Here is an 87,973-nt window from a genome sequence, read left to right on the forward strand (position 1 = left end):
TTGCACTAAACTCTAAATCACGGGTGAATGACGGTGTAGACGTAGGATGTTCTTCAAGATACTGGCCACTTCCTGGTGGAAGGGTTCCGCCGAGGGCAAGAAGTTTTGCGAGTAATTCTCGTAGTGTGGCACGGAGCGTTGCTATATCCGGAAGGGTTGTGGTAGATGTTTCGGAAGGTGACGATGTTTGTGCTCGAGAACGAGCGGCACTTCTTCCTCCGTCGTCGTCGGCAATGTCCACAGTAACAGAGGCGATAGTACTGTCGTTATAGCCCACATCAGAAGAGACCACTGCGTGTGTGATGGAAGCAATGCGACCTCCTTCGTGCTCCGTGTTGTCAGTAGGAGTTACTGTGACCGTCTGTGGTGTTGCGTAGTTTGCAGAAGTGAAGGTGAGTGTTGTAGGAGAGACAGTGAATGACCCACCAGACACTGGTGGCACAACCGTTGGTGTGACGACGACGTTTGATTCTGGTTCTGCGGTGAGGACGAGAGTATACGTGTCATCCGCACCCTCGGTGATACTCAGCGCGCTCTCTGAAACGGTGGTAGAAACCGTGAGAGGTGCGAGGATTTGGATACGTTTCTGTGCAAGGTTGTTGACGTAGATGTTTCCTGTAGTATCAACGGCAAGTGCGCCCATACCTGATGACTCACTACTCCCATTTCCTTCCTGTGTATTTCCTTTTGTAAGATATGTTCCCGTTGAAGAATACTTTTTGACAGTACGGTTGGTGTTATCAACAATAAATACATTGTCATCTGTATCAATAACAACGGCATTCGGTGGGCTCGAGAAGGACCACTTGGTGAGATAGTTTCCGTCAGTGTCATATTTGGTGAGACGATTTAAAGTGCTGTCGATGATGTAGACGTTGTTTTCTGAATCTGTTGCAAGATCTATTGGAAAGTTGAATTGGGTATTTCCACTACCAACCGTTCCCCATTTTGTAACGAAGACACCACCACTATCAAATTTTTGAACACGTGAGTTGTTAGAATCTGCAACATAGACATTGTTTGATGCGTCTATTGCTATACCGTATGGAGAGTTAAATTGTCCGTCACCAGAACCAAGCGAGCCCCACTTCGCAATGAAGACACCATCACTATCAAATTTTTGAACACGTCTATTACTTGTATCAATCACATATATATTTCCTGAGGAATCTTTTGCTATTCCACCAGAAGATGCCCCAAATTGTCCATCACCTGAACCCAACGAACCCCATTTCAAAAGAAACTCTCCAGAGCTATCAAATTTTTGAACACGTCTGTTTGATGCATCCAGAGTATATGCGCTTCCATTTGAATCAATCACGATTCCTGAGGCACCGTTAGCTCCGAAAATACCATCTGCGGTTGATTTTCTTGCAAATTTTGAAACAAACGCTCCTGCAGACGTAAACTTTTGTATGTCTATGTTGGAAGCATCACTAACATAAATATTGTCTGATCCATCAATGCCCATATATCCGGGCGTGTCAAACTCTCCGTTAGCAGTACCGTATGTGCCCCACTGGGCAACAAAGGCTGTCGTTGAAGCAAATTTTTCTACACGGGAGATGTTCCCATCTGTGCCATACACATTTCCTTCTGAATCAACAGTAACACCATACACTGTGTTAAACTGTCCATCACCCGAACCAGCTGATCCAAACACTGCAAGAAACGCTCCATCACTATCAAATTTTTGGATGCGACTATTGCCTGAATCAGCAACATAAACATTATCGTTTTCATCTAAAGCAATATCATATGCGGAACTAAATTGTCCATCTCCCGAACCACTACTTCCCCACTTTGTGAGAAAGTTGCCGTCACTGTCGAATTTTTGAATACGACTATTGTCTGCATCAACGACGTACACATTGTCTAGAGAATCTACTACAATTCCCCGCGCACTACTGAACTGTCCATCACCTGCTCCCGACGTGCCCCATTTCAAGAGGAATGTTCCATTGCTATCGAATTTCTGGATGCGATTGTTATTAGTGTCGACAGCATACACATTATTTGATGAATCTACTACAATACCGGTCACCGATGTACTGAATTGTCCATTACCAGTACCAGAAGAACTTTCCCACCGAGTAGTATATATACCGCTTGAATCAAGTTTATATACACCACGTTTGCTGTACGCAGTGTAGGTAAAATACATGTTACCAACAGAGTCAAACGCAATATCATTGATTAACTCAACGGAAATATATTGTGGTGTTGTTAGTGCAGGAATTTGTGAGGAATACGTGTATGCAACAGCCCCCCAAACAACCGTTGGAAATGCAATGACGAGTGTAAGAAGCCCAACAACAACACTTCGAAAAAAATAATTCATATAAATAGAGGTACATGGCGAGATTTAACCTCGTCTATGATTAGTGTGTATGAGAATAGAGTACCATTTTACCCCCCCCACGCATATTTTTTGTGTATAACCTCCAAAACCTCTTTCGAAGGTCTAACTTTCGGAAGATTATATCCTCTACATCCCCGCCAGTTGCTCAAGAAGGATGAGGAGAAGCTGGCGCATGAGAGGAAGAAGTTGTGCTTGGAGGTCGGTAATAAGCTTTGTTTGTTCATCAAAGGTAAGTGGTTGTGGTGTTGGAGAAATAGGTGGTGTTGCTGGTGGTGTCGATGGCGTACTGATGCGTGTTCCTTTTCCACTACCCGTGTTGGATGCACTGTCGTTGGCTGTGAGGGTACAGGTGTAGGTTTCGCCAAGTACTGTGGTGAGTGTACCGTCTTCTGCACAGTTTCCTCCCCAGGTGATATCATAGGTGGTATCTGCAGGAGTACTGTGGGTGAGTGTATGTGCCCCTGCCGTGGTTGTTGTTGCCATGCCACTCGTGATGGTAAGGCCGTCGAGATTGAGTGGAAAATCACCGATACCTGCTGAGCCTTGACCGTCATTGGTGACTGTGGTGGTGACGGTGAGGGTGGGTGGCGCAATGTCGTCGTTCTCGATGGTACACTCTGCAGTGTCGCCGAAGGAGAGCGTGATAGTACCGTCAGCGGCACAGTCACCACCGATGGTGGCTGCATACGTAGCATCTTCGGTTTCAGAGACAGTGTATGAGCCTGCGACAAGTGTCGTGGTAGCAACACCACTCGTGATGGACACACCGTCCACGAACAGTGGAAAGTCCTCGACAGCGAGGGTGCCACCGTTATCGTTGGTGACCGTGGTGGTGACGGTGAGAGTTGGAATGCGGTCGACAATAAAGACATCCGATTTTATATTGGTATCACCTGTGACGAAGTTGGTGGCGGTTGAAGAAAAAGAAACATATCTCCCGTCGGCAGAAATAGAGGGGTGGTCCGATGTGTTATTTCCCTGCACCCCCGCATCACTCAAATTAACTCGTTTAACAGTGTTAAGAGTACGGTCGTAGACGAAGATATCTCGTTTTGAGTTCGTATCTCCTGAAACAAGGGTGGAGGCATTTGAACTGTACACAACATAGCGCCCATCAGAAGAAATGAAAGGATTTAATGACGTGTTGCTTACTTGTTCGCCAGCATCCGTGACACTCACGCGCTCGATAGTATCGAGTGTGCGGTCGTAGACGAATACATCAATTTGACCATTTGTATCTCCCACAACAAGATTGGTGGCGCTTGAATAAAAAGCAACATACTGACCGTCTGAAGAAATAGAGGGAGCACCTAGATTACTCTGTGAAATAGCATTCCCTTGCACACCCGCATCAGTGACACTCATGCGTTCGATGGTATTGAGTGTGCGGTCGTAGACAAAGATGTCGCGAAACCCACCCGTGTCCCCTGCGACGAGGTTGGTAGCATCCGAAGCAAAGGCAACATAGCGTCCGTCTGGAGAAATACCAGGGTAGTACGAGGCAGAATTTCCCTCAACTCCAGCATCAGTGACACTCACGCGTTCGATGGTATTTAAATCACGATCATAGACAAAAATATCGGTATTTACATTCGTGTCTCCCGCAACAAGATTGGTGGCATCCGAGTCAAAAGCAACGTAGCGCCCATCAGAAGAAATGGTTGGGGACTCTGCCGAATAGGAGTTTCCTTGTACACCTGCATCTGTGACACTCACGCGTTCGATGGTATCGAGAGTACGGTCGTAGACAAAGATGTCGCTTACGGCGTTTGTGTCCACTGCGACGAGGTTGGTAGCATCCGAAGCAAAGGCAACATAGCGTCCGTCGTCAGAGATTGACGGACCATAGGAAGTTGCGTTTCCCTCAACACCCGCATCAGTGACACTCATGCGTTCGATGGTATTGAGTGTGCGGTCGTAGACAAAGACGTCGCTTACGGCGTTTGTGTCCCCTGCGACGAGGTTGGTAGCAATTGAACTAAAGGCAACATAGCGTCCGTCTGAAGATGTAGTGTGAGCAGAGAGAGTGAGATCGGATGTATTATTTCCCTCAACGCCGGCATCAGAAATACTCACCCGTTCAATGGTACCTGCAAAGACGAATAGGGGTGTAATAAAAAGCACGACTGCAAATAAAAGTTTTTTCATAAAATATACTGTGTAGCGAGGTTAAACCTCGCTCAGGGTTAGAGAGTATGAGGTTAGAGTACCATTTTACCCCCCCCCATGCATGTTTCTTTTGTGTATAACTTTTAAGAAGCCTGGCTTCTTTGTATTTTCCCACCTACCCTACATACCAACTACTAGCTACCACTTTCTATCGTGCTTTCGGCCAGCGCTTAGCAACATCGGGATACAGTTTTGAAATAGGATGTTGTGTGCAATCGTGTACTCTCGCAGGACAAATTTGACGCCCGTATTCAATGAGACGATACGTGAGTACAAACCAATCCTTCTTTGGAAAAAGTATCATTAAATCCTGCTCAATTTTTTTTGGGTCAGCGTGTGACGTAAGAGCAAATTTTTGTGCAAAACGCTTTACGTGGGTGTCTACAGCAATTCCTTCAACAATTCCGTATGCATTTCCTAACACAACATTCGCCGTTTTTCGTGCAACTCCAGGGATGGTAAGAATTTCTTGCATTGTTTTTGGAATTTCTCCATCAAAATCATTCAAAATCTTTTTTGCAGCGCCAAGAATGTTTTTTGTCTTCGCATTGAAAAAACCAGTTGAGTGAATATCAAGGGCGAATTCTTTTGGGTCGGCATTTACGTAGTCATCTATTGTTTTGTATTTTTTGAATAATTCTCTTGTGACCTCATTGACCTTTTTGTCGGTGCATTGTGCGGACAAAATCACAGCAACTAAAAGCTCCCAGTTATTGCCATAACGTAATGCCATTGATGCATTGGGAAATAATTTTTTGAGCCGAGCATTGATGGTACGTGCTCGTTTCATTTTTTCTTGAAACATCATATTTGATACATGCTACATGTTACGTGATACGCGTTCTACTTTTTTGTAAGTGTGGGTGTTTCAGTATAAAAAACAGGAATAGTGACCAAAAATAGTTCACTCGCGCCATCTTCTGACAACACAAAAACTTCAACAGTCCCATTTCCTCCAGATACGGACGTGTAGGTTAGATTGCCCTGAAAAGCATTCGTTGCTTGAGACGCTGTGTGTTCAGTGGTTACATACCCAGATGACAACACATCACCTGATTCATTTTTTAGTCGATAATATAAAGCTGTTTGTGGTAGTGTCATTTCTCCACTAATAGACACCGGTGATCCTACGCGTTCATTAAAGCGTGGTGTGAATACACTGATAGATTGTGCTTTTTCGTCACGCACCTTAGAAACCTCCTCAGTTTTTTGAGATAACATTGTTCCATCAAGATTATACTGCTTAGCATCTGGGGTTCTTAATAAAAAATAGAAAACACCGATACTAATGAGGATAAAAGCGCAGGCAAGGCTGCCTACGAGTACAAACGTGTTGCGTTGTGATGACATGATGTGGTTATTTTACACGCGGCGCATAGACAGCACAAAGGTCCAGCAGAAGTTTTGGTGAACATCCTCTAGTCAGAATATATGAACGAACTAATTCAAGTGTACGTAGAAAAGATATTTTTATGTCGCTGTCTTTTTGGGCAACTGTGTATTCTTCAAGTGCATTTACAAAACGGACCATCTGTTCTTTATTTTTTTCTTCAATCAAGGGTTCAAGCATTTTAAATCGTTCGCTGTACGGAGATGCTATAAATGAAATAACATCAACAGAACTTTTTTCCGTGTGCGCTCCATGTGGTATGTGCTCTGTTCTAGAACGAAGTGTTGGTAACAATGCGTGCTCTGATGGTGTTACAAAAAAAAGAATGGTGTTGTCTCCCGGCTCCTCACACACTTTCAAAAGCGCATTCTGTGCTTCTTCAGTACCGAGTGAGAAGCTGATACACACAATTCGTTTTTCGTCCAAACGTACCCGTGTACGTAGTTGTTCTTGGAGTGCTCGAACTGCATCAATAGTTAGTGTATCGGCAGACTCTTCAAGGTACGTTACCTCTACTTTTTCTTGGTCGAGAGCCTCTTGCACAAGCTTGTGAACATGCAAACGAATGGCAGTAGGATCACCATGTATGCGATATGCGTGATGGTCAAATAAGTTCATATACAATAGCAAATTTCAAATAGCAAATTACAAAAGGTATTCAGGGTTTTAGTATTTTTTGAAATTTGATATTTGTCATTATCTAGCGTTTAGCTATAATTGATTTCTTGTATGTATCAAGATGCTCAAGTGCTATACCCGTTCCTTTAGCAACACACAATAAAGCGTCATCTGCCACGACGGCGCGGACACCCGTCGTTCGGTAGATAAGCTCAGGAAAATTCCGCAGCTGAGACGTTCCTCCCGTCATAACAATCCCCTTTTCAATAATATCTGCAGAGAGCTCGGGTGGGGTTTCTTGGAACACGTCTTTTATTGCACGCACCATTTCTCGTAATTCTCGACGGGTTGCCTTCACAATTTCATTTGTACGAATTTCCATTTCTCTCGGCAATCCTGTAACCACATCGCGCCCACGTATGCGCAATGATAATTCTTCTTCAACCGAAACAGCTGAACCAATTTTAATTTTGATATGCTCGGCAGTTTTGTCACCAATAGAAAGGTTATAGTTCTTTTTTATGTAATCAACAATTGCCTGATCAAGTTTATTACCAGCCACTTTTACTGATGTGGACGTCACAATGCCTCCAAGAGAAATAACCGCAACGTCAGTTGTTCCTCCGCCAATATCAACAACCATACGTCCTTCTGGGTCTTGAATAGGAATCTTAGCCCCAATGGCAGCCAAAATAGGTTCCTTGATGACATATGCCTGTCGTGCGCCAGCGCGTATTGCTGCCTCTACAACAGCACGACGCTCGGTTGACGTAACACCTGCGGGAACAGAAACAAGAACATCAGGTTTCCAGAAATTCCATTTACCAAGAGCTTTGTTGATAAAGTAACGCAACATTGCTTCAGTAACACGATAATCGGCAATCACACCGTCTTTCATTGGACGGTACGCAATAATATTGTCAGGCGTCTTACCAATCATTTCTTTTGCATCAATACCGATTGCAAGAATTCTGTTGTCATCTTGCGAAACCACAACAACAGATGGTTCGTTGAGTACAATTCCTTTTCCAGGAACAAACACAAGCACATTTGTTGTGCCGAGGTCGATTCCAATTTTTTTTGAGAAAAAGGATGACATGCTATTTTATGGAGTTGTTCGTTCAATTGATACACCTATTTCACGAAGCTTTTGTTCACACTGTTCATACCCACGGTCAATAAAGTGCACATTATGAACACGTGATGTGTCCTTTGCAACACACGCGGCAATAACGTATGCCAAACCAGCACGTAAATCTGGTGTGTATAACTCCCGACCACTCAATTTATTCGGGCCTCTGACGACTGCACGGTGTGGATGAGCAATATCAATAGAAGCACCCATGTAGACGAGGTCTTTGGTGTATCCCAAACGCCCTTCAAAAACCATCTCCTCAACAACACTTTCGCCCGTCGTTTGTGTAAAAAAGACGGTACATGGCGCCTGTAGGTCAGTTGGAAATCCTGGATATTCATGAGTACGTATTGAACCACACGTAAATTCTTTGTTTTCTTTTGTATTATTCACAATGCGAATAGTTGAATCGGTGGTCTCAATAGGCACGCCACAACCTTGTAGGATACGGATGGGTAGTTCGAGGTGAGCTGGATTGCAATTAGTAATTTCAAGGTTTTCTGCACATAATGCTCCAAGCACCATATAACTTCCCGCTTCAATTCTGTCAGGAATAACCTGATATGGTGTTTCAGCAGTATACGAGAGTAGTTTTCCTTCAGTTCCTTTGATGGTCAAGGTCATGGTTCCAATTCCCTCTATCTGTGCTCCACATGATTTCAAAAAGTATGCGAGTTCTGTTACTTCGGGTTCCAATGCGACATTTTTTAGAACGGTTGTTCCGCGTGCAAGTACTGCTGCCATAAGAAGCGTTTCTGTAACAGTGACACTCTGCAGTCGAAAAAATATCTCACACCCCACAAGACCGTTTTTTGTAGTGATGACAAATGATTCTCCGTTGTGTTCTTCAATATGTGCGCCCATCTGTGTGTACCCATCAAGAAAAAGATCAATGGGTCGCTTGCCGATGATGCATCCCCCTGGTGTAGGAAATGAAACGGTTCCGAGTCGCGACAAAATTGGTCCTGTAAGAATTATAGATGCACGCAACTTGTGAGCCAGATCTGTATCAAAAACCCCGTTTGAAATATGTGCCGGATGTACTTCAATAGTGTGGTTGCCACGAACCACACGAGCACCAGCATGTGTGAGAAGTGCCGACATGTCATCAATGTCGGTTATGTTTGGAACGTTAGAAAATGTCACTGGGGTTTCAAAAAGTACCGTACTTGCCAAGAGTGGAAGAATGTGGTTTTTTGCTCCCGAAACAGCTATACGGCCTGAGAAAGTCTTCTTTCCGTTAAGTCCTGTAATATTAAAAACTTCTTGTGTGTTGCTCATGAGAATGGTAGTACCCCCACAGAGGAGTTACCAGTGGTATCATAGCATGTACAGTATGTTCATCATCTCCGTTGTCCCATTCACACCAAAACCAGTCCTTGCGCCCCTTTCGTATTATTTTCACAAGGAGCTTTCAAGTGGTACCTTGGTAACTATTCCATTTGGCACACAAAAAATACTAGGACTCGTTATTGAATCAAAGTCGGCCCATGGAGAGAAAGCATCCATTCGTCGTGCGGGCTTTTCAATGAAAAAAATTTGTAGCGTTGAATCAGAAACCGCTTTCTCTAAAGCATATATTGAAACGTGTAATGACATAGCAGTACATCACGCAACATCGCGTGGTATTGTATTTTCGGCACTTGTCTCTACATCACTTGTTCGCGCACTTCGAGAAACACAGAGAACTGACACCGCCCTCACAACCCATGCCGAAATACCTGAGGTAAAAATATTAGAAGATGGAGACGAAGCTCGTATTAGTAGATATAAAGCATTAACTCGAGAATCGTTTGCGCACGCATTGTCTGTGTGTATTGTGTGTCCGACCATCGCAGAAGCACAGCGTCTAGGACAGCATCTCATAAAAGGAATTGAGGGGAGATGTTTTGTGCTCACTGGTCGTCTTACTCCAAAAAAAACATACGAAACGCTCAAAAGTATTTTAGAGGCACAGCATTCGGTACTCGTCATTACAACACCTGCATTGGCCTTTTTTCCACGACACGACATGGGGCTCTATGTCGTAGAGCACGAATCGTCACTTAATTACAAACAACGCGAACGACCATTTCTTGATTATAGATTTTGTATTGAATCTTTTGCAAAACATCAGAAGTGTGACGCAATACTTGGCGATTCGTTTTTGCGTATTGAAACATTGTATCGATACTACCAACATACAGTATCCGAAGTTGCCCGCCCATCTCTTCGACAAGAAGGCTCTAATGTCATACAAATTATTGATATGCGCACAGAGCCATCTGCCGAAAACGCTCCCCCACTTCCACTTTTTTCAAAAGAATCTCGTCTTGCAATTGCTGAGGCATTACAAGAAAAGCATCGTCTATTTATTTTCTGTGTTCGAAAAGGATTTGCTCCATTTACCGTCTGTAGAGACTGTGGACACATACTGTCGTGTGACTCCTGTGATGCGCCCATGGTGTTGTACGGTTTAAAAGATGTTCTGGAATCTCGCTCATTCAAATGTAACCGCTGTGGAAAATCAAAAAATGCACAGACGGTGTGTCCTGTATGTTCAAGTTGGCGATTAGAGACGTACGGTGTTGGTATAGAAAGAATTGCTCACTTTTTAAACACTGAACACCCCACTGCGCTCACATTTATTGTAAGTCGCGACGCCACGACTACTCCACAAAGTGCACAAAAAATAGTAGATGCATGGGAAAAAACATCGTCGGGCATTTTACTAGGAACAGAGATGGCACTTCCCCACATACGTCCGAAATCTGCACATGTCGCTATTGTTGCATCTCTTGATACGCTCACCTTTTTACCTGATTTTCATATGGGAGAACGTGTGTTTCATCTCGTAACAACACTTGCCTCTCTTGTCTCACAACGACTTTTTATTCAAACGCGCACCCCCGACTACGCATCTCTTGTATATGCAAAAGCGGGAGATGGAATGGGAATGTATCGCTATGAAGAGGCGTCTAGAAAAAAGTTTGGCTACCCACCATTTACTCTGTTTATTAAAATTTCAAGACACGGACAAAAGGAAACAGTTCTTCAAGAATTAAATGCTCTTAAAGAACAATTCAGTGAATACTCACCTGTTGTGTATCCTGCATTTATATCCAAAATTAGAAATTCTTTTTTTGCACACCTTTTACTCACACTTCCTCGCCATGCATGGCCTGACATAAAACTCGTGCACATTCTCCGCGCTCTTCCGCCTCAGTACACGGTGAATGTTGACCCAGATTCGCTTCTCTAGTGTGCTGGGAGCGTGGTACAATACGACCACATGACAGAAAAAAGTAAAAAAGTTTCCACAGAGCCATACAAGGGCGTTCGGGATTTCTACCCTAAAGATATGGCCGTACAGAACTATATTTTTGATGTATGGCGAAAAGTGTTAGAACGGTATGGGTATGAGGAATACAATGCCTCCATTCTTGAGCCCGCAGAGCTGTATCGTTCCAAAACAAGCGAGGAAATTGTGAACGAACAGACGTATACGTTTACTGACCGCGGCGGCCGAGAAGTAACGCTTCGTCCAGAAATGACTCCAACAGTTGCGCGCATGGTGGCTGGTTGTCGTCGCGAACTCCCCACCCCTCTTCGTTGGTTTTCTATTCCAAACTGTTTTCGGTATGAGCGTCCTCAACGTGGTCGCACTCGTGAGTTTTGGCAATTAAATGCAGATATCTTTGGTGTCTCTGGAATTGAAGCTGATACTGAGATAATTTCTCTCGCTCATGACATCATGACCGCATTTGGTGCAAAAGATTCTGATTTTCAAATACAGGTAAATAATAGAAAACTACTTGACACTCTACCTTCCAGTGCCATACCTCTTCTTGATAAAAAAGGAAAGATGTCGGCCGAGGAATTTGCAACTGAGTGGAAAAAGATTTCAGATACACCATTTGCCCTAGAGGCCGATACAGAGACAATCGCGGTTATTGAAACTCTTAAAAAAAGAGCTATTTCAAACGTTATTTTCAATCCTTCAGTTGTCCGTGGATTTGCGTACTACTCAGGAATTGTTTTTGAAATTTTTGATACGCACGCCGACAATAATCGATCTATTTTTGGTGGTGGTCGCTACGATAACCTTCTTGAAATGTTTGGGGATGAAAAAGTTCCTGCAGTCGGATTCGGTATGGGAGACGTTATTATGCGAGATTTTCTTGATACACACGGGCTTCTTCCCAAGATTGCTCCGTCAGCTACAGTTATGCTCTGCCCTATTTCCAGTGAATACGCAGACACCACTGAATTACTTGCAAAAGAACTCCGAAATAACGGCATAAACGTTGCGATGTACTATGGCGACAAGAAAATTGGTGACCAGATAAAAGTTGCGGATAAAAAACACATTCCCTATATTGTTTGTATTGGCGAAGAGGAACAAAAAACCTCCCGCTACACACTCAAAGAACTTGTACGTGGAGAAGAAACGACGGGGACTGTTGCCGAGCTTTCTAAAAAACTCTCCGCATAAAATACGATGTTATGCATAAAGTTGTTTTTGACATAGAAACACGAAATATTTTTGATGATGTCGGTAAAAACGACCCAGTACTTTTAGATATATCCATTGTTGGTGTCTATGATTATGAAACCGATGTGTATACCTCATATGCACAAGAAGAATTTTCCGCTTTGTGGTCCGTGTTGGAACGTGCCGATGTTCTTATTGGTTTTAATTCAGACCATTTTGATACCCCGCTTCTCAATAAGTATTTTCCGGGTGATCTCACTAAAATAAAAAGTATTGATATCATGACCGATATTAAAAGTGCACTCGGAAGGCGTCTCTCTCTCAATAATGTGGCTGGCGCAACACTTGGACTTAAGAAGAGTGCTGATGGACTTCAGGCATACCAGTGGTGGAAAGAAGGTAAGGTAGATGAGATTAGAAAATACTGCCTCCAAGACGTTAAGGTGACAAAAGACCTCTACGAGTACATCCTTGTAAATAAGAAAATAAAATACCGTGATGGTCAAGATATCAAAGAGCTTACTATTGACACGTCACAGTGGGAAAAAGGGGGTGACCACGCCCTCACCTATTCCCTTGGCTTCTAACTTTTTGTGCTATACTTCCACACATTACATACATAGTAATTAAGTAACATATACATATATATGCAAGAAAACAAATTTCTTATTCCACTAGCCGTCCTTGTTGCTGGCGCACTCGTGGCAGGAGCAGTCATATTTCGCGACAAAACACCAAACACAGGAATAACTCCCGATGGAGAGGTGAAAGAGATTATCATTGAACCTCTTTCTGCCAGCGACCACATTTTTGGAAATCCAAACGCACCAATTGTTATGATTGAATTTTCTGATATTGATTGTCCATTCTGTCAGTCCTTTGATGTCACCATGCGTCGCATTATGGATACTTACGGAAAAGATGGAAAAATCGCTTGGGTATACCGACAGTTTCCCCTCGATTCACTGCATCCAAACGCTCGGGTAAAAGCAGAAAGTACTGAATGTGTTGCTTCACTTTCAAACAACGAAACATTCTGGAAGTACCTCGGAACACTTTTTGAAAGAACGGATGAGACACCTGCAGATCTTTCAACTATTGCAGCCGGACTTGGTGTTGATAAGGCAGCATTTGAAAAATGTGTTGCCGACGGCACTTTCAAGCAAAAAGTTGAGGATAATGTGCAAGCAGCAATGGCAGCTGGTGGACGCGGAACACCATACACGGTTATATTGACACCGGACGGACAGAAAACTCCTTTAGGTGGGGCACTTCCTTACGAACAACTTGAACAGGTGGTGAAAACACTTCTTCTTGACCAGAAATAAAAAAACTCTATAAAAACACCCCGCCGTGGCGGGGTGTTTTTGGTTGTGCTACTTATTTTTATCAACAAGTCCCCAACGATAAATTTCAAGTGAGTTTTTACCTTCAAACATATCAGACGGATTCGGTAAAAATACTTTGCGCGTACGGATATCCTTAGTTGCGTCAGCAAGTAGACGATGGAAGAGTGCGAATTCCTCCTCGTGTTCACGAAAACCAATGACGTGCCGTCGCATCTGTGATTTTCCGTTTTTGTTCTTCCTTTTTCTGCACTCGTAGACAATAAATCGCTTGACGGGTCTTTTAAACTCGGACAACACGGTGTAGTAGTTAAAAAGCGCCTGCACCATGAACAGTGGGTTATCCGTCTCAAAACTGCCAAATGAGTCAACAAATTTATGGTCAACAATATCTACCGCCCTGCTATCCGCACGCGACACAACCACCAAATCTGATATGGCTTTGACGGGAATCGGGATATTGGGAATGCGTGCAAATGCTTTTACCTCAACACCGAGTACTTTGTGGCGCGGTGGACGCGCAAGATAAAATGAGGTTGCCTGGTAATACTCCGCCTCCATCTGCCGACGTTTTTTCTTCTTTGCAAGATTTGAAGTGGCTTTTCCGAAATTAATTTCAAAATCAGGTACATTCTGCAAAAACTCAAGACCAAGCGCAACGGCTTGTTCTTTGGAAAATCCGCCGTAAAAATGTTGCAGTGTTGTGTGTGCCGCACGACCCACAACTGCTGCGGGAGTGGATGGCATGTCATACACACCTTCAACATAACGCTTGTGCCACGCTAGAGGATTACGTAGGTATGAAATAAGAGAAGAATAACTCCAGTGTGTAATCGGATATTTTCTTCGTGCCATATATGCATTTTACCAGAGATACAAAAAAACCGCCCTACTCAGGTGGTTTTCTGTTTTCTTACTAAAAAGCTAATGAAGCTATAAGCTAACTAGCTTCTTAGTAATTCTTCAGCTGTTGTGCTTTTTGGTGGTGGCGGATTTTTTCATGCGCCTTTGCTTCAATTTGTCGAATACGTTCACGTGTCACACCAAACTCCTTCCCCACTTCTTCAAGTGTGTGGGCAATGCCGTCAGCAAGTCCGTTGCGAAGCTCAAGAATTTTTCGCTCCTTTGGTGAAAGTTCGCCGAGTACTTCTTTAATATGTTCCGCCAAAATTCTCTGGGAAGCTTCTTTGTCAGGAGATGGCATGTGCTCGTCTTTGATGAAATCACCAAGTGTTGAACCTTTTTCGTCATCATCACCAACTGGAAGTTCGAGTGAAATAGTATTTTGGTTGATTTGTTGAATATGGTGAATTTTTTCAACATCCATTTCCATTTCAACTGCAATTTCTTCGGGAAGCGGTTCTCGCCCAAGATCTTGTGACAGACGGCGCGCAATACGTTTGTACTTCGCAATCGTTTCAACCATGTGCACAGGAATACGAATGGTGCGTGATTGGTCGGCAATAGCGCGTGTTACCGCTTGTCGAATCCACCACGTTGCGTAGGTGGAAAATTTGTAACCCTTTGTCCAATCAAATTTTTCTACGGCCTTAAAAAGACCGATGTTCCCTTCCTGAATAAGATCAAGAAGTGTGAGATTTGAACTTCGATTTGCATATTTTTTCGCAATAGAAACAACGAGGCGAAGGTTTGCACGGGCGAGAATATTTTTTGCCTCATCGTCACCTTGTTCAATACGACGTGCCAACTCTTTTTCCATAGCTGCTGAAATAAGGTCATACTTACCAATATCCCGAAGGTACATCTGAATAGAGTCAAAACGACTTTCCTCTTTGTGATATACAGCTTTTTCTGAACCCTCACCTCCACCAAAATCAAGTAATCCGCCACTTTCAATCACATCAACACCCTCTGTATCAAATGTATCGTACAGTTCCTCAAGAAAAAGTACGTTATCTTCAATGTTTGGAAACTCTTTTAAAATCTCATCATACGTTACAAAACCGCGCTCACGTCCTTTTTGGTAGAGTCGAGTTGCCTTGTCCTGCATGGCATGCTCTTTTTTAGAAAGTTTTTTAGGGGCCTTTAAGACAACAATCCGAGCGGTGCTTTTTTTAAGATTTTGAGAAGACATAACACGGGTGCGCATTTTTTTCTTCCCAGCATCTTTTCTTTTCGACAAACGTGTTGGCATTTTTTTTGCACGATGTACGACTCGTTTTGTAGTTTTTGTGCGCTTTGGTTTTGTTTTTTTCATAAAATGTGTATGGTTATAAAAATATATCTAAAAAATTAATGAACATTTTTAATTCGAGTACTTCGCAGTTCTCGAGAAATATCCATACATTCCTGCAACAGCTCGGCCATGCGGAGTTCGTCTCCAGAGCGTTCGGCATCAACAAGCTTTTCACGAGCTTGGGCATAACGATCTTTGAGAAATTCTTCTTGAAGCAAAAGGAGTAATTCATCAACATGTAATCCCATATCTCCAAATTCTGCTTCCGCTTTTTCTAATTGAAACATGTCTTCTTGATAGAATGATTCATCAATATTTTCAAACGGGTCATACCCCACAAGCGCAGCGAGTTTTTCTTGTGTATCATTTGTCACACCATCAGTCTTTCGGTGTTTTTGTGTAAGTATAATAGCGACGAGTTGTCGGAGAAGAACATTTTTCCGTATATCGTGTTCACGTGGAGCAATTTTCGGTGCTTCATAGGTATTGAGTGTATCTTGAAATGCCACCTTCACCATTTCTTCTTCAATAACTGATGTGTCTACACCTATCAGTTTTGCCACAATATCAATAAAATGTTTTTGGTCTATTTTATTTTGAATAAGTGACATAAATGGCAACACCTCGTTTCGTATATGTTGTTTGAAAGCCCGATCATCACCCTTGTGCGTTCGTGTTAAGTGTTCAATAAGAAAGAGCACCACATGTTTTGCTTCTCGCACAGCCTTTTTCCAAATATCGGGGTTTGTTTTGAGAACATCCGCTGGATCGCTTCCTTCGGGTAAAAGTGCGCATTTCACATCCATATCCGCTTCAAGTGCGCGTCGTGAGGTTTTAAGTGCTGATTGTACTCCCGCCGAATCTCCGTCAAGAGCCACAACCATGTTGTGTGATAATCTTCGAAGTTTTTCCACGTGTTCTTGTGTAAGCGCCGTCCCCATAACCGCGACCGTGTTCGTAAAGCCGTACTGATGCGCCATGATGAGATCTATAGGGCCCTCAACAAGAATAGAAAAGTTGTATTTTCTAATGCCTGTTTTTGCCTTTTCAAAACCGTACAAGACATTTCCCTTTTTAAAGAGTGGCGTTTCTGGAGAATTGATATATTTAGGTGCTTCCGGTGATTCTTCACCAAAATGTCTCCCAGAGAAGGCTATGGGGCGTCCTGAGGGGTCAAAGATAGGAAACATAATCCGAGAACGAAAGGTGTCATAGTATTCTTGCCCCGCCGTCTTGACCCCGCTGTCTTGTTTTTGTTTTATGAGTCCAACTTTTTCAATATTACTTTTGTTGTGTCCACGCTTCACCAGATATTCATACAACGAACGCCACGAAGCTGGAGCAAAACCAATCTGAAAAGATGTGATTGTTTTGTCCGTCACACCGCGCTCGGAAAGATATTTTTTTGCCAATGGCGTTTGCCCTAGTGTTTGAACAAAAAACGCAACGGCATCTTCGAGAATTCGATAGAGTGTTTGGTCGGCTTCATTTTTTTTGAATGCTTCTTTACTTAGTTCAACACCTGCACGTTCTGCAAGTGTTTTGAGTGCGCCCATAAAATCAACACCTTCAATTTTTTCAACAAACGTAAAGATGTCTCCGTGTTCTCCGCACCCGAAGCAGTAGTAACTTTCACGTTCGGGGGAAACGTAAAACGAAGCTGTTTTTTCATTATGGAATGGACATCGTGCCTTGAGATTTTTTCCCGACTTATCAAGCTTGATGTACGAGGAAACAACGTCGGTAATACCGAGACGGTCTTTTACTTGTTGCGTGACGTTTGACATTTATGTGTGTGACTCATAGCGAGCACTCGTCCGCGCACATGGACTACTCTTACTCGGACTCTTGTTCGTAACTGTTTTCAATACCCTGTTGCGCATCCTGAATCATTTGCCACTTTGGACTACCTGGAAATCCTGTTCCTGCTGGAATAAGACGTCCGACAATGATATTTTCTTTCAAACCACGTAGGTCATCTTTCTTTCCACGTACTCCTGCATCAATGAGTACCTTGTTGGTGTGTTGGAATGAGGCGGCTGAAAGGAATGATGCTCGTGACAGTGCAACATTTGTAATACCGAGCACAAGAGGAATGACCTTTGCCTCTTTGCCACCAGTATCTTTTGCAATAGTGTTTGCATCGCGTGCCTGCGACATCTCAATAACAGAACCGCGTGGAAGATCTGTATCACCCGGATCTTTTACTTGCACACGTGAAAACATCTGCTTGATGATAATTTCAATGTGTTTTCGGGATACTGAAGCACCCTGCAATTCATAAATTTTACTAATTTCATCAATGATGTATGACTGACTTCTTTCGCGTCCTGCATGTTTAAAGAGTTCAGCGAGGTCGGCAGAACCGTCTGTTAACAGTTGACCCTTTTCAATGGTATCGCCTTCCTTCACAATCGGTGTTCGACGAAATGGAGCAACATATTCCACTGCTTTGTCGTTTTTAGCATCTTCTGCGTTTGGTAAGATACGGATGATTTTTTCTTGTCCTCGTTCAACAATCTCAACAACCGTTCCTGAAACTTCGGAAATGATAGCTGGGTTTTTAGGCGGACGACGTTCAAAGATTTCTTGCACACGTGGCAAACCAGCAACGATGTCTCCAGCAACTGCAGCAGCACCTCCGGCGTGGAAGGTACGCATTGTAAGTTGTGTAGCAGGTTCACCGATCGATTGAGCGGCAATAGTCCCCACTGCTTCTCCTAATACGATTGGGGCAGCAGTTCCAAGGTCATTTCCATAACATTTCTGGCACACACCACGCGATGTCTCACATGACATTGGAGAACGGACCCACGCCTCAGTAATACCTTCTTTTTCAATAACCTCGGCAACTTCTGCAGTTACCAATTCACCGCGTTTAAAAAGAACGTCTCCTGAGGTTGTTTTTAGCTCCTTCGCAAGGAACCGGCCAGTAATATTTTTTGCAAGTGAAATTTCGATACCAGCAAGATTTTGTGCGACAAGCAAAATTCCTTCCTTCGTACTACAGTCGTCTTCAGTAACTACCACATCCTGTGCAACATCAAAGAGACGTCGGGTAAGATAACCGGATTGAGCTGTGTTAAGCGCGGTGTCACCAAGACCTTTACGTGCTCCGTTGGTGGTAATAAAATATTCAATTGGTGAAAGTCCTTCTTTACTTGATGAGAGGATTGGGAAGTCAATGGTTCGTCCTTGTGAACCAGCAATGAGTCCTTTAATACCCGCCATGTTGGTGATTTGTCCAATTTGTCCACGAGCTCCAGACTTCCACATAGTGTACACGGGTCCAGATTGATCAAGCGACTCGGCAACGATTTTTTCCATATCTGTACGAACACCGTGCCACACCTCAATATCCTTTCTAAACTTTTCTTCATCAGAGAGAAGACCTTCTTCGTATTGAGAAGCATTCTTTTCAATTATAACTCGTGCGGCATCGATAAGTTCTTGCTTACCGCTTGGTGTTGGAACATCACTCAAAGAAAATGTTGTTCCAGATTTTGTCGCGTAGGTAAACCCGACATGTTTTACCTTATCAAGAATACTCATAATTTCTGATTTGGTATATGTGGCAAAGAGTATGTTTACCAATTCAGCCATTTCTTTTTTTGTGATTTCTTTGTTTATGAATGGGTACGAAGTTGGAAGAGACGCATTGAAGAGAAGGCGTCCAACAGATGTTTCAAATGCCTTTCCTTTAAAATTTTTGTAACGCTCACCGTCTGTTGGTCGAACGGTAATTTTTGCACGAAGTGAGAGAATTTTGAAATCGTACGCAAGAATAGCGTCGTTAGGGCTTGCAAAGAAGCCACCTTCTCCAAGTTCTTTCGGAATAATACGAGTCATCCAGTATGAACCGAGCACAATATCTTGGTGACCGAGAGATACGATAGGTGTTCCACTTCCTGGTCTCAAGATGTTTGTTCCTGATGACATAATTTCCTTTGCCTCAAGTTGAGCCTCATCTGAGAGGGGTAGGTGAACGGCCATTTGGTCTCCGTCAAAGTCCGCGTTGTATGCTTGCACTACGAGAGGATGAATCTGAATTGCCTGTCCCTCAATAAGAATAGGACGAAATGCTTGAATACCGAGACGGTGAAGTGTGGGAGCGCGGTTGAGTAACACATACTTCCCTGCAATTACTTCTTCAAGAATTCCCCACACCTCTGGCCCAGCATCATCAATAAGACGTCCTGCACCACGAATATTATAGGCGTGTCCTCGGTCAATAAGTTTAGAAATAACAAACGGGCGGAAAAGTTCAAGCGCCATTTGTTTTGGCAAACCGCATTCGTCAAGTTTGAGTGTTGGACCAACAACAATGACGGAACGTCCTGAGTAGTCCACACGTTTTCCAAGAAGATTTTGACGAAAAATTCCCTGCTTCCCTTTCAAATTGTCAGAAAGTGATTTAAGCGGGCGACGCTGTGATTGACTCACAGCCGCAGTTCCTCCAGAGTGACGCATTGAGTTATCGATAAGGGCATCAACAGCCTCCTGCAAAATACGCTTTTCGTTTCGCAAAATAACACTCGGTGCGTGAATTTCAAGAAGTTTCTTAAGACGATTATTTCGGTTGATTACGCGACGATACAAATCGTTGAGGTCACTTGTTGCGTGACGTCCACCATCAAGGGCAACCATCGGACGAAGGGCCGCCGGAATAATAGGAATGTTAATCAAAAACATCCATTCTGGACGAATTTTTGATTTCAACATTGAACGGATGAGGCTGAGACGTTTGCGCATCTTTTTCTTTTCTTCTGCACCCGCATCATCAATGGTTGCTTCAATTGTTGTCGCAATTTCTTCAAGATCAATTTCTTTTAAGAGTTCATATACCGCTTCCGCACCAATACCAGCTTCAAAAAGCGTTCCATACTTCATGGTGAACTTTGCGTACGTTGCCTCATCAAGGACGGCGTATTTTGTGATGGAGTTAATTTCTCGCTTTGTAGCAAGATACACCTCTTTTAATTTTTCTTTTGATTTATCATCCTTGAGGGCTTTTGTTTTAACGCGGTACTCATTATCAAGATTCTTTAAAAGAAGTTCTCGTTCAGATTCTGATATAGAAATGATAATGTACCCTGCAAAATAGATAACTTTTTCAAGATCTTGACCTGTAATATTGAGTATAAGACCAATACGAGACGGAACATTACGAACAAACCAAATGTGTGCAACTGGCGTTGCAAGTGTGAGGTGACCCATGCGTTCACGTCGAACAATGGAGCGTGTAATTTCAACGCCACATTTTTCACAGACAATACCTTTGTAGCGAATACCTTTGTATTTTCCACAGTAACATTCAAAGTCGCGCTCGGGACCAAAGATTCGTTCATCGAACAACCCATTTTTCTCACTTCGTTGTGTGCGATAGTTGATGGTCTCCGGCTTGGTCACCTCTCCATGCGACCACTCTGCAATCTTTTCAGGACTTGCAAGCTTGATACCAACTGTATCAAACGTCTCCATGATGCTTGTTTGTGTATTGCGTCGCATATAGGTTTATTCGTTTTCTTCTTTTAATTCAACATCAAGCGCGAGACCACGAAGGTAGTGCAAGAGCACGCTGAAGGATGCTGGTGTGTTTGGCTGTGTCAGTCGAGACCCGCGAACAATAGAATCAAACGCGGCTGAACGGCCCATAATGTCATCCGATTTAATCGTAAGCATTTCACGTAGCGTGTATGCTGCACCATAACCCAAGAGCGCCCACACTTCCATTTCTCCAAATCGCTGTCCTCCGTTTTGTGCACGTCCACCAAGTGGCTGTTGTGTAATAAGGGAGTACGGACCAATTGAGCGCATGTGAATCTTGTCTTCAACCATGTGTTCAAGTTTGAGAATGTACATGTATCCAACCGCAATGTCGTTTTCAAACTGCTCACCTGTGCGTCCGTCAGTGAGTTTCATTTTTCCGTTTTCTGAAAAACCGGCTGCTTTCAATTCAGATTTTATTTCGTCTTCAGATGCTCCCACAAACGGTGGCACAACCGCTTGGTAGCCAAGTGTTTTTGCAGCCATACCGAGGTGCAGTTCAAGAATCTGACCCAAGTTCATACGGCTCGGCACGCCAAGTGGAGTCAAAATAACATCAACAGGTGTTCCATCTGCCATGTGTGGCATGTCCTCAATAGGAACTACGCGTGAAATAACACCCTTATTTCCATGTCGCCCAGCAAGTTTGTCACCAACAGTGATGTTTCGAAGCTGTGCGATTTCAATATAAATTTTCTTGATGATTCCAGATTCAAGTTGATCTCCCTTTTCTCGTGAAAAGACTTTGATACCAATAACACGCCCGCGCTTTCCTCCTTCCATGCGAAGTGACGTGTCTTTCACATCGCGAGCCTTGTCACCAAAGATGGAACGCAACAGACGTTCTTCTGGAGTTAGTTGTGATTCTCCTTTTGGTGTAATTTTTCCAACAAGAATATCACCTGGTTGTACCTCTGAACCAATGCGAATAATTCCTTCTTCATCAAGATTGCGGAGCTTCAGTTCCCCAACGTTTGGAATATCGTTTGTGGTTACTTCTGGTCCAAGTTTTGTATCGCGTACGTTGGAAGAAAATTCCTCGATGTGAATAGAAGTGAGATAGTTATCACGGACAAGTCGTTCCGACAAAATAATAGCGTCTTCAAAGTTATTTCCTGACCATGGCATAAACGCAACGAGAAGGTTTTGTCCAAGAGCAATCTGACCATCGGCACTCGTTGATGTGTCGGCAAGCAACTCTCCACGCTTGACGCTGTCGCCGAGAGATACTGCTGGACGCTGGTGAAACACTGTAAATCCGTTTGTTCGAGAGAAGGTAATGAGTTTGTATTCGTCGTCTTTTCCTTTTGCATTTTTCACTACAATCTTTTTTGCATCAACGTAGGTTACCTTTCCAGCTTCTCGTGCATAGACCAGTCGTCCCGAATCACGTGCAGCGCGTTCCTCAATACCTGTTGCAACGAGAGGTACTTCGGGTCGAATACAAGGAACCGCCTGCTTCTGCATGTTTGATGCCATGAGCGCACGGTTTGCTTCGTTGTGATTCAAAAATGGGACGAGAGCTGTTGCAATTGAGTATGCTTGGTTTGTTGCAACATCAATATACTCAACTTCTTTTGCAGATACTGAAACTGGTCGTCCCTTCACACGGATGTCAACACGTTCATCAGTTATGACACCTTTATCACTGCGCGCAATAGCAGCATGGGCGATTTTGTAGTTTTGTTCATCTTGCGCATTGAGATATACCACCTCACCGGAAACAACGCCATTCGTTACTTTCATGTACGGTGTTTCAATAATACCAAAATCGTTGATTCGAGCGTACGTCGCTAGGTGTAGAATAAGACCTATGTTTGGACCTTCCGGGGTGTGGATAGGACACAAGCGTCCGTAGTGCGATACATGTACATCACGAACTTCAAATCCTGCCCGCTCACGTGAAAGGCCCCCCGGGCCGAGAGCCGACAGTGTTCGAAGGTGTTCCAATTCAGAAAGGATGTTCTCCTGGGCCATGAATTGAGAAAGTTGGTTTGTGCTGAAAAACTCCCTAATTTGGCCCTGAAGTGGTCGTGGATTGATGACCTGTGTAGGCATTGTTGTCTCCGTATCAATAATAGACATACGGTCCTGAATGTTTCGCTTCATACGAGCGAATCCAACACGCATTTTTTGTTGCATCATTTCACCAACATATCGAACGCGACGTGATGCAAGGTCGTCAACGTCGTCCGCCTGTGCGTCTGGTGTAATATTCAAAGAAACAATGTAATTAATAATGGTGAGTACATCATCCAATGAAAGAGTTCTTTCACCCATTACTTTTTTGTCCATTGACTTGCCAAAACGTTGATTGAAACGAAAACGTCCAACTTCAGAAAGATCATATCGTTCCGTATTAAATATTGAATTAACAAAATCACGCGCATTTTCTGCAGTTGCAAGTTCACCGTCACGAAGTTTTTTGTGAATCTCAATAAATGAATCGTCAACCGTTTGAGCGGTGTCATGTGCAAATGTCTTTTCAATAAAAGGGAGTGCGGGGGTGCCAGCAAACAATTCCAAAATGTCTTCTTTTGTTTGAACACCAAAAACACGCAAGAGGTGTGTTACAGGGAACTTTCTTTTTCTATCAATACGAACCTGTAGTGATGCGTTTGGTTCTGTTTCAATTTCAATCCATGCCCCGCGAGATGGAATAATTTTTGCACCAAAATATTCTTTTCCTCGAAATTCCTGTGATGTGAACAAAACTCCAAACGAACGGATAAGTTGCGGAACAATGACACGCTCAACACCGTTAATAATGAATGTTCCGTGATCTGTCTGAATAGGAAGGTCTGAGAGGAAAATTTCTTGCTCTTTCTCAGTACCAAGCGTTTTATTGAGAAGCTTCGCAGTTACTTTCAACTGAACCTCATAACTCAACTTGTTCTCCTTTGCGTGGTGTTCGTCATACATGCTCTCAGTACACATTGGATTACTGATGTGTAATTCAAATTTTTTCCCTGAGTAGTCAGAAATAGGTGAAAATTCTTTCAACAATTCCTTCACGCCTTTTTCCATCAACCACCTAAAAGATACTATTTGAGCCTCTGAAAGATTCGGAAGTTCAAGGAGTGGCTTTTGATACTTCGCGAAGACTTTTTGTTGCATATAATTACGTAAAAAGGGACGCACGAAGCCAAACCTTGGATAAAGGTTTGTCAACACAAGTCACAAAAAGTTATCTGCTAGCTAGGTCTAGCAAAATATGTGTTTAATCTATAAAAATCCGAGAGTGCCCCATAACTCACTCTACCCCCTGATTAGACGCCATTCTAAATTAAATATCGTTTGCAGTCAAGCCTTTTTTGTGGTGTGTGGATAACTTACTTTTTGTGCGTATTCTTTCTCCAATTGTCAATGTTTTTGTGATGTCCGGATGAGAGAACTGCGGGTACACGGCGCGACTTCCCTTTCCAGACGAATGCGTCGGGTCGTGTGTATACATCTCTTGACGCAATACGTTTCTCTTCAAGGGATTCGTAAGCACCGAGAACTCCTTTAATGTGTCGTGCAACCGAATCAATAACAACAAGTGCCGGAATTTCTCCTCCGGTAAGCACATACGGACCGATTGATATGTCTTCTGCTTTCAAAATTCGTCTGACACGCGCATCAACACCTTCATATCGTCCTGCGATACAAATAATGTGGTCATATCGTTTTGCAAGCGTGCGAGCGAATACATTTGTAAATTGTTTTCCAGTTGGAGAAAAGAAAATAATTTTTGTACGTTCTTTTTTATTTTTTCTTTTCTTCTGTACAGATTCTATCGCCTTCAAAATAGGTTCTGCTTTCATGACCATGCCCGGACCACCACCGTATGGTTTATCATCAGTTTTGTGGTGTTTGTCTGTCGTAAACGTTCGTGGATTTATAAAAGAAACGGAAAGGAGTTTTTTCTCTTGTGCCCGCTTCAAAATAGAGCTCTGTACGTAGGACTCAATTGATTCTGGAAAAAGAGTAATGACGGTGCATTTCATGCCGACATCCTAACACACAACCCGCTTTTGTGGCGGGTTGTGTTTTGATACATGTTTTGTGTTACATGCTGCGTGTCTTCTATTCTTTCAATGCTGCCATCGCATCGTCAATATTTGCTGCGGCCATTCGTGTTGAACCTTCTGGTTCAAGAATTTTCAAATTAACACGTGCATTGTTTCGCATGCCGACAACTCGGAGCAAAGTGCGAATTGCTTTTGCTGTGTTGCCTGAACGGCCGACGACAGTACCCATGTCTTTTTGATTAACCTTCAATGTAATAAGCACGCCCATCTCATCGACGGTGCGAACGACTTTCACATCAGCCGGAACTTCTACAAGCGCCTTAACAACTGCTTCAAGAAATACTGCGTCTTGATACTCTTGTGTCATGGTATGTGACTAAGTTCTAGTAAACCTGTTTAACTTTCAAACAGAGCCCCCTCGGCGATTACCGACGGTTTGAGTATGAGTATACTGTTTGAATAAAAAAATGTCCACGGCTTTTGAGGGCCGTGAATATTTTTAAAATTGTATGAAAGTTAGGCTGTTGGGGTCTCTTCTGGAGCTAGTACTGGTACTTCTTCTGCTAGGGTTGCTGGAGTTTCTTCAACAGAAACCACTGGAACTTCTTCTGCGACAGGCGTTGGTACCTCCTCAACAGGAGCTACTGGAACTTCTTCTGCAACAGATGCCTCAACTATGGCCTCCGCTTGAACTGGTGCTGGAGCTACTGTTACTTCGGGCTCATCCTTCTTGATAGGACTTTTCTTAGGAAGAGCGTTTCGCTTTTTGCCCTCAACTGCTCCAGCTGTTACGAGCATGTTGTATACCGTGTCTGATGGTTGTGCTCCTTTAGACATCCAGTACTTTGCTTTTTCAGAGTCAAGTGTTTTTTGCTTTGTCACTGCATTATAAAAACCAATTTGGTCAACGTGTTTGCCCGCCTTTGGACCCTGTGTTGACTCAAGAACAACCACTCGGAATGAGGGGTCATTTTTTCGTCCAACGCGTTGTAGTCGTATTTTTAGCATGTGAAATGAAAACTGCCATCTGGCAGTTGTGATACTGTACCAAATACTCGCATAAAAGACAATCCCACCCTGAGCTTAGGGTGGGATTGAAAGAACAAACAGAAAGGAGAACCCATCTAGTTTCCCGACCACGTGAACTTGTGCGTCCAGTTACTTGAGCTGGTGTTGGTGTAGCTGTTGCAGTTGACGCCCGGTGTACAATAATCACCGCTCGGAAACCGCGACGTGTTTTTGGAACGAGAAGCCGAGCCTGTGGTGGTGTAACCTGCATGCACGTGTGTTCCATTCCACGCACCACATCCTGTGTCTTGAATCATGCTTCCGAGAGTTCGTGAGTTGAGTTCCCCACTACCAGACGTGGCAATGGAAAAATCTGCAGTTGAATTCATTGACGCGTGAAGGTATCGCATCGTGCCTCGAATTTGCAGAGCAGCAGTATCCACAATGTATGCTCTCTGCTCTTCGCATCTGTCACCACCGCCACTAATACGAACGCGTTTTCCTATGAGTCGATTGGTTTCGCGCGGAGAACCGCCTCTCGTAAAAATACCTCGGAAATAAACAGAGGAGGTACTCGTGTTGTCCCAATCAAGAAAGTCCCCACTTCCAGCTCCACACGAACCACCATGGAAACCGCAGGTGAGAGTTGGTGCTTGTCCGGAAGAACCAGACGCTGGGAGCATCTTCACAAGATACGTGACGAGCGGGGCACTCTCGGTGGGCACGGAAAAACCCAACAGCACACCAAGAAAAATCGGGAACATCCATCGGAATCTCATCCCATTCTCCTTTTCTACTGCGTACGCGTTGTTGACGCGACGAGTTCAACAAGTTTCATAAACTCATCACGAGACAGGTTTGCTGTGCCGATAAATGTCTTTCCGAACGATTCGGAAATCCACGCATTTCCGTTTTCCAAAAAACCTTCTTTGGTCAACGGTTCAATAACAACCACATCTCTTCCTGCAATCTTCATGAGCTTTGGACGTTCCGAAGAAACACTCACTTCGTCGTATTCAAGAATACTTCGCCCGATGATAATGTTTGCGTTGTCATAGGGCGACTTGAAGGAATACACTCTGCGAGCTGCGTAGACAATGTCGTTATCCGCACATGCAATAACTCCATTGTTTATGTCGTCTTCCTGCAAAACATAACCCTCAGAAAGATCCAGCGTAAGTTCAAGTGCTCCTGCACGATCCCAAGAGACGTCCACAGACCCAGAATCGGGTGACCCGCAGACATCTTCATACGAGGTGAACTTCTCTGGTACGGGTGTGCCTTGTGGTGCAAGAAAGATACCACCGATTTCACCCTCGAAACGTGGTTTAGCGCGCTCCTGCGCTTCCAGAGCACTGTTGTCGGGAATACGCTGAAGACGAACCTCATCATCAGCAACGAGTGTGGTGCGCAGGTAGAGAGCCCCAACAAAACCAGACACGATGAGAAGTGCGAAAAGAAAAATGGCGCGAAACGACAACATACGAATGTTCATTGTGTGCTCCTTGTGGTTAGTGATAGTTAATAAACAACTGCCCTTTGCTACACGATAGAAAACTTTTTTCCTCCTTTCTGTTGTCAAAGATCTGTCTGAGCATGAGTATATGTATGAGAGGTGAAGGAAAAATAAAGTGTTACATACAGTATAAAACACTCTCATGAAGGATAAAAATTAAAATAACCAAACGCATAGTAGTGCAAAAAGTGCCTAAAATATGGTATTCTTATCCCCACACAAGACATGAAAGGCAAGAAACACCCCCATCACGACCGCCGTGCCCACAAAAAAAAGGACGCACCAAAGCGATCAACACAACGATTTGAAAACACCATCCGCACGATTGCTCGAGGTGTTGGTTTTGTTCCACACCCGAGCATAGAAAAAGAGGATGTTCGTATTGAAAATGACAACCTCAACACCGCACTCAATAACGACCTCGTTGAGGTAGAACTTCTCGGAAAAAAATTGCGTGACCAACACCTGGGCTGTGTAATTCGTGTGGTCCATCGTTCACGAACAAAATTTGTGGGAAACGTTGTTGAGGAAGACGATATGACATTTCTCATTCCCGACGACCGAAAAAGCTACATTAAAATACTACTTTCAAAAGATGAAAAACTCTCTATTGCTGAAAAAGTATTTGTAGAGCTTTTACCGTGGACTGACCCAAAAGAGCTACCTCGTGGAAAAGTGATTGAACGACTCGGCACCAAAGGTGTACATGAAGTTGAAATTCGTTCCATTATTTTGGAAAAAGGAATTGATGATACGTTTCCAAAAGCGGTTGAGGATGAGGCGGAGAAAATACACTCCGCATATAAAACAGAAAACAACCTTGTGGGACGTAAAGATTTTCGCAATGTACCAACATTCACCATTGACCCCGTTGATGCAAAAGATTTTGATGATGCAATTTCATTTCAATCTCTTCCCGATGGCACCTACGAAATTGGTGTGCACATTGCTGACGTATCGCACTTTGTCACACCCGGAAGTGCCCTTGACCAGGAATCCTACAAACGCGCGTTTTCTGCATACCTTGTTGACCGCACCATTCCGATGCTTCCTGAAATTCTTTCAAATGATTTGTGTAGCTTGAAAGCAGATGTTGACCGACTCACCTTCTCTGCATGGTTCACCCTTGTACAAGACGGCACTGTGCTCACCCGCAATTTTGGAAAATCAATCATTCACTCGGACAAACGCTTCACCTATGAAGAGGCGCAGGAGGTCTTAAACGCCGGCTCAGGGCTTTATTTTAAAGAACTCAATACACTCAACACCATTGCAAAGAAATCACGCGATGAACGCATGGCGTCTGGCGCTATTGATTTTGAACAACACGAGGTGCGTTTTGAACTTGCCGATGATGGTGTTCCCTTGTCCGCATATTTGAAAGAACGTCTTGATACACACAAATTAATTGAGGAGTTCATGTTACTTGCCAACAGAGAAGTTGCTGAACATGTGCGAAATAAATATGGAAAAGCTCGCCACGCATTCATCTATCGCATCCATGACACACCAAATATGGAGAAAATTAAAGATCTCGCTGAGTTTGCACACGCGCTTGGTCACACTCTTGAAATCTCTCCAAAAGGAACAGTGACCGGAAAAGCACTCAACAAACTTTTTAAAGATGTTGAAGGAACTCCCGAAGAAGACCTCATCGCGACAGCGGGTGTACGTTCTATGTCAAAAGCTATCTACTCAACGGCAAATATTGGACACTTTGGTCTTGCGCTTCCCGCCTATACACACTTTACGTCTCCTATTCGCCGATACGCTGATCTTATTGTGCACCGTCTTTTGGATTACATGAATACTAATGGCCAACTCCCCAATGAAGATTATGCGACATACGCAGCCATTGCCGACAGTATTTCAAACCGCGAGCTTTCCATTATTGAAGCCGAGCGCGAATCCATCAAACTTAAACAGGCAGAATACATGAACGCACGTATTGGAGAGGCTTTTGATGCGGTTATTTCAGGCGTATCCGAATGGGGTATTTTTGTTGAAGAAATGAATACACACGCCGAAGGGCTGATTCGTCTCTCCGACATGCCAAATGATTTCTACAAATACGAACAAAAAAAGTATCGCATCATTGGACAAAAAACACACAAGACGTATGCACTCGGAGACCAAGTACGCATAACCATCAAAGCGGTTGATGTGGACAAAAAATTGATTGAGTGTGCCCTCGTTGCGTAAAGATATGAGAACGCCCCGCGTATCCGTTTGGATACGCGGGGCGTTTGCTATTTGCTATTAGATATTTGATATTTCCCCCAAGAACTACATCCCCGCCAACTGCTCAAGAAGAATCAAGAGAAGCTGACGCATGAGAGAAACGAGCTCTGTCCGGAGTTCAGCAATAAGCTTTGTTTGTTCATCGAAGGTAAGTGGTTGTGGTGTTGGAGAAATAGGTGGTGGTGTCGATGGCGTACTGATGCGTGCTCCTCCTCCACTGCCACCTCCAGCACTTGTGGAGTCATCATCGTTGGTGAGCGTACAGGTGTAGGTACCACCTGCAGACATAGTAATGGTACCGTCTGTCGCACAGTCACCTCCCCATGTTGAGGTATAGGTGTAACCTGCGGGAGTACTGTGGGTAAGGGTATGTGACGCTGCAACGGTTGTTGTTGCAGTGCCACTCGTGATGGTGAGGCCGTCGAGATTGAGAGTGAAGTCGCTTATTGTGGCAGTGCCTTGGTCATCATTGGTGACCGTGGTGGTGACGGTGAGAGTGGGTGCGATGTCGTCGTTCGTGATGGTGCAGGTTGCCGTGTCTCCAAGCGCGAGCGTGATGGTGCCGTCAGCGGCACAATCACCTCCCCAGTCACCTGCAGTGTATGTCGCGTCTTCTGTTTCAGTGATGGTGTATGTGCCTGCGACAAGGGTTGTAGTTGCCACACCGCTTGTGATGCTCACGCCGTCAACGAACAGTGGAAAATCACCGACCACCGCAGTGCCTCCGTGGTCGTTCACGACCGTTTTGGTGACGGTGAGCTCTGGAGGAAAAGTTCCGTATGCGAATTTGAGATCGCTGTTGGTAGTGTCAAAATAACTTATATACGCCGAGCCATCTGCATCAAGCACGATTGAGAGGTAAGCCCCAACATCACCAGTAGAATCAATGACGGTAATCGTTTTCGTAGAACATGTTGCATTGGTACATTGAGCAAATTTGAGATCGTCGTTGGTGTCGTCATAGTATGCAATGCGTGCAAAACCATCTGTACCAAGGGCTATAGAATTAAAGATCCCTATACCAGTCTCCGTCGCATCAATGGTTGTATTGGTCTTTGTCGAACATGATGCGTTGGTACATTGAATAAAAAATAAAAGTGTCCCGGCACTCCCGTAGTAACTAATCCGTCCAAGATCACCGGCCGTTAAGGCGAGAGAAGATACGACCAGACCAACATCGCCCGTTGGGTCAGGATACGTAATAACGCTTGCCGAACACGCCGCGTTTGTACACTGTACAAATTTTAAAGCGGCGTTTGAAGCATCATTATAGGTAATACGCGCAAAGCCATCACTACCAAGAACAAGAGATGTGTTTTCTCCAACCATATCCGCAGAATCTACAGTAGTGATGACGCTGGTCGAACAAGCAGCATTGGTACATTGAACAAATTTGAGATCTTTATTGGTAGTATCGTAGTATGAAATTCTCGCAAAACCATCAGAATCAAGAATAGCCAGAGAGGTATACTTTCCAACAATACCCACTGAATCAATCGTTGTGATAACGCTTGTTGAACACGCGTCATTAGTACATTGAACAAATTTAAGGGCACTGTTAGTAATGTCATAGTATGAAATCCGCGCAAAGCCATCTGAACTAATAGCGATGGAGGTAAATTGTCCGACGTCACCCGTTGAATCAATAGTCGTAACAACATTTGTCGTACAATCAATGTTCGTACACTGAATAAATTTTAAATTTGCATTTGTAACGTCATAGTAGGCAACGCGCGCAAAACCATCAAGACCAAGTATTGTGGATGTATATGATCCAACATTTCCTGTTGAATCAATCGCCGTTTTTGTCCATGTTGCCGCAGAAACAACTGACGGAACGCTGATAATTAAAAACGCAACGATAAATAAAAGTTTTTTCATCCCGTTAGAAATGCCCGTTGAAGGTAGATACTGTTTCATAAATACTATGTAGCGAGGTGTAACCTCGCTCATGATTAGAGAATATGAGAACAGAATATCATTTTTACCCCCCCCCGCACATTTTTTGTGTATAACTTTTAAAACGTAGAGACCGGACCCTTAGGAGGTCCGGTCTCTACAACCTCTTCCGAGGGTTACACCTCCAAAACTATGGGGTCGATTCTGGAGCTGGATTAGGTGTGGGTTCAACAACTGGTTCGAGTATGGGTTCCGGAGCTTGCCCTTCAATAATTGGTTCACCTGCCTGCGCAGGCAGGTCTATAGCTGGTGGCTCCACAACTGGAGAAATTTCAGATGTGGAGGTTGGAGCTTCCAACGAAGGTTCAACTTCTGTGGCTGGTGGGGTTTCAACAACCGGTGGAGGCGTTGAAGAAACGTTCACACTATCAAGAATCTCTTGAAGTTGTGACTCGTTTACACATGTTGTTCCAACGCACAGTTTATTTGTCGTGAGTTCATCCGTCGTCAACTTTTGGGCAACAATATCAAAGAAGTTAGACACACCCGTCGCAGCGTTGGCGAGAGTTAGTTCAACTTTTATCGAGAGATCTTGAACCGTCTTAATCAAAAGTGGAATAATACTCGTGTAACGAACACTGTTCGGTCGTCCTTGGTCATCATACCCAATAAGACGACTGTCTACTTTTTCCACCTCTTCAGCAATTAATCCGTACCGCAATCCTGGAATTTGATTGTATTCAAACGACACGGGGCGAAGTGCAGAAAGCACCTGCTGAGATTCTTCCAACGAGAGTTCATTGATGTCGTGTTTGTAACGCAGTGATGAGGTGATACATGTTTCGTTGTCGGTGTTGCGTGTCACTTCATTGTTTGCGTCAAGACACAACGATGCTGTGGCCGCACCAGTATTTGTGGTCAACCCAGCAAATCCAACAGTGCCAGTAACCGAGAGTGTCCGCCATGGAGATGTGGTGCCAACACCAACGTTACCTGCAAAATAGCTCTTTCCACCAGCTGAATAAATTGAATAATTATTTGTCGACCCACTCGTTATCGATTCCAGATACAAACCATACGCATCTGTTATTGATCCTCCTAATACTCTTACTTTACCATAGTATCCATACGCGCTTCCAATCACTCCACTGGCGGCAGTAACCACATCAGAATATGTGCCGAAAGCGGAAGTAATGGATGCCCCCGACCCAACTGACGAAACTTGATTGTATGCTCCATACGCCTGAAGTGTCGTACCCGATATCTGTGCAGTTCCCTCAGTTCCTGTTACATTATCTGTTGTTTGACCACTATCTACAATTCCCGCACCCTGTACACCAAGCACTGCTCCATGAGAAAACGCTCCAGAACTCCTCGTCGCACTACCGCGAATTCCAATCAAACTGTTTTCACTGTTTCCATTACCCGCGAGTGAAAAGAAACCGCCGTATATTCCCCCACTTGTCGTATCGAGACCTGTCGCATTTACATACACATATTTTTTACTATCAATTGCAGTCCCTGCGGCGCTTATTGAACCAGAAACAAGTACACTTCCTCCTACAACGAGTTTTTGAGAAGGACTTGTTGTACTAATGCCAACATTTCCATTTTGCAATACCGTTAAACCAGATGATCCCGCAACAGAAAGTCCTCCAGAAAAAGTACTTGTCGCCGTTGTAGATGTGGCGTTAATAAAAAGCGTTTGCACATACTTACTTCCATCTGGATAAATGTACGTGCCTGTATCAAGCCATTCTGATATTCCACCAATACCGAGTGTTGATGTTGCCACCCAATCCGTACCCGTTTCAGTGGATTGTAGTACATATCCGCTTGTCCCCACATCACCCGAACTATCAGCAAACGTACCCGCCACAGAAAGAGTATCTGAAAGTGTAAGTGTTGTTCCTGTGAGTCCGCCGGTGAGAGTGCCTCCAGAGAGCTCGAGAAAATTGTCGGGGAAATTGGTAATAGGCGAACGTGACGCACTCTTAATTTTTGGCAAAAGTTCTGCGCGAAGTGCGGCAACTGCGTTGGCAACAACATAAAACACTTCAGTTTGTTGTACTTTTTTATCTACAGCGGATGGCGCCTGAATAGTAAAATGAGGAGGAGGTACTTCTTGGATAACTGCCTCTGAAAGCACTGACCCTTGGGTGGAAATTGGCGTAAAAAAAGATTTTGCAACAGGTACAATCTGCTGTGTAGGTTCATTTTTTTGTACAGAAATGACGGGTGGTTTTTCAGAAACACCGGTGGCACCGAACCACGAACGTATTTTTGCCTGTATGCGCTGAAAAAAAGTTGGAGCGGTGGTAAAAGTTTGAGGTACTTCGGTCGATATGGTTATTTTTTGGGAGATTGAGGTATCAGACGCTATAGCAAATGTTCCGAGGCTGTGGGTATATTTTTGTGCACCAACATTTAAAACAGTGTCATAACTACTATCCCCTGCAAAAACAAAAATGGGTACAACAAGTATGAGGGTAAGAAAAACGTTCTTCATGTAATATTTCATCGGATCAATAATCTATACGACCAAGATACCACGTTACACTTCAATGGTAAAATAGCCTGCACAAAAAAGGAGATTTTGTTGGTATCATTTACAATTGATTGAATGTGCTCTTGTCTGAGAAAATGATTCGTCCAACTCACACCCTGACCTGAGGACCCAATCCCCAAGAGCTTCAAATTGCATCGTAAAGATAACGTTGTACACTATGTGGGTATGTTGAGTACATCATCTTCAGATTTTTTTAGCAAAACGTCATCCGTTCTTCCCGACACACTCTCCCCCACTGCGTTGTGGATATTTGTTGCGATTGCAGTTGTTGTTTGGGCACTATGTGCTGGTATTTTGTGGTATCACTGGAACGCATATGACGCAAAAAGTAAGCGCCTAAAACGTATTAAGCGAATTTTCTTTACTGGCTCCGTTGTGATTTTACTCCTTGCGGTCACTTTTATTTTCTCCCTATGAGCATTGAGCACCTTGTACAACTAGAGAATGACGAGCGTGTGTTGCTTGAGGTGCGACGACACATGTTTATACTCTATACAAAAATGGCGTTCTTGCTCATTTTATTTTTTATTCCACTTGGTCTTTCTCCCCTCCTCGCAACCCTTATAGATAAAGTGACGGGAGGTATGTATGGGAGTATTCTGATAGGTTTTCTTTTTATGTTGTGGTGTCTTTTTTTGTGGGTTCTCTTTTTCTTTTACTGGACCAACTATTATCTTGATGTGTGGGTTGTTACCAACAAACGTATTTTTGATATTGAACAAAAGTCAATTTTTCGTCGTGAAATTTCTGTTACTCGACTAGAGCAAGTGCAAGACGTAACGATTTCCATCAACGGCATTTTTGCAACATTTATGAAATTCGGAGATATCCACATCCACACCGCCGGAAGTGAAATTGACTTCACTATAAAAAACGCAGCCGACCCACTTATGGTAAAAGAAACAATCATGAGAGCCCATGGTGAGACCTACCAACCCCTCCAAACGCAAGGTCTCCAGCAAACCCACACGGAATAGAAAATAAAACCCCGATTATCGGGTTTTTATTTTGCCACGTGTACTGCCTCATCAAATGAAACAGAGAGCAGTTGGGAGATAGCGTCTGCTCCCATCGTAATTCCGTAGAGAACTCCAGCTCGGGACATGGTCTCGCGATTGTGTGTAATCAAAATAAGTTGTGTTTTCTTTGAAAGATTTTCAATCATATCGCCGTAGCGTTTTGAGTTTGCTTCATCCAGTGCAGCGTCTGTTTCGTCTAAAATAATGAATGGTGGAGGATTCACCTGCGACATTGCAAAGATAAGTGCAATTGACGTCAGCGCACGTTCGCCACCTGAAAGCATTTCAAGACCGTGAATTTTTTTGCGCGGAAGCGCAACATGGATTTCAACACCTTCAAACACTTTTTCTTCACCCTCTGCCCCATCTTCAGTACCATCATCATCTTCAATATCTTCAATATCTGTGTCTCGTTTTATTTTGCGAACTTCGCGCACTATTTCAAGAGATGCATTTCCACCATTAAACATGAGCGAGAAGAATTCGGAGAACTGCACATTTATTTTCTTTACACCTTCGGCAAATTCACGCGCGAGCGTTTCTTCAAGATCGGTGATGAGCGCGTGCAAGGACTCTGCTGATTGTTCCAAATCGGCAACTTCTTTTTCTAAAAACGCATCACGTTGTGAGACCTCTTCAAATTCTTTCATAATATCGTCTCCGCCACCGCTTCCCGCATCCTCAAGACGAACTTTCGTTCGCTCAATTTGTCGCTTGCGTTCGTGCTGTTCAGAACGTTCTTCAACAACACCACTCTCGGCAAGTGCACGAGATAGATCATCAAACCGAACTGCCTCAACGCCTACCAGTGCCCCTGCTTCAAGTAATTCCCGTTTGTATTCTTCTTCTTCAAGTTTGAGTGTGCTTTTTTCGCTCGTCAGTACCTGGATATGCATGCGAACTTCTTGTTGTTCGTTTGAGAGTGTGAAAATGCGTCGTTCCATTTCGCGTCCTGAGTGTATGTCAGATTCAATGGTGTGTTGGATTTTTTTGTATTCCTCCGCGTACTTTTTCTCTTCAGCATCTAGCGTGGCAATTTCTCCTTCTCGTTTCTTTTTGTCATGTTCAAGTGAGGAAATATTTTCTCGCACCTCGGCGATATCATTGTCACGAGCCGTTTCACCACGCACCGTGTTCATAAACTCAGACACGAGCGTCTTGATAGCACTGAGTGCGGCCTTAAACTCTGCTGGATCACCTTGAGACAATGCGCTGTCTATCAAACGTCCGAGAGAGGTCGTCATTGATGAGACGGACGTAAACGGGACGGTCTTGTGCGCTTCTTCGGTTTGTTTGCGTTCTTCTTTTGCAAGGAGTGTTCGCAGAGCGGAAATTTCTCCTTCAATGCGTCCAACCTCTCGAACGGCCAAATCTTTCTTCTCACGAATGCTTCTCATTTTTTCTTCCGAGGAAAGGAGTGCGTCTGATGTTACGTCTTTTTGAGAGAGTTTCTGTAATTCTTCTCGGGCGTGTGTGATATCTTTTTGCAGTTCAAGCATTCGTTTCTCCAACGGGTCCAGCTCGTACGTAATACGTTTGAGTGTCGCATCAAGGTACGCTTTTTCACGGGCGAAATAATCTCGGTACGCCTGTTTCAAATCAAGTGCCAGTTCGCGCGCCTTTTCAACTTTCGCGACTTGTTTATGTAAAAATGCGAGGTGTGGTTTGAGTTCACGGCGAATACTTTCCACTTTGTCTAAATTCTCTTGTGTTTTTTCCAACTTACGCTCACTCTCATCTTTTTTGTAGTGATAGATTTTCAATCCCAACGCGTCTTCAATCATTGCTTTGCGCTCACGCGTGTTCACCGACAAAATTCTGTCCGCTTCTCCTTGAGAAATAATGTGGTGACCAGATGCGCCGATGTGTGCGCCAGAGAGCAGTTCAATCGTGTCTTTCAATCGCACCACTGAATCATTGAGACGATACTCGCTCGTTGCGTCACGATGAATGACTCGCTCAAGGACTACTTCATCAAAATCAATGGCAAACAAACGTCCCGATTCGGAGACATTGCCACGAGCCGTATTATCAAAAGTAAGCTTGACATGAGCGCGGTTGCTTCGCGGGGAGGTTTTTGAACCATTCCAAATGAGGTCCTCAGTGCGCTTACCGCGCATTGATTTGATTGACTGCTCACCAAGAACAAACCGAAACGACTCGGCAATATTTGATTTACCAGAGCCGTTCGGGCCGACAATGGCCGTAATGGGTGTTTTAAATTCAAGCGACGCTTTTTTGGCGAACGATTTGAATCCGGAAAGTTCTAGAGATTTGAGGTACATGATGTCATCTTCATAAAAATTCTTACTGCTCTAGTATGACAAAAAAACGGACAAATAGAAACTGCCGGAGCGCGCAAACGCTCCGGCAGGAAAACTTACGGCCGTGACCTGTTGCCCAACAGAGAGAGATCCCAAGGATGAATCTTGTCTCCATGTTTTGTGCACCCCCAGCACGGTGACCCCACACGTGACAATCCCCTGAGCTCCGCTAGGACAACACCTTGCCGCACAAGATTAAGAACTTTGATGCTCCAACCCGAGGGAACAAACACATCAAGAAGAGATGCTGATTGGTGGTAGATGGTGTCAATGTCCAGAATCCTTCGCTTGTAGTCAATGCCTTCACGGATTTCCATTCGACCCCAACATCCACTCGGGTCTTCGGAAGCAGGGAGAAATCGCCTCAGGAGATCCTTTTGGGAGATGGGAGAGAGCTGCTGATCTTTCCTGGTCTCGTTGACCCCCTGAAGAAGGTCCTTGAGCTTGTTCCAACCCCATGTGGAGTCTGCAAAATTGAAAATTGCAGGGGCTACCAACTTCGGCTCCTCTATCACGGTCTTTCTCCTTTGTCGCCTTTTGGCGGCGGTTGTTGTGGAGAACAAACTGGTCGCAATAACCAGTTTTCCGTGTATATAATAAAACAGTGAAATAGAAATGTCAACTTACTACTATCCCTACCGTGCCCATCCTTTTGCGGTGAGAGCATTCACTGCAGCTTCCTGTTCAGCTTCTTGTTTTGATTTACCATCACCTTCTGCAATTTTGACACCTTTAAGAAACACACCGACAGTAAATTGTTTATCGTGGTCAGGACCTTCTTCTTGCATCGTTTCATACGATGGCGTCACACCTGTTTTATCTTGTGCCAACTCCTGAAAACGACTCTTCGCATCTCGCCACAAATGTTTACCCACAATATCGTCCGTCAAAGGAAGGAGGGAGCGTTCCACAAATTGTTGAGCGGCGGCATACCCACCATCAAGAAAAAGAGCACCCACAAGCGCTTCAAACGCATTTGCAAGAATATACTGTCGCGCACGTCCAATATCTTTTGATTCACCTTTGGAAAGAAGTAAAAACTCATTCACACCCAATTCCATTGCAACCGTTGCAAGCGTTGAGGTGTTTACCAATCCTGCACGATATGATGTTAAATCCCCTTCTGTTTTTTTTGGATATTTTGCAAACAAAAATTCAGTACTTATAAGTTCCAGTACCGCATCGCCTAAAAACTCTAAGCGTTCATTGTGTTGTCCTGTATGTGCATGCGATTCGTTGATGTATGAACGGTGTGTCAGCGCAGTTAACAATATTTTGTCATCGGTAAATGTGTGACCAAGTTTTTCTTCTAGAGGTTTCAGGTTTTTCATAAAAAGTGGAAGTTGGAAGTTAGAGGTGGGAAGTTGGTGATTAGTTTTGGTGATTCGCATTTTGTTACATGCTTCATGCTATATGTTTTCTGTTACATGCTTCATGCTATATGTTTTCTGTTACATGCTACACGTTACATGCTACATGCTACATACTACTTTTGTGATATGAGTGTAATTGCTTTCGTGATAAGTGGCAAAATATCATCGTAAATATTGAGATTGAGAATTTCTGAAATACGAAACCATCGTCCATCATCAAGTCCACCAGATGTGCCGAGTGTTATTTCATGGAATGGTGCTTCGGCTAAAAAGTACATCACTCGCTTGCGTACTTTTCCTCGTTCAGGATGTGATGCAACATATTCATTTGAACCAAGTTCATCTTGAATCGTGACCGGAAGACCGAGCTCCTCTTGAATTTCACGCGCGGTTCCCGCTTTCACATCCTCATTTTTTTCAATCTTTCCTTTTGAAAGTGTCCAGTGCCCGAACACGTCATGCACAAAGGCGACGTAAATATCCTTTTCGTGCTTTGCGTAGACCACGGCACCACCGAGCATCTCCAATGGTAATTCATCGTACGGAACGTCTTTCTTTTTCTTTGACTGTTCGTCTTTGCCTGGCTCGCCCATTTCTTTATATACAGAACCAAGCACGCCGTTCACAAAACGACTCGACGTGTCTCCACCAAATGTTTTGGCAAGTTCAATAGCTTCGTTGATGGCAACTTTTGCAGGAACATGCGCACGGTCACCAAACAATAATTCGTACAGCCCGAGGCGCAGAACACTTCGGTCAACAAGAGAAATTTTATCTATGGGCCACTCGGGAGCTGCTTTTTGGATAATAGTATCAAGGTCGGTTTGTCGTTCAATAACACCATGCATCAGTGCGCGCATAAAATCACGCTCGCCAATACCAGGCGCATATTCCTCAATAGTATTTTGGAGAATCGAATCAACCTCTTTCAGATTAACAGTAGAAAAATCTATCTGAAAAAGAGTTTGAAGAACAACTGATCGTGCGAGATGTCGATTACTCATGTGGTGTGCAACGCTTTTTCAAACGCTGACGATTTTTTCGATGAAACTATTTTACTGTTTTCTTAGTCTCCTCTTTGTCTGCTTTTGGTGTTTTGGCTACAGCTTCTCCACGTGCTCGAATTTTTACTTGTTTGCGACGAAGGGAGCGTTCTTGCTTGCCCTTTGCGTCAAGGACTGTCCGCCCTCGGTAGATACCACACACAGAACACGCTTGGTGTCGGATATGTTTTGAGCCACAAGATGAACACGTTGAAAGACGTGGCTCTGTGAGCGCGTGGTGGGAACGTCGGCTTCCCGTCTGTCCTACTGTATGTCGCATTCGAACGGTCATATGAAAAATACTATAGCACGTCAGATAATTTCATGCAAAAAGAAAAAGCCCGGTGCGGTTTGAACGCACGCGGGCTTCGGCGAAGGACTGTTCGGGTCAGATGAGACCCTCGTTCTGGGCGAGGTAGTAGAAAGCCGGAAGCTTGTTCACCCCCCATGCGATGACCTTCTTGAGTGCCTCCCGATGAGAGTAGACCACCATCTCCCTACTGAGAAGAGAGTGGTCGATCTTGGTCCAGACAGGAGGTGGGAGTGTGTCTCCGTTGTCCTGCTTGACCTCGGTTCGAATATCTCCCTTCCACTTCGTGGCACCCCAGAAATCTCTGAGGGACAAGGGATTGTTGGGGTCTTCACAGCTGACCACTCGCTCTGCATTGAGCGGGGTAATGCCCAGCTCTTCGAGGGATTCACGGCTCACAGCGGAACTCGGAGTTCCGTCGGTATCTTCCTCCATGCCACCCGGGATTTTGGCCTGCGTCCGCCGACCAAATGGAGGAAGAAGAAGAACAAACGGTTCCCCGTTTTCCTCCTTGATGTACGCGATTCCGCAGAACCGAACTGTTTTTCCGCTCATGGCGGCCTCCTTAGAAAAAAGAAGACGCCTGATTAATTCAGGATTCGTCCGAATATATTATATGCTATTTAATATATTTGTCAATACATCGTAAGGTTCGACCTTACGGGCGAGTGTTTTCCGTAAGGTCGAACCTTGAGGACACGAACCTCCTGCAAAACGTCTTTCGGTGTATGGGCGAAAGTCCCCTTTTAAGCAGTACCTGTATGTGTTTTTTGGTGCCATAGCCTTTGTGAACTTCAAATCCGTACTCCGGATACTTTTGGGCAAGTTCCACCATGTATTTATCACGTGTTACCTTCGCCACAATTGAAGCAAGTGCAATTGCAAGTTCTTTCTCATCCCCTTTGATGATAGTTTTTTGATGTATGAACTCTTGTGGTGCTTTTAATCCCCCATCAAGAAGAATCTGTGTGTCCTTGGGCATGTTCACCGATTTCAGAGCGTCAAAAATTCCCTGAGCAATGGCGTGGGTAATTCCCTTTAAGTCTATTGTCCGCTCGCTTACCAATTGTGATGTATACGAGAGTGCGCCTTCTTTTTGTAAGCGCACAATTTCAGAAAACCATACTTCTCGTTTTTTAGGAGAGAGTTTTTTGGAATCGCGCACAATCGGAAATGCTTCTTGAACATCAAGAGAGTGAATTGCGACACACGCCACAGACACTGGCCCCGCCAACGGCCCCCTTCCCGCCTCATCAATTCCAATAACAGTTTGCATCTCGAAATTGTACCACTCTCTAAGTCTCAAGACGTTGCCTTGAGGAGATTTTGACATTTGTCATTTGGATTTTGAAATCTCTCTCCACAGGAAACTTTTCTGAATGGGCGTGTACAATAGGAATATGTCTGCACCCTTCGTCCATTTGCACACACACTCCCACTATTCTCTTCTTTCTGCGCTTCCAAAAATAAAAGCGCTTATTGCGAAAGCGGTTGAATTGAAAATGCCCGCACTCGCACTCACCGATAATGGCAACATGTATGGTGCGATTGAATTTTACAAAGCATGCATTAAAGCAGAAATTAATCCAATTCTTGGTGTTGATTTTTATGTTGCATCTCGCACACGTTTTGACAAAGAAGCGGGCATAGACGCCAAGCGCGATCGGCTCGTTCTTTTGGCAATAAATGATGTGGGATACAAAAATCTCATCAAACTTGTTACCTATTCGCACACCGAGGGATTTTACTATCGCCCGCGCGTTGACCGAGAACTATTGCAGAAATATCATGAGGGACTTATTGCCATTCTCCCCATTTTCAATGGCCCACTTTCAAACGCACTTCGCAACAATGACACAGAGCGCCTGAACAGTGCATTTTCTTTTTACCTTGAGACATTTGGAAAAGAAAATCTCTATCTGGAAATTACACACCATCCCGACGTTGATGGACATGAAGCACTTGTGCAAAAAGTAATTGCACTTGCACGTGAAAAAAACACACCACTCATCGCCAGCAACGATGTCCACTACCTTTCTCCTGAAGATATGCCGGCACGAAAAACACTCCTCTCCATACAATCTGGTTCTGACTTCCGTGGTGGCGGTTTTACGTCTTCAGAGGCCGATTTTTCTTTTCTCACATCCGAGGAAATGTACAAACTCTTCAAGGACACGCCAGACGCACTTGAAAACACGGTCAAAATTACACAGCGGTGCAAAGTAGAGATTCCGCTTGGCAATTGGCTTTTCCCAACCTTTAACATTCCCAAAGGCACCACGTATGGAAGTGAGTTGCGACTGCGCGTGGAGGAAGGAGTGGCACGACGCGAACTCACCAAGTCGGCAGAGGTAACAGAACGACTTGAATATGAACTTACTACCATTATTTCAAAAGGATATGCGCCATATTTTCTCGTTGTGGCAGATCTTTTAGATTACGCGCGGGAACATACAATTTTGACCAACACTCGTGGTTCCGTTGCTGGCTCTCTGGTCTCGTACCTCCTCGGTATTACGACAGTGAACCCTCTTGAATATCAGTTACCGTTTGAACGCTTTCTCAACCCCCTACGTCCATCACCTCCTGATATTGATTTGGATATTGCAGATAACCGTAGGGACGAAATGATTGCCTATGCACGAGAGAAGTATGGGGAGGATAAAGTCGCACAAATTGGAACATTTGGAACCATGATGGCGCGTGGCGCGGTACGTGATACTGCGCGCGCTCTTGGTTTTGATTACGCGATTGGAGACCAAATTGCAAAACTTATTCCAATGGGCTCACAAGGTTTTCCTATGGGCCTGGATCGCGCGATGAAAGATGAGAAAGATTTGAAAGCGCTCTATGACCGTGACGAAGATGCCCATCGCATTATTGATATGGCAAAAAAGATTGAAGGGTGTGCACGACATATCTCCGTGCACGCCGCGGGAGTAGTGATTTCCCCTATCCCGCTTATTGATATTGTGCCAACACAATTTGACCCAAAGGGCGAGGGTAAACTACTCACACAATATGACATGCATGCTGTGGAAGATATTGGCTTGCTGAAGCTTGACTTCCTCGGACTCAAAAACCTTGCCATACTTGCTGAAGCAATTCGCCGTGTGCGAAAGATTTATGATGTTGCTATTGATGTAGAAACACTGCCAATTGATGACACAAAAACATTTGAAATGCTTGCACGTGGAGATACCATGGCGGTCTTCCAGCTTTCAGGTCAGGCAATGACGCAATTTCTTAAAGAGCTCCGCCCCACAAGTATCCACGACATCAACGCTATGGTTGCGCTCTACCGACCGGGTCCGATGAAAAACATTCCTGAATATATTGCACGCAAACACGGAAGGAGTCCTGTGCGGTATATGCATCCCAAGATGAAAGAGTTCCTTGAACGTTCATACGGTATTCTCGTATACCAAGACGACCTCATGACAACCGCTCTTGAAATTGCCGGCTACACGTGGGAAACGGTGGACACGTTTCGTAAAGCAATCGGAAAGAAAATCCCCGTTGAAATGGCAAAACAACACATCATCTTCGTTGAGGGATGTGTTAAAAATTCTGGCATGACCACGGCGCAAGCAGAGGATATGTGGAAACTCTTTGAACCATTTCAAGGATACGGATTCAACAAAGCACACGCCGCAAGTTACGGACGTTTGGCATACCAAACCGCATACATGAAGGCGCACTACCCCACTGCGTACATGGCGGCCGTACTTTCGGCTGACGCGGGAGATGTTGAAAAAATCTCCGAGCTTATTGCTGGATGTGTCTCTATGGGAATTGAAGTACTTCCTCCAGATATTAATGAAAGTTATGGTGTTTTCTCCGTCGTTACAAAAGATCTTGCTGAAGATGGCACAGAGAAAATTCGTTTTGGCCTGCACTCAATTAAAAATCTTGGAGAAGGTATTTCTGACGTTATTATTGAAGAACGCAAGGAACACGGAGTATACGAGTCACTTGAAAATTTTCTTGAGCGTATTCATGACCGTAACCTCAATAAAAAATCTCTTGAGGCGCTTATTCAATCGGGTTCACTTGATCGTTTTGGCGAACGGGGTCACATGCTCGCAAACGTTGTAACGCTCTTGGCTTTTAATAAAGAATCATCTGAACGGGGCAAGGCACAGGAATCACTCTTCGGCGCAGGAACAGCTGGTCCGTTTGTATCACACATACACCTTGCGGATGCAGAGAGCGCGACCCAGACACAAAAACTTGTCTGGGAAAAAGAACTTCTTGGTTTGTATGTCTCTGGCCATCCGCTGGATGTGCACAAAGTATTTCTAGAAAAAGTGCCAACAACTATTGAGAAAATAAAAGCACTTCCTAGTGGTATGACGACGGTTATCTATGGCCTCATTGAAGACGTGCGCCCTATTATGACAAAGAAAAATGAAAAGATGGCGTTTGTGCACATCAGTGATTTTACAGGAACACTTGAATTAGTACTTTTTCCAAAATCGTATGATGAATTCAAAAATATTCTGATTCCTGGAGCGTGTATCGGTGCAAAGGGGAAAATTTCTGTACGCAACGGAGAAATGAGTATGCTCGCTGACAAAGTAAAATTGCTTGGTAATGCGCCCGAAGTAGCGCCCGTTAAATAAAAAACGCCTCAGCCGGTGGCCGAGGCGCTCTGCAGGAAGGATGGTGGCACCAGTAGTGGCCACGCATCCAGATAGAGAGACCAGTCAACAGCTGGTCGCTTTTTTCTTGTGTGGTAAACCCACGAGCATTGCACCGGCAGATAGAAGCGCTTGAAGGCAACGCCCTCAGGAAATCTTTGAAGGAACACGCTATTCGGAATAATGAGAAGCAACTCCTCCTCGCCATCATGCATACAAAACGACACGAAGGTGAAGTCAGAATCCTCGAGCGCTGACCGCGAGACACCCAGCATCGCGTAGTACCTGTCTCCGACCTCACGCATGTTTGTGAGGTGGTGCAGGCGACAATGAAGACCGTTGACGAGAAACCGAGTTCTACTCACGGTCTTCATGCGATTTCCGTATAGCAAGTTCACGCGCTCCACAAAGAACCCGCACGCTCTTGCCTCTGCAAAAACGCGATCCATCAGTTCGCTGTTGACCATGTTCTCCTCCCATAGTAAGAGCAGTTGAAGAGTCTGCCAGAAACTATATACTACAGAGGTAGTACAAGTAATTATTTTGATTATGAATAAACATACCCCAGAAGAACTTGCCCCGATGCGCCACACGCTCTCGCACCTCATGGCCGCGGCAGTTTTAGAAATATATCCAGATGCAAAGCCGACCCTGGGGCCTGCCGTGGACAATGGTTTTTACTACGACTTTGACTTTCCTACCCCAATTGTCGACACTGACCTCAAGGAAATTCAGAAGCGGATGAAAAAAATGCTGTCATCGTGGAAAGAGTTTACACATGAGGAGGTTTCAAAAGAAGATGCACTTAAACGATTTGCAGGGAACGAATACAAAGAAGAACTCATCAATGAGATTGCTTCCCGTGGGGAAAAAATAACACTCTACACATGTGGAGGATTTACCGATTTATGTCGTGGGGGACATGTTGACCATCCATCACAAGATATTGATGCCGACAGTTTCAAAATCTCACATCTTGCCGGTGCGTACTGGCGCGGAGATGAAAAAAATAAAATGCTCACACGCATCTATGGTTTTGCATTTGCAACAAAAGAAGACCTTGAAGCATACGAGACACAAATTGAAGAGGCAAAAAAACGTGACCATAAGAAACTTGGACGCGAACTAGGTTTGTTTATGTTTCACGAGACGGCACCAGGTATGCCATATTGGCTCCCTAAAGGACTTATTGTCTATAACGAGCTAGTTAACTTTTGGCGAGAAGAACACACACGTTTAGGCTACCAAGAAATTGCCAGTCCGCTTGTAAACAAAGCTGAACTCTGGCACACATCTGGGCACTGGGAACACTACAAGGAAGATATGTTTATTGCGGACATGGGAGAAAATGAAGTATATGGAATTAAACCAATGAACTGTCCAAACGCCATGATAGTGTTTCAGTCTATGCAAGTAAGTTACCGAGACCTTCCTCTTCGACTTTCAGACACTGACCGTTTACACCGATACGAGCGTTCAGGAACACTCAACGGTCTCTTGCGCGTTCGCTCCTTCCAACAGGACGATTCTCACAACTTTATCTCAGAGGACATGATTGCATCAGAGTACGAACATATTTTTGAAATATGTAAAAAATTCTATGGTATTTTTGGTCTCGACTACTCATTCCGTATGGGGACACGTCCAGAAAAGTTCCTTGGTGATAAAGAGACCTGGGATAAGGCAGAAGAGGCACTACGAGGTATTCTTGAAAAATCAGATAAAGAGTATGTTGTTGCCGAAGGTGATGGCGCATTTTACGGTCCAAAAATCGATATTATTATGAAAGATACACTTGGCCGTGATTGGCAGATGGGCACCATACAGCTGGACTTCCAACTTCCTCGTCGGTTTGATCTCTCCTATGCCGCTGCAGATGGTACCAAGAAAACACCCGTTGTTGTTCACCGAGTCATTTACGGTTCTCTAGAACGCTTCATTGGTATTATCATTGAGCATTTTGCTGGCGCACTTCCAACATGGCTCTCACCGATACAAATCTCCATCTTGCCCATTTCTGAAAAACATCTCACAAAAGCACGAGAACTAACCACGGCTCTGCAATCAGAAAACATCCGTGTACATTGTGATGATTCAAACGAGACACTTGGCAAAAAGATTCGTACGTGGAAGATAGGAAAAAACCCATACGCACTTGTTCTCGGTGATAAAGAGGTAGAGAGTGGTGAACTCACGCTTGAAAAACGCTCTGGTGAAAAGGAAACCATTTCTCTTGAGGCACTTATTGCAAAACTAAAAACAGAAATCTCAACCCGAGCTCTCTAAACATACAAAAAACCACCAGTTTTTTCGAACGGTGGTTTTTTGTATTTTCGAAAATCTTTAGAAAAGTACCAGGGATCCACCTCCACCAAGAAGAAGTACGAGTGCTCCGGCAAGTAACACAATATCAAATTCCCATCCCATTTTATCCATAGCAGAGAAGGGTACGTGCCACTTTACTAACTTAAAGTAGAGAGCGCCAAGCATAACAATCGCAAGGCCGAGGGCGGATAGTTTAAAAAGAAGACCGGTGATAACACCGAGTCCACCAAGTATTTCAACTAACCCAACAAACAACACCATGCCGGCAGACATGCCCACCATCGGAGCAAGTTTTTTTGCGCTTCTCACTTTTGGAAGCCCGTGGTAGATAAAGACAACTCCCATTGCTAGGCGAAGTGCTAAAAGTCCTAAATTACTGTAGTCCATAGTAAGAGATTAATATATAAAAGATACATCTAGTAGTATACCGCATAAAAGAAAACGCCCCGCATCTCTCTGAACAAATCCAGAAAGGTGTAGGGCGTGAGGTGCAACGGAGAAGAAGAAAACCTACTGGGAGGGCCAGGTGGGCATGAAGCCCTTCGGTTCTGGGATTACTCGACCCGGCGCGAAGGGTGACTCCATCACCGCACCAGTCCACCGAGACATGTCTCCCGTTTCAAAGCCATCCCGAAAGATGTCAGGTGTCCAAAGAACAACGGTTGTCGTCCCGCTGTTCTGGTACCCGTTCACCGAGTACCCGCCAGAGATGATGATGTTCTCCGTACGAATGTACTCGGCGGTCTCGTCGAGAATCGCCTGATCCGGGGTCGTTCCCCCAGGCCAGTATCCGTTCCCGACACCAACGTAGTAGAGCGCATCCAAAACCGTCGAGTCGGATTCGCCGGAATTGTAGACGATGTCGTCACCGCCACCGAGTACCCGGTCGGGACCGTAGTTCACCCCTACACGCGTCGTTCCGTTGAGGGTTGTACCGACGAGGCTACCGATGTAGTTGAGCTGGCCGTCCGAGCTCAGAATGGCGAACTGAACGTTCGCCAAGGTGAACCACTCCAAACCGTCGCCCAAGGCGACGAGCCCGAAGTGCATCCTGTTGCCATACTCGCCGTTGAATGGTGCTGGAGGTTCCGAGATGCCGCGCCACGAGCTGAAGCTCGTGACCATGACGTCGCCCGGGAAGTACCGGACGAGCGCCGAGTACGCTGTTGGGTCCGTCTCGCGGTCTCCAACGACCGAAAGACCGTTTTGAAGCGCGTTCATGGCGTTCGCCAGGTAACCGCTCCAGCTCGGCGAGCCGAAGCCATTCGGCGCCGGCGAAGCATAGACATTGACCAAGATGTCGGCCGATACTGCCGTCGGCAAAGCGACGACGAACAGAACTGCGAGGACTACGACGAATCTCTTCATCTTTCTTCTCCTTGTTGTTAGAGAACAAAAAAGAGGCACGATGCCTCCTCATAACCACAAGAATTCTACATTATTCTCATGTTCTTGTCTAGACCACCCTTCTCTCACCCACGCTCATTTTTAAACTTCTCTCGTTCACGCTTCCGTACTCCTTTTTCGTCAAGACCAAAGTGGTGACCGATTTCGTGCCACAGTGTTTCGTATATAACGTCGGGAAGTGTTTTGCCTAACTCCTGTGCATGCCTTTCCAAGGGTGTTTTGTACAATGTGATAACGTCGGGATACGCAAAACCAGCGTCGTTACTTCGTTTTGTTCTTGGAACGCCGGTGTACAGTCCGAGAAGATCTGACTGAGGAGAAAGCTTCAGTTTTTTCCTCGTTTTTTCATCAACACTTTCTTCAACAAGTATGGCAACATTTTTCACAAGCATGCGAAATTTCTCCGGAAGACGCACAAACGCTTCCTGTACCATGGCTTCAAATTCTTCACGTGAGATTGCTGTCATATGATTTTCCAAAATCACGTCGCGCAAGTGTTGATTCTGCAGAATCATGTCACGTACTGTCCATTAAAACGTGACCAAAAGCGCGACGTAATGAGCGAAATTGTGTCACGTACCTGATTCTGCGGAATCATGTCGCGAGACCGATTCATTAAAATTCATACAACACATCCCAGAAATATTTGATGCGGTCATTTTTTTCTATTTCTATTCCCTCTTGTTTGTAGAGTTTCATGCGTTGTGCCCTGTACTGCTCGTTTATCCAGATTCTCCCATCAGCATATACAATTCTATGAAAAGGGATTGATGCGCCTTCACCCTCTGCTTTTCCAAGTATTGAGGTAATGCTTTGTGCTGACATTGCACCACCACCTGCACTACGTGCAATACGCCCGTACGTCGTCACACGTCCGCTTGGGATTTTTTGTGCAAGGCGTACAACACGTTCGCTAAATGTTGGCCCAAGTACTTTTTTCTTCATACGATTTCACAAAATCGCGTCGCGTAACTGTCCATTGAAACGCGACACCCTTATTCTACCATTCGCGCGCCTGCCTGCCCTGCCTGCCCTGCCTGCCGGCAGGCAGGCGGCAGGCAGGAATTAGGGAATATAAAACGTAAAATATGGAAAATAATAATATGGAATAGAGAAAAGGCCCGAGCGCAAGCGTCGGACCTCTTCAGTAACTACCGGCGACCGGCAATGATACTGGAAAAAAGAACGGAATCTACGTCGACCTCTGGAGCGAACTCCTGAGGATAGATTAAGACGTTGGGAACAGAGCGGCCTATCGCTCTTGGATGATTTTGCGTGTCGCGACCGAAGTCGAGAGCACGTGTCCTGGGTTGGACATCATCCGTTCCCACGAGCCCTGTGTTTCACTGATGTGTCACACAGAACCATTACCGAGTTATTGCAGAAAGGGTGAGCTCCCTGCGATTTCTCGTTTGCCTCTGAGGCGATCGTGACCAATTCCTTTTAAGGGCGCTGGTCTCGTTCGTTGTGATGATGTCTGAAGGGTTTTGAGTCCTCCGAACACCCCACTGTAGAAGTTGTCGATTCTGCCGCAAGCGACAGAGTGCTAGGTCCGACATCTCCTCCTGGTGCAATGGAAACCGAGTTGCTCGCAAGATTGCTCCCGCGTGCTTCTCTCCCATAGTTTCCCTCGGCTCATTCCACGTTGTCTCACATCGACATTCCCTTTGAGGAGAAGCAAACCGAAGTTCGCAGTCATCCCAACTGGACTATCGCGTCTGATGCTAGGCACCGGACTGAAGTGGTTTCAGAGAGAACATTGCACTGTTCTCCTTACCGTGTAACCAATCACTCTCGGTTTGTTGTGGTCCTCTTGCGAGAGCCGTAACGTACCGCATGCTTGGTATGTGAGAAGTATACGGATAGTGAAGTTGTTGTCAATCACATATCTCGTTTCTCAATAAAAAATACCTTTCGTCAAATTTTTTGTTTAAATGCATCCCTGTACCGAAAACAGCACGTTGACATACAGGAGATACCTGTATACTATCCATTTTGGTTCAGGCAAACACTCGGTGGCTTGCTGGTCTTTCTGGGGGCGGGGATGAGCCCAAACCTAGAGAGTTTAAAGGGCGATGAGCCCGAACAGCCAATAGTAGACAGGAAACTGCTACTGTTTCGAGGGTTCAATTCCCTTGGGGTGGCGGAGAGATGATCTTGAGTAGCGTAGACTAGGCGGGAGACGGAGAAGCTTTGGCTCTGGCCAAGGTGGAGTCGCCACTGAAAAACCGCCCTCTCAGGAAATATGCTCGAAGTCGCTTGAACCACAGTGTCACTCTTTCGGGGGTGACATTTTATTTTTTTACATTACTTTTCTCGCCGAAAACAATCAACGGAGTGGTCATTCACCATTCCCGTTGCCTGCATGTGTGCATACACCGTTGTTGAGCCAAGAAACTTAAATCCACGTTTTTTTAAGTCCAATGCAAGCGCATCCGATTCTTTTATTGTTGGTTTGTAGTCCTTGAGTGTTTTTATTTTGTGTTGGATTGGTTTTCCGCCAACAAAACTCCATATATATTTTGAAAACGTGCCAAATTCTTTCTGTACTTCAAGAAAACGCCGTGCATTGTTAATTGCCGCTTCAATTTTTGCACGGTTGCGAATGATGCCCTCATTTGTAAGAAGCTGACGTACTTCCCTTTTTCCAAAAAGTGCTACTCTCGAGGGATTAAACTGCGAAAATGCTTTTCTATAGTTTTCTCTTTTGCGCAACACCGTGAGCCACGAAAGACCGGCTTGTGCACTTTCAAGCACGAGAAATTCAAAAATCTTTTTGTCGTCATATACAGGAACACCCCACTCTTCGTCGTGGTACTTCTCATAGAGTTCGTCACCAATTTTGATCCACGGACAACGTTTTTTCATACACACATTCTACCACTGTAAAAAGAGCCCTAATATAATATAAAAAAGAAAAGATGCCCGACACCATTTTTCATTTTTACTGGCGTTTTAATATATTAGATTGACTCTTCTCGTGCCTCGATAATTTATCTTAATTAATTTTAGAGTTGTAATTATTTAATATTTTTAATTATAGATTTGAATTCAGGCTTATTCTTATAAAAAGTGAAAATTTCCCATTCGTCTATTTCTTTTTTTCCTACGGTTTTTGCCTTGATTAATTTACTTAAATATTTATAAAAATCTTTGTGTTTTTCCAATAAAGCAAATTTACACATCTCAAAATCATCTCTAGTTAAGCTCCAATCTTCTAACAGTAAAACTTTTTCTATATCTTCCAATTTTTTCCCTTGTTTTTTTAATCCAATACAGTAGTTAATAGCTATGTATTTTTTCTCAGAAGCATCTATTTTGAGATTTGAAATAAAATTATATATGGATTTTGTATAATTATATTGTTCATGTTTGACTAAATAATGTAATGGATTGGTTAATAAAAAATTTTTATTTTTTATTTCTTCAGAAAAGTTAAGTTGAGCTTCTTGAATGATATAAGTTCCTATAAAATACAATAAGTAAAGTGAATCGGTAAGATATTTGTCTGTTATAGTTATAGTTTTGTTTGAATTATTTTTTTCGTCTCCATATCTTTTAATATACTCTCGATCCTTTTTTCCTTCATTGTGAACAATAAGATTTCTTATTTTAATTAATTTTTTTAAATCTTCCAAATTTTTACTAATTGGATCTAAATTAAGAGCCATGTCCTTTTTTAAAACTTTTAGTTTTCGATCTAATCCTTTTTCAATCAAAAGAGCTTCAATTTCTCTGTCAATTAGAAATTTTTGGGCCTCTGCTATGTTTTCTATATTTTCTAGCTCTTTATAGTTGATTGACTGATTTTCTAATGATAATTTCTTGTAATTCTTTTTATAATAAAAACTAAATAATTTCGAAAGTAAAATATCTAAAGTTGAAACCATAGACACTATAGTATTTTGTGCAAATAAATGTCCTTGTAATGGTTGTGTCTTTAAAACATCAACAAGTATCTCAGAAACATTACTTAATTCTTTTTTTGAAAATTTAAGTTTTAACTTACCTTTGGCATGATTTTTATTTTCCTTGGCTTTTTTCTTTAATACTTCCAAAAAGGGTTTAAGCTTTTTATTGTCATATTCTTGCGCATGTTTCCCAATTTCTCTAATTGATATTTCTTGAAGAAAAATATTGTTTTCAAAAACATTCTGCATATGTCTAAAAGAATCAATGTTCGTATTTGCCTCCCCTTTGATTAACTTTGTTTGTTGTTTTATTTTTGGTATCTTTTTAGTCTTCATATTTATATGATATATCTTAAGAAATAGGGTCAGGCACCTTTTAATATCCCCACCATACACCCGAAAAACGAAAAGACAATGTGCACGAACAGTGGCAAGATTAAACCTCGCTCACGTAAAACCAAAAAGCCAAGTAAAAGAAAAGCCGCGTCCCGGGAGTTGTATCCGGAAACGCGGTCTCAAAAAAGTGGTCAAACAGAGTCTAGAACGGCAACTCATCCTCCAACTCATCGAGAAGGATTGGCACCAGTGAATTACTGCTTACTTCGGCAATCGCTTGAACACCACCTTCCTCGAGTAGACCACTCCCGATGGCGATGGTTAGCACGATTACCTCATCACCGTGTTCAGGGAACCCAGAGAATGCAATGACAAGATTGCCGGCTCTGATACCACCGCCGTAGTGCTTCGGCTCAGTGTTGAGGTCGCGGCTCTGCCAAGCACTCACGTGGCCACGATTCTCCAGGAGTCGCTTGCCCTTGTCGAGAGCATTGGCGAGACACCGGCCCCGCCGAGCAACGTCATTCATGTTGCCCACCAGAGCAGAAAGTACTGGTGATGCGTCCGGACCGGCGTCGTTATCAAAAACGCACAGATAACCGCCAAGATTCCCGTCCTCAACCATCTGGGAAAGAGTCCTGGAACCAAGCGCCCTTTCAGCGAGCCGGAGAATTTTACCCAAATTTGGATATATCACGTAGACCTCTCCTTCTTCGGTTTAATCCTAGGAACCGCCTAGTACGGGTTCACACCTGCCGTGAGTATACTCACAAGGACAAATTTGTAAAGAAAAGAATCATGTGACCCTATCGGGATTCGCCTCTCGCCGTACTCGGCTCGAAACCTTCGGCGTCTCTTCGACGCCTGCGGCCCGCGGTTCGAATCCCTGGACTCACAAAAGAAAATACCCCAGATGAACTGAGATATTTTCTTTCGCGTGTGACCTCATCGGGATTCGAACCCGAGTTTACACCTTGAGAAGGTGACGTCCTGGACCAGGCTAGACGATGAGGCCGTGTTGCACAGGATAACGAAAATAAGAACATCAGGCAAGGAATATTCTTTTTGATTGACTAAAAAAAGTCTATGTATAGTATACCTATAGACACGTTCACAAAGTGCAACCAAGGGGGAGTCCAAATGAACAGTCTCACCGCTCTGATGTTTGTGGTGTACTTCGGCTTCATCCTTGCCGTAGTGAACATCAAACCACTCTCAGATGCACTCATCGGCACCAACCAGGATACGGGAGAAAGTCATCCTGTGGCACTCCGGATCATCGGAGGCGCCGTCTACTTCCCGATCTGTAGCGTCGTGCTGTTCTGTCTGGGATGGTTGATGCTGAAGTTGGGGGGATTCATGCTTCTCCCCTTCCAGTACCTGTACAACCTACTCCCTACGACGTAGACATCGCGAAGTTCTTGGGAGGCGGCAACCGAGCATGGTTGCCGCTTTTCTATTACATTGATTTTGTTAGAGTTTTAAACTCTAACAGGATTGACAACTTCTGTTTCAGGTAGAGAATGGGTCTAGAAACAAAAGGAGGAGGTACCCAATGCTTCCAATGAAATTTCCTGTAGGAACGGTAGTTGAAGCAGTTCTCCATCACAGTATGGGTGATGTTGGCGTTGTAGTGAGTGCTGTAGAAAAAACATCACCTGGCTACAAGAATGGTGAGCTCTTTCTCCAGTACACATTCAAACTCTTGGGCGACAACGGCACACGCGAAATGCCTGAGTTCTGGCTCAAGCAGTGCGAGAGAAAGTAAGGCCCGACACGATGGTTTGTGCCGGGTTTCTGTTTTTATCTTTCTGTCCACCTACAACCTGTTCGCGTAAGCGCTCACAACGGTTGTTGCTCGCCAAATGGCGAGCACCAGATTAAAAGATAAGCAGTTATCTTTTAATCCACCTCCTTTCGGTCGGATATAAATCTCCACAGGAGATCTATATCCACCTACGGTCTACTTCGCCTTGCTCAGTAACGACCGTTGCACTTCGTGCACCGGAGCAAACGCTAAGCAGTTAGCGTTTGCTCCATTCTGTCCCCTGTCGTACTAAAAGTGAATCTGCTTGCTCTGGGTGTGCAAGAAGTTCTTTGGTAACGTGTTCAACGCGCACCGATTGAGAACCTTTGAGTAATACAACATCACCCTCTTTTAAAATACTTTTTACAAAAAGCCCCGCCTCTTGAGAAGCATCAAAACTTTCAACTCGCATCACACCAGTATCTTTTGCACTTTGTACCGCACCTCGCATGCGACTACCGACCGTCACCAACACATCAATACCCGAACACCACGTCCCAACATCCGCATGCGCACTTTCTGAAAATTTTCCAAGTTCCATCATGTCTCCCAAGACAGCGATTTTTCGTTTTCCTTTAATATCCTGCAGTGTTTTGAGAGCACTCTCTACGGCAACAGGAGATGCGTTGTACGTATCATCTATCAAGGTTGCATTGTGAAGCCCTTTGAGAAGACGCATGCGCCCCGGGGGAAGCACCACAGTACGTAAGGCATCCGTTACACCTACCAAGTTGAGTCCTTGAGAAAGTCCAAAAGCACATGCAGCAAGACATGGATACATGAGATGTTGCCCCACAACACCACGTAGTTCAAAGGGAACGATGTTGCCCCCATGAATTATTTTAAATGCGCATCCTGTTGGTGCTCCTGTATCGTCATACACAACAGAATAGAAATCGCCCCGAACATCTGCGTTGTCATTGCGCCCGTAGGTGAGTGTTTTGTGTGTTGAAGCATCTTTCAAACCTAGCACCTGTTCGTCATCATAGGAGAGGACGAGTGTTCCTTTTTGGCACAGACCATCAATAATCTTCTTTTTTTCCTCAAACACTTCCTGCGGAGAAGAAAAAAATTCAACGTGTACGGGAGTAACGCCCACATGCGTGATAATCGCACTATCAAGGCGTACCCACGATACTGAACGCTTCATATCCCCTGGGTGATCTACCCCCATTTCAAGAACAAGCCACTTTGGATATGGTTTTGAAAAAATAATAAGACCTATACCATGAAAAAAAACCTGTAGCCACCCCGAAGCACTCCCCCACGCAGTTTCGCATCCAAGTACCGTCAGAGGAATACCGAGTTCCGAGTTATAACTTTTTTCACTTGCGCGCACTGAACCAAAAAGTGTAGCAACACTGGCAACAGCATCTTTGGTTGAGGTTTTACCAACACTTCCTGTGATACCAACGATGTACGGCGCATACTTCGCCAAAATAATTCGCGCCTCAAGTGTGAGGAGGATAACAACTATTTTTTTAAAAAAAGATTTAATCATGTTTCTAGAGCTGTTGTCGGTCGGGTGGAATTTGATAGTAGTTTATGAGGAAATCAACAGTATCCATGAATGGCAGAGTAAATGTTTGCGAAGCAAATGTAGTACCGTGCGGTTCTTCGGCAAAGAAGAACACGAGAAACCTCGGCTGGTATGCGGGAAAGTATCCGAAGAACGAGTGAAGGAATCTATCGTCATAGTAGCCACTACCACCCTTTTTTGCAATTTGAGCCGTTCCTGTCTTTGCAGCTATTGCATAGGTGTCTTTTTTGACTGTTCCGCCGAGTAAGTATGTATCAACAACCTCTACAAGCATTCGTGTGATTGTTTCACTTGTTTTTGGTTGTATAACTTGTTTCTCTTCTGGGTGTGTGGTCATTTTTGAAAAACCGAGATCATAGACAATCTCCTGAACCACGTGCGGAGAAATAAGTTTTCCTCCATTTGCGAGTGCAGAGAGCGCTCGTACCATAGCAATTGGTGTCACCGCAATTCCTTGTCCAAATCCTGCGGTAATGTGTTCTATATCACGAGATGTATCAAGCGGTTTTAAATTACCCGGAACTTCTCCAGGAAGATCAATTCCTGTTTCTATTCCTAAACCAAAATTGTTCATGTACTGCGTAAAGCGTTTGTTCCCCAATCGTGAAACGACATACGCCATACCAGTGTTGAGTGAATTACCAAGCACTTTTTGCATACTTGTGTTTGGCCCCCGACCTTTGAGGTCATAGTTCCAAATTGTGTATCCGTTTGCCTCCACAAATCCCTTATCGGTGTACGTTGTGTCTGGCGTTACCACACCAGCATCCAAACCTGCTGCCATGGTGATTGGTTTCATAATAGAACCCATTTCAAATGTCCCTTCTACAATAGGATTTCCAAATACCATTGGATCTGTAACACCTGAAAAATCATTCGGATTAAACGTCGGCAAAATCGCAAGTGCATAGATAGCTCCTGTTACTGGATCAATGATGATTCCACCGAGCGTCTTTGGGGTAAGCTCTTTGTCTACTTTTACAAGAACATCTTCAAGAAACCCCTGCACATTAGGTTCAATCGTCGTAACCACATCACCTTCCCCTTCTTCGTTTTGCGTACGGGCAACATCTTGTACGGTGGAAAAAATTTCAACAAAAATATTTTTGTACAACTTTTTGTCGTTTCTCTGTAACAAACGTTCGTAATATTTTTCCAAACCATATCGTCCTGCAAATTCATCCCCATTAAATCCAACAAACCCGATGGTGTTTGCGGCACGTTCTTCACCTGGGTACAAACGCCATCGTTCTTTTTCAAGAGTTACTCCATCAATATCAAGTGCAAGTAGCACGTCGGCGGTTTTTTGGTCAAGACGATGTGCGACAACCGCGTAGGTATCATCTGTTTTATCTGCGTATGACAAAAAGGTACCTTCATCTATATCAACAAGAGTGCTTATTTTTGTGTATGCATCTTCTGCATCTGTTATTTGTGATGGATTGAGCGTCAAAGCAAAACCAGAGCCAAGTGTTGCGGCAGAAACACGTTGACCATTTTTATCCTGAAAAAAGATTGACCCTCTATTAAAAAGCCCGCCGCTCGGGCGTGTATATTGATGATTTGCCTCTTCCAAAAACTCATCTCCGTGTACCACCTGCACAAGATACAACTTAGTGGTAAGACCAAGCGCAAGAAAAAAAAATATAACAAAGAGAACCCGCCCTCGTTTGCGTAAAATATCACTAGTATGCGCGGTCATGCAAGGTTAGGGTTTGGGCTTGTCGGGAAACAAAGAAAGAAACATCTGTATCTATAAAGCCACGCAGGTGCGCTTCATCTAACGTCAACAGACCCATTCGACGCATATAATCACTTTCAAGCGTACTCACAGAAGCTGATACATCCACCATATTCTGTTCAAGAGTTTCTTGAGCAACAATTCGCGCATAGGTTTGAAATTCTAATACGCCATACATTGCAATCATACCAACGAGTATCAGACATAACCCAGCGATGGTTTTTTTGTAGAACGTATTGAGTTGGAAGAGATCGCGGACCATATATGTGGGTAGAAAGTAGTAGGTAGTAAGTAGTAGGTAGAATGTTGGGAGTTGGGGGTTGGTAGATAGTAGTTGGTATGTGGGGAGTGGGTGTATGAGTTTGTTTCGTATTTCGAGATTCGAATTTCGTGCTTATTTCTCTAGTATTCTTAACTTTGCGCTGCGTGATCGTGGATTTCGTCGTACTTCGTCAAAATCTGGAGGAATGGGCTTCTTGGTTATTCGGGTACTTCCCTCTTTTTCTTTTTCTTTAAAAAACTCCTTTACCTTTCTGTCCTCTAAACTATGAAAACTGACAACTGCCATTCGCCCTCCTTTCTTTAAAACTGTGTACCCTTTCGCAAGACCCCCATCGAGTGCTCCGAGCTCATCGTTTACCGCAATTCGTAGTGCTTGAAATGTCTTTGTTGCTGGATGAATAGGTCCTCCTTTGTATCCCAAGGCTTCCGTGATGATCTCAACCAATTGTGTTGTTGTCTCAATCGAACTCTTTCGTCGTGCCTCAACAATTGCTTTTGCAATTTTCTTAGCATTTCGTTCTTCGGCGTACCCAATGAGCACATTTGCAATCTCGTCTTCTTTCCAAGAGTTCACAATATCTTTCGCGGTGAAGTGTGATGAGTCCTGTTTTTCTTGAAACGTCATAAGAAGCGGTTCGTCGCGCATAAAACTGAATCCTCGTCCTGACTCTTCAAGCTGAAGCGAACTGAGTCCGATATCAAATGCGATACCATCAACTTCAGAAATACCCAGTGTGGCAAGTGCTTCATCCACATCACGAAAGTTTGCGTGAACTAAGTGAAGTGTGCAGGCAACATCGGCGAGTGTTTCTTTTGCCGCCCTCAGCGCTCCCTCATCTTGGTCCAATCCGATAACGACACCTTTTGGACCAACTACATCACACAGTGCTTTTGTGTATCCAGCGCCACCAACGGTTGCATCGACAACGGTCGCACCTTTACTCAAGGCCAATCCTTCAATCACGTGTTGTAAAAGAACAGGAACGTGGGTCATAGTTTCTCTAGCTTCGTTAGCCGTGCTAGCTTCATTAGCTTTGGAATCTCAAGCTAGCGAAGCTAATATAGCTAGTGAAGCTCATCATAGAGCTCCTATACCACCGAGATGTTCAGCAAGCATATCTGCTTCCTTCTCGATGCGGTGCTTGTATGCATCCCACGCTTTCTCATTCCAAATCTCCGCTCGTGTCTGCACACCCGTTACCACGACCTTATTTTTCAAATCAGCGAAGTCCTTTAAAAAGTCGGGGATGAGCATGCGACCAGCACCATCAACATCAACCTCCACCGCACCAGAGAGCATGAATCGTGTGAACCCTCGCATACTTGCTTGACCCATACCAAGTTCACCAAGCCGTCCAGAAATGTTTTGCCACTCTTTGTGTGAATAAATAAATAAACATCCTTCCAACCCTCTCGTAATCACTAATTTTTTTCCAAGCTCCTGACGAAATTTCACCGGAAGCGAAAGTCGCTTCTTGTCGTCCAGTGTGTGAATGTATTCGCCGATTAACATGGATTAGCTTATTAACTTGTAGCTTGTAAGAGGTTGGGGGGAAAAATAATTTGGAATTGGGAAAGACGAGACATTGGGGAAACTCGATTATTTCGAGCTTCCCACTTTGTCCCACATGATTAGTATTGTATGCCATCCTTTCCCACATGCAAACATAGTTATCCACTTTTGTAGACGCGAAAAAGGGGCGTCCGGAGCTGATTGCTCTCTGGACGCCCCCTGCGTTGAAACCTACTTGTCGGAGTCGACTTGCAACACCCCGACCGAAAGAACCTCCCTCGCACGGGCAATCTCCTCGTCGCGAGCGCGGACACGTTTGGCGTAATCCTGTGACCACTCCCTGAAGTTATCCGCCCTCCAGAACTCCTCTGTGAAGATGACGCCCGATGGACAGGACTTCTCGTCGGTGGCATCACCTTCATACTTGAGGTAGAAGGTATTCCAGATACGCTCTTCGAGGCCGAACGTCCTGGTCTGACTCTGGATGGCAACGATTGTTGCCGTTCCACCGACCTCGATGTAGCAGGAATCGCCGAAGGTGTAGGTGCGACCCCCATAGATGATGGGGTCGGGATTGGTGACCTTGACGTCGTGCCGAACGGGCACCAACTGGTGTTCGCCAACCTTGAGCCCCTCGACCGCCGCCGCTTTCTCCTTGGCGATCTTCGCGAGTTGGTCCGCGTAGTCACTCGCTGTGCACCCCTTCCAGATGAGCAAAGCGAACAGGGCGAGACAAGTCACCGAAAGCTTCCAGAGCCGGGGCTTGTACTTCTTCTTCCACTCTTCGAGGCTCGAGATTGCGGTGGTGGCATTCCACCTATCCCCCTCAACCCGCCTCAGCTCTCCCTTGAGCCTGTTGTTCTCCCCCTCGAGGAGCTTGATCTCCATCTCGGAAACGGAAAGCTTGGACTTCTCTTCCGGCGTCTTGTGAACTTCGTCCATTTGAATCTCCCTTCGGTTGTAGGTTTTGCGAGGAAACACTCCTCGAACTTCTGAGGTTTATTATAGCAAAAACAAAGTATTTGTCAAGTATATAGAAAAAGGGCCACCTTGCGGCAGCCCCTCAAATCCACCACTACTCAGAGAACCGTCCACAGAATGGTAACCGCGAGCCAGCTCACCTCGTTCCCCATTTCACTGAGGACGAGACCGCGCAGTTCACGACTCCAGCCACGGCGCGCTGCCACGAAAAGCTGCGCCATTCTGGTTAGAATCGTCATGTGTCCGACGACAATCATGATGATTCCGATACCAGGAGCGCCACCGACGATGGCAATCTTGATTGCTTGCCCAATCTGTGGGGTCACTTTGAACAGCAAGGACAGACACCCTCGCATAATACCATCGCTCGACGAGAGCTTCTTGATGTGGGCAAAAACCCACAGCCCGAAGATTCCGAGACAAAGTGCGACGGCAATGGCCGAATCCACTCGTGACCACTCGTTCAAGCCACCCTTCGCGAAGAAAAGCGTGAGATTTGAACTCCAGAGGATAACCCAGAGCGTGTAAACAAACACCACCTGCTTCTCGGCGCGTGACTTGTTACCTCGATGTGCACGAAGTGCAAGGATGAGATTGATCACAAGAAACATCTCAACCCCGAGAAACATCGTGACGAGAACCCCATGCACCGAGTTCTTTGCCATGTGGAGAAACTGACCGATGTTGAAGAACATCGTGAGAACGACCTGCGCTACAAAGAACAGGTCCCCTACGAAATTCCTTTGGTTGTTCACCCCTCTCCTCCTTACGCAGTTAATCCCGCAAAATGTTTTTTATCGTGACGAGCAAAATGCTCGATTGTTTTTTCTCTGAAATAAGTTGTCAATTGTACACACCCAAGGGCAAGTATAGCAGATATTAGGTATTTGTCAATACCCTTCTACTGCTCACTTCGTGGACGCATGAGTGGAAAAATTTGTCCTTCACGAACATTCAAATTCATAAGAAAACTAAAGAGTCGTTCAGAAACGCCAAAACCAAATGTTGGTGGCATACCGTATTCCATTGCTTCAACATATTCCATATCTGCCATTTGTGCTTCTTCATCACCTTTATCACGCAACGCCTGTTGTTGAACAAAACGTTCACGTTGATCAATTGGGTCATTGAGTTCACTAAATCCCTTCCCCATTTCAGAACCTGCAAGAATAACTTGGAATCGTTCAACTGTCGCATCATCATCTCGTGAACGCTTTGCAAGAGGTTCAAGATATACAGGAACTCCGATAAGAAATGCTGGGCCACCAATTGTTTTTCGAATATTTTTCCACAACCCATCTACCGCACGCTCTTTTGATTCAGGGGTTGGCATATGTGGGTTTGTTTTTTTGTAGAGTGCAATCGCATCTTCTTCGACGACTTTCCGTGGGTCAATTCCATACTCTTTTTGAATACGTTCGCAGAAATGTATGCGTGGCCACTCATTATTCAAATCAATCTCAAATTCTCCAATCGTAAACTTTGTCGTACTAAATGTTTTTTCTGCGACCGTTCGATACAAATCCTGCACTAACAGCATCCCTGTTTCAAAATCAGCATATGACTCATAACTTTCAAGTTGTGTGTAGTCCTGTAAATGTTCTGCGGACATTCCTTCGTTGCGGAAAATGCGTCCGATCTCAAATGTTTTTGGAATACCTGCAACCATCAACTTTTTCTGCCACAATTCTCCTGCTGAAATACGCAAAAACACATCAATATCAAGAGCATTGTGGTGTGTGATAAACGGACGTGCTTCAGCACCTCCGGTAATTGTTTCAAGAACCGGTGTTTCTACTTCTGTATATCCACGTTCAAGATAAAACGTTCGCATGGCATTCCAAAAAATTGAACGCTTTTCAACAACTTGTCGCGCAGTATCGTTCGTTAGAATATCCAAATAGCGACGGCGGAGTCGTTCTTCTGAGTCAGTAATACCAACCCATTTCTCAGGAAGTGAGCGGAGTGATTTTGAAAGCATTGCCCACGAAGACACGAGCACACTTGGTTCGCCTCGTTTTGTTTTTGTTGGAACACCTGAGAGGTCAACAAAGTCACCGACATCAACGATATCAACAAAAAGTGCAAACGCATCGCCAAGCATATCCGCTTTGAAATATCCTTGAATTTTTCCTGTGCCGTCAAAAATATCCGCAAACAACATTTCCCCATGTTCGCGGATTGCCATCACTCGTCCTGCAACCGTTGTTGGCGCTCCATCAACTTTTGAATCAAAATCAATCAGTAAATCACCGATGGTTGTTGTGCGCGAGGAAACGGCCGGATACGCTGGAATACCCTTTTCTTTCAAAAGGGCGAGTTTTTTGAGTCGGTCATTTCGAATATCTTCAAGGGACATAAGTCGCATAACATGTAACACGCAACATGTAACACACTATTACATACTTCACGGTTCATGTTTTTTGCTACATGCTTCATGATTCATGATACATGCTGCATGCTACATGTTACATGATTCATAAACCCTAGTCGATAGAGACAATGGTGTACTCTATCTTCTTTCCTGTTGGTGTAGAGAACATGAAGATTTCACCTTTTTCTTTTCCCATAAGAGATGAGCCCAGTGGGGACAAAAAAGAAATACGTCCCAATGATGTATCAGCTTCTTCTGAACCAACAACAAGAAGTTCTTTTTTCTCTTTTTCTCCCTTTTTCTGAATAGTAACCGTTGAACCAATCTCCACAACACTGCTGTGGTGTTTTTTTACAATTTCAGCCGAATCCAATAGTCCTACGAGATATTTGATACGTGATTCAATCTGCCCTTGTGTTTGGCGAGCTTGTTGATATTCTGCGTTTTCGGAAAGATCGCCTAAAGAACGCGCATACTCAAGCTGTCGGGCGATTTCGTTTCGCTGAGTTGTAATTAAAAAATCAAGCTCATTTTTGAGCTCGTCGTGTTTCTCTTTTGTTAAATATTGTTTTCCGTCATCCATACCCTTGTGCCTACTATATGGGGGAGTATTTTACCTGTTGTGGAAACAAAAGACAAGGACCCCCTAAAGACCCCTTTGTTCTGCATCAAAATATTCAGGGGTATTGGTGTGCATCCAATCAAACAAGCGTCGCATCACCGAGGCCGAGCCGACAAGATTCGTTACTGGACCGTGTTCCATAACCATCACAAATGCGTACCGTGGTGATTCATAGGGCCAGAATCCCTCAATCCATGAGTTCACGCGCTCCTTGGAAACACCGAGTTCCGCGGTCCCTGTTTTTCCAGCAAACTCTGTGTATGCCACATTAAGTGCTTTTGCCGTTCCTTCCGTGGCACCTCGACGCATTCCTTCTCGTACCACGGCAAGAACATCACTATCAATTGGAATGGTATCAACTGGCGATATCCCTGCATCGCTACGCAAATGAGGAACGACAAGGAGACCGTCGTTTGCAATCGCTGCAATACCGCGAACCATTTGCAGTGGTGTTACCTGAAATCCATACTGGCCAATACTCGTGTTATAGGTGTCGCCCACTCGCCACGGGTCGTCAGGAAAATGTTCTTGCTTCCACGCAATACTTGGAATAAGACCATCAACTTCTCCTGAAATATCAATACCCGTTTTTGTGCCAATACCAAACAAACGTGTATACGTTCCTATGTTTTCAATTCCCAATCCTTTCTGATCTCCAAATCCTCCTCCGATGGTCATGAAGTACACATTTGATGATACGGCAATCGCTTGACGCATATCCACCCACCCGTGCGCTTTCCAATCCTTAAAGACGGTTGGTTTGTCGGGATTATATGGATTCGGGACACGCAATGAGCCGTCACTGAAAATTTGTTTTTCAGGAGTAATCACCTTTTCTGCAAGCGCCCCAATGGCAATGAATGGTTTTATAATTGACCCTGGCGTGTATCGCCCACCTATTGCTCGATTGAGAAACGGGTTTTGCGTATCAGCACTATACGCCGCGATTGCTTGTACGTCAGACCCACTTGAGAGAATATTTGGATCAAACCCAGGAATACTGACGAGTGCAATAATTTCACCGGTTGTTACATCCATAATAATGCCGGCGCCTCCAGTGAACCCCTTTTCATCCATCAAATCCTGCGCATACTCATATAACTCTTTTTGTATACGACTATCTATGGTGAGCCGAAGTGGTTCGCCGTCTTTAGGTTTGGTAATCGTCGAACCGGCTATTCTTTTTCCAAGCGCATCTTGCTCCACAATTTTTCGTCCCTGCTCACCCGCAAGAAGAGAATCATACATTTCTTCAACTCCTTCAACGCCAGTAATAGCATTTTGAATATAATATCCATTGGGATCCATCTTTGGATATCGCACATACCCTACAATATGCGATAGCGCCAGGTGCGGGTCATACTTTCGTAACGAGAACGTTTCGCTGTCCGTATCGCTTGTTGTTGCTGTTGATGATGTGGCTTCCTGTGACTCGTTCCATGCGAGTACAAGACCGTTTCTATCATATATTGGACCCCGCTGAGAAAAGATAAGTGTGTGATTCAATCGGTTAGATTCAGCGAGTGACGCATACTGTTCTCCTGACATAATTTGTAGAAAAAAAACACGTCCCACAATAAGCACACCCACACAGGTAAGAAAGAGCCCGAATAGAAAAAGTTCTCGTCGTGCTATTGGCTTTTCAATTTTTCCTTCAAATTGGTTCGTATCAAATTGAGGAATGTTGCGCGCGTCTAAAAATATCTCATCTGGACTTATATCGTGGACAGGAATACTTTTTTTACGACGAAAAAGCATCATAGCGAACGGAGCGACGAATAAAAAATATTCCAAAACACACCACAAGTGCTACTGCTGTTACAAAAAAACGAATACCAAAAAGTTCGTGTGTCGCATAGAGCATGTCGTACAACGCAGCAATAATGACCCCCTCAAGAAAAAGCGGGAATCGAAATGATACACCGGCGATTGCAACCATAAAAACCCACCATGGAAATAGTACCGAGAGAAGAAAAATGCCAAGAACTAGTGCGGGGCGTTCCATAGACGTTATTCAAGATTTTTTTGAGGATGTACAACAACCGTACGTACTTCAAATATGTTTTGTGGCATCACTACCTGGGCGATGACAAAGGCCTCAGCATCACTTTCTTTCAATTGTTTAACAATACCCAAAAGCTCTCCGCTCCCAAGAAACACATTATCATTTCTGGCAACAACACTCTCTTTAGGAATGGAAATTTCAAAAACACCCCCTCCTTGACCACGGGCGAGCAGCAAAAAATCATTCGTCCCTACGCGCACCTCTTGCTCGTATCCAGGAGATGAAAAGAGTCGTACGCGCGAAGCATTTTTTGAAACACTATCAATAACTCCGAGAGCAACCGTTGAGTCAAAAGAAACCCTATCTCCAACAGAAACACCTTGTGCTGTGCCTATAGTAATAATGAGTGTGTCGTAGGGAGAAAAAGGAGGTGTAGCAAGAATAAATCCTGGAATAGTATTTATGCTTGACGTAGCAGTATCGGAAATTCCTGAATATTTTTTTCGTAATGAGTCATATAAATCGGCTTTTATTTTTGCACGAGCAAGTTCTTCTTTGAGTGTTTTATTTTCGTCCACAAGAGATTGACGTGATTCAAATCCACCTAAAAATGATTCTGCATTTGCAGCAACGTTTTCACGAGCACTGTGAAAGGGAGATGTTATAAAAAGTAACGTCCTTGTTATGAACGACGGCTGTATGCTCACAATACCAACGAGTACCACACATACACAAATAGAAACAAGAAGTGCGATATTTTTTCTTTGTTTATATGGTCGGGGGAAGTGCATGTTCTTCGTCAATAATAATTTCTTTAAATCGAATAAGGTCTTCAAGCACCACTCCTGTACCACGTGCAACTGACGTCAGTGGGTCATCTGCAACATACACAGGAATTTTGAGCCACTCAGCTAAGAAAACATCAAAACCCCGGATAAGCGCACCCCCACCTACAAGGTACATACCACGGCGCATCACATCAGACAAAATTTCTGGCGGTGTTGTTTCAAGTACTTCTTTGATTGCCTCAACAAGCATATCAATTGATGGAGCAATTGCCTCGCGCACATCAGAATCAGTCACAATTACCTCTCGGGGCAAGCCAGTCACCAAATCACGCCCACGAACAGTTACCTCAATTGGGGTTGGGCCGGGAATGATTGAGCCGGCCTGAATCTTCAAGTCCTCTGCCGTACGTTCACCAATAAGAATCTTAAATTCATCACGAATATAGGAAGAAATGTCACTATTGAGCCTATCACCCCCTATTTTGGTGTTTTTACCGTTAACCACGCCGTTAAGCGAAATAATGGTGATATCTGTGGTTCCTCCTCCAATATCCACAATCATGCTTCCACTTGCATCCTCAACGGGAAGTCGGATGCCAATTGCTGCCGCCATGGGTTGCTCAACAATATGTACTTCGCGCGCGCCTGCATTGAGTGAAGCATCTCGTACCGCACGACGTTCAACGTTCGTTGTACCATACGGAACACCAACCACAATACGTGGTCCAAATAATTTTCTTTTTCCTTGTTGTGCACGACGAATCAAGTGCGCAAGAAATTCTTCGGTTACTTCAAAATCAGAAATAACACCGTCAACAAGTGGGCGTACTGCGTTGATGTGTCCAGGTGTTCGTCCAAGCATACGCTTGGCTTCAGTTCCAACAGCAACCACTTGTCCTGTTTTTTGGTTGACCGCAACAACGGTCGGCTCATTAATGACAATTCCCCTACCGCGAACATACACGAGCGTGTTCGCTGTTCCAAGATCAATACCGATATCATCGGACATAAAACTGCCGAATCGTTTCTTTAGTTTTTCCCACATACAAATATATACACGTAGTATATACGCGTTGTCTCAGTGCTCAAAATGGACACTCTTAGTATTTCAAATACGCGTCTATGATGACAAGAGGCCAACCACTTCTGAAGAGGTCACCACACGCGCGTCTGCCTCTGTACGACCCTTCATCTCAACGGTGTTGTTACGCATATGTTTATCAGAAATGACAAGACGCATAGGAATACCAATAAGGTCGGCATCCGCAAATTTTGCTCCAGCGGTCATACCACGGTCGTCGTAGAGCACCTCATATCCAGCTTTCTCAATATCGGTGGTTATTTTTTCCGTATACGCGTGTACATCGGCTCCCTCTTTGCTTTCAAGCACAAGCACATGCACATCAAACGGCGCAACACTCTTTGGCCACACCAACCCTTTGTCGTCTCCATATACCTCAGCAATAACTCCCATAGTGCGGGTCGGGCCAATACCGTAACTTCCCATAACAACACTTTGTTGCGTACCTGTTGCATCAAGAAAGTTAAGACCAAACGCATCAGAAAAACGCGTACCGAGAGAGAAAATATTTCCCACTTCAACGGCCATTTTTTCAACGAGATCGTCGCGCGACACACCAAGATCTTTCAATACTTCATCATTCAATACTTCTTTATTGATAGCAATATGTTTTTTCTCGTCAACATAGATGGTGTCTTCTCCCGTATCACACAATGTTTGAAACTCATGAGAGTATTTTGAGAACGTACCACCTGATGCAAAGGTCATGAATGTTCTGTCGCCAAGACCTACGCGTTTAAACACGTTGGTATATGCTTGCTTTGCTTGTTCATAAAACGCATCTTGTTCTTCTGGCGTTTTACAAAATGAGTACAAATCTTTCATCAAAAACTCTCGTCCTCGAAGGACCCCACTTTTTGCACGCACTTCATTTCTAAACTTTGTTTGAATTTGGTACACATATTTCGGCAAATCCTTATACGAAGAAATGTGGTTCTTCATAAGATTTGTGAGCGGTTCTTCGTGCGTAAAACCGAGACCAAGTTCCCCACCATTTCCTAAATGTGTCTTAAACCAAATATCTTTTGCGTCCCCTTCCCAGCGGTCTGTTTTCTTCCATGTTTCAGGATCTTGCAATGCAGACATAAACACCTCCTGTCCTCCAATTGCGTTCATTTCTTCTCGAATAATCGTATTGATTTTATCTACCACGCGGAGTCCTAGTGGCAATAATGAGTACACACCCGCCATTTCTTTATGGACAAAACCTCCACGAATAAGGAGTTGCGCATTTTTTGATACCTCATCACTTGGTACCTCTTTGCGAGTTTTTGTAAAAAGCTGTGACTGTTTCATCCCGATAGTAAATTATTCTGGCAAATGAGCCCCGTAGTTTTGAAAATATCACTATCGGGATTCATACGAAGTATTGTACGGTGCACGCGGTCTTAAAACAACTTCACGACGTCATGTATCGTCACAACAACCATTAGTAGAATCAGCAGACCAAAACCAACAATGTTGAATGTGTTTGCAACTACTGGTTTAATTGGTGAACGTTTAATTGCCTCAATAATCACAAACAAAATACGTCCGCCATCCAGTGCTGGAAACGGAACCATATTAATAACTGCCAAATTAAGTGACAGCATTGCTGCAAACGAAAGAAGTGTCACCAAACCCATGCGCGCAGCATCTCCCGCAAGCCCAACGATACCAACTGGCCCAACCACTTGTGAAAAATCAGCCGCTCCGGTTACTGCTTGATATAAAAACTGCCACAACCCCACAGCAATATTTTGTGTTGCATAGTATGTCGTTTTTGCTCCTTCAATAACCGCAAGCCAAAGTGGTAATCTCACCACGGCAATGTAATCAAGCGCAACACCAATCACTCCGCGTGTTTCTTGTCCAATGACACGAACCTCTGGAACAACGGTCGTACTTTTGAGTTCTTTTTCTCTTGTGTAAGCAATCGTCAATGTCTCTTCGCCGTGTCGTGCAATAAAATCCTGAACCGAAACAATAGAAAGTTGTCCTTCGAGCGTTTCTGTTGTACCAGCAATAGACACCAATTCATCACCTGGTAAAAATCCCGCATCACGCGCTGGGCTCGTTTCGTCAATGTGTATCAAAACTACAGATGGTACCCCCACAATCCCCTGCGTCTCCGGTGTCACCGACATAGGAAAACCGAGTGTTATACCTATTGAAATAAGACCCCATGCAAGAAGCACATTGAAAAGTACACCAGCAATGAGCACCCACACTTTTGCATACCACGGCTTTGCATCAAGGGTTTTTTCTTTTTCTTCTTGTGTGAGCCCTGTTATGTCCTCATCTTCTTTAAAAATTTTTACAAAACCACCAAATGGAATCCAATTGATTGAATAGAGTGTTTCACTTCCTGTTGGTCGCCAACTATACAAACGAGGCGGAAATCCAATGCCAAATTCATCAACGCGCACACCAACAGATTTTGCTGCAAGAAAATGCCCCACTTCGTGGGCAAGAATAAGTATTGCTAAAACAACAATAAAAAGGATAACAGTCATGAGTATTATGTTCGTATGCTTTCTTCTTTTTGTCGAGCTGTTTCTTCAAGTTTCTTGTTTGCCTCCGTGATTATTTTTTCCATTTCCTCCTTCGCACGGAATTTATCGTCCTCGCCTAGTGCCCCACTTTTTTCTTTCACTTGAATATCATTCCACACTTCGTCGCGCACACTGCGAATAGAAATACGAGCTTCCTCCATTTTCTTTCCAACAAGTTTTACATATTTCTCACGAGTTTCGGTCGTCAGGTCTGGAAAAGAGACGCGGAGTCCTTTCTCATCGGTCGCAACTGACACGCCGAGATTTGCTTCACGAAGTGCTTTGTCTATTGCACCCAATACTGATGAATCCCACGGAGTAATACGTATTGTTCGTGCATCTTCAATAGACATGTTTGCCACCTGTGCAATAGGCATAAAACTGCCGTACACATTCGCACGAACTGTATCAAGAAGCGAGACTGACGCACGCCCCGTGTGAACCGCAGAGAGTTCTTTGGTGAGCCATTCTTGAATTTCAGCGGTTTTCTTTTTTAATTCAGCAAAAGCGTATGACATATGTACAGCAACAGTATACCTGTTGCAAGTTCAAAATCCAAAGTTCAAATTTCAAAGTTCAAATTTCAAAAAATAGATACAAAAAGCTGATAGTTTGTAGCTAACAGGAAAATGGAGAAAGAAGAAACCCGCCCTTGTTGAAGGGGCGGGGTCTCGGTTCACACTACCGAGCAGTGTTTGTAGAACGAAAGCTAACTTGCGGACGAGGCAGCGGGATCGCTGCCGTGCCAGTTGCTGCCGAGCCAACGGCGGACCGAGACGACCGTGCCTTCGTCCCAAGACGCGTAGCGGACGCACAGGTCGACGCTCGCCGGGTAGCGGAAAATGTCGTCCCAGAAGAACACGTAGACCGTGTTGCCCTGAGCGTCCTTCTTCCACGACTCCGGCCAGAGCTCGGGATGCGCGACCAAGTGGTCGAGCACCTTCGCGCTGACGTTGTTGCCCCGCTTCTCGAGCTCCTTGCGGAGGTCGTAGCCGCCGATCACTCCCCCGTTCTTCTGCTTACGCGAGAGGAACAAGTTGAGCGGCTTGCCGTCGAGGTAGAGGTCGTCACCGCGACGCTCGAGCTTCACGACGCCTTCGCCACGGTGAACCTCCAGCACAGCTCCGTCGAACGGGAGCTTGGCTGGGGAACCGAGGTCGATGACGTGGTCGATGGGCTTCACCTCGTGCGTACCGCGAAGCACGCCGAGGATGCCCGCCATCTTGTCCTCGCTGTGTGCGAGGGTCGCGAAGTCCTTCGGCTCGAAGCCGACCTTCGTCGCAGTGATGGCGAGCTCATGAGAAACGCCGACGCTGATTTCGGACGCGGTTGCCATGTGGCACATCCTTTCGTTGGTGACACATCCCGTTAGAGACGCATCAGGTTTGTGCTATCTGACCACCACGCGCTGGTAGTCATAGCTATAAAAATCCGATCGTTCGGGTGCTTATAGCTATGACTACTCGCAAGTTAACTGTGAAAGAACTTACATATGCAGTATAACATCATTATTACTGTTTTGTCAACTCCCCTCAAAGCATTGCCTCGATACTTTCTCTATAAGCTAGTTCAACGCTCCTTCCCTCTTTAATAGTGCACGCTTTTTTGAAATACCACCAAATGCATATCCACCCACCGAACCATCACTTCGAATAACCCGATGGCATGGTACGCGCGGGTTTTTGTTTTTATTAAGAATGTTACCAACGGCACGATATGCACGAGGACTTCCTGCTAAATGTGCCACTTCTTTGTATGTGTGTGTTTGTCCTTTTGGAATACGCGCAACAACACCATACACTTTTTGTGCAAATGAAGACACAAGAGTACTACTGTGTTTAGAAAAGTGTTTCTTTTTCTTTTGGAGCATCTTCTTTTTTTCGTTGTGCCACAACAACATTTCGAATTGCCGTCCCTGCCCCATCACGATATGGACAGTATTCGCAACGCTCTCCTATTTCAGGCACCGTGTCACTCATAAGTGTTTTTCGTGCTTTCACAAGAATGCTGTCAATCCACGACGCATCTCCGTCGTATGGAATAACATCAACATCAAATTCAAGTTTTGCATCGAACGCTTCAACATCTTTTTTACCGTTCACGTACACAAAATATCCGCGCGGGGATACTTTGAATCCGTTGTTTCGCAAAAGCCACTGGTACACTTCCATTTGTCGTTTATATCCCTGTTGCCAAATACCATCAAGGTTTGGTTTCTCTGCTTTACTCGTGGCTTTATAATCAACAACGTGAAGTTCGCCGGAAGGCGTCACCCACACGTCATCAACTGCGCCGGTAACTAAAAAGTTACTTTCTGGGTGCACGTACTGCACGCCTTTAAAGTTTTCTCGCCATATATCTAAATCCTTATGTTCAAATGGCACTGCATCAATACCATACGCCGTCATAAGCGGATGTGGCTCACCTTTTGCACGGTGTATATCAAATTCTTTTTTGAGCAAGTGGTCAACGGCAACATTGAGTGTAAACCCCGGCATTGAGGGGCGCCCCACACCAAGACGTCGGTCCAAATAAAAACAACGTGGACACTCATGAAAGAGATCTATTTTTGAACGAGAGAGCTTAAACGGTTCGCTCGATGTTGGGTCAAATAGTTTTGCTTTGTAGCTTTTTGTAAATGCCATGATGAAATTGTACCACAGACGAAAAGAAGACCTGTCCCAGTCACGGGTCAGGTCTTCGGTATACCGCGCGAACGCGGTTGGTTGTACCGTCACCAACGTGGCGTATGACCGAATCGGTTCCTCAACTCTGCAAGTTGGCCAGCGGCTTGCATACGCCGATACCCCTCGCTCTTCACCTTCTTTTTCTGAGCCGGCGGTGGCGGGGTTGTCGACACCTCTTCAGAGAGCCGACAGCACTCAAAGCACGTCCGCCCCTCCCTCTCTTCGCGGTCCTTATCCCACCCACAGGAGGGACAGAAACCCTTCTCAACAAATTCTTCTTTTCGGGTATACATTGGAGAACCTCCGGTTCCGAAAAAGTTAGATGAAATGAACCACTATTCCGAGATAGATAATACCACAGTTTTTATAGAAAAGTCAAGTAGTTATCCCCATCTTCCCATTACACGTTATTTTGTGGCCCCATATGAGAAACCCCTCGTTCAATAAACCAAAAGACGGTAAACGTAAGGAGTGTGAGAAATGTTGTATAGAAAGCAATTTCGTAGAGCTTAAAACCAATAGCAACGCCAATACCAGATGCAACCCATAAACCTGCGGCAGTCGTTAGACCGACAAGCGTTTGGTCACGAAGAATAATAACGCCCGCTCCCAAGAAACCAATACCCGTGATAATGCCAGCAACAACACGCATAACATCAGCACCTGATACACCGAGAGAATCTTTAAGTCCGAGTGAAACAACTATAAATAGACATGAGCCCATCGCAACCAGTCCGTATGTTCGCAGACCTGCCGTTTTTCCTGCAAGTGTTCGTTCTGCACCAATGAGCATGCCAAGTACGAGTGCGGTTAGTAACTGAACAAAAAAAGTTCCTCCGAGTGTTGTGATATCCATATACATTTCAAATTATAATTTTTAAGGTGTGCACAATTGGTGCGCTTCATATAAAACCTCATCAACTTTTTTCCCAGTAATACCGGCTGTTTCCAAAATATTTGGATTATCAATAATGTTTTTACACAACACAATGTTTTGTTGATAGAGCATATCCCGTTCTTTCTTTGAAAGCGTGGTAAGACATGAGAGCGGATGTAGTTTCGTTTCCTCAATAAGGTCTTGTACATTTCCTTTGCGTGGATATCCCCATCCAATCATCGTAATACCAACACACTTTCCATGCATAATGGCATTCTCAGTAAACTTTGTATTCGTCACCAGCCACTGCGTGCACGTACCACCTGGAGGGCATAACCCGTCGTAGTTCCCCGCCTGCAGGTCAAGTGTTCGGGCATGAATATAGAGCGACACCTTCACATCGGTTTTAAATCCCTGTGCGTTGTGAAATTTTGCTTCAACCAGAATAAGCTCTTTTTCTTTTTGTGCAATAACATCAATCTCGTGTGATACACACTTTCCTTGCATCATGGCACCAACACGTACGGTGTACCCTTTTTTCTTAAATACCTCACCAAGAAGTTGCTCGAATGGAAAACCTGACGGACCAAGCTCAAGTACAGCACGTCGGAGAGAGTATCGGGCCGCAATAGGGTGGTGTTCCTTTTTCTGGAGCAATCTGAGCGCGTGATTATAGATGTGCGACGTAGTAATACCTTCGTGCAACTCTTTTTCAATATGGGTAAGGATTGTTGTGGCAACATCATCTGATGCCCCTGCATTTTTAAGCGAACGGATAAGTTTTCCTGGAGAAAACTCTTCCCGAGTTCCATCTAGTTTTGAAATAAGCATATCTAAAGTATATCGTGAGAAAGGATGCTATGCCACAGAGAACACCACACCCCCACCCACGCACACCTCGCCGTCATACACAACGAGTGACTGTCCTAACGCCACAGAACGCTGTCCTTTAGAAAAATGAACATGAGCTCCCTGTTCAAAAACTTCTATCACGCACTCTTGCAATGCTTGACGGTATCGAAACCGTGCTGAATATTTTTTTCCTTGTTTTGGAGTATCTGAAATCCAATTGGTGTGTTCAAGCACAATATCTGTATGATTAAAACCGTCCGCTGTTTGAAGGTGTTGTGAGACGGTGAGTGTGTTTGCCAAGACATCTTTTGAAACAACATACAACGGTCCGTCTGTTGGTGTTTTTTTTGTAACGGTAAATCCGTGTCGTTGACCAAGTGTATAAAGCCAAGCCCCCTCATGTGTGCCAATAACACTACCCTGTTCGTCAAGAATGTCTCCACTAGAAACATCAATAAACCTTTTTAAAAACTCCTTCATATCAACCTGACCAAGAAAACACACACCTTGACTATCTTTTTTATCTGCAACAGAAAGTCCAAACCGATGCGCTTCTGTGCGCACTTCAGGTTTTTCTAGTTCTCCCACAGGAAAGAGTACTTTTTCAAAAACGTCGCGAGGAACTCGCCACAAGAAATATGACTGATCTTTCTGCACATCCACCCCCGCCAGTAATTCTATTTTTTGAACTTTGTGCTTTGTGCTTTGTGCTTTTACTCTTGCATAATGTCCCGTCGCAATGTACTGTGCCCCCTCTTGTTGTGCTTTTGTAAAAAAAGCACCGAACTTTATTTTTTCATTACACATGACATCTGGGTTTGGTGTTCGTCCTGATGCATATTCGGAAATCATGTAGTCAACAACTTCTTTTTTGTATTCCTCTTCCAAATCAAATGTCTTGAATGGAATACCGAGGTGCGCGCACACATCCATAGCGTCAGATCTCTCTTCTTTCCACGTACACTCCAAAAAAGGCGGGTGCCATGTCTTGATAAAGACACCCGTGACATCATAACCCTGCTCGCGGAGAAGTGCGGCAGAAACCGAGCTATCCACACCCCCACTCATTGCAACGTATACTTTCTCCATAGACACAGCGTACTATACTACAAATAATTGACTTTTCATAAAAAACGTGTATTATCAGCGTGGGAATGTGTGGGTGGCGCGTGTTCACCTCGCATATCTCAGCCTCAGCAGAGTTGCCCTTCATCTGCCGGGGCTTTTTTTATACACAAAGAAATCGTACACTATATGCATGACAGTGAAAATTGTTCAAAACAAAAACCCCGTGCTTCGAGGAAAAGCCCACGCTGTTTCAAAATCGGATGTTGGTGGTAAAAAACTTGCATCTATTGTTGCTGATATGAAAAAGGCGCTCGCCACACAAAAAGATGGTGTTGCTCTTGCTGCGCCCCAAATAGATATTCCGTTGCAAATATTTATTGTTGCAGGAGCCATCTTTAAAAAAGAAACGGATGAAAAAACACCCGACGATATGGTGTTTATAAATCCTGCAATTGTCAAAAAATCACGAACAAAAAAATGGCTGGAGGAAGGATGTCTTTCTGTTCGTTGGAAATATGGAGAAGTACACCGACATACAAAAGCAACGGTGCGCGCTCTTGGTTTGGATGGAAAACCTTTTGAGGTCGGTGCCAGTGGACTCTTGGCACAAATTTTTCAGCACGAAACAGACCACCTCAACGGTGTCCTGTTTATTGATACCGCCCGCAATGTCCACGATATGCCACCAGAGAAACCTGAGAAACCTGAAAAAAAATAAGTATGAAACCTTCGTTCGTCTTTTTTGGCTCACCCGACATTGCGGTCACAGCTCTTGAAACACTGCTCCATGCGGGGTTTATTCCGCATACCATTGTCACCGCGCCTGACGCGCCTCAAGGACGCGGGTTAATTCTCACTCCTCCACCAGTAAAGGTGTGGGCTCAAAAACATGCCATACCAATCCTTCAACCGGAAAAGCTTTCGGAGGAACGTGTCGTGTCAACACTACAAAGTTGTACTCCTGAGTTTTTTGTTGTTGTTGCCTATGGAAAAATTATCCCACAGGTTATTCTCAACATCCCACACAGAGGAACACTGAATCTACACCCATCTCTTCTTCCCCGACATCGTGGACCCTCACCAATTGAATCTCAGATTTTACATGAACAAAGTTCAACAGGTGTTGGTGTTTCCATTATGCTTTTGGATGAAAAAATGGATCATGGACCAATTCTGGCACAACGCTCCCTTGAACCAGGGGCACCGTGGCCTGTTGCAACAAGCATTTTGCGACCCCACCTTGCGCGGATTGGAGCACAACTCTTGTGTGACGTACTGCCAAAGTATCTTGACGGGACACTCTTACCTATTGAACAGAATCATGAACAAGCAACGTATTGCAAACTGATTAAAAAAGAAGATGCATTGCTGGATATGAATAGTGCTCCATATATTGAGTACTTAAAAATACTGGCATATGATATGTGGCCTCGAGCATTTTTCTTTATAGAAAAGAGTGGAAAAAATATTCGAGTCATTGTCACTCGTGCGCGATTTGAAGATACCATGCTCACTATTGAAAAAGTTATTCCCGAGGGACGGAAGGAAATGACCTATGCGGAGTTTCTTTCTTAGTTTTCATCCCCACCTCCAAGTCCCATCTTCTGCAAAAGTGATTTAAACATTCGAGCGCCTCGGCGAGAATCTCGTGTTTTTTTATTTTTTCGTTTTCGTACTTCATCAAGAAGTTCATCTTTTGCAACATCAATTGCCGCATACAAATCTTCTTTGTCTGAAACCACGCGTATAAGCTCACCCTCAACACGTAGGTTTATCTCGCAACGAAAAATACTACCTCCACTGTGGTGGCGTGTTGTCATACCCATTTCAACCTCAGCGTACGCTTCTTTTGAAGGGTCAATGAATTTTCCTACTGAAACAACCTTTTCCTGCGCATACGAACGAATCGCTGATGTTAATTCCATACCTGTCGCCTTGAGGGAGATATTGAGCATACGAAATGACGATGAACGAGTAATACTCCTATTCTAACACTTCAACTACTTTATTTCTTGCATGATGTCCGGTACGGATACGGAGTTTTGAAACAGGAATGCCCAAACGCCTAGCCACGAGAGCCAGTGTACGTAGTGTTGCTTTGTTGTCCTGTGCCTTTTCTCGAACAGATATAACAAATCGCCCATCACCTTTATCTTCAATGGTTTCTTTTGGAGCGTTTGGAGTTACTTTTATTTTGAGATACGTGGTGTTCATATATACATCATAACGTACAAACGCCCCCACTTGCGTGGAGACGTCTGTTTGATACATGGTACAGAATTTTTTAAGAGGCGCAAGTGGTTATCCACCTTGCCAACATTCCCCCTAAAATGTAAACGCCCCCACTTGCGTGGAGACGTCTACATCAGCAATCTTATACTACCCCTTTGTGGAGTGCAAATGAGTTATCCACAGTGCTAAAATGCTCTCTGAAAGACCTTTTGTTTATTTGGGTTATACCCAGCTTACCTAAAAGTCTATGAGCTTATTTTAAGACCAAGATAGATACCGAGAAATCCACCGATGGCCGTGCAAATAACTGAAGAAAAACCAAACGGGCTTGCTCCCCACAACGTTGGCACATACCCACCGACAAATGAGCCGACAAAAAGCCCGAGCCAAATAAATTTCTTTGAATCCACGGTGTGTAGTTTACCCCGTTAGATACAAACCCGCTATACCAACTCATGTCTATATATAAACAAGATATCTAACGGGGTGTATCACCCAAACAAAAAGCCACCGATGGTTTGGTGGCTTTTTGTACTACGCCGTCTACGCTAGAACGTAAAGTATTTTGAGAAACCTCCAACGAGTGGAAGCGCCTTTTCTCTCTTTTCTACAACGTTCACAATTCCGATAATGGAAAGAATGAGTGTTGCGATATTGACAATGTTCAATAGCATCCAGAGTTGCCACATAAACATGCCCAAAATCCATACAATAACTTCAATGCTCAATACTACAAGTCCTTGTTTAATGTGGAACTTCACAAATGGTTGTTCTTTGTTTGTAAAAAACGGAATTAAAACCAATGGGCCGATGTATGAAAGAATACCCATGAGTGTATTCTTACTTGCAGCATCGTCTGCGTGTGTTCCTTGTGGTGCGCTGTTTTGTTGTGACGCGTTATTGTTTACTTGATCCATACTTTTTATATATACTACTAGTAATAATAGTTGTCTTCTTAGTGTATCACTCTCCCCATATCTCAAAAACAAGACGGTGGATTACGTGTGATTACTGTTGTTTTTTAATCAAAAATACTGATGAGATATTTGTCGATTTCCCTCTGATCCATATCATAAAAGTTAATTTTCTTTCGGTGCAATATACGGGCCAAGTCTGTGCCCACAAATCGCCAATGCCACGGTTCAAATTGATAAAACGTATTTCCCTGTGGATACGAGAGAACAAAACCATATTTATACGCATTATCATCAAGCCATGTATATGCAGATGTTGCCCCAAAACCATCTAACCCACCGTTCAAACCAGTCGTCGTAAAATCAATCGTCGTTCCGAGTTGGTGTTCTGAGTATCCTTGGTCTGCAGAAAAAGCATTCGCGCCCGACCCATAGCTCACTGTGTATCCAGTTTTAAGAGCAGTTTGGGTACCAAATGAACGATATGCAGAAACAATAAAAAGCTCTACATCATCATCCTCTGCGTCTTGTATGAGGTTTTCAAGGAAACTTCTTACTTGTCGGTGAATTTGTTGTGCAACTTTTTCGTCATAGAGAAGATCCTTATCAATAGTAACGAGCCTTGGTGGCGTATAATTTTCATTCAAAAAGTATACTTTGGAATATTTTTGCAATAATTCAGGATCTAGTTTACTCAACTTTTCAAATTCTCCCACTGTGCCACTAAGCTCTTCTATTTGATCTTCAAGATTATTCACACGTGACTCTTGTAAATTAAGTTCATCACGCAAATTTGTCTTTTCTTCTTCTGCTTGTAACAACTCACCTTGAAGTGACACGACCGAGCTTGATGCTGACAAATAAAGACCGTTGATTGTATAAAAACGATATCCTCCGTATCCGAGAATAATAAGAAGGACAACAACAATAATGCTCAAGAGTGTGTCTGCTATTTTGTGTGAAGGTTCCATATGTGTAATGTGGCTTGATTGTAGCACCTTTTACTCTAGAGAAATAGAAAAGCACCCTGTATCTCTACAAGGTGCTTCGGGTTGCCCCAAGGAAGTCCTAGAAGGACTGGCTCGGGAGGAGAAAGATGACAGGCTGGCGCGGGTTCATGTGAATCACCCCGCAGAAAACCAGCATTCGGTTCGGCTTCGCTCCGGTGGGGGCGCTGATGCGCACCTTGCGCATCGTCCCCAACTTCCTCGGGGTGCTGGGATCGAGGTCGTTCTCGACAGAGTGGAACGTCTTCTGCACACGCTCCCAGCGGTTCTTACGGTCAGCCATGTACTCTCTCCCGCTAAGTCACGCGAAATTGCGTGACATATTTTCCGATACAACTGTATCATACTATATTATACATGTCAAGTACTATGAACGGTGCTCTATTTTTGTGCACATCACACTCGCCCACCACTAAAGCATCTAGAATCTAACCTATACACAGTTTAGTATAAAAATTTTTCAAAATTCCAGAGCATGTATGGTAAACTATTGTGTATGGAAACACTTATCCACGCAGATATTTTTTTCTTTATCACAAGCATCTTTGTTGTTCTTCTTATCATTACGTTTGGTGTATCAATGTATTACATCATTCCAATTTTTAGAGACCTGCGACACCTCTCAGAAGTCGCGCGAAAAGAAGGTGATAAACTTGTTGGTGATATTGATGAACTGCGCGGTGCGGTGAAAGAAGAAGGCACGAAGATAAAAACGATTTTTGATTATTTTATTGGATTATTCATTAAACGGCAGAAAATAAACAAAAAAAAGAAAGCGGGTATTAAAAAAGACAGTAACCAGTAGAATTACATCGCGCTCTGTGTTACGTTTCTATTAACGGTACGTGACATGATCTCGTGAGATCAACAATTACGCGATGCGATTTTGTGAAATCGCACATGAAAAAAACAACAAAAAAGGTGGCGACGGGAGCAGGAATCGCAGTACTCGCAGCAGCGGCCGCAGGAACATATTTCTTTTACGGGTCAAAACATGCGAAGAAAAATCGTGCTACAGCCAAGGCGTGGTCACACAAAGCAAAAAACGAAGTTATACAAAAACTAAAGAAAGCGTCAACGATAACCGAAAAAGGATACCACGCAACAGTTAAAGAGGTTGCTGGACGTTACAAAAAACTACAGAAACTTGACCCTAAAGAAGTCGCCGTGTTTGTGTCAGAACTCAAAAGTCATTGGAAAAATATTTCAAAGGAATTAAAAGCTGGAACAAAAACTGTTCATCACACAAAGAAACCAACCGCAAAAAAGAAATCGGCCAAGAAAACAAGAAAATAGGCCCCTAAAGTAAAAAACACCCATTCGGGTGTTTTTTACTGCTATACTGGTTGTATGAAAAAAATCCACTCTCTTTCTTGGTTGGTGGTTCTGTTCTGTCTTCTATTGATTAGTATGACTGTGGCTCCCTCTTCCGTCCACGCAAACACTGATTTAAAAATATCAGGATGGATTCCCTACTGGGCAGTATCCAGTGGCACAAAAGATGCACGAAAAAATATTGATGCATTCTCGGCTATTTTTCCTTTTAACTATTCCGTAAAAAGTGACGGTTCCCTGCTTGATTTAGGAAAAATCAAACAAAGTGCATGGAAGAAGTTGTTCACTGTAGCAAAAAAGAAAGATGTGCTTGTCATTCCAACAGTTATGTGGAGCAACACGGGTGCCATATACACAGTATTGAACAACCCAAACCTTAGAGCAAAACATATTGGAGAGATTGTAACGATGGTGAAAAAGCAAAAGTTTGATGGTGTGGACATTGATTATGAAGGAAAGAGTGCCGAAACATATACTTCTTTTGCACTTTTTCTCAAAGAGCTCAAAAAGAAACTTGGAAAAAGAAAAGTTCTCTCGTGCACCATTGAAGCACGAACTCCACCAGATTCTCTCTACAAAACAATTCCCACCGACTTGCGCTATGCGAATGATTACAATGCAATTGCAAAATACTGTGATCGTGTGAACATCATGACCTATGACCAGCAACGCGCAGATCTCAAACTCAACGACGCACACGTTGGGGAAGCATATATCCCCATGTCAGACCCCGCGTGGGTCCGCAAGGTCATTGAGTTGACACTACAGACCATTCCTAAAGAAAAAATCTCACTTGGCGTTCCCACATATGGACATGAGTATGAGGTTATCGTACGCTCTGGAGCATATCAGGAGTATGGGAAGACTGGTGCGTTCAATCCTTCGTATGGAATCAAGACCGCGAAACAATACGGTATCACACCCGAGCGTAGTGACGCTGGCGAGTTGAGTTTTACGTTCTCTCTCCTCCCAACGGCGCCACAATTCCTATATAACGCACCCATCCCAACAAACACATCCAGCGCAAATCGAGTTGCAGCACAATCATTTGCATACACAAAGGCGACCGGGCTCGCGTCAGTGTTCTATTATGCAACGTGGAGTGATGCGGAAGCTATCAGACAAAAGATTGAGCTTGCGCGGGAATATGGACTTGCGGGTATTGCACTTTTTAAAATTGACGGTAACGAAGATTCCGCCATGTGGAAACTCTTTGATTAAAAAATACCGCTAAACTATTTATTATTTCGGAGATATGTAAGTGTTATTGCACGAAACCCAAAGAAAAGAAGTGGTACTGCAATAATCTGTAAAACTGATATCCACGGCGACGAAATAACCGACAAATACCAAAAAGATTGTTGAGGTAAACCAACTTGAACAAAGATATAAAGCAGAGATGTTACCAAAAGTGTTAGTACCCCCGACATGACAAAAAAGATGCCTGATTTTGAAACGACAGAAAACGAAGACAGTTGTTGTTGTTTAATATCTCGGAGTTTAAAAAGTAAAAATATCTGCATTGGAATAAAGAAGAGTACGTGCGAAAGCCACACGGGAGCATAGTTTGTATCAAATGTAGGAATTAAAAAGCTTAGGGAAAAATACACACCCGAGAGAATGAGTACTATGGCCGACACAACAGTAAAAGCTTTATGGTGAGAAAACGGTTTCAGCATAGCAAGCACTTCTATAAATAAAAAGTATGCGAGAAGATGCAGAATAAGTGTTATGAAAAAAAATGGATATAAATCACGCTGAACAACGGTAATGTTTGCGTTTATAATAATGTTTGGCATTTTAAACAAAAGAAGAAATACAAATCCAAAAGTTAAATACAAATGAAATGCATGTTTTCTTCCGCTTAAAAACCACAGCACAAGAAAATAGAGGCCACTTACAATAGAGACCAAAAAAGCAATCCCTGCGAGGAGAAAATTTGTGGTAATCATGTATAGTAAGAATAGTAACGCTTATAGTAAGAATAGTAACGCTACACAAAAAAATTGCAAACAAGCACTGTCTTGATATACCATTATATACGTGAATATAACAAAAACCCGCCACCTGGCGGGTTTTTTAAAATCGTTATTCTGTTACCACCACCGTTCCCTGCATTGAAGGATGCAGTGAGCAGGTGTATTGGAATACTCCAACAGTATCAAAGGTAAAAGAGAATGTAGCGCCCGTGGCCAATGAGACGCTTGATGGGCCAGCACCTCCAACCACACTTACCGTGTGTGGTGCACTATCCTTGTTCGTCCATGTAACCGATGTTCCTTTCTTCACCGTAACCGTCTTCGGAGAAAAGGCAAAATTTTCTATTGCTACAGACGCCGTAGGCACTAAAAATTCTGCTGTTGGTGGCAGTGTTGTTGGTGTCACTGTTGTTGTGGTTGTTCCTGGGTCCGTGGGAGGAACGAGAACGGCTGGTTTTCGTACCCACATAACACCGAGAACAACAAGAATAATAATAACAATCCAAATAATGAGTGATTTCATATGTATAAAATTTATTTGTAATACTATGTTTTGCACGGAGAGTGTCTCATGGTCCGTGTTTAAATTTTATCGTACAATGTCTTTATACGATTTCATTGTATCAAAGTATGTATAAAACTTACACAAAGAAAAGGCCGACCCTAGAAAAGGCCGGCTGTTACTACCCCCAACACCACGAGTGGCGCCAATCTAGTGCTGTTGGCAGGCTTCAATAAAGCGATTTGTAACATGGAACACACCCCTATCATCCTGAACCAGCAGAACTTGGTCAGGAGACATCCACTGCGGTGAAGCCATGTCCAGCCACGAACACCAGAAGCCGAAGAACACCAGATTTGGGTCCCAGAGGTTCTCTTCATAGAACTTCATCAGTTCTTGAAGATGAAACCCTGCCCAGAGGTCGCCCTTTTTTCTCTGGAAAAAGAGAACCAACCTTCCCGCCGACACCTCAACCTCAAGCTTGCCGAACCTGCCGGTAGCTCCCGTTGGTCGGACGGAAATGTCACTTGGCCTGGTGGACTGTCTACCGTGCAGGTTCTCAGTAGATTCCCCAAGAACTCTGAACTCTGCTACTGAAAAGGACATTGGCACTCCTCTCTAGGTGTTTTTGATATCGTTCTGGGGAAACCTTAGCACACAAAAGAACGCAGGGAAATGCTTTACTTCAAATGCTACTTTCCGATACAATGAAAGAATATGAGATTCGGCATATTTGAATCAGGAGAACAAAAACCACTCGGTGTAGGAGATGAGAAAGAAACCTTTGTTAACCCCGCAAACACAGAGAGGATTATTTCTGTACTCAAAAAACAGGAGTATGTGGAAAAAGATACCCCCAATAAACTGAAGGGTGCTTTTTATTTAACAAAAATAATTCATCTACTCCTCCCCCAACACGTGCCTGACATCTATCAAGTTGGAGAATCAACTAACGGACAACAAACATTTGACAGAGAGCGTATTGCACACACACCAGGGCACGCGTTATTACAAAAAGAGCGCCTAGTGGGTATTGATTCTGAGGAAGCAGGAAAACAAATGGTCAAAGAAATGAGTGCAGAAATGTCCGAGGTTACTTCAAAACTTGAAAATATCGGACTTGGTTTTAACATTGACGAAAATCTTGGTAACTACACCAGAAGCGAACAAGGAGACGTAAACTACCTTGAGACCTTTACACCGTGGGGAGTCAATCCCACACAACCACCAAAACTTGAGCTTCTTTTTGACAAGGGGGCACTTTTAGAGGCCATTAAACAAGTGCCTGACCAAAAAACACGGGGTGTGTGTGAGGCACACCTTGAGAGATTACTCAAATTATTTGAAGAGGAGAACAAAACATTAAAAAGAGATGCTGAACCAGAAATTAAAGACCTTGAAGTATTATTCACTGCCTTTGAAACAAAACACGACTTGGAACTTCTTCTTGCTATTCAAACTGAAAAAGAGGCGCTCGCCAGTCAGGAAAGGGCTGCGGCAAAAAATGACCTCTTGTTGATTTGGCCTCAATTAAAAACTCTTAGTACTGGAACAACTATTACAACAGAACGATTGCTTGAGCTACGTAAGAAATACGACAAACTGTTCCATGCAATAGGAGTTATTTACATGGCACCAGGAGTGGCCTATGGCTCTGGACGTGTGGACCACGAACGATAACCCTGAAGAAGTTTTGGTACAAAAAAGCCGCCGAAGAGCGCACGGCTTCTTCGACAGCTGTGGTGCAGGGGTCCTTGTAGACCTCTACGCCAGAGGGAATTCCATCAGGTCGAGGTCGAACTCGATTGCGAGACGCTCATCCCTTCGTTTCCTCTCCTGACAATCGGGGCACTCGACGGGAGCAAGGACCAACGCACTGAAGTGACCCTCAGCCGCCCACTCTGCACAGCGCTGTTCGAGTTCGCTCCCTTCCGGAGCGGACCCGACATACCCACAGAGGCACTGCACGTTGTACTTTTCCACTGTTGTCTCCTTTCCGAGACGGGTTTATGTATCCGCTTAGTATGATACACTATTATTATTAAAAGTCAAGCTCCTTGAACAGAACCTCTACCTCTTTCTAAAACAAAAAAGCCGCCGGAGAGCGCACGGCTCATTCGACGGTATCAACTTGAGAGCAATGAGGGTGGATTCTTGCTCGACGATTCCTGATTGCAATCATCGTGCGTCCAAGCTCAAACGCAAGAGTTCTGTCGTTTGGACACTCTGGGTCTAGCACCCTCAAATCTTCATTCTTGCTCCAAGGTCTGCGGTGATTGGACCGATTGACGGGGCACTTGTTGTGACTCCGTTTTTTTGAGGCAATCCATTTTTCTGGGTGTCTACTTCGCCACGTCCTATCGTATTCACGCTGTTTGCCCAAAAGAATGCCTCCCCTGACCCATTGGTCGGTAGTTACAAAGAACCTTTCTGCTCACGTATTGGTCTGAGTTCAGAACCTTTAACTGGTCACATACTACCCTAGGGTCTATTCAAAACCTAATTCATAAAAAATAAAATGGAGTCAGGCACTCTTTTTAAAACCCTCTTGGTATGTAGTTATATCAAATATATGTTAACATTATTTTGTCTTTATCTTTCTAAAAGGGGCAGGCAGTAACTACTGCACACTGTGCAGAAATAACATGGAACAAATAAAAAAGACGTTGTTTAATCGTGGTTTTACCATTATTGAACTTTTGGTTGTTATTGCGATTATTGGAATTTTGAGCGCCGTTGTTCTGGTGAGTATAAGCATTGCTCGTGAAAAAGCGCGTGATGCCCAGCGAGTAGCAAATATAAATCAGATTGCGATCGCCATCGCCCTTTACGAAACTGACAATGGAGTACCGCCCGGCGAAAGTGGTGTTGAATATGTGAATGGCAAACCAGAATGGATTCCGGGTCTTGCACCAAAATATATACCCTCGGTTCCGTCAGATCCCATTGATGCCGGAGAACATAAATTTCACTACTCTCGTAATGGTAATGACTATGAAGTTATTTCTTTTCTCGAACAAAACGGCAATGATGCGTCTTGTGGTGACGGTGGTTCTTCGTGTCAATACTATGAAAAATCGACTGGTGCATTTTTGGCTCTCGTAAATCCCGGCGCAAGTGGATGGCGCTTCGCATCTTCTACTGAAGTTGTCTTTATGACATGCCCTAATCTTGGGGAGCAGGTAACTATTTGTCACAGACCCTCAGAAAATTCAGACAGTGGGCAGACACTCACAGTATCATGTAATGCGATAGGACCAGAAGGACACAGTAATCATGAGAATGATATTCTTGGGGCGTGTTCCACAGAAGTTATTACCCCTCCACCACCAATTGCCACCACCACACCACCAACCCCTCCTCAGACAACACTGATTGCTCCTGCTGGATTTTCGATGTCTTCGACGCTTCCCGGCACCAATTTATATTCAGGCTACTTGTCGTTTTCTTGGACAACGCGAAATGACGTCGCAGGATATAGGATATATTTGACGAACACTGCTACAAATGTAACGACTACTCTTAATTTCTCCCCAGCAAATGCAAGCGGTGTAGGCAATTTTGGGTATGCTCAGGGAGTCCAATATTCTGCCTATATCGTTTCAGTCGACTCCGCCGGAAATATTTCGACTCCGTCTGCTACACTTTATGCAACAACTTTGAAATTAACTAGCCCAACAAACTTCACTGCTTCTGCTACAAGCCCTACCTCTGTCTCATTGGCATGGACTGCTTCAGAAGGAATTATCTATAAATATATGATTACAAGATATACCGGCAGTGTGGGTACTGCCCAGACAGTCGTAGAAGTTCTTGCTCCAGCGACCTCATATGTTGATACTACCGTTGAACTAGGCACGGCGTATATTTATTGGATTAAAGCTATGAGTGTAGAAAATTACGCTGGTTTCAACCTTGGTACCTCGGTAACAACACCAACATCTTAGGAAAAAGAGGTCAGACACCTTTTAAATCTGTTCGGGTAAATACCAAACGGGATCGCCTCTTGCTTCGCTCGAGACGCTACATTTTTATACTCGTTACACTCGTTAAAAATATGCGCCTACGGTTCGATCC

83 protein-coding genes and 1 tRNA gene are annotated in these 87,973 nt (G+C 44.1%); 18 read left to right on the top strand and 66 right to left on the bottom strand.

Annotated elements, in window-relative coordinates:
- The 7 genes from NUW02_00005 to murA all read right to left on the bottom strand — a co-directional run.
- Nucleotides 1-2,341: 6-bladed beta-propeller (locus NUW02_00005; GenBank protein ID MCR4274423.1), on the bottom strand; the 2,341-nt coding region annotated here is incomplete at its 3' end.
- Nucleotides 2,342-2,488: 147 nt separating this feature from the next.
- Nucleotides 2,489-4,510 carry a hypothetical protein gene (locus NUW02_00010; protein MCR4274424.1) on the bottom strand — a complete coding sequence of 674 codons (2,022 nt, stop codon included), beginning with the start codon at nt 4,508-4,510 and terminating at the stop codon, nt 2,489-2,491.
- Nucleotides 4,511-4,679: 169 nt separating this feature from the next.
- Nucleotides 4,680-5,339 (bottom strand): endonuclease III, encoded by a 660-nt coding sequence (nth, locus tag NUW02_00015; GenBank protein MCR4274425.1) that lies wholly within the window; start codon nt 5,337-5,339, stop codon nt 4,680-4,682.
- A 35-nt stretch (nt 5,340-5,374) separates the two neighbouring features.
- The gene (locus NUW02_00020) at nt 5,375-5,881 is read right to left on the bottom strand and encodes a Gmad2 immunoglobulin-like domain-containing protein (protein ID MCR4274426.1); all 507 of its coding nucleotides are present in this window, start codon (nt 5,879-5,881) and stop codon (nt 5,375-5,377) included.
- A 7-nt stretch (nt 5,882-5,888) separates the two neighbouring features.
- Nucleotides 5,889-6,539, bottom strand: a complete 651-nt coding sequence (locus tag NUW02_00025; protein MCR4274427.1) for a hypothetical protein — start codon at nt 6,537-6,539, stop codon at nt 5,889-5,891.
- An 82-nt stretch (nt 6,540-6,621) separates the two neighbouring features.
- Nucleotides 6,622-7,638 carry a rod shape-determining protein gene (locus tag NUW02_00030; protein MCR4274428.1) on the bottom strand — a complete coding sequence of 339 codons (1,017 nt, stop codon included), beginning with the start codon at nt 7,636-7,638 and terminating at the stop codon, nt 6,622-6,624.
- Nucleotides 7,639-7,644: 6 nt separating this feature from the next.
- Complete coding sequence (gene murA / locus NUW02_00035; protein MCR4274429.1) at nt 7,645-8,955, bottom strand: UDP-N-acetylglucosamine 1-carboxyvinyltransferase; 1,311 nt, start codon at nt 8,953-8,955, stop codon at nt 7,645-7,647.
- Between the two features lie 55 nt (nt 8,956-9,010).
- Between murA and NUW02_00040 the strand changes: the two genes are divergently transcribed.
- The 4 genes from NUW02_00040 to NUW02_00055 are packed head-to-tail and all read left to right on the top strand — an operon-like array spanning nt 9,011 to nt 13,476.
- Nucleotides 9,011-10,915, top strand: coding sequence for a hypothetical protein (locus NUW02_00040; GenBank protein MCR4274430.1), 1,905 nt, complete (start codon nt 9,011-9,013; stop codon nt 10,913-10,915).
- Nucleotides 10,916-10,945: 30 nt separating this feature from the next.
- Entirely contained in the window at nt 10,946-12,148 is a 1,203-nt protein-coding gene (locus NUW02_00045) for a histidine--tRNA ligase (GenBank protein MCR4274431.1), read from the top strand.
- Between the two features lie 11 nt (nt 12,149-12,159).
- Complete coding sequence (locus NUW02_00050; GenBank protein MCR4274432.1) at nt 12,160-12,735, top strand: ribonuclease H-like domain-containing protein; 576 nt, start codon at nt 12,160-12,162, stop codon at nt 12,733-12,735.
- A gap of 60 nt (nt 12,736-12,795) precedes the next feature.
- Nucleotides 12,796-13,476 (top strand): DsbA family protein, encoded by a 681-nt coding sequence (locus NUW02_00055; protein MCR4274433.1) that lies wholly within the window; start codon nt 12,796-12,798, stop codon nt 13,474-13,476.
- Nucleotides 13,477-13,524: 48 nt separating this feature from the next.
- Here NUW02_00055 and NUW02_00060 read toward each other — a convergent pair whose 3' ends face one another.
- The 10 genes from NUW02_00060 to NUW02_00105 all read right to left on the bottom strand — a co-directional run bounded on the left by NUW02_00060 (nt 13,525) and on the right by NUW02_00105 (nt 27,742).
- On the bottom strand, nt 13,525-14,349 hold the full coding sequence (locus tag NUW02_00060; protein ID MCR4274434.1) for a PD-(D/E)XK nuclease family protein: 825 nt from the start codon (nt 14,347-14,349) through the stop codon (nt 13,525-13,527).
- 97 nt (nt 14,350-14,446) lie between these two features.
- Nucleotides 14,447-15,505 (bottom strand): sigma-70 family RNA polymerase sigma factor, encoded by a 1,059-nt coding sequence (locus NUW02_00065; protein MCR4274435.1) that lies wholly within the window; start codon nt 15,503-15,505, stop codon nt 14,447-14,449.
- A gap of 242 nt (nt 15,506-15,747) precedes the next feature.
- The gene (gene dnaG / locus NUW02_00070; protein ID MCR4274436.1) at nt 15,748-17,478 is read right to left on the bottom strand and encodes a DNA primase; all 1,731 of its coding nucleotides are present in this window, start codon (nt 17,476-17,478) and stop codon (nt 15,748-15,750) included.
- Nucleotides 17,479-17,527: 49 nt separating this feature from the next.
- On the bottom strand, nt 17,528-21,172 hold the full coding sequence (gene rpoC, locus NUW02_00075) for a DNA-directed RNA polymerase subunit beta' (GenBank protein MCR4274437.1): 3,645 nt from the start codon (nt 21,170-21,172) through the stop codon (nt 17,528-17,530).
- 33 nt (nt 21,173-21,205) lie between these two features.
- Entirely contained in the window at nt 21,206-24,355 is a 3,150-nt protein-coding gene (locus NUW02_00080; GenBank protein MCR4274438.1) for a DNA-directed RNA polymerase subunit beta, read from the bottom strand.
- Nucleotides 24,356-24,570: 215 nt separating this feature from the next.
- A complete protein-coding gene (gene trmD / locus NUW02_00085) occupies nt 24,571-25,227 on the bottom strand; it encodes a tRNA (guanosine(37)-N1)-methyltransferase TrmD (GenBank protein ID MCR4274439.1) in 657 nt (218 codons plus the stop codon).
- A 79-nt stretch (nt 25,228-25,306) separates the two neighbouring features.
- Nucleotides 25,307-25,618, bottom strand: coding sequence for a KH domain-containing protein (locus tag NUW02_00090; protein ID MCR4274440.1), 312 nt, complete (start codon nt 25,616-25,618; stop codon nt 25,307-25,309).
- Between the two features lie 149 nt (nt 25,619-25,767).
- Complete coding sequence (gene rpsP / locus NUW02_00095) at nt 25,768-26,259, bottom strand: 30S ribosomal protein S16 (protein ID MCR4274441.1); 492 nt, start codon at nt 26,257-26,259, stop codon at nt 25,768-25,770.
- A gap of 116 nt (nt 26,260-26,375) precedes the next feature.
- Complete coding sequence (locus NUW02_00100; protein MCR4274442.1) at nt 26,376-26,984, bottom strand: hypothetical protein; 609 nt, start codon at nt 26,982-26,984, stop codon at nt 26,376-26,378.
- Between the two features lie 68 nt (nt 26,985-27,052).
- A complete protein-coding gene (locus tag NUW02_00105) occupies nt 27,053-27,742 on the bottom strand; it encodes a hypothetical protein (GenBank protein MCR4274443.1) in 690 nt (229 codons plus the stop codon).
- Nucleotides 27,743-28,000: 258 nt separating this feature from the next.
- Here NUW02_00105 and rnr point away from each other — a divergent pair, with 258 nt between their 5' ends.
- Nucleotides 28,001-29,977: a ribonuclease R gene (gene rnr / locus NUW02_00110; protein MCR4274444.1), complete on the top strand. Its 1,977-nt coding sequence runs from the start codon at nt 28,001-28,003 to the stop codon at nt 29,975-29,977.
- Between the two features lie 84 nt (nt 29,978-30,061).
- Here rnr and NUW02_00115 read toward each other — a convergent pair whose 3' ends face one another.
- Together NUW02_00115 and NUW02_00120 are read right to left on the bottom strand one after the other, a co-directional pair.
- Nucleotides 30,062-31,936, bottom strand: a complete 1,875-nt coding sequence (locus NUW02_00115) for a hypothetical protein (GenBank protein MCR4274445.1) — start codon at nt 31,934-31,936, stop codon at nt 30,062-30,064.
- Between the two features lie 169 nt (nt 31,937-32,105).
- Nucleotides 32,106-34,424, bottom strand: coding sequence for a tail fiber domain-containing protein (locus tag NUW02_00120; GenBank protein MCR4274446.1), 2,319 nt, complete (start codon nt 34,422-34,424; stop codon nt 32,106-32,108).
- 225 nt (nt 34,425-34,649) lie between these two features.
- Between NUW02_00120 and NUW02_00125 the strand changes: the two genes are divergently transcribed.
- On the top strand, nt 34,650-34,901 hold the full coding sequence (locus NUW02_00125; protein ID MCR4274447.1) for a hypothetical protein: 252 nt from the start codon (nt 34,650-34,652) through the stop codon (nt 34,899-34,901).
- Nucleotides 34,898-35,461 (top strand): PH domain-containing protein, encoded by a 564-nt coding sequence (locus NUW02_00130; GenBank protein ID MCR4274448.1) that lies wholly within the window; start codon nt 34,898-34,900, stop codon nt 35,459-35,461. Before NUW02_00125 ends, NUW02_00130 begins: the two co-directional genes overlap by 4 nt.
- A gap of 26 nt (nt 35,462-35,487) precedes the next feature.
- On the opposite strand, the gene NUW02_00135 is transcribed toward NUW02_00130, so the two are convergent.
- From NUW02_00135 to NUW02_00165, 7 genes are all read right to left on the bottom strand, one after another.
- A complete protein-coding gene (locus tag NUW02_00135) occupies nt 35,488-37,788 on the bottom strand; it encodes an AAA family ATPase (GenBank protein MCR4274449.1) in 2,301 nt (766 codons plus the stop codon).
- A gap of 95 nt (nt 37,789-37,883) precedes the next feature.
- Entirely contained in the window at nt 37,884-38,144 is a 261-nt protein-coding gene (locus tag NUW02_00140) for a hypothetical protein (GenBank protein ID MCR4274450.1), read from the bottom strand.
- Between the two features lie 318 nt (nt 38,145-38,462).
- A complete protein-coding gene (rnc, locus tag NUW02_00145; GenBank protein ID MCR4274451.1) occupies nt 38,463-39,158 on the bottom strand; it encodes a ribonuclease III in 696 nt (231 codons plus the stop codon).
- Between the two features lie 155 nt (nt 39,159-39,313).
- A complete protein-coding gene (gene nusB, locus NUW02_00150) occupies nt 39,314-40,204 on the bottom strand; it encodes a transcription antitermination factor NusB (protein MCR4274452.1) in 891 nt (296 codons plus the stop codon).
- 46 nt (nt 40,205-40,250) lie between these two features.
- Nucleotides 40,251-40,535 (bottom strand): 50S ribosomal protein L32, encoded by a 285-nt coding sequence (gene rpmF / locus NUW02_00155; GenBank protein MCR4274453.1) that lies wholly within the window; start codon nt 40,533-40,535, stop codon nt 40,251-40,253.
- Nucleotides 40,536-40,631: 96 nt separating this feature from the next.
- Nucleotides 40,632-41,108, bottom strand: coding sequence for an NUDIX domain-containing protein (locus tag NUW02_00160; GenBank protein ID MCR4274454.1), 477 nt, complete (start codon nt 41,106-41,108; stop codon nt 40,632-40,634).
- Nucleotides 41,109-41,211: 103 nt separating this feature from the next.
- A complete protein-coding gene (locus NUW02_00165; GenBank protein ID MCR4274455.1) occupies nt 41,212-41,829 on the bottom strand; it encodes a ribonuclease HII in 618 nt (205 codons plus the stop codon).
- A gap of 124 nt (nt 41,830-41,953) precedes the next feature.
- Between NUW02_00165 and dnaE the strand changes: the two genes are divergently transcribed.
- On the top strand, nt 41,954-45,178 hold the full coding sequence (gene dnaE, locus NUW02_00170; GenBank protein ID MCR4274456.1) for a DNA polymerase III subunit alpha: 3,225 nt from the start codon (nt 41,954-41,956) through the stop codon (nt 45,176-45,178).
- A gap of 8 nt (nt 45,179-45,186) precedes the next feature.
- On the opposite strand, the gene NUW02_00175 is transcribed toward dnaE, so the two are convergent.
- Nucleotides 45,187-45,594: a hypothetical protein gene (locus NUW02_00175; protein ID MCR4274457.1), complete on the bottom strand. Its 408-nt coding sequence runs from the start codon at nt 45,592-45,594 to the stop codon at nt 45,187-45,189.
- A 151-nt stretch (nt 45,595-45,745) separates the two neighbouring features.
- Here NUW02_00175 and thrS point away from each other — a divergent pair, with 151 nt between their 5' ends.
- Nucleotides 45,746-47,482, top strand: a complete 1,737-nt coding sequence (gene thrS / locus NUW02_00180) for a threonine--tRNA ligase (protein MCR4274458.1) — start codon at nt 45,746-45,748, stop codon at nt 47,480-47,482.
- A 57-nt stretch (nt 47,483-47,539) separates the two neighbouring features.
- Here the strand turns inward: thrS and NUW02_00185 are convergent, their stop codons facing one another.
- The 8 genes from NUW02_00185 to NUW02_00220 form a co-directional block, all read right to left on the bottom strand.
- Nucleotides 47,540-47,908: a DoxX family protein gene (locus tag NUW02_00185; protein MCR4274459.1), complete on the bottom strand. Its 369-nt coding sequence runs from the start codon at nt 47,906-47,908 to the stop codon at nt 47,540-47,542.
- Between the two features lie 123 nt (nt 47,909-48,031).
- Nucleotides 48,032-48,889 carry a hypothetical protein gene (locus tag NUW02_00190; protein MCR4274460.1) on the bottom strand — a complete coding sequence of 286 codons (858 nt, stop codon included), beginning with the start codon at nt 48,887-48,889 and terminating at the stop codon, nt 48,032-48,034.
- Between the two features lie 104 nt (nt 48,890-48,993).
- A complete protein-coding gene (locus NUW02_00195; protein ID MCR4274461.1) occupies nt 48,994-49,395 on the bottom strand; it encodes a metallopeptidase family protein in 402 nt (133 codons plus the stop codon).
- Between the two features lie 148 nt (nt 49,396-49,543).
- Nucleotides 49,544-49,873 carry an MGMT family protein gene (locus NUW02_00200; GenBank protein ID MCR4274462.1) on the bottom strand — a complete coding sequence of 110 codons (330 nt, stop codon included), beginning with the start codon at nt 49,871-49,873 and terminating at the stop codon, nt 49,544-49,546.
- A gap of 1,362 nt (nt 49,874-51,235) precedes the next feature.
- On the bottom strand, nt 51,236-51,796 hold the full coding sequence (locus NUW02_00205) for a DNA-3-methyladenine glycosylase I (protein MCR4274463.1): 561 nt from the start codon (nt 51,794-51,796) through the stop codon (nt 51,236-51,238).
- Between the two features lie 152 nt (nt 51,797-51,948).
- Nucleotides 51,949-53,175, bottom strand: a complete 1,227-nt coding sequence (locus NUW02_00210) for a hypothetical protein (protein ID MCR4274464.1) — start codon at nt 53,173-53,175, stop codon at nt 51,949-51,951.
- Between the two features lie 202 nt (nt 53,176-53,377).
- Nucleotides 53,378-53,623: a hypothetical protein gene (locus NUW02_00215; protein ID MCR4274465.1), complete on the bottom strand. Its 246-nt coding sequence runs from the start codon at nt 53,621-53,623 to the stop codon at nt 53,378-53,380.
- A gap of 492 nt (nt 53,624-54,115) precedes the next feature.
- Nucleotides 54,116-54,190 (bottom strand) — tRNA-Glu (locus tag NUW02_00220).
- Nucleotides 54,191-54,261: 71 nt separating this feature from the next.
- Here NUW02_00220 and NUW02_00225 point away from each other — a divergent pair.
- Both NUW02_00225 and NUW02_00230 read left to right on the top strand, forming a co-directional pair.
- Complete coding sequence (locus tag NUW02_00225; GenBank protein ID MCR4274466.1) at nt 54,262-54,582, top strand: hypothetical protein; 321 nt, start codon at nt 54,262-54,264, stop codon at nt 54,580-54,582.
- Nucleotides 54,583-54,739: 157 nt separating this feature from the next.
- Nucleotides 54,740-54,943 carry a hypothetical protein gene (locus tag NUW02_00230; GenBank protein MCR4274467.1) on the top strand — a complete coding sequence of 68 codons (204 nt, stop codon included), beginning with the start codon at nt 54,740-54,742 and terminating at the stop codon, nt 54,941-54,943.
- A gap of 256 nt (nt 54,944-55,199) precedes the next feature.
- Here NUW02_00230 and NUW02_00235 read toward each other — a convergent pair whose 3' ends face one another.
- The 22 genes from NUW02_00235 to mnmA all read right to left on the bottom strand — a co-directional run bounded on the left by NUW02_00235 (nt 55,200) and on the right by mnmA (nt 75,948).
- A complete protein-coding gene (locus NUW02_00235) occupies nt 55,200-56,483 on the bottom strand; it encodes a UDP-N-acetylmuramoyl-tripeptide--D-alanyl-D-alanine ligase (protein ID MCR4274468.1) in 1,284 nt (427 codons plus the stop codon).
- 4 nt (nt 56,484-56,487) lie between these two features.
- On the bottom strand, nt 56,488-58,224 hold the full coding sequence (locus NUW02_00240; GenBank protein ID MCR4274469.1) for a penicillin-binding protein 2: 1,737 nt from the start codon (nt 58,222-58,224) through the stop codon (nt 56,488-56,490).
- A complete protein-coding gene (locus tag NUW02_00245; GenBank protein ID MCR4274470.1) occupies nt 58,208-58,525 on the bottom strand; it encodes a hypothetical protein in 318 nt (105 codons plus the stop codon). The genes NUW02_00240 and NUW02_00245 overlap by 17 nt, the downstream gene beginning before the upstream one ends.
- 132 nt (nt 58,526-58,657) lie before the next feature.
- The gene (rsmH, locus tag NUW02_00250) at nt 58,658-59,539 is read right to left on the bottom strand and encodes a 16S rRNA (cytosine(1402)-N(4))-methyltransferase RsmH (GenBank protein ID MCR4274471.1); all 882 of its coding nucleotides are present in this window, start codon (nt 59,537-59,539) and stop codon (nt 58,658-58,660) included.
- 84 nt (nt 59,540-59,623) lie between these two features.
- The gene (gene mraZ / locus NUW02_00255) at nt 59,624-60,058 is read right to left on the bottom strand and encodes a division/cell wall cluster transcriptional repressor MraZ (GenBank protein MCR4274472.1); all 435 of its coding nucleotides are present in this window, start codon (nt 60,056-60,058) and stop codon (nt 59,624-59,626) included.
- Between the two features lie 231 nt (nt 60,059-60,289).
- Entirely contained in the window at nt 60,290-61,000 is a 711-nt protein-coding gene (locus tag NUW02_00260) for a hypothetical protein (protein ID MCR4274473.1), read from the bottom strand.
- Nucleotides 61,001-61,137: 137 nt separating this feature from the next.
- Nucleotides 61,138-61,704 carry a hypothetical protein gene (locus NUW02_00265; protein ID MCR4274474.1) on the bottom strand — a complete coding sequence of 189 codons (567 nt, stop codon included), beginning with the start codon at nt 61,702-61,704 and terminating at the stop codon, nt 61,138-61,140.
- Nucleotides 61,705-61,940: 236 nt separating this feature from the next.
- Nucleotides 61,941-63,407 (bottom strand): lysine--tRNA ligase, encoded by a 1,467-nt coding sequence (locus NUW02_00270; protein ID MCR4274475.1) that lies wholly within the window; start codon nt 63,405-63,407, stop codon nt 61,941-61,943.
- Nucleotides 63,408-63,525: 118 nt separating this feature from the next.
- On the bottom strand, nt 63,526-63,996 hold the full coding sequence (gene greA, locus NUW02_00275; GenBank protein MCR4274476.1) for a transcription elongation factor GreA: 471 nt from the start codon (nt 63,994-63,996) through the stop codon (nt 63,526-63,528).
- A gap of 63 nt (nt 63,997-64,059) precedes the next feature.
- The gene (locus NUW02_00280; protein MCR4274477.1) at nt 64,060-65,796 is read right to left on the bottom strand and encodes a penicillin-binding transpeptidase domain-containing protein; all 1,737 of its coding nucleotides are present in this window, start codon (nt 65,794-65,796) and stop codon (nt 64,060-64,062) included.
- Nucleotides 65,777-66,040, bottom strand: coding sequence for a hypothetical protein (locus NUW02_00285; GenBank protein MCR4274478.1), 264 nt, complete (start codon nt 66,038-66,040; stop codon nt 65,777-65,779). The genes NUW02_00280 and NUW02_00285 overlap by 20 nt, the downstream gene beginning before the upstream one ends.
- Before the next feature lie 5 nt (nt 66,041-66,045).
- Nucleotides 66,046-66,831, bottom strand: a complete 786-nt coding sequence (locus tag NUW02_00290) for a hypothetical protein (GenBank protein ID MCR4274479.1) — start codon at nt 66,829-66,831, stop codon at nt 66,046-66,048.
- Nucleotides 66,809-67,873 carry a rod shape-determining protein gene (locus NUW02_00295; GenBank protein ID MCR4274480.1) on the bottom strand — a complete coding sequence of 355 codons (1,065 nt, stop codon included), beginning with the start codon at nt 67,871-67,873 and terminating at the stop codon, nt 66,809-66,811. The genes NUW02_00290 and NUW02_00295 overlap by 23 nt, the downstream gene beginning before the upstream one ends.
- A 75-nt stretch (nt 67,874-67,948) precedes the next feature.
- Nucleotides 67,949-69,205 (bottom strand): His/Gly/Thr/Pro-type tRNA ligase C-terminal domain-containing protein, encoded by a 1,257-nt coding sequence (locus NUW02_00300; protein ID MCR4274481.1) that lies wholly within the window; start codon nt 69,203-69,205, stop codon nt 67,949-67,951.
- 92 nt (nt 69,206-69,297) lie between these two features.
- Nucleotides 69,298-70,404, bottom strand: a complete 1,107-nt coding sequence (locus NUW02_00305; protein MCR4274482.1) for a site-2 protease family protein — start codon at nt 70,402-70,404, stop codon at nt 69,298-69,300.
- A 5-nt stretch (nt 70,405-70,409) separates the two neighbouring features.
- Nucleotides 70,410-70,961, bottom strand: a complete 552-nt coding sequence (frr, locus tag NUW02_00310; protein ID MCR4274483.1) for a ribosome recycling factor — start codon at nt 70,959-70,961, stop codon at nt 70,410-70,412.
- A gap of 191 nt (nt 70,962-71,152) precedes the next feature.
- Nucleotides 71,153-71,779, bottom strand: a complete 627-nt coding sequence (locus NUW02_00315) for a hypothetical protein (protein ID MCR4274484.1) — start codon at nt 71,777-71,779, stop codon at nt 71,153-71,155.
- Nucleotides 71,780-72,007: 228 nt separating this feature from the next.
- The gene (locus NUW02_00320) at nt 72,008-72,265 is read right to left on the bottom strand and encodes an MGMT family protein (protein MCR4274485.1); all 258 of its coding nucleotides are present in this window, start codon (nt 72,263-72,265) and stop codon (nt 72,008-72,010) included.
- Nucleotides 72,266-72,281: 16 nt separating this feature from the next.
- On the bottom strand, nt 72,282-73,088 hold the full coding sequence (locus NUW02_00325; GenBank protein MCR4274486.1) for a PD-(D/E)XK nuclease family protein: 807 nt from the start codon (nt 73,086-73,088) through the stop codon (nt 72,282-72,284).
- A gap of 442 nt (nt 73,089-73,530) precedes the next feature.
- Nucleotides 73,531-73,986, bottom strand: coding sequence for an MgtC/SapB family protein (locus tag NUW02_00330; GenBank protein ID MCR4274487.1), 456 nt, complete (start codon nt 73,984-73,986; stop codon nt 73,531-73,533).
- A 21-nt stretch (nt 73,987-74,007) separates the two neighbouring features.
- Nucleotides 74,008-74,838, bottom strand: a complete 831-nt coding sequence (locus NUW02_00335; GenBank protein MCR4274488.1) for an ATP cone domain-containing protein — start codon at nt 74,836-74,838, stop codon at nt 74,008-74,010.
- 27 nt (nt 74,839-74,865) lie between these two features.
- Nucleotides 74,866-75,948 carry a tRNA 2-thiouridine(34) synthase MnmA gene (gene mnmA, locus NUW02_00340; GenBank protein MCR4274489.1) on the bottom strand — a complete coding sequence of 361 codons (1,083 nt, stop codon included), beginning with the start codon at nt 75,946-75,948 and terminating at the stop codon, nt 74,866-74,868.
- Nucleotides 75,949-76,117: 169 nt separating this feature from the next.
- Here mnmA and def point away from each other — a divergent pair, with 169 nt between their 5' ends.
- Nucleotides 76,118-76,645 (top strand): peptide deformylase, encoded by a 528-nt coding sequence (def, locus tag NUW02_00345; GenBank protein MCR4274490.1) that lies wholly within the window; start codon nt 76,118-76,120, stop codon nt 76,643-76,645.
- Between the two features lie 2 nt (nt 76,646-76,647).
- The gene (locus NUW02_00350) at nt 76,648-77,502 is read left to right on the top strand and encodes a methionyl-tRNA formyltransferase (protein ID MCR4274491.1); all 855 of its coding nucleotides are present in this window, start codon (nt 76,648-76,650) and stop codon (nt 77,500-77,502) included.
- On the opposite strand, the gene raiA is transcribed toward NUW02_00350, so the two are convergent.
- The 6 genes from raiA to NUW02_00380 all read right to left on the bottom strand — a co-directional run bounded on the left by raiA (nt 77,499) and on the right by NUW02_00380 (nt 80,363).
- Complete coding sequence (raiA, locus tag NUW02_00355; protein MCR4274492.1) at nt 77,499-77,882, bottom strand: ribosome-associated translation inhibitor RaiA; 384 nt, start codon at nt 77,880-77,882, stop codon at nt 77,499-77,501. The genes NUW02_00350 and raiA overlap by 4 nt on opposite strands.
- Before the next feature lie 28 nt (nt 77,883-77,910).
- On the bottom strand, nt 77,911-78,141 hold the full coding sequence (locus tag NUW02_00360; GenBank protein ID MCR4274493.1) for a DUF167 domain-containing protein: 231 nt from the start codon (nt 78,139-78,141) through the stop codon (nt 77,911-77,913).
- A gap of 263 nt (nt 78,142-78,404) precedes the next feature.
- Nucleotides 78,405-78,569, bottom strand: a complete 165-nt coding sequence (locus tag NUW02_00365) for a hypothetical protein (GenBank protein ID MCR4274494.1) — start codon at nt 78,567-78,569, stop codon at nt 78,405-78,407.
- 138 nt (nt 78,570-78,707) lie between these two features.
- Nucleotides 78,708-79,076 (bottom strand): hypothetical protein, encoded by a 369-nt coding sequence (locus NUW02_00370; protein MCR4274495.1) that lies wholly within the window; start codon nt 79,074-79,076, stop codon nt 78,708-78,710.
- Nucleotides 79,077-79,180: 104 nt separating this feature from the next.
- Nucleotides 79,181-80,044 (bottom strand): D-alanyl-D-alanine carboxypeptidase family protein, encoded by an 864-nt coding sequence (locus tag NUW02_00375; protein MCR4274496.1) that lies wholly within the window; start codon nt 80,042-80,044, stop codon nt 79,181-79,183.
- Nucleotides 80,045-80,141: 97 nt separating this feature from the next.
- Nucleotides 80,142-80,363, bottom strand: coding sequence for a hypothetical protein (locus NUW02_00380; GenBank protein ID MCR4274497.1), 222 nt, complete (start codon nt 80,361-80,363; stop codon nt 80,142-80,144).
- Nucleotides 80,364-80,576: 213 nt separating this feature from the next.
- On the opposite strand from NUW02_00380, the gene NUW02_00385 reads away from it, so the two are divergent.
- From NUW02_00385 to NUW02_00395, 3 genes are all read left to right on the top strand, one after another.
- Nucleotides 80,577-80,885, top strand: a complete 309-nt coding sequence (locus NUW02_00385; GenBank protein ID MCR4274498.1) for a hypothetical protein — start codon at nt 80,577-80,579, stop codon at nt 80,883-80,885.
- Between the two features lie 95 nt (nt 80,886-80,980).
- Nucleotides 80,981-81,376 (top strand): hypothetical protein, encoded by a 396-nt coding sequence (locus tag NUW02_00390; GenBank protein MCR4274499.1) that lies wholly within the window; start codon nt 80,981-80,983, stop codon nt 81,374-81,376.
- Nucleotides 81,377-81,430: 54 nt separating this feature from the next.
- The gene (locus NUW02_00395) at nt 81,431-82,636 is read left to right on the top strand and encodes a glycosyl hydrolase family 18 protein (protein MCR4274500.1); all 1,206 of its coding nucleotides are present in this window, start codon (nt 81,431-81,433) and stop codon (nt 82,634-82,636) included.
- Between the two features lie 14 nt (nt 82,637-82,650).
- Here NUW02_00395 and NUW02_00400 read toward each other — a convergent pair whose 3' ends face one another.
- From NUW02_00400 to NUW02_00410, 3 genes are all read right to left on the bottom strand, one after another.
- Nucleotides 82,651-83,367: a hypothetical protein gene (locus NUW02_00400; GenBank protein ID MCR4274501.1), complete on the bottom strand. Its 717-nt coding sequence runs from the start codon at nt 83,365-83,367 to the stop codon at nt 82,651-82,653.
- A 136-nt stretch (nt 83,368-83,503) separates the two neighbouring features.
- Nucleotides 83,504-83,917, bottom strand: coding sequence for a cupredoxin domain-containing protein (locus NUW02_00405; GenBank protein MCR4274502.1), 414 nt, complete (start codon nt 83,915-83,917; stop codon nt 83,504-83,506).
- 189 nt (nt 83,918-84,106) lie between these two features.
- A complete protein-coding gene (locus NUW02_00410) occupies nt 84,107-84,502 on the bottom strand; it encodes a hypothetical protein (protein MCR4274503.1) in 396 nt (131 codons plus the stop codon).
- A gap of 111 nt (nt 84,503-84,613) precedes the next feature.
- Between NUW02_00410 and NUW02_00415 the strand changes: the two genes are divergently transcribed.
- Together NUW02_00415 and NUW02_00420 are read left to right on the top strand one after the other, a co-directional pair.
- On the top strand, nt 84,614-85,576 hold the full coding sequence (locus tag NUW02_00415) for a hypothetical protein (GenBank protein MCR4274504.1): 963 nt from the start codon (nt 84,614-84,616) through the stop codon (nt 85,574-85,576).
- A 965-nt stretch (nt 85,577-86,541) separates the two neighbouring features.
- Complete coding sequence (locus NUW02_00420) at nt 86,542-87,843, top strand: prepilin-type N-terminal cleavage/methylation domain-containing protein (protein MCR4274505.1); 1,302 nt, start codon at nt 86,542-86,544, stop codon at nt 87,841-87,843.
- Nucleotides 87,844-87,973 lie beyond the last annotated feature (130 nt).

The organism is Candidatus Campbellbacteria bacterium (genome assembly GCA_024653945.1).
Taxonomy (GTDB): domain Bacteria; phylum Patescibacteriota; class Minisyncoccia; order Phycocordibacterales; family EsbW-18; genus EsbW-18.

Bases quoted from the DNA above. Each gene is read 5' to 3' on its own strand.
- NUW02_00245 (MCR4274470.1), bottom strand. From the start codon at position 58,525: ATGGTCCGCGATCTCTTCCAACTCAATACGTTCTACAAAAAAACCATC.
- frr (MCR4274483.1), bottom strand. From the start codon at position 70,961: ATGTCATACGCTTTTGCTGAATTAAAAAAGAAAACCGCTGAAATTCAA.
- NUW02_00370 (MCR4274495.1), bottom strand. From the start codon at position 79,076: ATGGATCAAGTAAACAATAACGCGTCACAACAAAACAGCGCACCACAA.
- NUW02_00195 (MCR4274461.1), bottom strand. From the start codon at position 49,395: ATGACAGCAATCTCACGTGAAGAATTTGAAGCCATGGTACAGGAAGCG.
- NUW02_00285 (MCR4274478.1), bottom strand. From the start codon at position 66,040: ATGGAACGCCCCGCACTAGTTCTTGGCATTTTTCTTCTCTCGGTACTA.
- NUW02_00050 (MCR4274432.1), top strand. From the start codon at position 12,160: ATGCATAAAGTTGTTTTTGACATAGAAACACGAAATATTTTTGATGAT.
- NUW02_00265 (MCR4274474.1), bottom strand. From the start codon at position 61,704: ATGGCAAAGAACTCGGTGCATGGGGTTCTCGTCACGATGTTTCTCGGG.
- NUW02_00380 (MCR4274497.1), bottom strand. From the start codon at position 80,363: ATGGCTGACCGTAAGAACCGCTGGGAGCGTGTGCAGAAGACGTTCCAC.
- NUW02_00330 (MCR4274487.1), bottom strand. From the start codon at position 73,986: ATGGATATCACAACACTCGGAGGAACTTTTTTTGTTCAGTTACTAACC.
- NUW02_00260 (MCR4274473.1), bottom strand. From the start codon at position 61,000: ATGGACGAAGTTCACAAGACGCCGGAAGAGAAGTCCAAGCTTTCCGTT.
- rpoC (MCR4274437.1), bottom strand. From the start codon at position 21,172: ATGGAGACGTTTGATACAGTTGGTATCAAGCTTGCAAGTCCTGAAAAG.
- NUW02_00115 (MCR4274445.1), bottom strand. From the start codon at position 31,936: ATGAAACAGTATCTACCTTCAACGGGCATTTCTAACGGGATGAAAAAA.
- mnmA (MCR4274489.1), bottom strand. From the start codon at position 75,948: ATGGAGAAAGTATACGTTGCAATGAGTGGGGGTGTGGATAGCTCGGTT.
- rnr (MCR4274444.1), top strand. From the start codon at position 28,001: ATGAAAGGCAAGAAACACCCCCATCACGACCGCCGTGCCCACAAAAAA.
- NUW02_00105 (MCR4274443.1), bottom strand. From the start codon at position 27,742: ATGTTGTCGTTTCGCGCCATTTTTCTTTTCGCACTTCTCATCGTGTCT.
- NUW02_00185 (MCR4274459.1), bottom strand. From the start codon at position 47,908: ATGGACTACAGTAATTTAGGACTTTTAGCACTTCGCCTAGCAATGGGA.
- NUW02_00295 (MCR4274480.1), bottom strand. From the start codon at position 67,873: ATGTGGGAAAAACTAAAGAAACGATTCGGCAGTTTTATGTCCGATGAT.
- NUW02_00020 (MCR4274426.1), bottom strand. From the start codon at position 5,881: ATGTCATCACAACGCAACACGTTTGTACTCGTAGGCAGCCTTGCCTGC.
- NUW02_00410 (MCR4274503.1), bottom strand. From the start codon at position 84,502: ATGTCCTTTTCAGTAGCAGAGTTCAGAGTTCTTGGGGAATCTACTGAG.
- NUW02_00160 (MCR4274454.1), bottom strand. From the start codon at position 41,108: ATGAGCGGAAAAACAGTTCGGTTCTGCGGAATCGCGTACATCAAGGAG.
- NUW02_00025 (MCR4274427.1), bottom strand. From the start codon at position 6,539: ATGAACTTATTTGACCATCACGCATATCGCATACATGGTGATCCTACT.
- NUW02_00280 (MCR4274477.1), bottom strand. From the start codon at position 65,796: ATGATGCTTTTTCGTCGTAAAAAAAGTATTCCTGTCCACGATATAAGT.
- thrS (MCR4274458.1), top strand. From the start codon at position 45,746: ATGAATAAACATACCCCAGAAGAACTTGCCCCGATGCGCCACACGCTC.
- NUW02_00120 (MCR4274446.1), bottom strand. From the start codon at position 34,424: ATGAAGAACGTTTTTCTTACCCTCATACTTGTTGTACCCATTTTTGTT.
- murA (MCR4274429.1), bottom strand. From the start codon at position 8,955: ATGAGCAACACACAAGAAGTTTTTAATATTACAGGACTTAACGGAAAG.
- dnaE (MCR4274456.1), top strand. From the start codon at position 41,954: ATGTCTGCACCCTTCGTCCATTTGCACACACACTCCCACTATTCTCTT.
- NUW02_00300 (MCR4274481.1), bottom strand. From the start codon at position 69,205: ATGAAACAGTCACAGCTTTTTACAAAAACTCGCAAAGAGGTACCAAGT.
- rpsP (MCR4274441.1), bottom strand. From the start codon at position 26,259: ATGCTAAAAATACGACTACAACGCGTTGGACGAAAAAATGACCCCTCA.
- NUW02_00060 (MCR4274434.1), bottom strand. From the start codon at position 14,349: ATGGCACGAAGAAAATATCCGATTACACACTGGAGTTATTCTTCTCTT.
- nusB (MCR4274452.1), bottom strand. From the start codon at position 40,204: ATGAGTAATCGACATCTCGCACGATCAGTTGTTCTTCAAACTCTTTTT.
- nth (MCR4274425.1), bottom strand. From the start codon at position 5,339: ATGATGTTTCAAGAAAAAATGAAACGAGCACGTACCATCAATGCTCGG.
- raiA (MCR4274492.1), bottom strand. From the start codon at position 77,882: ATGCTCAATATCTCCCTCAAGGCGACAGGTATGGAATTAACATCAGCG.
- rnc (MCR4274451.1), bottom strand. From the start codon at position 39,158: ATGAAAAACCTGAAACCTCTAGAAGAAAAACTTGGTCACACATTTACC.
- NUW02_00130 (MCR4274448.1), top strand. From the start codon at position 34,898: ATGAGCATTGAGCACCTTGTACAACTAGAGAATGACGAGCGTGTGTTG.
- NUW02_00360 (MCR4274493.1), bottom strand. From the start codon at position 78,141: ATGAACACCACGTATCTCAAAATAAAAGTAACTCCAAACGCTCCAAAA.
- NUW02_00335 (MCR4274488.1), bottom strand. From the start codon at position 74,838: ATGCTTATTTCAAAACTAGATGGAACTCGGGAAGAGTTTTCTCCAGGA.
- NUW02_00325 (MCR4274486.1), bottom strand. From the start codon at position 73,088: ATGGCATTTACAAAAAGCTACAAAGCAAAACTATTTGACCCAACATCG.
- NUW02_00065 (MCR4274435.1), bottom strand. From the start codon at position 15,505: ATGCAGGACAAGGCAACTCGACTCTACCAAAAAGGACGTGAGCGCGGT.
- rsmH (MCR4274471.1), bottom strand. From the start codon at position 59,539: ATGACCCACGTTCCTGTTCTTTTACAACACGTGATTGAAGGATTGGCC.
- NUW02_00420 (MCR4274505.1), top strand. From the start codon at position 86,542: ATGGAACAAATAAAAAAGACGTTGTTTAATCGTGGTTTTACCATTATT.
- NUW02_00055 (MCR4274433.1), top strand. From the start codon at position 12,796: ATGCAAGAAAACAAATTTCTTATTCCACTAGCCGTCCTTGTTGCTGGC.
- NUW02_00040 (MCR4274430.1), top strand. From the start codon at position 9,011: ATGTTCATCATCTCCGTTGTCCCATTCACACCAAAACCAGTCCTTGCG.
- NUW02_00190 (MCR4274460.1), bottom strand. From the start codon at position 48,889: ATGAAGAGATTCGTCGTAGTCCTCGCAGTTCTGTTCGTCGTCGCTTTG.
- NUW02_00350 (MCR4274491.1), top strand. From the start codon at position 76,648: ATGAAACCTTCGTTCGTCTTTTTTGGCTCACCCGACATTGCGGTCACA.
- NUW02_00030 (MCR4274428.1), bottom strand. From the start codon at position 7,638: ATGTCATCCTTTTTCTCAAAAAAAATTGGAATCGACCTCGGCACAACA.
- NUW02_00415 (MCR4274504.1), top strand. From the start codon at position 84,614: ATGAGATTCGGCATATTTGAATCAGGAGAACAAAAACCACTCGGTGTA.
- NUW02_00225 (MCR4274466.1), top strand. From the start codon at position 54,262: ATGTATAGTATACCTATAGACACGTTCACAAAGTGCAACCAAGGGGGA.
- NUW02_00400 (MCR4274501.1), bottom strand. From the start codon at position 83,367: ATGATTACCACAAATTTTCTCCTCGCAGGGATTGCTTTTTTGGTCTCT.
- NUW02_00240 (MCR4274469.1), bottom strand. From the start codon at position 58,224: ATGACCGCGCATACTAGTGATATTTTACGCAAACGAGGGCGGGTTCTC.
- NUW02_00090 (MCR4274440.1), bottom strand. From the start codon at position 25,618: ATGACACAAGAGTATCAAGACGCAGTATTTCTTGAAGCAGTTGTTAAG.
- NUW02_00045 (MCR4274431.1), top strand. From the start codon at position 10,946: ATGACAGAAAAAAGTAAAAAAGTTTCCACAGAGCCATACAAGGGCGTT.
- NUW02_00405 (MCR4274502.1), bottom strand. From the start codon at position 83,917: ATGAAATCACTCATTATTTGGATTGTTATTATTATTCTTGTTGTTCTC.
- def (MCR4274490.1), top strand. From the start codon at position 76,118: ATGACAGTGAAAATTGTTCAAAACAAAAACCCCGTGCTTCGAGGAAAA.
- rpmF (MCR4274453.1), bottom strand. From the start codon at position 40,535: ATGACCGTTCGAATGCGACATACAGTAGGACAGACGGGAAGCCGACGT.
- NUW02_00315 (MCR4274484.1), bottom strand. From the start codon at position 71,779: ATGGCAACCGCGTCCGAAATCAGCGTCGGCGTTTCTCATGAGCTCGCC.
- NUW02_00290 (MCR4274479.1), bottom strand. From the start codon at position 66,831: ATGCACTTCCCCCGACCATATAAACAAAGAAAAAATATCGCACTTCTT.
- NUW02_00205 (MCR4274463.1), bottom strand. From the start codon at position 51,796: ATGAAAAAACGTTGTCCGTGGATCAAAATTGGTGACGAACTCTATGAG.
- NUW02_00135 (MCR4274449.1), bottom strand. From the start codon at position 37,788: ATGTACCTCAAATCTCTAGAACTTTCCGGATTCAAATCGTTCGCCAAA.
- NUW02_00125 (MCR4274447.1), top strand. From the start codon at position 34,650: ATGTTGAGTACATCATCTTCAGATTTTTTTAGCAAAACGTCATCCGTT.
- NUW02_00305 (MCR4274482.1), bottom strand. From the start codon at position 70,404: ATGACTGTTATCCTTTTTATTGTTGTTTTAGCAATACTTATTCTTGCC.
- dnaG (MCR4274436.1), bottom strand. From the start codon at position 17,478: ATGTCAAACGTCACGCAACAAGTAAAAGACCGTCTCGGTATTACCGAC.
- NUW02_00270 (MCR4274475.1), bottom strand. From the start codon at position 63,407: ATGCGACTTATGTCCCTTGAAGATATTCGAAATGACCGACTCAAAAAA.
- greA (MCR4274476.1), bottom strand. From the start codon at position 63,996: ATGGATGACGGAAAACAATATTTAACAAAAGAGAAACACGACGAGCTC.
- NUW02_00230 (MCR4274467.1), top strand. From the start codon at position 54,740: ATGAAATTTCCTGTAGGAACGGTAGTTGAAGCAGTTCTCCATCACAGT.
- NUW02_00165 (MCR4274455.1), bottom strand. From the start codon at position 41,829: ATGCAAACTGTTATTGGAATTGATGAGGCGGGAAGGGGGCCGTTGGCG.
- NUW02_00235 (MCR4274468.1), bottom strand. From the start codon at position 56,483: ATGATTAAATCTTTTTTTAAAAAAATAGTTGTTATCCTCCTCACACTT.
- trmD (MCR4274439.1), bottom strand. From the start codon at position 25,227: ATGAAATGCACCGTCATTACTCTTTTTCCAGAATCAATTGAGTCCTAC.
- NUW02_00200 (MCR4274462.1), bottom strand. From the start codon at position 49,873: ATGAAGAAAAAAGTACTTGGGCCAACATTTAGCGAACGTGTTGTACGC.
- NUW02_00080 (MCR4274438.1), bottom strand. From the start codon at position 24,355: ATGCAACAAAAAGTCTTCGCGAAGTATCAAAAGCCACTCCTTGAACTT.
- mraZ (MCR4274472.1), bottom strand. From the start codon at position 60,058: ATGTTAATCGGCGAATACATTCACACACTGGACGACAAGAAGCGACTT.
- NUW02_00375 (MCR4274496.1), bottom strand. From the start codon at position 80,044: ATGGAACCTTCACACAAAATAGCAGACACACTCTTGAGCATTATTGTT.
- NUW02_00395 (MCR4274500.1), top strand. From the start codon at position 81,431: ATGAAAAAAATCCACTCTCTTTCTTGGTTGGTGGTTCTGTTCTGTCTT.
- NUW02_00010 (MCR4274424.1), bottom strand. From the start codon at position 4,510: ATGAAAAAACTTTTATTTGCAGTCGTGCTTTTTATTACACCCCTATTC.
- NUW02_00385 (MCR4274498.1), top strand. From the start codon at position 80,577: ATGGAAACACTTATCCACGCAGATATTTTTTTCTTTATCACAAGCATC.
- NUW02_00140 (MCR4274450.1), bottom strand. From the start codon at position 38,144: ATGGAAATCCGTGAAGGCATTGACTACAAGCGAAGGATTCTGGACATT.
- NUW02_00210 (MCR4274464.1), bottom strand. From the start codon at position 53,175: ATGAAGACTAAAAAGATACCAAAAATAAAACAACAAACAAAGTTAATC.
- NUW02_00390 (MCR4274499.1), top strand. From the start codon at position 80,981: ATGAAAAAAACAACAAAAAAGGTGGCGACGGGAGCAGGAATCGCAGTA.